Origin of the sequence: Amycolatopsis sp. NPDC024027 (assembly GCF_040638975.1) — a bacterium.
Classification (GTDB): domain Bacteria; phylum Actinomycetota; class Actinomycetes; order Mycobacteriales; family Pseudonocardiaceae; genus Amycolatopsis.
The window spans coordinates 111,449-223,064 of record NZ_JBEZYY010000002.1 but is presented as its reverse complement, the minus strand read 5'-3'; the positions used below and the strand labels follow the sequence as shown (position 1 = coordinate 223,064).

At 70.9% G+C, this 111,616-nt stretch carries 113 protein-coding genes and 2 pseudogenes (2 of these 115 cut by a window edge); 59 read left to right on the top strand and 56 right to left on the bottom strand.

Annotation, left to right across the window (positions count from 1 at the left end; translation table 11 throughout):
• On the top strand, window positions 1–726 hold the 3' portion of the coding sequence (locus AB0F52_RS05910; protein WP_360165001.1) for an LLM class F420-dependent oxidoreductase. It extends 99 nt beyond the left edge of the window; 726 of the gene's 825 nt are visible here — the last part of the coding sequence; the start codon falls outside the window, past its left edge; it ends in the stop codon at window positions 724–726.
• A 153-nt stretch (window positions 727–879) separates the two neighbouring features.
• Complete coding sequence (gene fbaA, locus AB0F52_RS05905; RefSeq protein WP_360164999.1) at window positions 880–1,911, top strand: class II fructose-bisphosphate aldolase; 1,032 nt, start codon at window positions 880–882, stop codon at window positions 1,909–1,911.
• Window positions 1,912–1,965: 54 nt separating this feature from the next.
• Here the strand turns inward: fbaA and AB0F52_RS05900 are convergent, their stop codons facing one another.
• Window positions 1,966–3,147 (bottom strand): hypothetical protein, encoded by a 1,182-nt coding sequence (locus tag AB0F52_RS05900; protein WP_360164997.1) that lies wholly within the window; start codon window positions 3,145–3,147, stop codon window positions 1,966–1,968.
• A gap of 287 nt (window positions 3,148–3,434) precedes the next feature.
• On the opposite strand from AB0F52_RS05900, the gene AB0F52_RS05895 reads away from it, so the two are divergent.
• Window positions 3,435–3,845, top strand: coding sequence for a DUF3151 domain-containing protein (locus AB0F52_RS05895; RefSeq protein WP_360164995.1), 411 nt, complete (start codon window positions 3,435–3,437; stop codon window positions 3,843–3,845).
• Window positions 3,846–3,886: 41 nt separating this feature from the next.
• Here the strand turns inward: AB0F52_RS05895 and AB0F52_RS05890 are convergent, their stop codons facing one another.
• Window positions 3,887–5,110, bottom strand: coding sequence for a lipase family protein (locus AB0F52_RS05890; protein WP_360164993.1), 1,224 nt, complete (start codon window positions 5,108–5,110; stop codon window positions 3,887–3,889).
• Window positions 5,111–5,199: 89 nt separating this feature from the next.
• On the opposite strand from AB0F52_RS05890, the gene AB0F52_RS05885 reads away from it, so the two are divergent.
• Window positions 5,200–5,844, top strand: coding sequence for a TetR/AcrR family transcriptional regulator (locus AB0F52_RS05885; protein ID WP_103337962.1), 645 nt, complete (start codon window positions 5,200–5,202; stop codon window positions 5,842–5,844).
• 2 nt (window positions 5,845–5,846) lie between these two features.
• Here AB0F52_RS05885 and AB0F52_RS05880 read toward each other — a convergent pair whose 3' ends face one another.
• From AB0F52_RS05880 to AB0F52_RS05870, 3 genes are all read right to left on the bottom strand, one after another.
• Window positions 5,847–7,010: a GGDEF domain-containing protein gene (locus AB0F52_RS05880; RefSeq protein WP_360166559.1), complete on the bottom strand. Its 1,164-nt coding sequence runs from the start codon at window positions 7,008–7,010 to the stop codon at window positions 5,847–5,849.
• 321 nt (window positions 7,011–7,331) lie between these two features.
• Window positions 7,332–8,591, bottom strand: a complete 1,260-nt coding sequence (locus AB0F52_RS05875; protein WP_360164991.1) for an MFS transporter — start codon at window positions 8,589–8,591, stop codon at window positions 7,332–7,334.
• 315 nt (window positions 8,592–8,906) lie between these two features.
• Window positions 8,907–9,203 (bottom strand): hypothetical protein, encoded by a 297-nt coding sequence (locus tag AB0F52_RS05870; RefSeq protein ID WP_360164989.1) that lies wholly within the window; start codon window positions 9,201–9,203, stop codon window positions 8,907–8,909.
• A 184-nt stretch (window positions 9,204–9,387) separates the two neighbouring features.
• Here AB0F52_RS05870 and AB0F52_RS05865 point away from each other — a divergent pair, with 184 nt between their 5' ends.
• Window positions 9,388–11,268: an FAD/NAD(P)-binding protein gene (locus AB0F52_RS05865; protein WP_360164987.1), complete on the top strand. Its 1,881-nt coding sequence runs from the start codon at window positions 9,388–9,390 to the stop codon at window positions 11,266–11,268.
• A 57-nt stretch (window positions 11,269–11,325) separates the two neighbouring features.
• On the opposite strand, the gene AB0F52_RS05860 is transcribed toward AB0F52_RS05865, so the two are convergent.
• The 3 genes from AB0F52_RS05860 to AB0F52_RS05850 all read right to left on the bottom strand — a co-directional run bounded on the left by AB0F52_RS05860 (window position 11,326) and on the right by AB0F52_RS05850 (window position 13,879).
• On the bottom strand, window positions 11,326–12,444 hold the full coding sequence (locus tag AB0F52_RS05860) for a glycosyltransferase (RefSeq protein ID WP_360164985.1): 1,119 nt from the start codon (window positions 12,442–12,444) through the stop codon (window positions 11,326–11,328).
• Between the two features lie 18 nt (window positions 12,445–12,462).
• The gene (locus tag AB0F52_RS05855; RefSeq protein ID WP_360164983.1) at window positions 12,463–13,065 is read right to left on the bottom strand and encodes an HNH endonuclease family protein; all 603 of its coding nucleotides are present in this window, start codon (window positions 13,063–13,065) and stop codon (window positions 12,463–12,465) included.
• Between the two features lie 169 nt (window positions 13,066–13,234).
• Window positions 13,235–13,879, bottom strand: coding sequence for a hypothetical protein (locus AB0F52_RS05850; protein ID WP_360166556.1), 645 nt, complete (start codon window positions 13,877–13,879; stop codon window positions 13,235–13,237).
• A 112-nt stretch (window positions 13,880–13,991) separates the two neighbouring features.
• Here AB0F52_RS05850 and AB0F52_RS05845 point away from each other — a divergent pair, with 112 nt between their 5' ends.
• Window positions 13,992–15,278, top strand: a complete 1,287-nt coding sequence (locus tag AB0F52_RS05845) for an adenylosuccinate synthase (RefSeq protein WP_093946017.1) — start codon at window positions 13,992–13,994, stop codon at window positions 15,276–15,278.
• 9 nt (window positions 15,279–15,287) lie between these two features.
• On the opposite strand, the gene AB0F52_RS05840 is transcribed toward AB0F52_RS05845, so the two are convergent.
• Window positions 15,288–15,785 carry an OsmC family protein gene (locus AB0F52_RS05840; RefSeq protein WP_360164981.1) on the bottom strand — a complete coding sequence of 166 codons (498 nt, stop codon included), beginning with the start codon at window positions 15,783–15,785 and terminating at the stop codon, window positions 15,288–15,290.
• A 117-nt stretch (window positions 15,786–15,902) separates the two neighbouring features.
• Between AB0F52_RS05840 and AB0F52_RS05835 the strand changes: the two genes are divergently transcribed.
• Complete coding sequence (locus tag AB0F52_RS05835; protein WP_360164979.1) at window positions 15,903–16,811, top strand: TIGR03564 family F420-dependent LLM class oxidoreductase; 909 nt, start codon at window positions 15,903–15,905, stop codon at window positions 16,809–16,811.
• On the opposite strand, the gene AB0F52_RS05830 is transcribed toward AB0F52_RS05835, so the two are convergent.
• On the bottom strand, window positions 16,792–18,426 hold the full coding sequence (locus tag AB0F52_RS05830; protein WP_360164977.1) for a Na+/H+ antiporter: 1,635 nt from the start codon (window positions 18,424–18,426) through the stop codon (window positions 16,792–16,794). The genes AB0F52_RS05835 and AB0F52_RS05830 overlap by 20 nt on opposite strands.
• A gap of 57 nt (window positions 18,427–18,483) precedes the next feature.
• Here AB0F52_RS05830 and AB0F52_RS05825 point away from each other — a divergent pair, with 57 nt between their 5' ends.
• Window positions 18,484–19,155, top strand: a complete 672-nt coding sequence (locus AB0F52_RS05825; protein WP_360164975.1) for an MFS transporter — start codon at window positions 18,484–18,486, stop codon at window positions 19,153–19,155.
• 136 nt (window positions 19,156–19,291) lie between these two features.
• On the opposite strand, the gene AB0F52_RS05820 is transcribed toward AB0F52_RS05825, so the two are convergent.
• The 3 genes from AB0F52_RS05820 to AB0F52_RS05810 all read right to left on the bottom strand — a co-directional run bounded on the left by AB0F52_RS05820 (window position 19,292) and on the right by AB0F52_RS05810 (window position 23,040).
• A complete protein-coding gene (locus AB0F52_RS05820) occupies window positions 19,292–20,824 on the bottom strand; it encodes an amino acid permease (protein ID WP_360164973.1) in 1,533 nt (510 codons plus the stop codon).
• 70 nt (window positions 20,825–20,894) lie between these two features.
• Entirely contained in the window at window positions 20,895–21,848 is a 954-nt protein-coding gene (locus tag AB0F52_RS05815) for a serine hydrolase domain-containing protein (protein ID WP_360164971.1), read from the bottom strand.
• A 40-nt stretch (window positions 21,849–21,888) separates the two neighbouring features.
• The gene (locus AB0F52_RS05810; protein ID WP_360164969.1) at window positions 21,889–23,040 is read right to left on the bottom strand and encodes a glycerophosphodiester phosphodiesterase; all 1,152 of its coding nucleotides are present in this window, start codon (window positions 23,038–23,040) and stop codon (window positions 21,889–21,891) included.
• Window positions 23,041–23,314: 274 nt separating this feature from the next.
• Here AB0F52_RS05810 and purD point away from each other — a divergent pair, with 274 nt between their 5' ends.
• From purD to AB0F52_RS05760, 10 genes and pseudogenes are all read left to right on the top strand, one after another.
• Window positions 23,315–24,589, top strand: coding sequence for a phosphoribosylamine--glycine ligase (gene purD, locus AB0F52_RS05805; protein ID WP_360164967.1), 1,275 nt, complete (start codon window positions 23,315–23,317; stop codon window positions 24,587–24,589).
• Window positions 24,590–24,712: 123 nt separating this feature from the next.
• Complete coding sequence (locus AB0F52_RS05800) at window positions 24,713–25,093, top strand: hypothetical protein (RefSeq protein ID WP_360164965.1); 381 nt, start codon at window positions 24,713–24,715, stop codon at window positions 25,091–25,093.
• Window positions 25,083–25,676, top strand: coding sequence for a DUF3558 domain-containing protein (locus AB0F52_RS05795; protein ID WP_360164963.1), 594 nt, complete (start codon window positions 25,083–25,085; stop codon window positions 25,674–25,676). The genes AB0F52_RS05800 and AB0F52_RS05795 overlap by 11 nt, the downstream gene beginning before the upstream one ends.
• Before the next feature lie 9 nt (window positions 25,677–25,685).
• Window positions 25,686–27,299 (top strand): hypothetical protein, encoded by a 1,614-nt coding sequence (locus AB0F52_RS05790; RefSeq protein ID WP_360164961.1) that lies wholly within the window; start codon window positions 25,686–25,688, stop codon window positions 27,297–27,299.
• Window positions 27,300–27,301: 2 nt separating this feature from the next.
• Complete coding sequence (locus tag AB0F52_RS05785; protein WP_360164959.1) at window positions 27,302–28,060, top strand: ESX secretion-associated protein EspG; 759 nt, start codon at window positions 27,302–27,304, stop codon at window positions 28,058–28,060.
• A gap of 133 nt (window positions 28,061–28,193) precedes the next feature.
• On the top strand, window positions 28,194–28,505 hold the full coding sequence (locus tag AB0F52_RS05780) for a hypothetical protein (protein ID WP_086845483.1): 312 nt from the start codon (window positions 28,194–28,196) through the stop codon (window positions 28,503–28,505).
• A 65-nt stretch (window positions 28,506–28,570) separates the two neighbouring features.
• Window positions 28,571–28,828 (top strand): annotated as a pseudogene (locus tag AB0F52_RS05775) (WXG100 family type VII secretion target); the annotation flags it as partial.
• Window positions 28,829–30,538: 1,710 nt separating this feature from the next.
• Window positions 30,539–30,754 (top strand): annotated as a pseudogene (locus AB0F52_RS05770) (transglycosylase SLT domain-containing protein); the annotation flags it as partial.
• Window positions 30,755–30,763: 9 nt separating this feature from the next.
• Entirely contained in the window at window positions 30,764–31,945 is a 1,182-nt protein-coding gene (locus AB0F52_RS05765; RefSeq protein ID WP_360164957.1) for a pyridoxal phosphate-dependent aminotransferase, read from the top strand.
• Between the two features lie 97 nt (window positions 31,946–32,042).
• On the top strand, window positions 32,043–32,234 hold the full coding sequence (locus AB0F52_RS05760) for a hypothetical protein (RefSeq protein WP_013230786.1): 192 nt from the start codon (window positions 32,043–32,045) through the stop codon (window positions 32,232–32,234).
• Window positions 32,235–32,332: 98 nt separating this feature from the next.
• Here AB0F52_RS05760 and AB0F52_RS05755 read toward each other — a convergent pair whose 3' ends face one another.
• From AB0F52_RS05755 to AB0F52_RS05745, 3 genes are all read right to left on the bottom strand, one after another.
• A complete protein-coding gene (locus AB0F52_RS05755; RefSeq protein ID WP_360164955.1) occupies window positions 32,333–33,148 on the bottom strand; it encodes an SAM-dependent methyltransferase in 816 nt (271 codons plus the stop codon).
• An 85-nt stretch (window positions 33,149–33,233) separates the two neighbouring features.
• A complete protein-coding gene (locus AB0F52_RS05750; RefSeq protein ID WP_360164953.1) occupies window positions 33,234–33,812 on the bottom strand; it encodes an HAD family phosphatase in 579 nt (192 codons plus the stop codon).
• Between the two features lie 18 nt (window positions 33,813–33,830).
• Complete coding sequence (locus AB0F52_RS05745) at window positions 33,831–34,853, bottom strand: GntG family PLP-dependent aldolase (protein WP_360164951.1); 1,023 nt, start codon at window positions 34,851–34,853, stop codon at window positions 33,831–33,833.
• A 136-nt stretch (window positions 34,854–34,989) separates the two neighbouring features.
• Here AB0F52_RS05745 and AB0F52_RS05740 point away from each other — a divergent pair, with 136 nt between their 5' ends.
• Genes AB0F52_RS05740 through AB0F52_RS05730 form a run of 3 tightly spaced genes read left to right on the top strand, consistent with a single transcriptional unit; the run spans window position 34,990 to window position 36,833 of the window.
• Window positions 34,990–35,499, top strand: a complete 510-nt coding sequence (locus AB0F52_RS05740) for a SigE family RNA polymerase sigma factor (protein ID WP_360164949.1) — start codon at window positions 34,990–34,992, stop codon at window positions 35,497–35,499.
• Window positions 35,492–36,205 carry a hypothetical protein gene (locus AB0F52_RS05735; RefSeq protein WP_360164947.1) on the top strand — a complete coding sequence of 238 codons (714 nt, stop codon included), beginning with the start codon at window positions 35,492–35,494 and terminating at the stop codon, window positions 36,203–36,205. The genes AB0F52_RS05740 and AB0F52_RS05735 overlap by 8 nt, the downstream gene beginning before the upstream one ends.
• 34 nt (window positions 36,206–36,239) lie before the next feature.
• Window positions 36,240–36,833: a TetR family transcriptional regulator gene (locus AB0F52_RS05730; protein ID WP_360164945.1), complete on the top strand. Its 594-nt coding sequence runs from the start codon at window positions 36,240–36,242 to the stop codon at window positions 36,831–36,833.
• Between the two features lie 56 nt (window positions 36,834–36,889).
• Here the strand turns inward: AB0F52_RS05730 and AB0F52_RS05725 are convergent, their stop codons facing one another.
• The 3 genes from AB0F52_RS05725 to AB0F52_RS05715 are packed head-to-tail and all read right to left on the bottom strand — an operon-like array spanning window position 36,890 to window position 39,259.
• A complete protein-coding gene (locus tag AB0F52_RS05725; protein WP_360164943.1) occupies window positions 36,890–37,594 on the bottom strand; it encodes a FadR/GntR family transcriptional regulator in 705 nt (234 codons plus the stop codon).
• A 50-nt stretch (window positions 37,595–37,644) separates the two neighbouring features.
• A complete protein-coding gene (locus AB0F52_RS05720; protein ID WP_360164941.1) occupies window positions 37,645–38,649 on the bottom strand; it encodes a beta-propeller fold lactonase family protein in 1,005 nt (334 codons plus the stop codon).
• Window positions 38,642–39,259 carry a bifunctional 4-hydroxy-2-oxoglutarate aldolase/2-dehydro-3-deoxy-phosphogluconate aldolase gene (locus AB0F52_RS05715; protein ID WP_360164939.1) on the bottom strand — a complete coding sequence of 206 codons (618 nt, stop codon included), beginning with the start codon at window positions 39,257–39,259 and terminating at the stop codon, window positions 38,642–38,644. The genes AB0F52_RS05720 and AB0F52_RS05715 overlap by 8 nt, the downstream gene beginning before the upstream one ends.
• Window positions 39,260–39,333: 74 nt before the next feature.
• On the opposite strand from AB0F52_RS05715, the gene AB0F52_RS05710 reads away from it, so the two are divergent.
• The 9 genes from AB0F52_RS05710 to AB0F52_RS05670 all read left to right on the top strand — a co-directional run bounded on the left by AB0F52_RS05710 (window position 39,334) and on the right by AB0F52_RS05670 (window position 47,564).
• On the top strand, window positions 39,334–40,011 hold the full coding sequence (locus tag AB0F52_RS05710) for an SDR family oxidoreductase (RefSeq protein ID WP_360164937.1): 678 nt from the start codon (window positions 39,334–39,336) through the stop codon (window positions 40,009–40,011).
• Between the two features lie 15 nt (window positions 40,012–40,026).
• Window positions 40,027–41,172: a galactonate dehydratase gene (gene dgoD / locus AB0F52_RS05705; RefSeq protein WP_360164935.1), complete on the top strand. Its 1,146-nt coding sequence runs from the start codon at window positions 40,027–40,029 to the stop codon at window positions 41,170–41,172.
• Between the two features lie 46 nt (window positions 41,173–41,218).
• A complete protein-coding gene (gene purB / locus AB0F52_RS05700; protein WP_360164933.1) occupies window positions 41,219–42,646 on the top strand; it encodes an adenylosuccinate lyase in 1,428 nt (475 codons plus the stop codon).
• Between the two features lie 114 nt (window positions 42,647–42,760).
• Complete coding sequence (locus tag AB0F52_RS05695) at window positions 42,761–43,579, top strand: transporter substrate-binding domain-containing protein (protein ID WP_360164931.1); 819 nt, start codon at window positions 42,761–42,763, stop codon at window positions 43,577–43,579.
• 1 nt (window position 43,580) lies between these two features.
• Window positions 43,581–44,345: an ABC transporter substrate-binding protein gene (locus tag AB0F52_RS05690; RefSeq protein WP_360164929.1), complete on the top strand. Its 765-nt coding sequence runs from the start codon at window positions 43,581–43,583 to the stop codon at window positions 44,343–44,345.
• 7 nt (window positions 44,346–44,352) lie between these two features.
• Window positions 44,353–45,132: an ABC transporter substrate-binding protein gene (locus AB0F52_RS05685; RefSeq protein WP_360164927.1), complete on the top strand. Its 780-nt coding sequence runs from the start codon at window positions 44,353–44,355 to the stop codon at window positions 45,130–45,132.
• A 6-nt stretch (window positions 45,133–45,138) separates the two neighbouring features.
• Window positions 45,139–45,903 (top strand): amino acid ABC transporter permease, encoded by a 765-nt coding sequence (locus AB0F52_RS05680; RefSeq protein WP_360164925.1) that lies wholly within the window; start codon window positions 45,139–45,141, stop codon window positions 45,901–45,903.
• Complete coding sequence (locus AB0F52_RS05675; RefSeq protein WP_360164923.1) at window positions 45,900–46,640, top strand: amino acid ABC transporter ATP-binding protein; 741 nt, start codon at window positions 45,900–45,902, stop codon at window positions 46,638–46,640. Before AB0F52_RS05680 ends, AB0F52_RS05675 begins: the two co-directional genes overlap by 4 nt.
• Before the next feature lie 42 nt (window positions 46,641–46,682).
• Window positions 46,683–47,564, top strand: coding sequence for an MOSC N-terminal beta barrel domain-containing protein (locus AB0F52_RS05670; RefSeq protein ID WP_199191254.1), 882 nt, complete (start codon window positions 46,683–46,685; stop codon window positions 47,562–47,564).
• Here the strand turns inward: AB0F52_RS05670 and AB0F52_RS05665 are convergent.
• Window positions 47,447–48,253, bottom strand: a complete 807-nt coding sequence (locus AB0F52_RS05665) for an SAM-dependent chlorinase/fluorinase (RefSeq protein ID WP_360164921.1) — start codon at window positions 48,251–48,253, stop codon at window positions 47,447–47,449. The two genes, AB0F52_RS05670 and AB0F52_RS05665, sit on opposite strands and share 118 nt — an antisense overlap.
• 47 nt (window positions 48,254–48,300) lie before the next feature.
• Here AB0F52_RS05665 and AB0F52_RS05660 point away from each other — a divergent pair, with 47 nt between their 5' ends.
• The 3 genes from AB0F52_RS05660 to AB0F52_RS05650 all read left to right on the top strand — a co-directional run bounded on the left by AB0F52_RS05660 (window position 48,301) and on the right by AB0F52_RS05650 (window position 50,476).
• The gene (locus AB0F52_RS05660; protein ID WP_360164919.1) at window positions 48,301–49,305 is read left to right on the top strand and encodes a phosphoribosylaminoimidazolesuccinocarboxamide synthase; all 1,005 of its coding nucleotides are present in this window, start codon (window positions 48,301–48,303) and stop codon (window positions 49,303–49,305) included.
• Window positions 49,226–49,690, top strand: coding sequence for an NAD(P)H-dependent oxidoreductase (locus tag AB0F52_RS05655; protein WP_360164917.1), 465 nt, complete (start codon window positions 49,226–49,228; stop codon window positions 49,688–49,690). The genes AB0F52_RS05660 and AB0F52_RS05655 overlap by 80 nt, the downstream gene beginning before the upstream one ends.
• A gap of 81 nt (window positions 49,691–49,771) precedes the next feature.
• Window positions 49,772–50,476 carry a DUF2334 domain-containing protein gene (locus AB0F52_RS05650; protein WP_360164915.1) on the top strand — a complete coding sequence of 235 codons (705 nt, stop codon included), beginning with the start codon at window positions 49,772–49,774 and terminating at the stop codon, window positions 50,474–50,476.
• Here the strand turns inward: AB0F52_RS05650 and AB0F52_RS05645 are convergent.
• From AB0F52_RS05645 to AB0F52_RS05635, 3 genes are read right to left on the bottom strand one after another with little or no spacing between them, the layout of a single operon-like run.
• The gene (locus AB0F52_RS05645; RefSeq protein ID WP_360164913.1) at window positions 50,473–51,108 is read right to left on the bottom strand and encodes an MBL fold metallo-hydrolase; all 636 of its coding nucleotides are present in this window, start codon (window positions 51,106–51,108) and stop codon (window positions 50,473–50,475) included. The genes AB0F52_RS05650 and AB0F52_RS05645 overlap by 4 nt on opposite strands.
• A gap of 34 nt (window positions 51,109–51,142) precedes the next feature.
• Complete coding sequence (locus AB0F52_RS05640; RefSeq protein WP_360164911.1) at window positions 51,143–51,913, bottom strand: tyrosine-protein phosphatase; 771 nt, start codon at window positions 51,911–51,913, stop codon at window positions 51,143–51,145.
• A gap of 3 nt (window positions 51,914–51,916) precedes the next feature.
• On the bottom strand, window positions 51,917–52,849 hold the full coding sequence (locus tag AB0F52_RS05635) for a DUF5937 family protein (RefSeq protein WP_360164909.1): 933 nt from the start codon (window positions 52,847–52,849) through the stop codon (window positions 51,917–51,919).
• A 61-nt stretch (window positions 52,850–52,910) separates the two neighbouring features.
• Between AB0F52_RS05635 and AB0F52_RS05630 the strand changes: the two genes are divergently transcribed.
• From AB0F52_RS05630 to AB0F52_RS05620, 3 genes are all read left to right on the top strand, one after another.
• Window positions 52,911–54,056, top strand: coding sequence for an MFS transporter (locus AB0F52_RS05630; RefSeq protein WP_360164907.1), 1,146 nt, complete (start codon window positions 52,911–52,913; stop codon window positions 54,054–54,056).
• 34 nt (window positions 54,057–54,090) lie between these two features.
• Window positions 54,091–55,587, top strand: coding sequence for an aldehyde dehydrogenase family protein (locus AB0F52_RS05625; protein WP_360164905.1), 1,497 nt, complete (start codon window positions 54,091–54,093; stop codon window positions 55,585–55,587).
• 214 nt (window positions 55,588–55,801) lie between these two features.
• Entirely contained in the window at window positions 55,802–56,128 is a 327-nt protein-coding gene (locus AB0F52_RS05620) for a hypothetical protein (protein ID WP_360164903.1), read from the top strand.
• 96 nt (window positions 56,129–56,224) lie between these two features.
• Here the strand turns inward: AB0F52_RS05620 and AB0F52_RS05615 are convergent, their stop codons facing one another.
• On the bottom strand, window positions 56,225–57,601 hold the full coding sequence (locus AB0F52_RS05615; protein ID WP_360164901.1) for a serine hydrolase domain-containing protein: 1,377 nt from the start codon (window positions 57,599–57,601) through the stop codon (window positions 56,225–56,227).
• 114 nt (window positions 57,602–57,715) lie between these two features.
• Here AB0F52_RS05615 and AB0F52_RS05610 point away from each other — a divergent pair, with 114 nt between their 5' ends.
• On the top strand, window positions 57,716–58,438 hold the full coding sequence (locus tag AB0F52_RS05610; RefSeq protein WP_360164899.1) for a TetR/AcrR family transcriptional regulator C-terminal domain-containing protein: 723 nt from the start codon (window positions 57,716–57,718) through the stop codon (window positions 58,436–58,438).
• A gap of 6 nt (window positions 58,439–58,444) precedes the next feature.
• Here AB0F52_RS05610 and AB0F52_RS05605 read toward each other — a convergent pair whose 3' ends face one another.
• Complete coding sequence (locus tag AB0F52_RS05605; protein WP_360164897.1) at window positions 58,445–60,019, bottom strand: GMC family oxidoreductase N-terminal domain-containing protein; 1,575 nt, start codon at window positions 60,017–60,019, stop codon at window positions 58,445–58,447.
• Window positions 60,020–60,174: 155 nt separating this feature from the next.
• Here AB0F52_RS05605 and purS point away from each other — a divergent pair, with 155 nt between their 5' ends.
• Window positions 60,175–60,414: a phosphoribosylformylglycinamidine synthase subunit PurS gene (gene purS / locus AB0F52_RS05600; RefSeq protein WP_003056885.1), complete on the top strand. Its 240-nt coding sequence runs from the start codon at window positions 60,175–60,177 to the stop codon at window positions 60,412–60,414.
• The gene (purQ, locus tag AB0F52_RS05595; protein ID WP_103337919.1) at window positions 60,411–61,088 is read left to right on the top strand and encodes a phosphoribosylformylglycinamidine synthase subunit PurQ; all 678 of its coding nucleotides are present in this window, start codon (window positions 60,411–60,413) and stop codon (window positions 61,086–61,088) included. Before purS ends, purQ begins: the two co-directional genes overlap by 4 nt.
• A gap of 91 nt (window positions 61,089–61,179) precedes the next feature.
• Here purQ and AB0F52_RS05590 read toward each other — a convergent pair whose 3' ends face one another.
• From AB0F52_RS05590 to AB0F52_RS05580, 3 genes are all read right to left on the bottom strand, one after another.
• On the bottom strand, window positions 61,180–61,608 hold the full coding sequence (locus AB0F52_RS05590; protein ID WP_360164894.1) for a pyridoxamine 5'-phosphate oxidase family protein: 429 nt from the start codon (window positions 61,606–61,608) through the stop codon (window positions 61,180–61,182).
• Window positions 61,609–61,674: 66 nt separating this feature from the next.
• Window positions 61,675–63,420, bottom strand: a complete 1,746-nt coding sequence (locus tag AB0F52_RS05585; protein ID WP_360164892.1) for an ABC transporter ATP-binding protein — start codon at window positions 63,418–63,420, stop codon at window positions 61,675–61,677.
• Window positions 63,417–65,051, bottom strand: a complete 1,635-nt coding sequence (locus AB0F52_RS05580) for an ABC transporter ATP-binding protein (protein WP_360164890.1) — start codon at window positions 65,049–65,051, stop codon at window positions 63,417–63,419. Before AB0F52_RS05580 ends, AB0F52_RS05585 begins: the two co-directional genes overlap by 4 nt.
• Window positions 65,052–65,467: 416 nt before the next feature.
• Here AB0F52_RS05580 and purL point away from each other — a divergent pair, with 416 nt between their 5' ends.
• A complete protein-coding gene (purL, locus tag AB0F52_RS05575; RefSeq protein WP_360166553.1) occupies window positions 65,468–67,750 on the top strand; it encodes a phosphoribosylformylglycinamidine synthase subunit PurL in 2,283 nt (760 codons plus the stop codon).
• A 71-nt stretch (window positions 67,751–67,821) separates the two neighbouring features.
• Here the strand turns inward: purL and AB0F52_RS05570 are convergent, their stop codons facing one another.
• From AB0F52_RS05570 to AB0F52_RS05550, 5 genes are all read right to left on the bottom strand, one after another.
• Window positions 67,822–68,925: a pentapeptide repeat-containing protein gene (locus AB0F52_RS05570; RefSeq protein WP_360164888.1), complete on the bottom strand. Its 1,104-nt coding sequence runs from the start codon at window positions 68,923–68,925 to the stop codon at window positions 67,822–67,824.
• Window positions 68,926–68,929: 4 nt separating this feature from the next.
• Entirely contained in the window at window positions 68,930–69,853 is a 924-nt protein-coding gene (locus AB0F52_RS05565; protein WP_360164886.1) for a hypothetical protein, read from the bottom strand.
• Between the two features lie 192 nt (window positions 69,854–70,045).
• Entirely contained in the window at window positions 70,046–70,915 is an 870-nt protein-coding gene (locus AB0F52_RS05560) for a lysozyme (RefSeq protein ID WP_360164884.1), read from the bottom strand.
• A 192-nt stretch (window positions 70,916–71,107) separates the two neighbouring features.
• Window positions 71,108–71,908: a lysozyme gene (locus AB0F52_RS05555; RefSeq protein ID WP_360164882.1), complete on the bottom strand. Its 801-nt coding sequence runs from the start codon at window positions 71,906–71,908 to the stop codon at window positions 71,108–71,110.
• Between the two features lie 104 nt (window positions 71,909–72,012).
• Window positions 72,013–72,717, bottom strand: coding sequence for a type VII secretion system-associated protein (locus AB0F52_RS05550; protein ID WP_360166550.1), 705 nt, complete (start codon window positions 72,715–72,717; stop codon window positions 72,013–72,015).
• A 56-nt stretch (window positions 72,718–72,773) separates the two neighbouring features.
• Here AB0F52_RS05550 and AB0F52_RS05545 point away from each other — a divergent pair, with 56 nt between their 5' ends.
• On the top strand, window positions 72,774–73,154 hold the full coding sequence (locus AB0F52_RS05545; protein ID WP_199191251.1) for a sterol carrier family protein: 381 nt from the start codon (window positions 72,774–72,776) through the stop codon (window positions 73,152–73,154).
• A 17-nt stretch (window positions 73,155–73,171) separates the two neighbouring features.
• Here the strand turns inward: AB0F52_RS05545 and AB0F52_RS05540 are convergent, their stop codons facing one another.
• Window positions 73,172–74,002: an SAM-dependent methyltransferase gene (locus tag AB0F52_RS05540; protein ID WP_360164880.1), complete on the bottom strand. Its 831-nt coding sequence runs from the start codon at window positions 74,000–74,002 to the stop codon at window positions 73,172–73,174.
• Between the two features lie 164 nt (window positions 74,003–74,166).
• On the opposite strand from AB0F52_RS05540, the gene AB0F52_RS05535 reads away from it, so the two are divergent.
• From AB0F52_RS05535 to arfB, 6 genes are all read left to right on the top strand, one after another.
• On the top strand, window positions 74,167–75,045 hold the full coding sequence (locus AB0F52_RS05535) for a helix-turn-helix transcriptional regulator (RefSeq protein WP_013230746.1): 879 nt from the start codon (window positions 74,167–74,169) through the stop codon (window positions 75,043–75,045).
• A 255-nt stretch (window positions 75,046–75,300) separates the two neighbouring features.
• Window positions 75,301–75,540, top strand: coding sequence for a DUF397 domain-containing protein (locus AB0F52_RS05530; RefSeq protein ID WP_308674306.1), 240 nt, complete (start codon window positions 75,301–75,303; stop codon window positions 75,538–75,540).
• A complete protein-coding gene (locus AB0F52_RS05525; protein WP_191315262.1) occupies window positions 75,527–75,832 on the top strand; it encodes a hypothetical protein in 306 nt (101 codons plus the stop codon). The genes AB0F52_RS05530 and AB0F52_RS05525 overlap by 14 nt, the downstream gene beginning before the upstream one ends.
• A gap of 139 nt (window positions 75,833–75,971) precedes the next feature.
• A complete protein-coding gene (gene purF, locus AB0F52_RS05520; RefSeq protein ID WP_360164877.1) occupies window positions 75,972–77,498 on the top strand; it encodes an amidophosphoribosyltransferase in 1,527 nt (508 codons plus the stop codon).
• A gap of 30 nt (window positions 77,499–77,528) precedes the next feature.
• Window positions 77,529–78,599: a phosphoribosylformylglycinamidine cyclo-ligase gene (gene purM, locus AB0F52_RS05515; RefSeq protein WP_360164875.1), complete on the top strand. Its 1,071-nt coding sequence runs from the start codon at window positions 77,529–77,531 to the stop codon at window positions 78,597–78,599.
• A 33-nt stretch (window positions 78,600–78,632) separates the two neighbouring features.
• Window positions 78,633–79,064 (top strand): alternative ribosome rescue aminoacyl-tRNA hydrolase ArfB, encoded by a 432-nt coding sequence (gene arfB, locus AB0F52_RS05510; RefSeq protein WP_285987212.1) that lies wholly within the window; start codon window positions 78,633–78,635, stop codon window positions 79,062–79,064.
• Here the strand turns inward: arfB and AB0F52_RS05505 are convergent.
• Together AB0F52_RS05505 and AB0F52_RS05500 are read right to left on the bottom strand one after the other, a co-directional pair.
• Window positions 79,061–79,807, bottom strand: a complete 747-nt coding sequence (locus tag AB0F52_RS05505; RefSeq protein ID WP_360164873.1) for a GNAT family N-acetyltransferase — start codon at window positions 79,805–79,807, stop codon at window positions 79,061–79,063. The genes arfB and AB0F52_RS05505 overlap by 4 nt on opposite strands.
• 599 nt (window positions 79,808–80,406) lie before the next feature.
• A complete protein-coding gene (locus AB0F52_RS05500; RefSeq protein WP_360164871.1) occupies window positions 80,407–81,315 on the bottom strand; it encodes a Gfo/Idh/MocA family oxidoreductase in 909 nt (302 codons plus the stop codon).
• 77 nt (window positions 81,316–81,392) lie between these two features.
• Here AB0F52_RS05500 and AB0F52_RS05495 point away from each other — a divergent pair, with 77 nt between their 5' ends.
• From AB0F52_RS05495 to AB0F52_RS05480, 4 genes are all read left to right on the top strand, one after another.
• Window positions 81,393–82,034 carry a hypothetical protein gene (locus tag AB0F52_RS05495; protein WP_360164869.1) on the top strand — a complete coding sequence of 214 codons (642 nt, stop codon included), beginning with the start codon at window positions 81,393–81,395 and terminating at the stop codon, window positions 82,032–82,034.
• Entirely contained in the window at window positions 82,024–83,085 is a 1,062-nt protein-coding gene (locus AB0F52_RS05490) for a CbiQ family ECF transporter T component (RefSeq protein ID WP_360164867.1), read from the top strand. Before AB0F52_RS05495 ends, AB0F52_RS05490 begins: the two co-directional genes overlap by 11 nt.
• Window positions 83,082–84,704, top strand: a complete 1,623-nt coding sequence (locus tag AB0F52_RS05485; protein ID WP_360164865.1) for an ATP-binding cassette domain-containing protein — start codon at window positions 83,082–83,084, stop codon at window positions 84,702–84,704. Before AB0F52_RS05490 ends, AB0F52_RS05485 begins: the two co-directional genes overlap by 4 nt.
• Before the next feature lie 538 nt (window positions 84,705–85,242).
• The gene (locus tag AB0F52_RS05480; protein ID WP_360164863.1) at window positions 85,243–86,064 is read left to right on the top strand and encodes an ECF transporter S component; all 822 of its coding nucleotides are present in this window, start codon (window positions 85,243–85,245) and stop codon (window positions 86,062–86,064) included.
• On the opposite strand, the gene AB0F52_RS05475 is transcribed toward AB0F52_RS05480, so the two are convergent.
• Window positions 86,055–86,909, bottom strand: a complete 855-nt coding sequence (locus AB0F52_RS05475) for a 3-hydroxybutyryl-CoA dehydrogenase (protein ID WP_194295265.1) — start codon at window positions 86,907–86,909, stop codon at window positions 86,055–86,057. The genes AB0F52_RS05480 and AB0F52_RS05475 overlap by 10 nt on opposite strands.
• A gap of 151 nt (window positions 86,910–87,060) precedes the next feature.
• Entirely contained in the window at window positions 87,061–87,249 is a 189-nt protein-coding gene (locus tag AB0F52_RS05470) for a DUF3073 domain-containing protein (protein ID WP_103337899.1), read from the bottom strand.
• Window positions 87,250–87,456: 207 nt separating this feature from the next.
• Here AB0F52_RS05470 and AB0F52_RS05465 point away from each other — a divergent pair, with 207 nt between their 5' ends.
• Window positions 87,457–88,353 (top strand): hypothetical protein, encoded by an 897-nt coding sequence (locus AB0F52_RS05465; protein ID WP_360164861.1) that lies wholly within the window; start codon window positions 87,457–87,459, stop codon window positions 88,351–88,353.
• A 120-nt stretch (window positions 88,354–88,473) separates the two neighbouring features.
• Here the strand turns inward: AB0F52_RS05465 and AB0F52_RS05460 are convergent, their stop codons facing one another.
• The 3 genes from AB0F52_RS05460 to AB0F52_RS05450 are packed head-to-tail and all read right to left on the bottom strand — an operon-like array spanning window position 88,474 to window position 91,155.
• The gene (locus AB0F52_RS05460; RefSeq protein ID WP_360164859.1) at window positions 88,474–89,406 is read right to left on the bottom strand and encodes an asparaginase; all 933 of its coding nucleotides are present in this window, start codon (window positions 89,404–89,406) and stop codon (window positions 88,474–88,476) included.
• Window positions 89,403–89,966, bottom strand: a complete 564-nt coding sequence (locus AB0F52_RS05455) for an aerial mycelium formation protein (RefSeq protein WP_360164857.1) — start codon at window positions 89,964–89,966, stop codon at window positions 89,403–89,405. Before AB0F52_RS05455 ends, AB0F52_RS05460 begins: the two co-directional genes overlap by 4 nt.
• 49 nt (window positions 89,967–90,015) lie before the next feature.
• Window positions 90,016–91,155: a folate-binding protein gene (locus AB0F52_RS05450; RefSeq protein ID WP_360164855.1), complete on the bottom strand. Its 1,140-nt coding sequence runs from the start codon at window positions 91,153–91,155 to the stop codon at window positions 90,016–90,018.
• Between the two features lie 31 nt (window positions 91,156–91,186).
• Here AB0F52_RS05450 and AB0F52_RS05445 point away from each other — a divergent pair, with 31 nt between their 5' ends.
• Window positions 91,187–92,035: an aminodeoxychorismate lyase gene (locus AB0F52_RS05445; protein ID WP_360164853.1), complete on the top strand. Its 849-nt coding sequence runs from the start codon at window positions 91,187–91,189 to the stop codon at window positions 92,033–92,035.
• Here the strand turns inward: AB0F52_RS05445 and AB0F52_RS05440 are convergent.
• The 9 genes from AB0F52_RS05440 to AB0F52_RS05400 all read right to left on the bottom strand — a co-directional run bounded on the left by AB0F52_RS05440 (window position 92,014) and on the right by AB0F52_RS05400 (window position 98,043).
• Entirely contained in the window at window positions 92,014–92,439 is a 426-nt protein-coding gene (locus tag AB0F52_RS05440) for a hypothetical protein (protein ID WP_360164851.1), read from the bottom strand. The two genes, AB0F52_RS05445 and AB0F52_RS05440, sit on opposite strands and share 22 nt — an antisense overlap.
• 98 nt (window positions 92,440–92,537) lie before the next feature.
• Window positions 92,538–93,368 (bottom strand): biotin-dependent carboxyltransferase family protein, encoded by an 831-nt coding sequence (locus AB0F52_RS05435; protein WP_360166547.1) that lies wholly within the window; start codon window positions 93,366–93,368, stop codon window positions 92,538–92,540.
• Window positions 93,369–93,379: 11 nt separating this feature from the next.
• Window positions 93,380–93,976 (bottom strand): allophanate hydrolase subunit 1, encoded by a 597-nt coding sequence (locus AB0F52_RS05430; RefSeq protein WP_360164849.1) that lies wholly within the window; start codon window positions 93,974–93,976, stop codon window positions 93,380–93,382.
• A gap of 4 nt (window positions 93,977–93,980) precedes the next feature.
• Window positions 93,981–94,595 (bottom strand): FABP family protein, encoded by a 615-nt coding sequence (locus AB0F52_RS05425; RefSeq protein WP_360164847.1) that lies wholly within the window; start codon window positions 94,593–94,595, stop codon window positions 93,981–93,983.
• A gap of 231 nt (window positions 94,596–94,826) precedes the next feature.
• Window positions 94,827–95,138, bottom strand: coding sequence for a DUF1416 domain-containing protein (locus tag AB0F52_RS05420; RefSeq protein ID WP_014467851.1), 312 nt, complete (start codon window positions 95,136–95,138; stop codon window positions 94,827–94,829).
• A complete protein-coding gene (locus AB0F52_RS05415) occupies window positions 95,138–95,974 on the bottom strand; it encodes a sulfurtransferase (RefSeq protein ID WP_360164845.1) in 837 nt (278 codons plus the stop codon). Before AB0F52_RS05415 ends, AB0F52_RS05420 begins: the two co-directional genes overlap by 1 nt.
• Before the next feature lie 29 nt (window positions 95,975–96,003).
• Window positions 96,004–96,435, bottom strand: coding sequence for a DUF4395 domain-containing protein (locus tag AB0F52_RS05410; protein ID WP_360164843.1), 432 nt, complete (start codon window positions 96,433–96,435; stop codon window positions 96,004–96,006).
• Window positions 96,436–96,707: 272 nt separating this feature from the next.
• A complete protein-coding gene (locus AB0F52_RS05405; protein WP_360164841.1) occupies window positions 96,708–97,133 on the bottom strand; it encodes a thioredoxin family protein in 426 nt (141 codons plus the stop codon).
• A gap of 10 nt (window positions 97,134–97,143) precedes the next feature.
• A complete protein-coding gene (locus tag AB0F52_RS05400; RefSeq protein ID WP_360164839.1) occupies window positions 97,144–98,043 on the bottom strand; it encodes a DUF2993 domain-containing protein in 900 nt (299 codons plus the stop codon).
• Window positions 98,044–98,195: 152 nt separating this feature from the next.
• Between AB0F52_RS05400 and AB0F52_RS05395 the strand changes: the two genes are divergently transcribed.
• The 6 genes from AB0F52_RS05395 to pstB all read left to right on the top strand — a co-directional run bounded on the left by AB0F52_RS05395 (window position 98,196) and on the right by pstB (window position 104,137).
• Window positions 98,196–98,951, top strand: coding sequence for a response regulator transcription factor (locus AB0F52_RS05395; RefSeq protein ID WP_360164837.1), 756 nt, complete (start codon window positions 98,196–98,198; stop codon window positions 98,949–98,951).
• Between the two features lie 70 nt (window positions 98,952–99,021).
• Window positions 99,022–99,951, top strand: coding sequence for a mycothiol synthase (mshD, locus tag AB0F52_RS05390; protein ID WP_360164835.1), 930 nt, complete (start codon window positions 99,022–99,024; stop codon window positions 99,949–99,951).
• A gap of 228 nt (window positions 99,952–100,179) precedes the next feature.
• Entirely contained in the window at window positions 100,180–101,310 is a 1,131-nt protein-coding gene (gene pstS / locus AB0F52_RS05385) for a phosphate ABC transporter substrate-binding protein PstS (RefSeq protein WP_360166544.1), read from the top strand.
• Window positions 101,311–101,509: 199 nt separating this feature from the next.
• Window positions 101,510–102,430, top strand: a complete 921-nt coding sequence (pstC, locus tag AB0F52_RS05380) for a phosphate ABC transporter permease subunit PstC (protein WP_360166541.1) — start codon at window positions 101,510–101,512, stop codon at window positions 102,428–102,430.
• 2 nt (window positions 102,431–102,432) lie between these two features.
• Window positions 102,433–103,350 carry a phosphate ABC transporter permease PstA gene (pstA, locus tag AB0F52_RS05375; RefSeq protein ID WP_360164833.1) on the top strand — a complete coding sequence of 306 codons (918 nt, stop codon included), beginning with the start codon at window positions 102,433–102,435 and terminating at the stop codon, window positions 103,348–103,350.
• Between the two features lie 10 nt (window positions 103,351–103,360).
• On the top strand, window positions 103,361–104,137 hold the full coding sequence (gene pstB, locus AB0F52_RS05370; RefSeq protein WP_103337881.1) for a phosphate ABC transporter ATP-binding protein PstB: 777 nt from the start codon (window positions 103,361–103,363) through the stop codon (window positions 104,135–104,137).
• Between the two features lie 130 nt (window positions 104,138–104,267).
• Here the strand turns inward: pstB and phoU are convergent, their stop codons facing one another.
• The 6 genes from phoU to AB0F52_RS05340 form a co-directional block, all read right to left on the bottom strand.
• Entirely contained in the window at window positions 104,268–104,933 is a 666-nt protein-coding gene (phoU, locus tag AB0F52_RS05365; protein ID WP_360164831.1) for a phosphate signaling complex protein PhoU, read from the bottom strand.
• 83 nt (window positions 104,934–105,016) lie between these two features.
• Entirely contained in the window at window positions 105,017–107,344 is a 2,328-nt protein-coding gene (locus tag AB0F52_RS05360) for an LCP family protein (RefSeq protein WP_360164829.1), read from the bottom strand.
• A 221-nt stretch (window positions 107,345–107,565) separates the two neighbouring features.
• Window positions 107,566–108,240, bottom strand: a complete 675-nt coding sequence (locus AB0F52_RS05355; protein ID WP_360166538.1) for a GGDEF domain-containing protein — start codon at window positions 108,238–108,240, stop codon at window positions 107,566–107,568.
• Window positions 108,241–108,362: 122 nt separating this feature from the next.
• Window positions 108,363–108,926, bottom strand: a complete 564-nt coding sequence (gene idi / locus AB0F52_RS05350; RefSeq protein WP_360164827.1) for an isopentenyl-diphosphate Delta-isomerase — start codon at window positions 108,924–108,926, stop codon at window positions 108,363–108,365.
• Window positions 108,927–109,013: 87 nt separating this feature from the next.
• Window positions 109,014–109,847 carry an alpha/beta hydrolase gene (locus tag AB0F52_RS05345; RefSeq protein ID WP_360164825.1) on the bottom strand — a complete coding sequence of 278 codons (834 nt, stop codon included), beginning with the start codon at window positions 109,845–109,847 and terminating at the stop codon, window positions 109,014–109,016.
• A gap of 30 nt (window positions 109,848–109,877) precedes the next feature.
• Window positions 109,878–111,616: the 3' portion of an NACHT domain-containing protein gene (locus AB0F52_RS05340; RefSeq protein WP_360164823.1), read on the bottom strand. The gene runs 1,285 nt beyond the window's last position; 1,739 of the gene's 3,024 nt are visible here — the last part of the coding sequence; its start codon lies beyond the right edge, outside the window; its stop codon occupies window positions 109,878–109,880.

Below are 111,616 nucleotides of genomic sequence, written 5' to 3'. Positions count from 1 at the left end.
TGGCTGGGCGGCTCGCCCAGCGGGGACGACCTCGCGTCCGTGGACGGCATTCTGGAAGCGACGGACTCGCTGGTCATCGCGACCGGCATCGTGAACATCTGGCAGGACGAGCCCGCGGACATCGCCCGCGTGTACGAGCGCATCGCGGGCAAGTACCCGGACCGCTTCCTCCTGGGCGTCGGCGCGGGCCACCGCGAAGCGACGAAGGAGTACAAGAAGCCGTACGCGGCGCTGGTCGACTACCTGGACGGCCTCGACGCCGCGGGCGTGCCGGTGTCCGGCCGGGCCCTGGCGGCGCTGGGTCCGAAGGTGGTGGCGTTGTCAGGCGAGCGCACGGCCGGCGCCCACCCGTACCTGACGACACCGGAGCACACCCGCGGCACCCGGGAGATCCTGGGGGCGGGCAAGCTGCTGGCCCCGGAGCACAAGGTCGTCCTGTCGACCGACGCCGACGAGGCCCGTGCGATCGGCCGCAACACGGTGAAGTACTACCTCGGGCTGTCGAACTACGTCGCCAACCTGCGGAAGCTGGGCTTCACGGACGAGGACCTCGAGGGCGAGGGCAGCGACCGCCTGGTCGACGCGCTGGCGCTGCACGGCGACGCGGCGGCGATCGCCCCCGGCCTGGCGGCCCACCTGGAAGCGGGGGCGGACCAGGTGGTCGTCCAGGTGCTCAACGAGGACCCGTGGCCCGCGTACCGCGCGCTGGCTTCCGAGCTGCTGTGATCCCCGTCCGGCCGCCGGCTCGCCCGGCGGCCGGACGCATCCCTTCTGAACCGATCCGACGTGCGGGAAAGTTTCTGCGCGGGGACCGGTGTGCGGCGACGGCGGACCTCGTACGATGCGGTCGGGACCACCCTGTGCCAAGGAGGAGTAACGATGCCCATCGCCACCCCCGAGGTCTACGCGGAGATGCTCGACCGGGCCAAGGCGAACGAGTTCGCCTACCCGGCCATCAACGTGACCTCGTCCGAAACCGTGAACGCCGCCATCCGCGGCTTCGCCGAGGCGGAGAGCGACGGCATCATCCAGTTCTCCACCGGCGGTGCGGAGTTCGCGTCCGGCCAGAAGGTCAAGGACATGGTGACCGGCGCGACCGCGCTGGCGGAGTTCGCCCAGGTCGTCGCGGCGAAGTACGACATCAACGTCGCACTGCACACCGACCACTGCCCGAAGGACAAGCTGGACGGTTTCGTCCGCCCGCTGATCGAGATCTCGGCCGAGCGCGTCAAGAACGGCCAGAACCCGCTGTTCCAGTCCCACATGTGGGACGGCTCGGCGATCGACCTCGACGAGAACCTCGAGATCGCGCAGGAGCTGCTGGCCAAGACGGCGGCCGCGAACATCATCCTCGAGGTCGAGATCGGCGTCGTCGGCGGCGAGGAAGACGGCGTCGAGGCGGAGATCAACGAGAAGCTGTACACCGCCGAAGGCGACTTCCTGAAGACGATCGACGCACTCGGCGCGGGCGAGAAGGGCCGCTACCTGCTGGCGGCGACGTTCGGCAACGTCCACGGCGTGTACAAGCCGGGCAACGTGAAGCTGCGCCCGGACGTGCTGAAGGGCGGTCAGGAGGCGGCGTCGAAGAAGCTCGGCCTGGACGCGGGTTCGAAGCCGTTCGAGCTGGTCTTCCACGGCGGCTCGGGCTCGCTCCCGGAGGAGATCCGCGAGGCGGTGTCCTACGGCGTGGTGAAGATGAACGTCGACACGGACACGCAGTACGCGTTCACCCGCCCGATCGTGGACCACTTCTTCAAGAACTACGACGGCGTCCTGAAGATCGACGGCGAGGTCGGCAACAAGAAGGTCTACGACCCGCGGTCGTACCTGAAGGCCGCGGAGGCCGGCATGGCCCAGCGCGTGGTCGAGGCCTGCCAGGCCCTGGGGTCGGCGGGCACCAAGCTGAAGTAGGTCTCTTCGCGCGAAGGGCCGCCACGGGGTTTCCGTGGCGGCCCTTCGTCGTGTTCAGGCCGATTCGGCGACCGAGCGCCGCGCTGCCCACCTCCGAGTCAGCGGTTCCGCGCCGGCCCACAGGGCGAACACCCCGGCCAGCACCACCGCGGCCGTCCAGTACGCCGCCGGTGGGGCCGACTCCGTGTGCGCGTCCCCGAGCACCCACGGGCGGAACTGCGACTGCAGCCAGAACGCCCCGTAACCGAACGCCGTCACCAGCAGCGCCCCTGCGCCTGCCTGCACGACCCCGACCCCGACGGAGAACGCCAGGTCCACGGCGAGACCCACGAAGAGCAGGTAGAACGGCACCGTCGACACCGGGAACCCCAGCCCGAGCAGCAGCGGCCACATCACCGACCGATAGGCGACGTACGCGAGCGCCACCGAAGAGGCCGCCCAGCGGAACCCGAGGGTCTTCCGGGCCAGCACCAGGATCAACGCCATCACGCCGATGCCCCACAGCGGGTACACCCACTCCGGGATCGGCATCGTGAAGTGCAGCACAGCCGTCCGGTCGACCGGGTGCCCGATCTGGTTGGCCGCGAAGTCCAGCAGCGACTTCTCCGCCTCCGGCTCGCCGCGCTCCCAGGCGCGCAGGCCGAGGATGCCGTACTCCTGCTGGCCGTTCGGGAAGAACGTGTTCTCCAGGAAGAACGCCCACAGCGCGAGCAGCACGCCGGTCCGGAAGCGCCCCGGCGGGGACAGCCGGAGCCAGCCGAGCAGGACACCGGCCTGCATGATGCCCGTGCCCAGGTAGAGCATCATGTGCGACGGGCTCCACGCGGTCAGGTCGAGGCCGTTGACGCGGTGGTTGATGACGTCCAGCGGGGCCGCCACCAGGAACGTCAGCAGGCCGACCTGCATCAGCCGCAGCGACGTCTTGTCGGCGCCGAGACCCGTGTAGCTGTGGATCGCCACCAGCACCACGATGATCACCGTGCCGACGGTGTTGATCAGGTGCGGCGGCGCCAGGTCGTCGCGCAGCCACATGAAGTGCCACGACATGTCCCACGACGAGCCGACCAGCTTGAACGCGAACGCCGCCAGCCACATCCCGTAGCAGAACCGGAGCACCCAGTCCGGGGTCGGCTGCCCGGGGGCACCGCGGTGCCAGTGCCGCGTGAAGAACAGCCGCGTCTTGCCGACGGGACTGCGCGGAATGACGTCCACCGGGACGTCGACTGCCTTGGCCATGCCGGACATCATCGCCGGTCATGGTCACGAGCGTGCAAAGACGCCGAAAAACCCGGGTTCCCCCCGACCTTCTTCCCCGCCGCCACCCTCGACGGAGGCGCTTCGCGCCCAGGGTTCACCCCTACGGGTGGGCGACTTGCTCCGGGCCGCCCCGGCTTGGCATGGTGTGCCGCCATGATGCCGAAACGAGTTGTCGCGGCGGTGCTCGTCGCCGCGCTGGTGCTGGCCGGCGGCGGGATTCTCGCGGGCTTGTTCTTCTGATCCGGGGGCATGGGCACAATGACCCCATGACGCACAACCTGCTCGGCCCCGAGCCGACGCTGCTGCCCGAGCACACCGCCGCCCAGGCCGCGCTCGACGCCGGGACCGACCCGGCCACCGTCGCGGCCGAACACCCCGACTACAGCGAGGCCTGGGCTTCGCTGGCCGAGAAGGCCTTCGACGCGGGCGAGACCGTCGCCGCGTACGCGTACGCCCGCACCGGCTACCACCGGGGTCTCGACCAGCTGCGCCGCGCGGGCTGGAAGGGCTTCGGCCCGGTGCCCTGGGCGCACCGCCCCAACCAGGGGTTCCTCCGCGCCCTCGCCGTCCTGGGCAAGGCCGCCGGGAAGATCGGCGAGGCCGAGGAGTTCGAACGCTGCCGGACGTTCCTCGCCGACTCCGACCCCGCCGCCGCGGAAGCCACCGGCCTGAAGTGACGCCGCGGGCCCGGGACCACGCGGTCCCGGGCCCTCCGGCCTCAGAACCAGCCGCAGTTGACCGGCGCCGGCAGGCCGGCGAAGCGGCCTTCGAGCCAGGCGAACGCCTCCGGGTACGCCCGCACCGCGCCGAGCACGTGCGTGGGCACCAGTGACGTGCTGAACTGGACCTTCACGCCCTTGCCGCACCACGTCCGGCCCAGGTCGCGGTCCTGCGCGTAGGGGACGATGTCGTCGAGCGCGCTGTGCACGATCAGCACCGGCGCCGTCGGCTTCAGCGTCCCGATCTTCTGCTCGGCCACGCGGGAGGCGTACGGCTCGTCGCCGAGGTACGCGGTGAGCGAGCGGCCGTCGGTGGTCAGCGTCGAGGACTGCGTGAAGGCGTGCGCGGCGATCGCCTCCACCGTGCACTCGGTGCGGACCTGCTCGAACAGCTGCTTCCCGCGCGCGTTGAGCAGCGCCGGGATGTTCAGCTCGGGGTAGGCGTAGTTCATGCTCACCAGCGCGAAACCGAGGAAGCCGACCGCGTAGTGGCCGTCGAGGTTCTTGGCGACCTCGGCGAGGTCCGCCGGCACCGCCCCCGCGTACGCGCCCTTCAAGTTCAGCTCGGGTGCGTAGCTCGGCTGCAGCTCCGCCGCCGCGGCCGACGCGCCGCCGCCCTGGGAGTAGCCCGCGATCGCGACCGGGCCGTCGTCCGGGAGGCCCGCCTCCGGCAGCCGCTGCGCCGCGCGGATCGCGTCGAGCACGGCGTGGCCCTCGGACGCGCGGTTGACGTACGTGTGGTCCCCGGGCGTGCCCAGCCCTTCGTAGTCGGTGACGACGACCCCGTACCCCCGCGTCAGCAGCCCCGCGATGAACGGCCCTTCGTACTCGAAGCCCGCGGCAAGCGCTTTCGACGGCGCGCAGTCGTCGCCCTCGCCCTGGGTGCCGACGGCGTAGGAGACGATCGGGCGCACCCCGGCGCCGTGCCACGCCGACCGCGGGGTCAGCACCGTGCCGGTGACGGCGATCGGCGAGCCGTGCGTGTCGGTGCTGCGGTACATGATCCGCTGCACGTTCGCGTCGGCCTTGATCAGCTGGATGGGATCGATGTAGAACGTCGACGTCTCGTGCCGGATGAGGTCACCGTTGCGGCCGGCGGGCAGGGGGGACGGCGGATCGTAGAAGGACGCGGCGGAGGCCGGTGGCGGGCCCAGCGTCGCCAGTCCCAGAACGGAAACCGTGGCGACGGCCGCGGAGAGGGCGCGGCGGAGGAAGATACGCATGCTTGCTCCTCGTTGAGCAGGTCGAGTGCGCGGGGAAACACCTTTTTAGACAGAGGTGTCGGAAAAAGAATCACGTGAGGTGGACCACCATGTCAAGCCCGGCTCCGCGCGGGCGGCCGCGCAAGCTCCCGGTTTCGGAGCAGCGCGCCCGCGTGCTGAACGCGACGGCGAGGGTGGTCGGGCAGCACGGGATGCAGGGCGCGACGATCGAGCAGATCGCGCGTGAGGCCGGCGTCTCGCGCCAAGCCGTCTACGAGCAGTTCGGCGACCGGGCGACGCTGTTCGCCGAGGTCGTGGCGGACACCGAAGAGAGGGCTTTCACCGCCATCGCGGGGCCGTCGGTGGCCGACGAGCAGCCCGGCCTGCGGGCCTGGGCGCGGGCCAACTACGCCAACATGGTCACCTTCGTCGCCGACCACCCCGAGGGCTACGGCGTGCTCCGCGCGGCCGAGCGGGCGGGCGACCCCGCTCTCACCCGGTTGAGGGAGAGGCTGGCCGTCGTCTACGCCGAAGCCAGCCGCAAGCGGTGGGCCGCCCACGGCATCGACTCGGGCCGGGCGGACCGCGCGCTCGTCACGCTCTTCTTCGCGATGACCGAGTCACTGGTCCAGGCCACCTGGGACGGCGAGCCGCCGGACCAGGACGCGCTGATCGACCTGCTCACCGAATTCACCGTGGGTGGCGTCGCCCGCCTGCAGACCAAGGCGAGCGACGTCATCGACCGGCTGCGGTAGGGCTAAGCCGCGGCCAAGGCTGTCGCGACCGACCCCACGACCCGGTTGCGCCCGCCGTGTTTGGCCGCGTACACGGCCGCGTCGGCGGACGCCATCACCTCCTCGATGGACGAGCCGTCCAGCGGGTACGCGGCGACGCCGATCGACGCCGTCTGCCGTTCGATGTCGACGGCGGCGCCCGCGTTGGTCGTGGTGCTGATGATCAGCTCGCTGACCCGTTGCCGGATCCGCTCCGCCGTGACGATCGCGTCTTCTTTGGACGTCGAAGGCAGCAGGGCGACGAACTCTTCGCCGCCGAACCGGCCGACCAGGTCGTGCGCCCGGGTCTCCTGCCTGACCACGGCGGCGACCGCCTTGAGCACGTCGTCCCCCGCGAGGTGCCCGTAGGTGTCGTTGATCCGCTTGAAGTGGTCGAGGTCGATCATCATGGCGCCGAAGCTGCCGTTCTCCCGCTCCGCACGCGAGATCTCGCGCTGCGCGCCGTCCTGCCAGGTGGTGGCGTTGAGCAGCTGCGTCTTCTGGTCGGTCGTGGCCAGCTCTTCCAGCCGCTTGATCAGCACGGACCGCTGCAGCACGTAGAGCGGCAGGATGACCAGCACCGACAGGAGCGGCTCCTCGTTGAGCACCATCACCAGCAGCGCGCCGACGCACAATGTGGACAGCTCGAGCAGGTTGTCGTCCATGTTGCCGAGGCACGACACCGGGGTCGCGCTCTTCGGGTCGGCCAGGTACAGGCCGAGGCCGGTGAGCGCGGTGTTGACCGTGAAGAAGGCCAGCGCGGCCAGCGTCACCGTCGCCACCCCGCTGCCGATGGTCATGTGACCGACGACACCCGCGGAGAAGGCCGAGAGGATCATCGTGGTGGCGTTCGCGGCCACGCGGTGAAATTCACCCGGACGGGTGCCGGACCAACTACGGAACGCGAGGTAGACGTACAGCACCACCCCGAGTGCGGCGATCAGCTGGGCCGGCAGCAGCAGGCCGGCGGGCAGCAGCCAGACCGAAGTCATCGAGATGTAAGGCCCGCTGCTGAGGATGCGGCGCTGCCGCTCCAGCCGCCTGCTGACCTCGGTCTGCGCCACGGCCAAGGCCGTGAGCAGCAGAAACGTGCCCAGTTGGGCGACGGTGACCGGTACGGTCAACAGCGAGACGGCCGTCCAGCTCAGCATGACCGTGATGGCGGTCAGCGTCGCGATGATCCAGTCGCGGGGGCGGGTCCACAGTGCCCAGCCCCGCGCCCGAGAAATCAAGTCTTGGCCGCGCTGTTCCCCCGATGTGACCATTTTTCCCCCAGACCCTTGCGCAAATGTACGGTGACAAAGTACTCACAGACAGTTTCAGACCGTTCGCCTGCTGTCCACAAGGGCTTTCGGTGTGTACTTTTTCTTTGACACCGGAACGAGAGGTGGCCAGCGATGCGCGGCAAAGAACAGTGACCGCACAGCGCACCGCAAGGTCGCGCAGGTCGGGCCCACGCGCGGGGCATGTCATGCATGTTCGGCGCGTGCGGCTTCTTTGCCGATCCATCGTCCAGGCTCGCCCGTCAGCGCCCGGCTCCACAGCACCGCCAGCGGCAGGGTGAGCACGATCCCGGCGATGCCGAAGATCCCGACCGTCCCGTGCGGGGTCAGCTGGTCCGCGAGCACGCCGCCGATCAGCGGGCTGATGCCCATCATCGTCGTCAGGCCCGTGTTGGACAGGCCCATCACCTGCGCCCGCTGCTCGTCGGGCACCGCCAGGGTCAGTGACGCGGTCGCCTGCAGCAGGCAGACCGTGCCCAGGCCGCCGGAGACGATGAACAGGACGATCGACGAGATCGGGCCGGGGTTCAGGAAGCAGAGCACCAGCGGCACGGCACACAGCGCCGAGAGCGGTCCGATCAGCTTCGGCCGCAGCCGCGCGGGCACCCAGCGCGTGTAGGCGAAGGTCGCGATGACGCTGCCGATCGGGTCGGCCGCGAGCAGCAGGCCGATCGATTCGGGCCCGCCGCCCGCCGCCGTGACGTACGGCGCGGCGATGCCTTCGTAGACCGGCAGCAGCCCCATCAGCCAGGTGAACAGCACCAGCGTCCGCAGCGGCGAGCTCGCGAACGCCGTGCGGCCACCGCCGCCGAGCGTCGCGAAGAAGGACTTGCGCTGCTCACCGGTCGCCGCGGCCGGCCGGGCGCGGACACCGAAGCGCACGAAGAAGGCCGACAGCACGAACGTGGCCGCGTCGACGACCAGCGCCACGTGCGGGTCGAGGGCGAGCAGCAGCGCGCCGCCGCCCGCGAAGCCGAGCAGCTGGGCGGTCTGCACGGTCATGCTCCGGATGCCCATCCCGACGACGAACCGGTCGCCTTCGAGCACCTGCGGCAGCAGCGCCAGCTGGGACGCCTTGAACGGCGGGTTGACCAGGGAAACGCCGCCGACCAGCACGCACATCAGCCAGAACGGCATGCCGGGCAGGGCGACCAGCAGGATCAGGCCGGCCCGCAGCAGGTCGACGAGCACCATCACGCTGCGGCGAGGGAAGCGGTCGGCGAAGCCGGTCAGGAAGATGCCGCCGAGCAGCGACGGCGCGTACGTCAGCGCGTAGGTCAGGCCGGTGAGCGTCGCGGAGTTCGTCCCGGTGAACACGAGGATGGACAGCGCGACCCTGGCCAGCTGGTCGCCGGCGATCGAGAGCAGCTCGCCGAACCACAGCGCCCGGAACTCGGCGATCCCGAACACCTCGCGGAACGTGACGCGATCCGGCGGTGCTGCCATGCGTTTTCTCCCGACCTCTTCTACAGACCGCGTCCGTCCCGTGGCCTCCGGTGACAAGACGACCAGGCGGTCATGAGGCAGTCACGGTACGTGAGTTACCCCAGCCAGTGTCCCGTGACTGTTGGTAAATCTCTAGGTTCTTTCGCTGGTATCCAAGGTGTCACGGAGCTTTCCCGAACGGGTCAGACGATAGCCCGCAGTGTCTGACCGGTCGCCCAGGAGTCACGAATGGATCATTCCGTACCCCTTGGTCGGTCGCCAGGGGCAAAAGTAGCCACCTCGCGCACGCGAGGTGGCTACCAGGGAAACGACAGGTCAGCCGCGGCCCCGCGCGCGTTCGATGACCTCGATGGACGCGCGGACCTGCTCGAAGGTGGGCGGCGCCGCCCGGTTGAACACGACGGTCAGGGACCGGCGCGGGATGACCACGAACTCGACGTCGACCCCGGCCGCCTCCGCGGCGGCCTCGACGACGTCCCGCCAGTGCTCGGGATCGATCCCGTCCGGGTCGGCCCATTCGTGGGCGAAGATCGCCCAGTGTCCCTCCAGGAGGGTGCCGACCACGTCCTGCGCGGTGTGGACGCGGTGCGGCGAACCGATCTCATCGGTCAAGTATTCGCAGGTGGCGGGTGGGTGATCGAGGCCCGGGCGCCTGGGTGGACGAAGGACAAGTTCGCTCCTTTCACCGGTGTGCCGGGGTATTCGGAGCCGCGGGCCGGAGCGGATGGGTCCGGCCCGGCATTCCGCCCTGTGGGAAGGACGTCCGGCGCCGGAACCCCGGCGTAGCTTCGGATTCGTGGCCGACCTCCCGCCGTTCACCCTGGCCGTCGTGGGCGCCGGACCCCGCGGGGTCGGCGTCCTCGAACGGCTCGGCGCGAACGCCGCGGAACTGCTCGGCGGACGGCGGCTCGAGGTGCACCTGATCGACCCGTTCCCCCCGGGGCCCGGCCGGGTCTGGCGCTACGACCAGTCACCCCTGCTGCGGATGAACTCCATGCCCGAGGACGTCACGATGTTCACCGACGAGTCGGTGAAGATGGCGGGCCCGGTGCGGCCGGGGCCGTCGCTGCTGGAGTGGGCGCGGCAGGTGCGTGACGGCGGCCTCGAAGCCGACGTGCCGCCCGACGTCGTCGCCGAGCTGACGGCGCTCGACCCCTTCCACTTCCCCACCCGGCGCCTGCAGAGCGCCTACCTGACCTGGGTCTACCGGAAGGTCGTCGAGGACCTGCCCGAGGACGTCGACGTCCTCGAGCACGCGGCCCGCGCGACCGGGGTCGACGGCCGCACCGTCACCCTGTCCGACGGATCGGCGATCGTGGCGGACGCCGTCGTCTTCACCGTCGGCCACCTCGACGCGGAACCGGACGAGCGGGAGCGCGAGCTGGTGGCGTTCGCCGCGCGGCACGGGCTGTCCTACTACCCGGCCGGCTACACCGCCGACGTCGACTACGCGGGCGTCGAACCGGGGGAAACCGTGCTCGTGCGCGGGTTCGGGCTGGCGTTCGTCGACCTGATGCTGCTGCTGACCGAGGGCCGCGGCGGCCGGTTCGAGGACCTCCCGTGCGGCGGCCTGCGCTACCACCCGAGCGGTGCCGAGCCGGTGCTGCACGTCGGCTCGCGGCGCGGGGTGCCCTACCACGCGAAGATCGGCTACCGGCTGCGCGGGAAACCGCTGCGGCTGCCCAGGTTCTTCGACGCCTACGCCATGGACGGGCTGGCCGGGGCCGCCCTCGACTTCCGCGCGGACGTCTGGCCGCTGATCGCGAAGGAACTGGCCTGGGGCTACTACAGCGAGCTGTTCACCGGGCACCCCGGCCGCGTCCGCATGGACTTCGCCGTGTTCGCCGACGCCTTCGCCGACCTGGCCTGGGATTCGCCCGCCATGCGGGACCTCATCGGGCGGGCGGTGCCCGCCGACGCCGACCGCCTCGACCTCGACCGGCTGGACCGGCCGATGGCGGACCGGACCTTCGGCACGGCGGAGGAGTTCGGCAAGGAGCTGCGCAAGTACGTCGAGGCCGACCTGGCGCGCCGGGCGGACCCGGAGTTCAGCGCGGACCTGGGTGCCTTCATGGCGCTGCTGTCGGTGTACGGCCAGCTGCCGATCCTGGTCCAAAAAGGACGACTGGGGGCGGCGTCCCAGGTGTCCGATATGGACGGCTGGTTCCACGGGTTCTTCTCCTACTACGCCAGCGGTCCGCCACCGCGCCGCCTGGAGGAGCTGCTGGCGCTGCACGAAGCGGGGATCGTTTCCTTCGCGGGCGCGGAAATGCGGGTGACGGCCGAGCGCGGCGTCTTCGTGGCCTCGTCGGCGAGCCACCCGGAGCCGGTCGAGGCCCGCACGCTGATCGAGGCGCGGCTGCCGGGCCCGAGCGTGACCCGTGCGGCCGACGGTCTGCTCCGGCAGCTGCGCGACGTGGGCGAACTGGCCGAGGAGACGGTGGCGGACCCGGTCACGGGCGCGCGCCTGCCGTCCGGCCGCATCCACACGCGGGTGTCGGACTCCCGCGTGCTCGACGGCACGGGAGCGCCCCACCCGCACCGGTTCGCGGTGGGCCCGCACACGAGCGCCCGTTCGGCGGCGGCCTTCACCCGGCCGCGGACGAACGCGTTGTCCTTCCGCCAGAACGACGCGGTGGCGCGGGAGATCCTGGCGCTGGTCAGCCCGCCCAGGTGACGCCGCCGCCCCGGTGCAGTGAATGACTCATTCCTGGCGTCGGACGTCAGGAATGAGTCATTCACTGCGTTCCTGGCTCCAGCTGACCAGTTCGTCCAGAACCCGGGCGGGCGTGGGCATCCCGGCGATCTCGGCCGCGATTCCGCGCGCGGTGGTCCGCGCGGTGGGGTCCGCCAGGAGCTCCCGGGCGGCGGCTTCGATGGCGGGCATCCTGATCTCGTCGCCCACCAGGGCCCTTGCCGCGCCGAGCGCCGACAGCGTTTCCGCGTTGGCGAACTGGTCGGCGCCCTGGGGCAGGATCAGCTGCGGCAGGCCGGCGGCGAGCGCGGCGAGCACCGTTCCCGTGCCGCCGTGGTGCACCGCCAGACCCGCGTGCTTCAGCACCTCGGCCTGCGGCACGAAGTTCGCCACCCGCACCCGCTCCGGCAGCTCGCCCAGCAGCGCTGGATCGCCGGGGCCGACCGCCACCAGCACGTCCACGCCCAAGCGGGCCAGCGCGTGGATCGCCCCACGCAGCACCTGCGTCGCGCCGAAGGCCACCGTGCCCAGGGTCAGGTACACGAAGCCGTCTTCCGGGAGCGGCGGCAGCGGCACATCGGGGTCGTACGGCGTCGGGCGCATCCGGAACACCTTCGGCACGCCCGCGGAGCCCGGGTCGCGGACGCTGTCGGGCCAGACGTCGACGCAGGCGTCGCCGAGCATGGCGTCTGCGGGCCGGCTGCCCCAGAGCGGCGCCAGCCGTTCGGCCGCGATCGCGAGGGCCTCCGGCGGCAGCGACCGGCCGATCACGAGCGAGACGGCCGGGATGCCCGCCTGCTGCGCCAGCGCCCCGGCGCCGACGTCACTCTGCTCGTAGACCACCAGGTCCGGCCGCAGCCCGGGCAGCAGCGGCCGCAGGTCGGCCATCGTCGCCCGCGGCAGCAGCTCGGCGAACATCGTGATGCCGATGTCGAGGAAGCCGGCGTCCGCGCCGTGCCGCCGCTTGGCTTCGGTTTCCGCGTCGCCGATGGAAATGCCCACGCGGTGGACCTCGAAGCCGAGCTCGCGCACCTTCGGCACGAACGCCTCGCCGGTGCCGAAGACGACTTCGTGCCCGGCGGCGCGTGCCGCGTTCGCCAGCGGGAGCAGGGGAAAGAGGTGGCCGTACGCCGGGCGGCACGTGAAAAGGATCCGCACCGCCCGAGCGTACCGGCGTCAGCAGCGGTTGAGCATGTCCGTCAGGGCGGACTTCTCGGCGGAGTTGATCGTCAGCTTGAACTTGTACTTCACCGCGACCCACATCTTCGCGTAGGTGCACCAGTAGCTGACGAGCGGCGGCTTCCACGCGTCAGGCGACTTGTCGCCCTTCTCCTGGTTGACGTTGTCCGTCACGGCGATCAGCTGCGGGTCGGTGAGGTCGTTGGCGTACGCCTGGCGCTGCGCGGTCGTCCACGATGACGCGCCGGTGCGCCACGCGTCGGCCAGCGGCACGACGTGGTCGATGTCCACATCGGACGCCGCGGTCCAGGTCGCGCCGTCGTAGGGACTGACCCACTTGCCGGAGGTCGCGGCGCAGCCGGAGTCGGTCACCACGTTCGTGCCGTCGCGCTTCAGCACCACTTCGCGGGTGTTGCAGCTGCCGCCCTGGTCGATCCAGTGCGGGAACTTGTCGCGGCTGTAGCCGGTCTGCGAGCCGTCGGCCTTGACGGTCAGCGTCGCGAGCTCGGACTTCGCCGTGGTGGCCGACGGGATGCCCGGCGGGGTTGCGTCCGCGACGCCGGCCAGCGTGCCGGACAGCACCGCCGTGACGGCCAGCATAGTGAACGAATGACGAACAGCACGCCTGGTTGGCATTTTGCTGCCTCCGTGTCAGAAGTGGGGACAGCTCACCCTGAAGCACGGGAGTGGCGAGTACAACACGTATAGGTGACATGTTGCTGCCCGTCGATGAACACCACGTGACCCGCGGCGCACGGTGCGGTATCGCTCAGACGGCACCCCGGACCAGCCGCAGGTCCTCGGTGTGCCGGTACCAGGTCCACTTGTTAACCGCGCGCTCGTGCACGACGTCGTCGAGCACCGGCCGGGTCGGGATGCAGCCGATCTGGAACGCCCGCGAGTACAACGTCGTCGGCCGCTTGAAGAGGGTGCCCTTCACGACGCGGACGGCCAGGCCGGGGCCGCCGGGGTCCGGCAGCACCTCGATCGACGCGGCCGGCCCCCGCAGGGCCACCTGCTCGTCGGCGTAGGCGACGCCGCGGACCATCCGCAGCTGCCCGCGCCCGACGAGCACGCCGCCGACGTCGTCGCGGATCAGCGGCACCGGGTCGACCTCGCCGCGCAACGCCAGCGCGAGCGCCCGCAGCGGCGTCTTCGGCAGCCCCCAGAGCGCGCCGACGACCGAGTCCGGCGACGACGGCACGAACCCGACCGACACGCCGGAGAGCGCGTCCTTGCGGAGCAGGCGCAGCACGACGGCGGCGAGGTCCGCGTCCGTGCCGGAGACCACCAGGTGATCGTGTTCGCCCAGCAAGGGGTCGATTTCCGCCTTGCCGGGACGGCTCGGCACGCGGATCGACTCGACGTCGTCGACCTCTTCGAAGCCGGCCGCTTCGTCGCCACATGCCACCACTATTCCGCGCACCCGCGGGTCCTCCGTTACGCTCATGCACCGGCATTTAGCAGCGCCACCGGTGTCCGTCCGGGACACTAAACCTCACGTCGTCGAACACCTGGAGTGTCACATGCCGGCCATCGTGCTCATCGGTGCCCAATGGGGAGACGAAGGCAAGGGCAAGGCCACCGACCTGATGGGTGACCGCGTCCAGTGGGTCGTCCGCTACCAGGGTGGCAACAACGCCGGTCACACGGTCGTCCTGCCGAACGGCGAAAACTTCGCCCTGCACCTCATCCCGTCCGGCATCCTCACCCCCGGCGTGACGAACGTCATCGGCAACGGTGTGGTCGTGGACCCGGGTGTGCTGCTGGAAGAGCTGTCCGGACTGGAAGCGCGGGACGTCGACACGTCCAAGCTGCTGATCTCCGCCGACGCGCACTTGATCATGCCGTACCACGTGGCCATCGACAAAGTCACCGAGCGGTACCTCGGCAGCCGCAAGATCGGCACCACCGGCCGTGGCATCGGCCCGTGCTACCAGGACAAGATCGCCCGCGTCGGCGTCCGCGTGCAGGACCTGCTCGACGAGAAGATCTTCCGCCAGAAGGTCGAGGCCGCGCTGGAGTTCAAGAACCAGGTGCTGGTGAAGGTCTACAACCGCAAGGCCCTCGACGCCGACCAGGTCGCCGACGAGGTGCTGGCGGCCGGCGAGAAGTTCGCGCACCGCATCGCCGACACGCGGCTGCAGCTCAACCAGGCCCTGGAGCGCGGCGAAACCGTGCTGCTGGAGGGCTCACAGGGCACGCTGCTCGACGTCGACCACGGCACCTACCCGTTCGTGACGTCGTCGAACCCCACCTCCGGCGGCGCGAGCGCGGGTTCGGGCATCGGGCCGGGCCGCATCACGACGGTGCTCGGCATCCTCAAGGCCTACACCACCCGCGTCGGCTCCGGCCCGTTCCCGACGGAGCTGCACGACGAGTCCGGCGAGTACCTGCGCAAGCAGGGCGGCGAATTCGGCGTGACGACGGGCCGCTCGCGGCGCACCGGCTGGTTCGACGCGGTGATCGCGCGGTACGCGGTGCGCGTCAACGGCATCACCGACTACTTCCTCACGAAGCTGGACGTGCTGTCCGGCCTGGAGAAGGTCCCGGTGTGCGTCGGCTACGAAGTCGACGGATTCCGCACGCAGGACATGCCGATGACGCAGACCGACGTGCACCACGCGATCCCGATCTACGAAGAGCACCCGGGCTGGTTCGAGGACATCTCGGCGTGCCGCACGTTCGAGGAGCTCCCGGCGAACGCCCGCGCGTACGTCGAGCGCCTGGAAGAGCTGTCGGGCGCGCGGATTTCCGCGATCGGCGTGGGGCCGGGCCGCGAGCAGACGATCGTGCGGCACCAGTTCGTCTGAGGTTCCCGGTCAGGTCAGTTTGGTGCTGACCGGCGTTTCGTTCCGGAACAGGTCGAGCACCGGGCAGTGCTCGTCGACCTCGCGCTTGAGGTCTTCGTAGCGCTCCCGGCTCGCCGGCCCGTCGAGTTCGACGGACACGCGGACGTCCCCGAAGCCGGGCCGCGTGTTGAAGGAGAAGCCGAAGAAGCCGTGCAGGTCGAGGTCGCCGTCGACGGTGACCTTGATGGAGTCGAGCGGGATCCCGCGCTTCGCCGCCCAGAACTGGTAGGTGATGACCTGGCAGGACCCGAGGGCGGCCAGCGCGTACTCGACGGGGTTGGCGGCCTGGTCGGTCCCGCCGAGCGCGGGCGGTTCGTCCACGGTGAAGGCGTGGTCCCGGACGGTGACGGCCACCTCGGTCTTGGTGCCGGGCTTGAGAACGTGGCCGACGCTGAACGAGGCGGCGGCGTTGTGCGGATCGGCATCGACGGCCTTGCGGGTGCCTTCGATGACTTCGGTCAGCGACATGGGCTCTCCTGAAGATCGGGATTTTGCTCCAGGGTGGGCGATCTCACGTCGGCTCGCTCGGGTTCTCAATTCCTGGGAAGCCGGAAAACCGCCGGCGCCGGTGGCTAGCTTGGGACCATGACCATCGGAGTCGCGCTGCCGTCCGGGGACACGGACCCGGCGCCGAACCTCGTCGACGAGCTCATCGCCCAGACCCGGCAAGCCGCCGAAGCCGGGATGAAGTCCGTCTGGTTCTCGCAGCTGCCCCTCAGCCAGGACGCCATCGCGATCGCCGCGCTCGCCGGGCGGGAAGTGCCCGGGATCGAGGTCGGCACCTCCGTGGTGCCCACCTATCCGCGCCACCCGCTGCTGGTCGCGAGCGCGGCGCAGACCGCCCAGGCCGCCACCGGGGGCCGGTTCACGCTCGGGATCGGGCTCGGCTCGAAGGGCTTCCTGGGGCCCGTCTACGGCGTGGAGTACCCGCCGCCGATCCGGCACCTGCGCGAGTACCTGATCGTGCTGCGGCAGGTCTTCGCCGGGGAAGCCGCCGGCTTCGACGGCGAGACCGTCCGCGCGCACTCGCCTGGACCGTCCACTGTGGCCGGTGGTGGGGACGTGCCGGTCATCGTCGCCGCCATGGGGCCGCAGGCCCTCGCCGTCACCGGAGAACTCGCCGACGGCACCCTCCCGTACCTCGCCGGGCCGCGGGCGCTCTCCGAGCGGATCGTCCCGGCCCTTCCCGACGGGAAGCGGATCATCGCCGCCGTGCCCGCGGTCGTCACGGACGAACCCGACGCCGTCCGCGCGCTCGCCGCCGAGCAAATGGCCTTCTACGCGCAAATTCCGTCGTACCGGAAGATCCTCGATGCGGAAGGTGTGGACCACCCCGTGGAACTGGCCCTCATCGGTGACGAAAAGACCGTCGCGCGGGGGATCCAGCGCTACTACGACGCCGGCGCCACCGACGTCGTCCTGACCCAGACCGGGATCCGCTCCGCCGAGGAGCGCCTGCGGACCTGGGCGGCGCTCAGCCCAGCCGGTTCGTGAGGGTCGCCGACACCGACAGTTCCTCCAGGTCCAGCTCCCGCAACACCTTCCGCAGCACTTCGTCGTCGAGGCGGCCCGCGCGGTTCTCCTCGATCATCGCCTTGCGCTGGGTGATCAGCAGTTCGCGCCGGGCCTTCGCGAACTGCGCCTGCGGGCTGCCGGAGTGTTCCTCGCCGGACAGCGTGATCGCCGCCTTGGCGAACCGGTAGCGCATGTCGATCAGCCGTTCCAGGCGCTCCTTGAGCCGGGCGACCCGGTCCGGGGGCAGGTCCAGGGAAGCCAGCCGCTCGTGGCTGATCTCGCGCAGCCGTTCGTGCGCGGCCTGCTTCGCGACTTCGCGCGCGGCCAGCTCTTCGGCCTCGTCGCGGGCGGCCTCGGACGGGTCCTCGACCCGCAGCACCCGGATGAGCGGCGGCAGCGTCAGCCCCTGGATCAGCACCGTGCCGATGGCCACCGTGAACGCGAACAGCTGGATTTCCGCGCGCCCCGGGGTGTTCGCCGGGACGCCCGCCGCGGCGGCGAGCGTCACCACGCCGCGCATGCCCGTCCACGAAACCACCGCCAGCGTCCGCCACGACGGCGCCGAGCGGTCGCGGCCGAAGAGCCGCACCGTCTGCGGCAGGTAGGCGGACACGAACACCGCCGGGACGCGCACGAGCATCGTCACCCCGAGCACGGCCACCGCGACCAGCGCGAGCGTCCCGTTGTCGCGGGCGGCGTGGTGCGCGCCGTCGAGCACGAACGGCAGCTGCAGCCCCATGAGGGCGAAGACCAGAGCTTCGAGCAGGACGTCGATCGACGCCCACACGGATCGGTCCTGCATGCGCGTCGCGGGCGAGGCGTACAGCGCGCGGTGCCCCAGCAGCAGGCCCGCCGCGACGACGGCGAGCACGCCCGAACCGCTGAAGTCGGCGCTGAAGGGGTGCAGGTGCTCGGCGGTGACGTACGCGGCGAACGGCACGATGATCCCGAACGCCGACTCCATCAGCGGGTCGTCGAGCTGGCGCCGGATCAGCACGACGAGTGCGCCGATGGCCAGGCCGACCCCGATGCCCAGCACGGTCGCGACGCCGAACACCGCGAAGCCGTGCCCCGCCGAGCCCGCGGTGCCCGCGACGGCGGCGAGCGCGACCTTGTACAGCGTCAGCGCGGCGGCGTCGTTGACCAGGCTCTCCCCGGTCAGCACGGTCATCACCCGCCGGGGCAGGCCGAGCTTGCGGCCGATCGCCACCGCCGTCACCGCGTCCGGCGGGGCCACGACCGCCCCGAGGACCAGCGCGGACGTGAAGGGCACGTCCGGCAGCAGCAGGTGCACGACGAGGGCGACGACCACGGCGGTGACGGCGACCAGCACCACGCCGAGCGCGACGATCGGCCGCAGGGCCCGCTTGAAGTGCGTCAGCGAGCTCTCCAGCGACGTCGAGTAGAGCAGCGGCGGCAACACCGCGGTGAGCACCAGCTCGGGCTCCAGCTCGAACCGCGGCACGCCGGGGATCAGCGCGACGCCGAGCGCGACGACCACCACCAGCAACGGCGCGGACAGGTTGTAGCGCCGGGCCAGGGCGGTCAGCGCCAGCGAACCCGCGAGCACGCCCATCAGCGTCAGGATCTCCACCCGCCCGATCTTTCCGCCTGTGCGGCAGACGTGCACCGACGCACCTCCGGAGGTCCGATGTCCCCTGGCCCCCGCTCCTGGGTCGTGCCCCTGGCCTGGACCGCCGTCCTGCTCGACGGGTTCGATCCGGTCGTCCTCGGCGGCTGCCTGCCGACGGCGATCACGCTGGTCACGGAGTGCGCGCGCCACGGCAAGGCCGGCAGCGCGACGACGACGGTGATGACCGGCTACCACGTCGGCGCGGTGCGGACGGCGCTGCTGGGCATCGTCCTGATCACGCCGCGGGGCTGGCGCGCGATGTTCGTCGCCGGCGCGCTGCCCGCGCTGGTCCTGGTCCCGCTGATCTGGTTCTGCGCGGGTGCGGTGTTCCTCGCGCTGCTGAGCGTGAAACGGCCGGCGGTCGGGTTGTACACGGCGGTGTTCCTGACCGGGTGCTTCGTGTTCGGCGCCCAGGTGCTGGTGTACGCCTACATCGGCCGGCTCTACCCGGACGCGATCCGCGCGACCGGCCTCGGCTGGTCGGCGGGCATCGGCCGGATCGGCGCGATCTCTGGCCCACTGCTCGGCGGCGCGCTGCTGACGGCGGGCATCGCGTATCCGTGGGGCTTCTACGCGTTCGCGGGCGTCGGCGCGCTGGGTGCGGCGGCCGTGGCGGTGGTCCGCCCCGGCCACCACGCACGGGTACGCCAAGCCGACCGGGAGGACGCCATCGGCGCGCCCGCCGACTGAACCGCGCACAAGGTTCGTTCAAGGTCGGGCTGCGACGGTGGAGCACGGCCGGGCAGACCGGTCCACCGGGGGTGGTGAGGGAGTCTTTCGCGCAGGGGGGCGCGGAAGACTCCCTCACCCTCATCGAGGCCGGAGGTCAGCCCAGTTCCTTCAGTTCCTGTTCCACCGCGGCCAGTTCCGCCTCGGAACCCTGGACCTTCGGCCCCGTGAACCACTTCCGGGCCGAAACCACCCACCACAGGCCGGCCCCGCCCAGTACCACGAGGAAGGCGATCGGCGTGTAGTTGAAGGAGTCCACGGTCACCGGCGACGCCGGCGGGAGCATGAACAGCACGAAGATGAACGCCACCCAGACGGACGCGATGATGCCGATCGGCTTGCCCCACTTGCCGAGGTGCCACGGGCCCGGTTCGAACGAGTCGCCTCGCCGGACCCGGAGGAACACGGGGATCACGTAGGCGACGTAGAGACCGACGACCGCGATCGAGGTGACCGCGTAGTACGCCGTCGCGCTCCACAAGTACGGCAGGGCGAGGATCAAGGCGCCGATGGCGGCGAGCCAGACGGCGTTGGTCGGGGTCTGGGTGCGCTTGTTGATCCGGTGCCAGAAGCTCGAGCCCGGGATCGCGCCGTCACGGGCGAAGGCGTAGATCATCCGCGAGTTCGCCGTCACCGACGACATCCCGCAGAACAGCTGCGCGCCGATGCAGATGAGCAGCAGGAACTTGCCGGTGGTGACCCCGGTGGCGTCGATGAAGATCTGGGCGGGCGGCACCCCGGTCCCGGAGTTGACGGCGCCGTCGTAGTCCTGGATCGCGAAGGTCAGGCCGATCAGCAGGATCCAGCCGGCGACCAGGGAGACGAGGATCGAGGTGACGATGCCGCGCGGCCCGGCCTTGGCGGCGTTCTTCGTCTCTTCCGTCATGTGCGCCGAAGCGTCGTACCCCGTCAACGTGTACTGCGCGAGCAGCAGGCCCAGTGCGAACACGTAGATCGGCGAGGTCCAGCCGGTCTTGTTGACGAACTCCCCGAACACGAAGGAGGCGTCCTGGTGCTTGGCGGGCACGAAGGTCAGCACGCCCACGATGACCAGCACCCCGATGAGGTGCCACCACACGCTGACGTTGTTGAGGATCGCGACCAGCCGGACGCCGAAGGTGTTCAGCAGGCCGTGCACCACGAGGATGATCGCCAGGAGCAGGATCGTGTGTCCCGGCGTGGCGGTGAAGCCCCATTGCAGATCCAGGAACGCGTTGAGGAACAGCGCGGCGCCGAAGTCGATGCCCGCCGTGACGGCGATCTGGCCGACCAGGTTGAACCAGCCGGTGAACCACGACCAGGCCGCACCGTTGCGCGGCGCCAGTTTCGCCGCCCAGTAGTACAACCCACCCGCGGTCGGGTAGCTGGAGCACACCTCCGCCATGCCGAGGCCGACGAGGATCACGAAGAAGCCGACCAGGACCCAGCCCCAGATCATCGCGGCCGGCCCACCGGTCTTCATGCCGGTGCCGTAGAGCGTGAGGCAGCCGGAGAGGATCGAAATGATCGTGAAGGAGACGGCGAAGTTCGAGAACGCCGACATCGTCCGTTTGAGCTCTTGGGCGTATCCCAGCTGGTGCAGCCGGGCGGCGTCGTCGTCGGGGGTGGTCTGCTGGTCGGAAACATCCATCGGGCACCTCTTGAAAGGTATGCGGCCAGACCATTGAATTCGCCGAAGGTAGCCCTGGTCCCGGAGGGTGTCAAGCCTTCGTGAAGAACTCGTCCAGCCATCGCAGCAGGGGCCCGCCACCTCGGTGGTTGTTCGAGATCAGGGTCGCGGTGAGCCCGGACGCCGGCTCGTGCGTGCTCCAGAACGTGACGCCGTGGTCGCCGCCGTTCAGGTGCACCAAGCCCGGCCGCGGCAGCCAGAAGCCGAGCCCGTAGCGCTCCGCGTGCGGCCGGAGCATCCGGTCCACCCACTCGCGCGGCAGGATCCGGCCGCCGAGCAGCGCGGGCCAGAACTTCCGGAAGTCCGGGGCGGAGCTGTAGATCCCGCCGTCGGCGAAGCCTGCCACGGGGAGGCTGAACACGTTGGTGCGGCCGTCTTCGAGGTAGCCGGTGGCCGTCCGGGCAGGCAGCGCGTCCGAGCGGAGGAACGCCGTGTCCGCCATGCCCGCCGGCTCGGTCACCCGGATCCGGACGAGGTCGGCGAAAGGTATGCCCGCGATCCGTTCGGCGATCAGGCCGAGCACGGCGAAGGCGCCGTTGTGGTACCGGAACCCCGTGCCGGGCGGAGAAACCTGCGGGTACCCGTCGAGGGCGGCGAGGTAGTCGGCCGACGTGGCGAGGAGCGGCGTCGGTGGTGGCGGTGGATCCGCCTCTTCGTCGCAGTAGTCGCCGATGCCGGAGGTGTGCGTCAGCAGGTGCTCGACGGTCACCCGGTCGTCGATCAGCGGCAGGTCGTCGCCGAGGACCTCGCGCGCGGTCGTCGAAAGCGCCAGCCGCCCCTCGGCGACCAGCCCCACCACGACCAGGGCGGTGAACCCCTTGGTGCCGCTGGCGATCGCGAACCGCGTGTCCACGGTGTTCTCGACGCCGTACCCGATGTGCGCGTACCCGAACGCCCGCTCGACGAGGACCTCCGCACCGCGGGTCACCAGCACGACGCCGGAGAAGCCGTGGTCTTCCGCCAACGCCGCGAGGGGCACCTTCACGGACTCAGCGTCCCCGAAGGTGCCCCTCGCGGCAACGGGATTACCGGCCCAGGAACGCGTGCAGCGACTCCAGCGCGGTGTCCGGCTGGTCGGCGAAGAAGCCGTCGACACCCGCCTTGAAGAACGCCGCCTCCTCGGTGAAGACGTCACCGTAGGCGTCCGGCTCGGCCGACGAGCGCAGGTTCGCGGGCAGGAACGGGTTCTCGTTCCGGAACGTGTACGGCTGCACCTTCAGGCCCGCCTGGTGCGCGTCCGCGACGAGCGCGGTCGGCGTGCCCAGGTTGTCGTTCTTGTCCCGCGGGATGATCTGCGCCTTGTCCGGCCCGAGGTACTTCGCGTACTTCGCGACGTCCCGGAGGCCCTGCGGCGTCACGAGGTCCGCGTACGTCCGCTTGTCGCCGTTCGCGACGAAGTCCGCCGGGGCACCGCTCGCCGAGGTCAGCTGCAGCAGCGGCGTCCGGACCTGCTTGTGCAGCGCGATCAGGTTCGACACCTCGAACGACTGGATGATCGCGGGCGCGTCCGGCCGGTCGAGGCCGTTGCGCTTCAGGATCGCGACCAGCTTCGGCTCGGTCGGGTTGCCGATGGACTGGAAGAACGTCGAGTGCTTGACCTCGGGGTAGGTGCCCAGCGTCCGGTGCAGCTCGCGGCCGAGGCGCTTGGTCAGATCGAGGACCTCCTGGTAGGAGGCGATCTGGTAGCGCCCGTTGTACAGCGTGTTGTGCGGCCGGTTCTGCGGGATCCGCTCGACCGCGCGCAGCGTCTTCAGCTCGGCCAGCGTGAAGTCCTGCGTGAACCACCCGGTCGTGGTGACCCCGTCGAGGACGACGGTCTTCTTCCGGCTCGCGAACTCCGGGTGCTTCGCGACGTCGGTGGTGCCGCCGATCTCGGGTTCGTGCCGGGCGACCAGCTGGCCGTCCTTGGTGGGCACGAGGTCGACGTCGACCCAGTCGACGCCCATCCGGTAGGCGAGCTCGTAGGAGGCGAGGGTGTGCTCCGGCCGGTACCCGGGCGCGCCGCGGTGTCCGATGATCACGGGGTCATGGTGGCCCCGCCCGCGCGCGGCCGCATCGGCGGACCCGCTCTCGGCGGCACTCTGTTCGGCGGCACCGGCCGACCCGGCCGCCACGCCGGTGACGCTCAGCAACGCCAGCCCGGCCAGTGCCAGGAGACCGACACGTTTGCGCTTCATCTGGTGACCTCTTTTCACACAGGGTTGACCCTGACTACTCGCGCCACCCTCACCGCCGCAAGCATCCGACGGACGTATCCGGGCGAACACCTCGGTAAACGGCGCGTGGACTCCTCTTCTCCCGGGCTCCCGACGGCTCGTCCCGGCGCAGTGAATGACTCATTCCTGGCATCCGGCGCGGTGAATGACTCATTCACGGCGTTCGGAGGCGGCCCGGCCAGCCCCGGGGACGGCGAAATGTCCGGCGCGAACCTCGCCAGATACGCTGTGCGGTGTGCGCGTACTGGTAATCGGCTCCGGCGCCCGAGAGCATGCACTCGTCCTCGCGGCGTCCGGTGATCCCGCTGTCACGGCCCTGGCCTGCGCGCCCGGCAACGCCGGGACCGCCGCGGTCGCCGAGCAGCTCGGCGTCGAAGCGGCCGATCCCGAAGCGGTGGCCGGGCTCGCCAAGAGCTGGCAGGCCGACCTCGTCGTCGTCGGGCCGGAGGTGCCGCTCGTCGCCGGCGTGGCCGATGCCGTGCGCAAGGCCGGCATCGCCTGCTTCGGCCCGTCCGCCGCCGCCGCCCGGATCGAAGGGTCGAAGGCCTTCGCCAAGGACGTCATGTCCGCCGCGAACGTGCCGACCGCGCGCTGCGAGGTCGTCGACAACCCGGCCCGCCTCGACGCCGCGCTCGCCCGCTTCGGCCCGACCTGGGTCGTCAAGGACGACGGGCTGGCCGCCGGTAAAGGCGTGGTCGTCACCACCGACTACGACGTCGCGCGCAAGCACGCCATCATGCTCCTCGACGGCGGCCACCCGGTCCTTCTGGAGTCCTATTTGGACGGTCCGGAGGCGTCGCTGTTCTGCTTCGTCGACGGCAACACCGTCGTCCCGCTGCTGCCCGCGCAGGACTTCAAGCGCGTCGGCGACGACGACGCCGGCCCGAACACCGGCGGCATGGGCGCCTACGCGCCGCTGCCCTGGGCGCCCGGGAACCTGGTCGACGAGCTGGTCGAGACCGTCGTCCAGCCGGTCGCCGACGAGCTGGTCAACCGCGGCGCGCCGTTCTCCGGCCTGCTCTACGCCGGCCTCGCGCTGACCTCCGAAGGTCCGCAGGTCATCGAGTTCAACTGCCGCTTCGGCGACCCGGAGACGCAGGTCGTGCTGGCCCTGCTGCGCACCCCGATCGCCGGGCTCATGCACGCCACCGCCACCGGCAAGCTCGCCGAGCACCCGCCGCTGGAGTGGGCGGGCGGCGCCGCGGTCACCGTCGTGATCGCCGCCGACGGCTACCCGGGCAAGCCGCGCACCGGCGACGTCATCACCGGGGCCGAGCTGGAAGGCGTCCTGCACGCTGGCACCCGCCGCCGGGACGACGGCGCCGTCGTCTCTTCCGGCGGCCGAGTGCTGTCGGTCGTCGGCACCGGCAAAACGCTCAAGTCGGCGCGCAAGCACGCGTACGAGACGGTGGAGAAGGTCCACCTCGCGGGCTCCCACCACCGCACGGACATCGCGCTGAAGGCGGCGAACGGCGAGGTCGGCGCCCCGGCGGCGAAACAGCGCGCCTGATTCCGCGGATCGGGGGAACCGGCCGGGCGCACTCTTCGTCCAAACTCAGGTTGCTGCTACCTCCGCGTTGGTAGCCTCGACGGGAGCCGGCCGGTCACTGTCCGTATGACGTCAGGGGAGAGCATGTCAGGACCCTCGTACGACCTCAGCTCGGCGGTCCCGGTGGCGCCGGCGGCCGCGGACGTTCTGGTCCACCCGGACAAGCTCCTCGACGTCGCCCGGATCGTCGAAGAGCAGGCGAACGCCCTCGAAGACCAGCTGCTGACCCGGCTCGGCCAGCTGCGGATCGACGCGCCGTCCGCGGACGTGATCAGCACCCAGTCGATCCAGGCCTGGAACTCCCTCATCGCCGACGGCGACCGCTCCTACGCCGGGCAGGTCCGTGAGTACGTCGCCGGCCTGAAGCGCCTGGTCTCCCAGCTGCGCGAAGCCGCGAAGGACTACAAGGTCAGCGAAGAGGAGAAGGCGGCGGTGTTCGGTGACCGCGGCAAGCATGGTGCGTAACCGGATCGCCGGAGGCGTGCTCGCGACGGCGGCGCTCGCCGGCTGTTCCGCGGGCACCGAAGGCACGCCGTATCCGGTCGAGACGGCCGCGACGGCCGCGTCGCAGAGCGCCAAGGCCGCCCAGCTGCCGCAGCGGCCGGCCGACCTGCCGCTGCAGGGCATCGATCTGTGCGCGCTCTTCCCCCAGGTGCAGCTCGACGCGCTGAAGATCACCAGCCTCCCGCGCGCGGCTCCGGAGCAGGACGGCCCGACCTGCGTGTTCGACGCCGACGGCGCCGAGCCGGTGCACTCCTACCACGTGCGGGCGGTGCCGGCGGACCTCGACCAGTGGATCACCGGGGCGCGCAAGAAGAACAGCATGACCACCGAGCCGAAGACCATCGGTGGCTACCCGGCGTTGACGAACTACCGCGCGGCCGGCGACCCGGCCGACTGCGAGACGCTCGTCGGCGTCGCGAAGGGGCATACGCTGGCCGTCCAGACCTTCGCCATCACCCGCGGCAAGCTCACGCAGCCGCAGCTGTGCGAGATGTCGGCGCACGCCGCCGACATCGCGCTGCAGTCCCTGAAAGCACGCAACTAGGGAGGGCGCGTGGAATTCTCCGAGTTCGCGGCCGGGATCCAGAACCACCGGTTCGACGGCTGGACCAACACCGCGATCGCCGACCAGATCACGCGGATGATCAACGGCGACGGCACCGGCAGCATCGGCACCGCCGTCGACGCGCTGAAGGCCGTCGCGACCGCGCTCGCCCACACCGACCAGACGTTGCGCGCGCAGCTGCTGAAGCTCGGCGTCGAGTGGCAGAGCCAGGCCGGGGGCGCGGCGAGCCAGGTGTTCACCGAGCAGGCCGGCTTCTCCCAGGACGCCACCACGAAGGTCGCGCACGCCGCGGAAATGGTGTTCGAGCAGGGCGAGGCGTTCAACCGCACCAAGTACAAGCTGCCGGACGCCGAGACGGTCCGGAAGGGCGCGGGCGGCTTCACCATCGGTGACGGCCTGCTGAGCCTCATCGGCTTCGAGACCGACCACGCCCGGCAGGTCGAGGCCGCGAACGACGCCAAGGCCCAGGCCCAGCAGGCGCTGAACGAGTACGCGCAGCAGAGCGGCACGAACCTGCTCTCGACGCAGTCGCTGTCCGACCCCGAGTCGCTGAAGCTGGCCGCCCCGGGCATCACGCCGGGGGTGCTGGACGTCGCCGGCGCCGCGGTCGCGGTGACGCCGGACGGCGGCGTGAAGCCGGCCTCGGACAAGGTCCGGTCGGTGCACGTCGAGCCGCCGGTGGTGCAGCCGGTGTCCCACACCGTGCACACCGATCCGCCGACCCCGTTCTACGGCGTCGCCGCGCAGCAGCCGTCCCGCTCCGCGCAGCAGCAGCCGCCGCGCCAGACCAGCGCGGCCGGCGCGGGCAGCTCGGCCGGCTCGGCCGGCGCCCCGGCTGCCCAGCACATGACGCCGAGTTCGACGACGCCGTCCGGTGCGAAGCCGACGACGGCGACGCCCGGGCCGGGCTGGGTCCACAGCCCGGGCCGCGGCCCGTCCGGCGACCAGTCCGGCGGCCCGGCCGGCCGGTTCACCCCCGGTCCGGCGACCGCGGGCGAGTGCGACCCGTTCGTCCCGCCGGGCGCCCCCGGCGCGCAGCCGCCCGGCTCGGCCCCGGCCACGACGCCGATCAAGTCGCTCGGCGGCGGTGGCGGGGGGACACCCGGTGGTGCGACCGGCATCGACAGCTCCGCCGGCCGCGGCCCGGACGGGTTGCTGGCCAAGGGCCGCACGGTCGGCGCGATGCCGCAGCCCCCGCTCCAGCCCGGTCAGTACACGGGCGAACGCGGCTTCGTGGTGAAGCCCGGTGCCACCCCCGGCGACATCGGTGCCGGCGCGGCGGCGATCGGCGCGGGTGCCGCCGGCGGCGCGTTGAGCGGCGACAAGGAGCGTCTGCGGCGCGACAAGAGCCAGCCGAAGGGCCCGGTGCGGCCGCTGCCGGTCGGCGAGCTGCCCGAGGAGGAAGCGGTCGCGCTGCGCAAGTCGGAGCAGATCAGCCCGAAGCAGCAGCCCGGCGAGGCGAAGTACCTGTCCGAGGCGGCACCGCAGGAGGATGACGCCGAGCACGTCCGCCGCTACGGCGTCGACGACCAGGACCTGTTCGCCGACCAGCGGATGGTTTCCCCCGACGTGCTCGGTGACCACGGCGGGGATGTGCGCTGACCGTGTCGCTTGTCCTGTCGGCCCTCGAGTTCGACGTGCTCTGGGAATCCTTCGAGCTGCCCCGGCGGCACGTCGCGCTGGACGTGCCGAGCGAAGGAGCCACCCGCGCCGAACGGCTCGAGCTGGTGGAGTCGGCGTGGGCGTCGCTGAGCGAGCGGCGCCTGGCCCGCAACCGGCGGGTCTCCGGTGAGCTCGCCGACCTGCTGCACCTGCTGGCGCGCCCGCAGTTCGGGATCGACGTGTGGGTGTGGGCGGAACGCGAGATCCGCGCCCGCGCGGTCAGCCTGCGCAGCCAGGCGGTGCTGGCGGTGGTGGACGACGGCGAGGTCTGGCTGATCCCGGCCACCGAGGACGGCCTTGCGGAAGCGGCGGTCTCGGTGGCGGGTGACCTGGGCCCGGGCATCGGCCAGACGGTCAGCCTGCCCTACGACGTCGTGAAGTCCGCCGACGCGGCCGCGAAGGGCGACCCGAAGGCGCTGGTCACCGCGCTGGAGGACCGCGGGATCCCGCTGTTCCAGGCCCAGGAGCTCTCGGGCATGCTGCTGGGCCAGGAGGCCCGCGGCCAGTTCGGCGCGGAACGCACCTCGCGCGACGGCGTGGTGCACCGGGCGGATCGGGTGGTGGCGTACTTCGACACGGACGCGGGCCGCTACCTGTTCCAGGTGGGCCGCGACGGCGACGGCCGCGAGTGGGCCACCGTCACCCCGGCGGACAACGCCCTGCTGGCCACGAGGATCCGCGAACTGGTGGCGGACGCCTGATCCCCGCTGGGTGGAAGTTGGCGGAGATCCGTACCCGCGCCCCGGGCGAAGTCATAAAGTAAGCGCGGGAACCGTCCTGGTCATGGCAACGTCCGATCGGGCGGAGACAAGTTTCCGAAGGGGATGACGAACCGTGCCTGTCTACGACCCGGACTCCATGGCCATCGCGGCCCGCCAGGTGGAGAAGCTGAAGGACGAGTTCGAAAAGTCCAAGCAGAAGGTCACCGGGCTGGACCACGAGAAGGAAAGCCCCTTCGGCGGGATGGACGAAACGGGCGACGCGCACGGCGCGGTCGGCAAGTTCAAGGACGGCGTGCACAACCAGTTCGACGCCGCGGGCAAGCACATGGAGGCGCTGGGCTTCGCCATGCGCAAGGCCGCCGGCCTGATCGCCGAGACCGACCAGGTCGGAGCCAGTGACCTGAAACTGCACGTCGACAAGTAAGCGGGGGCACGAGAGTGGGTTTGAACGCGGTCGGCGCCGGAACGCCGGACAATTGGGACGCCTTCATGAAGAAGGTCGACCAGGTCGAAAAGGTCGACCTGGAAAAGATCTCGGCGGCGGCGACGCAGTTCCGCGAGGCGGGCAAGAACGCCGGCGACCACAATGCGTCCCTGAAGAATTCGACCGACGCGCTCAACGGCAGCGTCTGGGGCGGCCCCGCGGCGGACCAGTTCTTCCAGTACGTCCGCCAGGTCCGCGACGCCGGGACCAAGGTGCAGACCCACCTCGAGGACGTCGCCAAGGACCTCGACGACCTCGCGAAGTCCCTCGACCAGATCAAGAAGAACGTCGGGGACAAGCAGCTCGCCGCGGAAAAGGCGGTCAACGAGCGCAACGCCACGGCCGAAACCCAGATCAACAACGCCTTGGCCGCGGCGAAGAAGGCGCACGACGAAGGCAAGCCGGGTCCCAGCCCCAGCGCCGACGAGATCCTGGCCACCGCCAAGACGGACATCCACAACATCACCGCCGGCTTCGACGGCGACGTGACCGGCCTGCAAACCCAGGCCGACACGGCGATCAAGGCGTCGCAGCAGCTGATGTCCCAGCAGATCGAGGGCGGCTACGACCAGGTCCCGCTGCCGAGCAGCTCCGCCGCGGCCCCCAAGAGCACGGGCGGCATCCACAGCAACGGCTCCTCCCACGGCGGCGGAGGCGGCGGCGGTGGGGGTGGCGGAGGCGGTGGCGGTGGTGGCCTCGGCCCGAGCGGCGGCCCGCCTTCTTCGCCGCCGCCGGGGAACGTCCAGCAGTGGATCCAGGAAGCCATGAAGGCGCTGCAGGCCGCGGGAATTCCGGTGACGGATGCCGATATCCCCAAGATCTGGGCAATTATTCAGCACGAATCCGGCGGAAATCCCAATGCCATCAACAACTGGGATTGCGTGCCGCTGGACACGTCGATCGTGACCCGGCGTGGCTTGCTGAAGCACGACGCGGTCGAGGTCGGCGACGAGACGATCGGCTACAACCGGGCCACCGGTCAGAGCGAGTGGACGCGGATCACCCGGGTCGTCCACCACGAAGACGCCGAGCTGGTCCGGATGTTCAATTCGCGGTGGCAGGCGACCACGACACCGAACCACCGTTGGCTCAACCTGCCGCGGGTCGCGGTTGGCCGCACCGACCTGCCCGCGGTCTGCCCGGAGTGTGGCTGGGAGCCGCGTGCGGCACAGCAGCCGGGGAACGGCGTCGCGGTGCACCGGCGGAAGAAGCACGGCTTCCTTCCGCCGAAGCAGAAGAACCGCTACGAGACCGAGCCTGCCTTCGTGACCACCGAGGACGTCCGGTCACGCGACCGGATTCTCCTGGCGGCACCGGCCGCCACCGAATCCTCGCTGGACGTCAGCGTGCCGGAAGCGGCCATCCTCGGGTGGATCGCCGGCGATGGTCACATCGAGAGCCGCCGGCACCGCCCGACCATGTCCATCGCGCAGTCGAAGCCCGAAATGGTGGCGAAGCTCCGCAAGCTCCTCGACGGCGTGCCGCATGCGGTGTACGTCGACGACCGCGGCGGGTGCGGACCCCGGCACCAGTTCCGGCTGGACCACGACTACGCCCAGGATCTGCTGGCGCGCGCCGGGCATCCCCGGTCCGACGCCGTCGCTCAAGTCCTGGCGATGTCCGCTGTGCAACGTGACGCGTGGCTCGAGGCGATCACCGACGCCGAGGGCACCCGATACGCGCGTCCCGGCTACTCGCGACCGCAGGTCGTCATCTACCAGGCCCCCGGTGCCGTCCTCGACGCGATTGCGCTGGCCGGGTACCTGTCCGGCGCGCGGCCTCGGGTGCTCCCCGTGGCGCGGGCGAACCAGCCGGAAACCTGGCAGCGGGAATTCTCCGTGCACCTGAACAACCCGATCATCACGGGCGCCTTCCTGCGGCAGGAAGCCGCCGGGCGGGGCGACGTGTGGTGCGTGACCACGGAACTGGGGACGTGGACGGCGCAGGAGGGTGACCACATCTTCTTGACCGGCAATTCGAACGCCGCCGCGGGGCACCCGTCCAAGGGGCTCATGCAGTGCATCGACTCGACGTTCAACGCCCACAAGCTGCCCGGGCACGACAACATCTACAACCCGGTCGACAACATCATCGCCGGCGTCCGGTACTCCTTCGACCGGTACGGCGGCCTCGACAACGTGCCCGGCATCAAGGCCATGGCTCACGGTGGTGCCTACCGCGGCTACTAGCCTGGCCCCATGGCCGACCTCGGAGCTTTCGCCGGGCCCGCGTTGCGGGCCGGCGTGCCGCCCTTCCACGTCATGGACGTGCTCTCCGCGGCCGGGGCCCGGCAGCGCAGTCACGGTGATCTCGTGTCGCTCGCCGCCGGGCAGCCGTCCGCGCCCGCCCCGAAGCCCGTGCTCGAGGCCGCCCAGGAGGCGCTCCGGCGGAGCACTCTCGGCTACACCGAGCAGCTCGGTATCCCCGAGCTGCGCGAGGCGGTCGCCGGGCACTACCGGACGCGGTACGACGTCGACGTCCAGGCGCACGACGTCGTCCTGACCACCGGCTCGTCGGGTGGCTTCCTGCTCGCCTTCCTCAGTGCCTTCGACCCCGGCGCCAAGGTCGCCATGGCGCGGCCCGGTTACCCGGCCTACCGCAACCTGCTCTCCGTCCTGGGCTGCGAGGTCGTCGAGTTCGCCACCACCGCCGAGACGAACTTCCAGCCGACGGTCGCCCTGCTCGACGAGCTCGGCCCGATCGACGGCCTGATCGTCGCCAGCCCGAGCAACCCCACCGGGACCGTGCTGCCGCCCGGGGAACTGGCCGCCATCACCGGCTGGTGCTCGTCGCACGGTGTCCAGTTGATCAGCGACGAGATCTACCACGGCATCTCCTACGGTGCCGAACTCGATTGCGCGTGGCAGTACGGCCGCGAGCCGCTCGTGCTCGGCAGCTTCTCGAAGTACTTCGCGATGACCGGCTGGCGGCTCGGCTGGATGCTCGCCCCGCAGCGGCTGCACCGCGCGATCGACGTCCTGACCGGCAACTTCACCATCTGCCCGCCCGCGTTGTCGCAGTACGCGGCCCTCGCCGCCTTCACGCCCGAGGCGTACGCGGAAGCGGACGCGCACGTCGAGCACTACCGCGCGAACCGCGATCGCCTCTTCGCCGGCCTGCAGCGCATCGGCCTCGACAAGCTCGCCCCCGCCGACGGCGCCTTCTACGCGTACGCCGACGTCAGCGCCTACACCGAAGACAGCCTGAGCTGGTGCCAGCGGCTGCTCGCCGACACCGGGCTCGCCATCACCCCCGGCGTCGACTTCGACCCGGTCGACGGCGGCAAGTACGTCCGGTTCTCCTTCGCCGGCAGCGCCGGGGACATCGACGAAGGGGTCCGGCGCCTGGGGGCCTGGCTGGCCAGGGGGAACCCTGAATAAACCCCGAACGTTGGCCTTCCGAGGGGAGTTTCACCGCGCCGGGTGGCAGTGTGGAGTCATCGGGCCGGTGGGGCCACGGGGAAACATCGGAGGAACCATGTTCTGGAAGATCGTCGGCGGCCTGCTCATCGCCTGGGTGGCGTTCATGGTGCTGGGCGCCGTGATCGGCTTCGTGTTCAAGGCCGTCCTGTGGATCGCCATCATCGGCGGCATCGCCTTCCTCGGCGCCGCCGGCTACAAGGCGATCACCGGCGGCAAGAAGGACCCCCGGCGCATCAACCGCTACTGAGAGGCTTATTCGGGTTAGGCCGCCACGGCCCGCCCGCGACGCTGCCGGTCACCTCGAGAGTCATGTGGCGGCCGACGGCTGAATAAGCCTCTCCGCTTTCAGGGGATCCGCGCCACGCCGCCCAGCGCTGTCCGGTTGACCGGCGTCAGCGGCGCCAGGCGCGGCCCGTCCGGCCACCACAGGTGTGGCTCGGTCAGCCCGGGCTCGAGCAGGTCGAGCCCGTCGAAGAACGACGTGATCTCGGCCCGCGACCGGTAGACGGAGTCGAGCCCGGTGCGGGCGAAGCGGTCCTGCAGGGACGTCGCGACGGCGGCCGCGTCGGAGCCGTCGGCCGGGTTGTGCCGGTGCAGCAGGATCAGGTGCGAACCCGGCGCCAGCGCGCCGACGTAGGACTTGACCACCTGCTGCGCCTGCTGGAGGTCGGCGATGTGGTCGACGACCCCGCACAGCACGAGCCCGGCGGGCCGGTCGAAGTCGATGAACCGCCCGACCCCGGCGAGCGTCTCGCCGGGGTTCAGGGGGTCGGTACCGCAGATGTGCGTGAAGTCGTTGTCGACGAGCAGGGCCCGGCCGTGCGCCTCCACCACCGGGTCGTCGCCGACGTAGACGACGTGCGCCTCCGGGTTGTACTTCTGCGCCACCTGGTGGGTGTTTTCCGGCGTCGGGAAGCCGGACGCGAGGTCGAGGAACTGGTCGACGTCCAGCCGCTCGGTCAGGTAGCGGACGGCGCGCACCAGCCACTGCCGCACTTCCCGCGCCATCGCCGGAGCTTCCGGCGCGATGGCCACCAGCTGCCGGAGGACGGCACGATCGGGCTCGTAGTGGTTCTGCCCGCCCAGCAGCGCGTCGGTGACGCGAGCGATGCTCGGTCGTTCGAAGTCGACGTGGACCGAGGGGCGTTCGCTCGTCGCCATGCGCACCTGCCGGGGAGTGTGGGGACGCTCAGCCTAGGACATGGAGATCACCGCGGGTAGGCGGCTGTGCGGTGCGCGTGAGCGCTCAGTCCAGCCAGGCGCGGGCCGCCTCGGCGCCGTTCCACACGTGGGCCCGGAGCCCCACCGCCCGCGCTCCCTCCACATTGGACTCACGGTCGTCGAAGAACAGGCAGTCCGCCGGCTCGGCGCCGAGCTCGTCGAGCAGGAGGCGGAAGATCTTCGCGTCCGGCTTGACGCACCGGACGTCGCCCGAGAACAGCGTGACGCGGAAGTGCCGCGCCCAGTCCTGCGCGCGGACCCATTCGCCGAAGGCGATCGGCGCGTTCGAGAGCAGCGCCAGGTTCGCGCCGGCCTCGGAGAGCGCTTCGAGCAGTGCCGCCGACGACGGCTCCAGGTGACCCCAGCCCTCGACGTCGATGCGGGTCAGCTCGGCCGACAAGGTCTCGTCGACCGGCACGCCCACGGCGTCGCCGACCGCCTGCCAGTACTCGAGTGGGGTGCTGCCGGCGTCGTAGGGAATCCGGTACTCCCAATAGGCCTTCAGGAACTCCGGCAGCGGCGCGCCCATCGCCGTGGCCAGGTCGGGCAGGGCGGCGCTCGGCTTGCTGAGCACGTCGCCGTAGTCGAACACGATCCAGTTCATTCTGTCCCCCGGAACTTCTCAGGCGCCGGTCTTGATCCGGCGCACGGCTTCTTCGACGTCGGTCGCGCTCAGGTCCCGGTGGGTGACGAACCGGACCTTGCCCGCCATCGGCACCGCCCGGATGCCGAGCGAGTCGAGCCAGGCGAGCGCGGTCGGGATGTCGGGGACTTCGGCGAGCACGATGTTGGTGTCGGGCGTGTTGGCCGGCCAGCCGTGCTCGCGCAGGCCCTCGGCGAGCCGCCGGGCGTTCTCGTGCGACTCGGCCAGGTCGGGGATGCGGTCCAGCGCGATCAGGCAGGCCGCGGCCAGGACGCCGCCCTGCCGGACGCCGCCGCCCAGCATCTGCCGCATCCGGCGCGCCCGTTCGACGAACGCCGCGCTGCCCGCGACGACCGAGCCGACCGGCGCGCCGAGGCCCTTGCTGAAGCACGCGGACACGGTGTCGACGCCGACGGTCAGCGCGGCCGGCGGGACTTCGAGGGCGACCGCGGCCTGCCACAGCCGGGCGCCGTCGAGGTGCACGGTCAGGCCCGCTTCCTTGGCGACGGACAGCAGCTGGGCGTGCTCGTCGGGCGGCGTCACCGCGCCGCCGGCCGCGTTGTGGGTGTTCTCGAGGCAGAGCAGCGATGTCCGTAATGTGAAGTATGGCCCGGGTTGTCCGATCGCGGCTGCGAGGGCGTCGGGCGATGGGCGGCCCGGGCCCCCGTCGTGCTCGAGGATGTCCGGCATGCCGCCGGCCAGCCACGCCGCCGAGCCCAGCTCGTTGGCCAGCACGTGCGCGCCCCGGGTGGCGAGGAACCGGTCGCCGCGCTGCAGGTGCAGGCTCAGCGCGATCAGGTTGGCCATCGTCCCGCTCGGCACCCAGAGGGCGGCCGGCATGCCCAGGACGTGCGCCGCCCGTTCCTCCAGCTCCGCGACCGTGGGATCGCGTTCGAGGACGTTGTCCCCGACCTCGGCCGACGCCATCGCCGCCCGCATCGTCTCGTCCGGCCGGGTGACGGTGTCGGAGCGGAAGTCCAGTACGGGCGGGGAGAAGGTCACGGTGTGATCACATCACACCCACGTCGTGGGGATCAATGAGCCCTCGGGTGGTCGAACCCCTTCGGTCCGTGCAACCGTGGACGCCCCTGATTCCGTCCTCCCGGGCGAACGACGATCGAGCGGAGCACGACTGCGCGTGGACCAGCGCGACGAGCAGGAGTTCGCGGAGTACTTCGCCGCCAGGCGGGACGCCGTGCGCCGGACCGCGTACATGCTCTGCGGCGACTGGCACCGGGCGGACGACCTCGCGCAGACGGCGTTCGTCGCACTGCACCGGAGGTGGAAGAAGATCAGGGATCGCGCGGCGACCGACGCGTACGTCCGCACGACGCTCGTCCGGGCGTCGATCGACGAATCGCGGCGTCCGTGGCGGCGCGAGTGGCAGACCGAGACGCTGCCGGAGCCGGCCGACGACACACCCGGCCTCGACGACCTCGTCGCGACCAGGGAGGACCTGCTCGCGGCGCTGAAGGAAGTGCCGCCCAAGCAGCGGGCGGTGCTGGTCCTGCGGTTCTTCGAAGGGCTCGACGTGACCGGCGCGGCGAAGGCGCTGGGCTGCAGCGAAGGCAACGTGAAGAGCCAGACCGCCCGCGGGCTGGCGAACCTGAGGCAGGTCCTCGAACGGGAGGTGGAGACCAATGGATGAGCAGGAGCTGCGCTCGTTGTTCTCCGCCGCGCCCGGTGACGTCCCCGAACCGTCGTTCACCCAGGGCGACGTCGTCCGCGAATCCCGCCGCCAGACCGTGCGCCGCCGGAACCGGATCACCGCCGGGGTGAGTGCCGCCGCGCTGGTCGTCGCCGGGTTCGGCGCGTACGGCCAGCTGTCCGGGGATATCCCCAAGTCGATGACCGCGGCGGACAACGCCGCCCCCGCCCAAGGGCGGCCGGGCTCCACGCAACCAGGAGACGGCCCGCTGCGTCCTCAGATCGGCGGGGAGTCACCGAACTTCTCGTCCCAGTCACCTCAGCAGGGGGGTGCCGGGGACGGGAAGACCGGCCCATTGGCCGAAGGCGCCTCCGGGTGCGAACAGGTGGACGGGGAGCTCGCCATCGCCCTCGCTGGCGAGCTCCCCGGCCACGTCGCCGCCGCCCAGGCCGTCCCGGGCGGCGCCTGTTCGACGGTGTCGCGGTCCGCCGGGTTCCCGGTTCCGGGCGGCGAAGTGGCCGCGGCGGTGTACCCGAAGGGCATTCCGGAGGTCTTCAAGTCCCAGCCGGCCGGCACGGTCACGGCCCGGGCGGGAACGGCGTCCGGCGGGGTGCTGGTGCTGGTCAGCGTGCCGGCCGCGGGAGCGGCGGCGCCGTACGCGGGCCAGGTGGACCGGTTCGCGCTCGATCTCGCGCCCCGCTTCTGAGCCCGGGTCCGCCCGGTTGGCAGAATGACCGGCCATGACCGCTGCGACCACCCCGAAGGGGGAGCGACGGCGCGCCGCGCTCGTCGAGGCCGCCGCGAAACTGCTCGTCGAGGGCGGCTTCGACGCCGTCCGGCACCGGGCGGTGGCCGAGCGGGCGGCCCTGCCGCTGGCGTCGACGACGTACTACTTCGACTCGCTGGAAGACCTGGTCACGGCGGCCGTCGAGCACCACTCGAACGCCGAGCTGGCGACCGGCCGCCGCCGGCTGGAGGAGCTCGCGACCCGCAACCGCGGGGTGCAGGCGACCGTCGACCTGGTGCTGGACCTGCTGCTCGGCCCGGAGAGCGGTGACCAGGCGGCCGACGCCGAAGCCGTCCTCCTGCGGTACGAGCGGCTGGTCGCGACCGGCCGCCGCCCGTACCTGCGGCCGCTGATGCGGACGCTGTCGGCCCAGCTCAACGAGCTGCTGACGGAGATCTTCGCCCGCTCGGGCACCCCGGTCACCGCAACCGAGCTGGAGCGGCTGGTCGCGCTGGTCGACGGCGCGGTCGTCAACGCCCTGATCGCGATCGACCCCGAGCCCCGCGCGGCGGCGGCCCGGATGCTCCAGGCGGCGCTCGCCGAGTGAGCACCCTGCCGCGGCCGGTCGTGAGTGGTGAGTAGGGTTCCAACCCGCCTTACCACTCACGACCGCGCGCGCTGAGCCTTCTCCAGGTCTTCGCGGGCCTTCGCGACGAGGGCGAGCATCGCCTGTTCCGCCGCGGCCGGATCGCCCGCGACGATCGCGTCGAAGACCTTCCGGTGGTTCGGCACCGGGTCATCCGCCGCCGCGGAGCCGTGCACGAGCTTGTCGCGCTCGGCCAGCCCGATCGCGATGACCCGTTCCACCCGCGTCAGGAAGTTGTTGTGCGTGGCGGCCATCAGCCGCCGGTGGAAGGCGAGGTCGGCCTGGACGCTCGCCTCCGGATCATCCCCCGCGGCGGCCATGTCGGCGAGCGCGCCCCGCAGCGCCTCGAGGTCTTCCTCCGTCGCCCGCTCGGCGGCGAACCGGGCGGCGGCGGGCTCGACGACCGCGCGCACCTCGGTGAGCTCGTCGAGCAGCACCGGATCATCGGCGGCCGCGGTCTGCCAGCGCATGACGTCGGCGTCGAGCATGTTCCACTTTTCGCGCGGCTGCACGAAGGTGCCCCGCTTCTGCCGGGCATCGATCATGCCCTTGGCGGCCAGCACCTTCAGCGCTTCGCGCAGCGCGGTCAGGCTGATGTCGAACTCTTCGCGCAGCGCGGGCAGGTCCAGGACGGTGCCCTCGCCCCACTCGTCGGAGAGGATCCGGCTGGCCAGTGCCTCCACGGTCTGGCCGTGCAGCCCGCGTGGCCGGTGTTCGGTCAATGGAGGGCCCTCTCAGCCGGGGAGGTGGTGACCGCAGTATGAATGCCGGGTCAAGGCCGCGAAACCGGCAGCACGAACGTCGGCGACCCCGTCGGGTAGTACCGCAGCTCCGCTTCGCCGGACGCGGTCAGCGTGAACGCCGTGATCGCGTCCTCCGACTGCGCCGCCACGTAACAAGTCCCGTCCACCAGCGCGAAGTGCCGGGGGTTCGCGCCGCACGGCTGGTCCGCCACCGCGGCCGCCTCGTCCAGCGTGAACTCCGTGACGCAGTCCGGCCCGCGGTTCGACAAGTACAGGCGCGAGTCGGCCAGTTCCAGGTGCGCCACCAGGTTGGGTGTCACCGAAGACAGCGTCGACGGCGTCGAGGACACGACCTCGAACGCGCCCGGCGCCTTCTCGCGGACCGTCACCAGCGTCCCGGCCAGCTCGCCGACGACGTACGCCAGGTCCGTGCCGGGGCGGCGGACCAGCTGGCGCGGTCCCGTGCCCGGCGGCAGCGAAGACACCGCCAGCGGCTCGAGGGCACCCGACGACGTCAGCGTGTAGCTGCGGATCTCGTCCGTGCCCAGGTCGACCGCGCTCACGATCGACCCGTCGGCCGACGGGACAGCCATGTGGACGTGCGCCGCCTCCTGGCGCTCGGACACCGGCCCGTTGCCGCGGTGCTCGACCAGTGCGGTCCGGGCGGCCAACGCGCCCGACGGGGACAGCGAAAACACCGCCACGCTGCCGCCGGTGTAGTTGGCGCACAACAGGAAGCGGCCGTCCGGCGTCACCGCCAGGTGGCACGGGTGCGCGCCGCCCGTCTCGGCCGTGCCCAGCACCGACAGCTCGCCCGAGGGGGAGATGGCCAACGCCGTCACGCCACCGGTGGACAGCTCGTTGGCCGCGTACAGCACCGGCAACGACGGGTGGTGTGCCAGCCACGACGGCGACTCCAGCGGCAGCGAAGCCACTTCGCGCAACGAGCCGGACGGCGACCGCGAGAGCGTCGTGATCCCGGTGCCGTTCCCCGCATCGCCGGTGTAGCACCCGACGAAGACCAGCTCAGCCATGCGTGCTCCTCAACAGCGTTTCGACCCGGGCGGAGATCTCCGCGGCGGTGCCGCGGGTCAGCGCCGAGCCGATCCCGCAGGCGACCGCACCCGCCGAGAGCCAGCCTGGCACGTCGCCGGGGCCGATGCCGCCCGTGGGTACCAGCGGGGCCTGCGGCAGCGCGGCGCGCACGTCCGCCACCCACGACGGCCCCAGCGCCGAAGCCGGGAACACCTTCACCGCGTCGGCCCCTTCTTCCAGCGCACGCACGATTTCGGTCACCGAGCCGGCGCCGGGGAAGGCGGCCGCGCCGTACCGGTGGGCGGTCCGGATCACCGCGGTGTCCACCGACGGTGACACGAGGAAACGGGCGCCCGCGCGGATCGCGAGCACCGCGGACGTCTCGTCGAGTACCGTCCCGGCTCCGATGGTCGCGTCCGGGTAGGCGGCCGTGAGCCCGGAGATCGCGGCCAGTGCGCCGGGGTTCGTCAGCGGCAGCTCGATCGAGCGCAGCCCGCCTTCGAGGGCCGCGCGGGCCGCCGCCACCGCGGACTCCGCGTCGCGCGTGCGCACGATGCCGACGATGCCTTGGCGCAGCGCGGATGCGGTGATTTCCCAGCGATACGTCATGGGCGTAGCCTACCTTGTGAAATATTATTTTAGGATTTATTGTCACAGCGGCACGCGTACGGAAGGAGCCGGCGATGCCCACAGCGGTGGTGACCGGAGCGGCGTCCGGGATCGGGGCGGCGACCGCGCGGAAGCTGCTCGGCGACGGCTACCGCGTGCTGGGCGTGGACATCGCCGAGCTCCCCGACGGCGTCACGCCGATCCGGGGTTCGGTGAGCGACGAAGCGACCTGGGCGGCCGTCGGCGAGGTGGACGCGCTGGTCAGCAACGCCTACGTGCCCAGCACCGGGCCGCTGCACGAGATCGGCCGCGCCGAGTGGCAGCGCCAGCTCGACGTCAACCTGACCGGCACCTACCTGGCCGTGAAGGCGTGCCTGCCGTCGCTGCGGGAACGGCGTGGGGCGATCGTGCTGGTCTCGTCGGTGCACGCGCGCTTCGGCCTGCCGGGCCATCCCGCCTACGCCGCGAGCAAGGGCGCGCTCGTCGCGCTCGGCCGGCAGCTGGCCGTCGAGTACGCCCCCGAGGTGCGGGTCAACTCCGTGCTGCCGGGGCCGGTGCTCACCGAAGCCTGGAAGCACATCTCGCCGGCCGACCGCGAACGCAGCGCGCGGGCGACGCCGGCGGGTCGCCTGGGCCGGCCGGAGGAGGTCGCGGACGTGATCGCGTTCCTGCTCTCACCCGCCGCGTCGTTCGTCACCGGTGCCGAACTGACCGTCGACGGCGGCTGGTCCGCCGCCAAGGATTCCGCGTAGAAACGAGGCACCCGGGTGAAGATCACCGCGATCGAAACGTTCCTGGTCGCACCGCGCTGGCTGTTCCTCAAGGTCAGCACGGACGAAGGGATCAGCGGCTGGGGCGAACCCGTCGTCGAGGGCCGCGCGGAGACCGTGCGCGCGGCCGTGCACGAGCTGTCCGAGCTGCTCATCGGCCAGGACCCGCTGCGCATCGAGGACCACTGGCAGGTGTTGCGCCGCGGCGGCTTCTACCGCGGCGGCCCGGTGCTCTCCAGCGCGCTGGCCGGGTTCGACCACGCGCTGTGGGACATCGCCGGCAAGGTCCGCGACGCGCCGGTGCACGAGCTGCTCGGCGGGCCGGTCCGCGACCGCGTCCGGGTCTACAGCTGGGTCGGCGGCGACCGCCCGGCCGGCATCCGCGAAGCGGTGGCCGCGCAGGTCGAGGCGGGGTTCACGGCGGTGAAGATGAACGTCGCCGGCCCGCTGACGGCGATCGCTTCCCCGGCCGAAGCCGACGCGGCGGTGGCGCGCGCCTGGGAAGCGCGGGAGGCGCTCGGCCCGCACCGCGACCTCGCCATCGACTTCCACGGCCGCGTCTCGCCCGCGATGGCGCGCCGGCTGGTGCGGATGCTGGAGGACGTCCAGCCGATGTTCGTCGAGGAGCCGGTGCTGCCGGAGACCCAGGGCGACGCGCTGCGCGCGGTCGTCGAGGCGTCCACGGTGCCGATCGCGGTCGGCGAGCGGCTCTACTCGCGGTGGGAGTTCAAGCCGGTGCTCGACGCCGGGGTCGCGGTCGTCCAGCCGGATCCGTCGCACGCCGGCGGCATCTCCGAGCTGCGGCGGATCGGCGCGCTGGCCGAGGTCTACGGCGCCTCGCTCGCGCCGCACTGCCCGCTCGGCCCGATTTCGCTGGCGGCGTCGCTGCAGGTGGCCTTCGCGACGCCGAACTTCCTGATCCAGGAACAAAGTGCGGGCATGCACTACCACGAGGGCCGCGAGCACGGGTACCTCACCGATCCGTCGGTCTTCGCCTTCCAGGACGGTTACGCGGCCCGGCCGCTCAAGCCCGGCCTCGGCATCGAGGTCGACGAAGCGGCCGTGCGCCGCGCGGACGAGATCGGGCACACCTGGCGCTCACCGGTGTGGCGTCACGACGACGGCAGCTTCGCCGAATGGTGAAACCCCGGGCCGTCATCGCGCTGACCTGCGCAGGTATGTTGAGGGCGTGACGGACAAGCCCCGCATTCCGAACGTACTCGCCGCCCGCTACGCCTCGGCGGACCTGGTCTCGCTCTGGTCCCCGGAGCAGAAGGTCGTCCTCGAACGGCAGCTCTGGCTCGCCGTCCTCAAGGCGCAGCAGGACCTCGGCGTCGAGGTACCGGACGGCGTCGTCGAGGCCTACGAGCGCGTGCTGGAGAACGTCGACCTCGAGTCGATCGCGGCCCGCGAGCGCGTCACCCGCCACGACGTCAAGGCGCGGATCGAGGAGTTCAGCGACCTCGCCGGCCAGGAGCACATCCACAAGGGCATGACCTCGCGCGACCTCACCGAGAACGTCGAGCAGCTGCAGCTGCTCCGCTCCCTCGAGCTCGTGCGCACCCGCGTCGCCGCCGTGCTGGCGCGGCTGGCGGCGCTCGCCGTCGAGCACGCAGACACCGTCATGGCCGGGCGCTCGCACAACGTCGCCGCGCAGGCCACCACCCTCGGCAAGCGGTTCGCCACGGCGGCCGACGAGCTGCTGGTCGCCTTCGAGCGGCTCGACAACCTCATCGAGCGCTACCCGCTGCGCGGCATCAAGGGCCCGGTCGGCACCGCGCAGGACATGCTCGACCTGCTCGGCGACGAGTCCACTTTGGACCAGCTGGAAGACCGCGTGATGCAGCACCTCGGCTTCAACCGGCGGTTCGTCAGCGTCGGCCAGGTGTACCCGCGCTCGCTCGACTTCGACGTGCTGTCCACTGTGGTCCAGCTCGCCGCGGCACCGTCCAGCCTGGCCAAGACGATCCGGCTGATGGCCGGTCACGAGCTGGTCACCGAGGGCTTCAAGCCCGGCCAGGTCGGCTCGTCGGCCATGCCGCACAAGATGAACACCCGCTCGTGCGAGCGCGTGAACGGCCTGGCCGTCGTGCTGCGCGGCTACCTGTCGATGATCGGCGAGCTGGCCGGCGACCAGTGGAACGAGGGTGACGTCTCCGACTCGGTCGTCCGCCGGGTGGCGCTGCCGGACGCGTTCTTCGCGCTCGACGGCCTGCTGGAGACGTTCCTCACGGTGCTCGCCGAGTTCGGTGCCTTCCCGGCGGTGATCGAGCGTGAGCTTGATCGCTACCTGCCCTTCCTCACCACGACGAAGGTGCTCATGGCGTCGGTCCGCGCCGGCGTCGGGCGTGAGACGGCCCACGAAGCGATCAAGGAGCACTCGGTCGCCGTCGCGCTCGAGATGCGCGAGGGCCGCGCCGAGAACGACCTGCTCGACCGGTTCGCGGCCGACGACCGCATCCCGCTCGACCGCGGTGAGCTGGACAAACTCCTCGCCGACCGGATTTCGTTCACCGGCACGGCGGGGCGGCAGGTCGCGCAGGTGGCCGAGCGCGTCGCGCAGGTCCTCGAGCGGTTCCCGGAGGCCGCGGGGTACGTGCCGCAGCCGATCCTGTGAGCTGACCCACGAGTCCACGGACTGGAACGAATCCACTCGAACGGGCGAAATCCCTAATCTCGATCGCTGACCACGGAGCGCTGTGAAGCGCATGTCCTCACCATGGAAGAAGCGATGAGATCCACGCTGTCCAAGATCGCCGCCGCTCTGACCGCGGGCGCGCTGACGTTGACCCTCGCCGCCTGCGGTGGCTCCGACGCGGGGGCGACCACCCTGCGCGTCGGGACGCTGAGCGACGCCCCGCCGTCGATCTACCTGGAGAACGGCCGGTTCACCGGCTACGACAACGAGTTGCTGCGCGACATCGCCAAGCGTGAAGGCTTCGAGGTCGAGTTCGTCGGCACCGAGTTCTCGAGCCTGCTCGCCGGCGTCGCGGGCGGCAAGTTCGACATCGGCAGCTCGACGATCTCCAGCACCGAGGCGCGCAAGAAGACGGTGGCCTTCTCCAACGGCTACAACACCGGCTTCACCACGGTGGTCACGGCGAAGGGCGCGAACCTCAAGGACGCGGCTTCGCTGGGCGGCAAGCGCCTCGGCGTGGTCCAAGGTTCGGTGCAGGACGAGTTCGCGGGCAAGGTCGCCGGCGCCCAGGTCGTCCGCTTCCCGGACTACAACGCGGGCTTCGCGCAGCTGAAGAACGGCACCCTCGACGGCTGGGTCGTGCCGCAGGACATCGGGCAGAAGTACCTGGACCAGAACCCGAACGTCCCGCTCGAGCTCGGGTACACCGTCGAGGACAAGGACACGCCGTCGGCGTTCGCGGTGGCCAAGAAGAACACCGAGCTGCTGAACAAGCTGAACGACGGCCTCGCGAAGGCCGTCGCGGACGGCACGGTCGCCCGCATCTACGGGCAGTTCTACAAGAACACGCCGCTGTCGAAGGAATTGCAGCCGGGCGGCCCTGGCCTGACCGTGAAGAACCTGGGGGCGTGACATGAAGAAGCTGATCGTCACCGTGCTGGCCGCCGCGCTCACGCTGACCGCCTGCGGCGGCTCGGACAGCGCTTCCTCGACGCTGCGCGTGGGCACGCTGAGCGACGCGCCACCGAACATCTACCTCGAGAACGGCAACTACACCGGCTTCGACAACGAGCTGCTCAAGGCCATCGCGGCCAAGCAGAACCTGAAGCTGGAGTTCGCCGCGACCGACTTCTCGGCGCTGCTCGGGCAGGTCGCGTCGGGCCGCTACGACATCGCCAGCTCGGCGATCGCGCAGACCGACGAGCGCAAGAAGACGGTCGACTTCTCCGCGGCCTACGACTTCGAAACGATGAGCATCCAGGCCAAGCAGGGCACCCCGGTCACCGACGAAAAGGGCCTGGCCGGCAAGCGCGTCGGCGTCATCCAGGCGACCGTCGGCGACCACTGGCTGACCAGCACGGTGCCGGCCGCGCAGGCCGTGCGCTTCCCCGACTACGCCGCCGCGCTGACCGCGTTGAAGAGCGGCGCGGTCGACGCGTACATCCTGGACCAGTCCATCGCCGAGAAGAACGTCACCGACAACCCGGACGCCAAGCTGGTCGTCGTGAAGAGCTTCGTCACGGACGTGCCGCACGGTTTCGCGGTGAAGAAGGGCAACGCCGAGCTGCTGGGCAAGATCGACACCGGGCTCAAGCAGGTGATCTCCGACGGGACCTGGCTTAAGCTGCACCAGCAGTTCCTGCCGACCGCTCCGGTGCCGGCCGGGTTCCAGGGTTAGGAGAAGCATGAGGAAGACACTGGTCACAGCGCTGACCGCGACCTTGCTGGCCGCGCTCACGGCGTGCGGCGGCTCGGACAGCGGCGGCGACAAGACCCTGCGCGTCGGCACGCTGAGCGACTCGAAGCCGAACGCCTACCAGGAGAACGGCAACTACACCGGCTTCGACAACGAGCTGCTGAAGGCCATCGCGGCCAAGGAAGGCCTGAAGCTGGAGTTCGCCGCGACCGAGTTTTCGGCGCTGCTCGGCCAGGTCGCGAACGGCACGTTCGACATCGGCAGCTCGGCGATCTCCCAGACCGACGCCCGCAAGAAGACCGTCGACTTCTCGGCGCCGTACAACTACCAGGCCCTCGGCATCGAGGCCAAGGAGACAGCGGGCATCACCGACGAGAACTCGTTGGCGGGCAAGCGGATCGGCGTCGTCCAGGGCACGGTTTCGGACACCTGGCTCGGCTCGAACGCGCCGACCGCGCAGGCCGTCCGGTTCCCCAATGACGCCGCCGCCCTCAACGCCCTCAAGACCGGCGCGATCGACGGCGCGGTGTTCGACCAGGCCACCGCCGAGGACTACGCGAAGAACAACGCCGACGCGAAGCTCAAGGTGACCAAGGCGATCACCACGACCATCCCGCACGGGTTCGCCTTCAAGAAGGGCAACACGGACCTGATCAACAAGATCAACGACGGCCTGAAGAAGGTCATCGCGGACGGCACGTGGGTCAAGGTGCACGACCAGTTCGAACCCACCGCGCCGGTGCCCGCCGAGTTCAAGGCGGGGCAGTAGTCCACAATGGACGATTTTGTCAATACGTTCCTGAACTGGGACTACATCTCCCAGGTCCTGCCGGATCTGCTGAAGACCGGGCTGCTCAACACGCTGGTCCTGTCGGTGTCCTCGGCGCTGATCGGCACCGTGCTCGGCATGGTGCTGGCGGTGATGGGCCTGTCCACCAAGTGGTGGCTGCGCTGGCCCGCGCGGATCTACACCGACATCTTCCGCGGGCTGCCGGCCATCCTGACGATCCTGCTGATCGGCCAGGGCCTCGGCACGCTCGCCCGGGACGTCGTCGGCACGAACCCGTACCCGATGGGCATCCTGGCGCTGTCGCTGATCGCGGCCGCCTACATCGGTGAGATCTTCCGGTCCGGCATCCAGAGCGTCGACAAGGGGCAGATGGAGGCCAGCCGGGCGCTCGGGATGAGCTACACCAAGTCGATGCTGCTGGTGATCATCCCGCAGGGGGTCCGGCGGGTGCTGCCGGCGCTGGTCAACCAGTTCATCGCGCTGGTCAAGGACTCCAGCCTCGTCTACGTGCTCGGGCTGCTGTCCGGGCAGCGCGAGCTGTTCCGGATCGGCCAGGACCTCGCGGCGAACACGGGCAACCTGTCGCCGCTGGTCGCCGCCGGCGTGTTCTTCCTGGTGATCACCGTGCCGCTGACGCACCTGGTCAACTACATCGACAAGAAGCTCCGGACCGGCCGCAAGGTACGCGTCGACGAGCCGGGCGACGGAGACGAGCTGGACCTGGTCGCCAGCGGGAAGGTGCCCTCGTGACCACGGCGGTGCGTTCGTCCAGTGTGGAGCTGCGGGACATCCACGTCAGCTTCGGCACGCTCGAAGTCCTGCGCGGGGTCGACCTCCACGTCGAGAGCGGGAAGACGACGTGCGTCATCGGCCCGTCCGGCTCCGGCAAGTCGACGCTCCTGCGTTGCGTGAACCGCCTGCAGGAGCCCGATTCCGGCGATCTGCTCCTCGACGGTGAGTCGGTGATCAAGGCCGACCCGGACGCCCTGCGCCAGCGCGTCGGCATGGTGTTCCAGCACTTCAACCTCTTCGGCCACCGGAGCGTGCTGGACAACATCGTGCTGCCGCTGCGCAGCGTGAAGAAGCTGAGCAAGGAGGAGGCGTCGGCGATCGCCCGCGCCCGCTTGGCGGACGTCGGCCTGGCGGACAAGGCGCCGTACCGGCCGAGTGCGTTGTCCGGCGGCCAGCAGCAGCGCGTCGCGATCGCGCGGGCGCTGGCGATGGACCCCGAGGTGATGCTCTTCGACGAGGCGACGAGCGCGCTGGACCCGGAGCTGGTCAAGGGCGTGCTGAACCTGATGGCGGGCCTGGCTTCGCGGGGGCTGACCTTGATCGTGGTGACGCACGAGATGGGGTTCGCCCGGAGCGTGGCCGACGAGGTGGCGTTCATGGACGCGGGCCGCATCGTCGAGCAGGGCCCACCGGCGGAGCTCTTCGACGAGCCGCAGAGCCCGCGCTTGCAGCGGTTCCTCTCCCAGGTGCTCTGAAAGAAGGGGCTTCGGCGGCCGTTGCCCGGGTAGCCTGCGAAGATGGCGAGAATCGCTCGGCTGACGTACTACCCGGTCAAGGCCTGCGCCGGCATCGACGTGCCGTCCGCCGAGGTGACCCCCGCCGGGCTCGCGCACGACCGCGTCTTCCAGGTCATCACCCCGGACAGCGACGTCCTCACGCAGCGGCCGCACCCGGTCATGGCGACCGTCCGGCCGCGGGTGCTCGGCGACCGGCTCGCGCTGTCCGCCCCCGGTCGCGAAGACGTCGTCTTCGCCATCCGGCGTGACGGCCCGCGGCGCCCGGTGTCGATGTCGGCCTGGGACGGCGAAGGCGTCCGGCAAGATCCCCGGGCCGACGAGTGGTTCTCGGACTTGCTCGGCCGGCCGGCCGAACTGATCGGCGTCGCGCCCGGGCACGACCGCGTCACCGGCGGCGACACCCCCGGCACGGCCGCGTTCGCCGACGGGCACGCGCTGCTCGTCGCCTCCGAGTCCTCTTTGGACAGCCTGAACGAGCGGATCGCCGCCGGGCAGGGCGAACCCGTCCCGATGGACCGCTTCCGCCCCAACGTCGTCATCGCGGGCTGGGCCGAACCCCACCGCGAAGACGAAGCACGCGAGCTGACCGCCGGCACCGCGAAGTTCGGGTACGCCGAGAAGTGCGTCCGCTGCACGGTCCCGATGGTCGACCAGGAGACCGGCGCGAAGGCCGGTCCCGAGCCGATCCGCACCCTCGCGACCTACCGGCGTGGCCCGAGCGGCGGCGTCGTCTTCGGGATGAAGGCCGCGGTCCTGCGGCCGGGTCAGGTCGCCGTCGGCGACGAGGTGATCGTGCACTCCTGGGCCGGCCCGAGCCCGAGCACGGCCGCCGCGGAGCCGCCGTTCACCGCGACGGCGAGCCGGCCCGCCGAGTCGGTGTAGAGCACCGAAGCGCCGGCGGGCACGTCGGCGAAGGTCCGCCCGAGCACCGTGGTCACCGCCACGCGCTCGCTGTGCACGGAAACCGCACCCGACAGGCCCGAGAGCTCGAGGTCGGCCGGGGTCGCGGCCAGCTGGACGTTGCCGAAGTGGTCGACCGTCAGCACCTCCGACACGAGCTTTCCGGGGAACGCGGCGACGAACGGCTCGGGCATCGCGACCAGGCCCTCCACCGGGTCGCCGAAGTCGGCCGGTGACACTCCGAGCGCGAGGTGCGCGGCCGCCGGCGCGAAGACGTCCCGCCCGTGGAAGGTCGCCGACGTCGCCGCCAGCCGCAGCGACGGCTCCGTGAGCTCGTACGCCGCCCGGACCCCGCCCAGCGCCTGCGCGGCGGGCAGCAGCAGGCCGTTGTCCGGCCCGACCAGCAGCCCGTCCTCCGCGACGACGACCACGCCGAGCCGGGCCGTCCCGACACCGGGGTCGACGACCGCGACGTGCACCGATTCCGGCAGGTAGGGGACCGTCTGGGCCAGCGCCATCGCCCCGTGCCGGATGTCCTGGGGCGGCACTTCGTGGGTCACGTCGATCACCCGCACCGCGGGCGCCAGCCGCGCGATCACGCCGTGGCAGGCCGCCACGAAGCCGTCGCGCCGGCCGTAGTCGGTCGTCACCGAGATCCAGTCGTACGCCATGCCAGCATCATCCATGGTGGCAGAGGGTGCGCGTTAGGGTTCAGCGCGTGACACCCCTCCCCACCCTCGAACGGCTCGCCACCGGCAAGGTCCGCGACCTCTACGCGGTCGGCGACGAGCACCTGCTGGTCGTCGCCTCCGACCGCATCTCCGCCTTCGAACGCGTCTTCCCCACCTCGGTCCCCGGCAAGGGCCGCGTGCTCACGGCGATGAGCGTGTTCTGGTTCCGCGAGCTCGCCGACGTCCTTCCGAACCACCTCGTGACCTGCGAGGGGCCGCTCATCCCGGAGGCCGTCCGCGGCCGCGCGCTGCTGGTCGAGCGGCTCGACATGCTGCCGGTGGAGGCGGTCGTCCGCGGCTACCTGACCGGCCGCGGGTACGCGGACTACCGCCGGTCCGGGAAGGTGTGCGGGCTGGCGCTGCCGCCCCGCCTGGCCGAGTCGGCGCGGCTGCCCGAGCCGATCTTCACGCCGTCGACCAAGGCGCGCTCGGGCGAGAAGGACGAGAACATCGACTTCGGCACCTGCGTCTCGGCGCTGGGCCGCGCGCTCGCCGAGGAGGTCCGCGAGGCGTCCCTGGAGCTGTACCGCCGGGGCGCCGCCCGCGCGGCGGAGCAGGGCCTGCTGCTGGCCGACACGAAATTCGAATTCGGCATCGGCGCCGACGGCCGGCTCGTGCTCGCGGACGAGCTGCTGACGCCGGATTCGGCTCGCTACTGGCTCGCCGACGGCCACCAGCCCGGCGTCCCGCAGCCGTCCTTCGACAAGCAGCACGTGCGCGACTGGCTGGTCGACCCGGCGTCCGGCTGGGACTGCGTCTCCCCGCTGCCGCCGTTGCCGCCCGAAGTGGTGACGGCGACGCGCGACCGGTACATCGAGGCGTACCAGCGCATCACCGGGCTTTCGCTGGCAGACTGGCCCCGTGATCCTGCTGATCTGCGGCAGCCTGCGAGCCGGCTCGGGCAATGCGGCGGTGCTGGGGACCGTCGCGACCCTCACCGCGAGCCGGACGTACACCGGCCTTGCCGATCTGCCGCACTTCAACCCCGATGACGACCGCGACCCGCTGCACCCCGAGGTCGCCTCGCTGCGTGCCGCGCTGAAGGACGCCGACGCGGTCCTGATCTGCACGCCGGAGTACGCGGGCGGGCTGCCGGGCTCGTTCAAGAACCTCCTCGACTGGACGGTCGGTGGCGGCGAGATGTACGGCAAGCCGGTGGCGTGGATCAACGCGTCCTCGGTCGCGGCACCGACCGGCGGCCGGGACGCGCACGACTCGCTGCGGAAGGTCCTGACGTACGCGGGCGCGAAGATCGTCGAAGAGGCGTGCGCGCGGATCCCGGTGTCACGCGCGGACGTCGCCGACGGCCAGGTCACCGACCCCGACCTGCGCGGCCGGATCGCGGTGGCCGTGAAGCGCCTGCGTGAGGGCGTCTGAGTCAGCTGGTTCCGGGCTTTCCGGCAACGGTCGCCCGCCCGTTCTGCGCAGTTCACGAGGGTGTCAGACGCGTGCGTCCCAATGGTGGTCGTGGAAGCTCGCTTGCTGGTTTCGCTGTCGGGAATCACCCCGCGCACGCTGCACCGGTGCGCCGACCTCGCGGCCGAGCTCGACCGCCGCAAGGTGCCGCTCTCGATGCTGTACGCCGCCCGCACCGGCGAAGGCCCGGTGACGGAGTGGGTGCGCACCCGCGCCCGCGGCGGTGATTCCGTGCTGCTGCACGGCTACGACCACTCCGTCACGCCCACGCACCGCACGGTGTACCTGGGCAAGCGGGCGGAGTTCGCGACGCTGCCGGCGCACGAGGCACGCCTGCGGCTGATCGCGGCGAAGGCCGCGCTGGACAACGCGGGGTTGTCGGTCGACGGCTTCGCACCGCCGCGCTGGATCGCCTCCCCGGGCACGCTGCAGGCGCTGGCCGAACACGGTTTCCGGCTGTGCGCGGACCTCGGTGCGGTGCGCGACCTGGTGACCGGCGAGGTGCGCCGCGCGCGGGTGAGCGAGTTCACGAGCCAGTCGCACCGGACGGAGACGGTGCGCTGCTTCGCGCTGGTGCTGGCGGCGGCCCGCTCGGCCCGCCGGGGCGGGCTGGTCCGGCTGGGGGTGGAAGCGGCGGACCTGACCCGTCCCGGCCTCCGCCAGGCCCTGCTCGACGCGGTGGACGTCGCCCTGGAGAACCGCGCGTTCGGCGCGACCTACGGCTCGCTGCGCGTGGTGGCGGCCTAGATCTTCGCGGGTTCGCCCCGGTCGAGCACCTTGACCTCGGTGCCTTCGGGCGCGAGGTTCCCGAACAGGCCGTAGTGCATGGCGGGGTTGGCGAGCACGGCTTCGTGGATGGGCACGGCCACCCGCGGCGCGACGGCCCGCAGGTAGTCGACGGCCTCCCCGGCCTTGAGCCACGGCGCCCCGGTGGGCAGCCCGAGGACGTCGATCTGCTGGCCGGGCACGAAGAACGAGTCGCCGGGGTGGAAGAAGGCGCCGTCGTCGAAGACGTACCCGATGTTGGGGATGACGGGGATGTCCGAGTGGATGACGGCGTGCTCCCCGCCGACGGCCTTGATGGCGGTGTCCCCGACGGCGAAGGCGTCCCCGACGTTGGCGACCGCGAACTCCAGGCCGAGCTTCTCGACCTCGGGAGCGGACCCGGGATCGACGATCAGCCGGGCACCGGGGTTGGCTTCGAGGACCCGGGGCAGCCGTTCGACGTCGAGGTGGTCGAAGTGCTGGTGCGTGACCAGCACGGCGGACAGCTCCCGCTCACCTTCGAAGCCGGTGGAGAAGGCGCCGGGATCGATCAGGATCCGCTCGGAACCGGTCTCCAGCAACAGGCAGGCGTGTCCGAAATGGACGATACGCATCGATGGTTCTCCTTCACGGGTGGTCTTTTCCAGCCTAGTCCTGATTCGTCAACCGGTGCCGGATGTCGTCGAGGTCCCGGCCGTCGACCCCGGCGTCGAGGAGGTATTGCCTGACGTCGAACCCGTCGAGCGTGGCCCGGACGGCCGCCGCGGTGGTGGTGCCCCGCTCCGCCAGAATCGCCGCGATAACCGGCCCCTGGTCGTCGGTGCCCATCGCGGCGTACAGCGGTCTCACGGCTTCGGTGGACAGGTCGTAGTCCGCGGCGATGGCGTCGGGATCGACGCCGGCCAGCGCCAGGAGCAGCAGCGCGACGAGACCGGTCCGGTCGCGCCCGGCCCCGCAGTGGAACAGGACGCCGCCGGGGGCCGCCCGGGCGATCGCGGTCATGACGGCGGCGCAGCGCTCGGCCTTCCGTTCGAGGAAGACGCGGTAGTAGAGCGGGCTGCCGTTCAGCCGCTCGCGGTTGACGTACCGCCAGAACTCGAGGTCGTCGATGTCGTCGAGGGGAACCTCGACGCGGTCGAGGCCCGCCGGGGTGAGCGGGCCGGCCGCGGCGGCGAACTGCGCGGAACCCGCCAGCGCCGTCGGGGCGCCCGCCGTCGGCCGGATCTCGTCGGGGTTGCGCAGGTCGATCACGGTCCGGACGCCGGACTCGCGCGCCTGGGCCCACCCGGCGTCGCTCACAAATCGGAGGTCGGCCGCCCTGAAGAACGCGCCGCGGCGGGTCGTCCGGCCCGAGCGCGCCGGCAGGCCGCCGAGATCCCTGGTGTTGTAGAAGCCTTCCCAGGCCACTGCTCTGTCCATCTGTCACAGCTTGCCCGAGAGCAACGCGTCGCCGAGTTCCGTGCGCCGGTACAGCACCCGGTGACCACGGCGTTCCGACGCCAGCAAGCCCGCTCCGCGCAACGCCGTCAGGTGGGCCGAAACCGTCGCCGGGGCCAGGTCGTGGCGCCGGGCCAGCTCGGTCGTCGCCGCCGGGCGGTCGAGCGTGGTCAGCAGCAGTGCCCGCGTCCGGCCGAGCACCTCCGCCAGCGGTTCCGGCGGCTCGGCGGCGGAAGTCCACAGCGAGGCGACGCCCCGGGCGGGGTACAGCAGCGAAATCTGCCACGGCGGCACCGTCACCACCCCGACGTTCGGCCACGCGAACACCGCCGGGATCAGCAGCAGGCCCCGCGCGTCGATCGGCAGGCGCTCCCGGGACCGGACGTCGACCAGCACCGATGTCCCCGACAGCCGGACGCGCGGGTGGAGCTCCGCCAGCATCGCCGCGAGCCCGCCCGACCCCAGCTGCCGCGTCCGGTAGGCGATGTCCGCCGCGAGCAGCTCACGCAGGCGGGGCCACTCCGGGGCCAGCAGCGCGTCCCACACCGTCTCGAGCTGACCGGCCAGCAGGTCGCGCGCGGCCGCCGGGTCGGCCGGCAGCCCGGACAGGTCCGCGTCGACCATGCCGAGCTCCAGCGCCACCTGCGCGGGCGGCGTCGCACGCACCACCGCGAGCTGCGCTTCGGCGGTCGTCTCGGGACCGTCGGGCGGCGGGCTCAGGAACTCGGTGATGTAGTGCCGCGCGCTCAGCACCGCGGTCAGCTCGGGCACGTCGGGCACTTCGGAGAGCCACGGCGGGGCCGCGGGGTGCCGCCGGATGCCGAGCAGCGTCTGGACCGCGCCCAGCACCTCCTCCAACGGGGAGATCGCGAACCGGACGCGTTGGCTCCCGGCCGCGCTGAGGACCAGCTCGATCACGACTGATTCGCTCTCACCCGAATCAGTGTGCCGCACGGGGGCGACCCGCAAGCGTACGAGCATGTCGTTGTTCACCCATCGCGCGTACTGGCGCTGGTCGGCGGCCGTCCAGTTCGCCCGGCTGCCGTCGACCATGGCGCCGCTCGCGTTCACCCTGCTGACCACCGCCACGACCGGCTCCTACCGGCTGGGTGGGGTGCTGATGTCGGTCTTCGTCGCCGCCGAGATGGTGTGCGCGGTGCCGGTCGGCCGGCTGCTCGACCGTGTCGGGCCTTCGCGGGGCCTGCCCGCGCTGCTCCTGCTGACCGCCGCCGGGTACGTGGTGCTGACGCTGGCCGCCGCGAACGGCGCGCCGAGCGCCGCGCTGCTCGTGCTGGTCCTGCTGCCCGGCATCACGGGCGGAGCGTTGTCGGGCGGGTTCCGGACGTTGCTCGCGGAGACGGTCGACGACGAGCTGCTTCCCCGGGCGACCACCGTCGACGCGATGATCCTCGACGGCGTGCTCGTCGGCGGTCCGGCGCTGGTCACGCTGCTCGATCTGGCCGGTCCGCTCGTGCCGCTCGCCGCGATGGCGGCCGCCTGCGTTGCCGCCGCCTTGCTCGTCCCGCGTCGCGCGGGTACCCGCGATCGGGTGGAATCCGGGCCCGGCATCCCGCCCGCGCGACCCGGCGCCGCCCTGCCGTGGCTGTGCTGCGCCTTCACCATCGGGCTGCTGACGTCGACGATCGAGGTCGCGCCGTTGCCGCTGGTCCAGCGCCTCGGTGCGCCGGAGACGGCGGCGCCGGTGGTGATCGCCGTGCTGACCGGAGCGAGCATCGCGGGCAGCGCCTTCTACGCGTGGCGGGGCAAGATCGGTGACCCACGGCTGTTCCTCGCCGGGTTCGTCCTCGGCGGGCTCTTGCTCAGCGCGGACCTCGGCTGGCCGGGCCTGATCGCGTCGGTGGCGGTGATCGGCGCGTTCGGCGGGCCGCTGGTCGCCACGACGTCGGTCAACCTGCAGCGCGTGTTGCCGAAAAATCGCAGGTCAGCGGGGTTCTCCTTGAGCTTCACGGTGCAGGCGGCCGGCTTCGGGCTCGGCTCGCTGGCGGTCGGCGTGCTGCCGTTGTGGCTCCCGCCGCTGCTCGGTGTCTTTGCCGCGGCGACCGCCGGTGCAATGCTGGTGCGGAAGCCCGCACGAGCTATTGGCACGATGTCAGTAACGTCGTAACCTGGGCTGACCCGCGACCTCCAGGGAGACGCCGATGACTGCCGTCCAGCCGAAGCCGACGACGGTCGGCGAGACCTTCGACTCGCTCAGCCCGGCGACCGACGAGGTGGTCGGAACCTACCCGATCCACACCGCGGAGGACGTCAAGGCGGCCGTCGAACGGGCGCGCGTCGCGGCGGAGTGGTGGGCGGGTCTCGGTTTCGCCGGGCGCGCCGAGCGGCTCAAGAGCTGGAAGGGCGTGCTGACCCGGCGGCTGCCGCAGCTGTGCCAGGTGGTCCGCGACGAGACCGGCAAGCCGATCGCCGACGCGCAGCTGGAGAGCGTCCTCGCCATCGAGCACATCGCGTGGGCGGGCAAGCACGCGAAGAAGATCCTCGGCAAGCAGAAGCGCTCGGCCGGCCTGCTGATGTCCAACCAGGCGGCGACGGTCGAGTACCAGCCGCTGGGCGTGGTCGGCGTGATCGGCCCGTGGAACTACCCGGTGTTCACCCCGCTCGGCTCGGTCGCGTACGCGCTCGCGGCGGGCAACGCCGTGGTGTTCAAGCCGAGTGAGTACACGCCGGGCGTGGGCAAGTGGCTGGTCGACGCGTTCGCCGAGATCGTGCCGGAGCAGCCGGTGCTGCAGCTGATCACGGGCTTCGGCGAGACGGGCGCGGCGCTGGTGACGGCGGGGGTCGACAAGATCGCGTTCACCGGCTCGACGGCGACGGGCAAGCGCATCATGGCCGCGGCCGCCGAGACGCTCACCCCGGTGGTGATCGAGGCGGGCGGCAAGGACCCGGTCCTCGTCGACGCGGACGCGGATCTGGATGCGGCGGCCGACGCGACGGTGTGGGGCGCGTTCTCCAACTCCGGCCAGACCTGCATCGGCGTCGAGCGCGTGTACGTCCACGAGAAGGTCCATGACGAGTTCGTGGCGAAGGTGGTCGAGAAGTCGAAGGACGTCCGCGCGGGCTCGGACGAGGCGGCCCAGTACGGCCCGGTGACGATGCCGTCCCAGCTGGGCGTGATCAGGCGCCACATCCACGACGCCCTGTCCCGCGGCGGCAAGGCGGTGCTGGGTGGAGAGGACGCGGTGGGCGACCGCTACGCGCAGCCGACGGTCCTGATCGAGGTCCCCGAGGACTCCGAGGCGGTGACGGAGGAGACGTTCGGCCCGACGGTGACGATCGCGAAGGTCCGCGACATGGACGAAGCGATCGAGAAGGCGAACAGCACGAAGTACGGCCTGGGTTCGACGGTGTTCTCGAAGTCCCGAGGAGTGGAGCTGGCGGAGAAGCTGCGCACGGGCATGACGGCGATCAACGCACCGTTGTCGTTCGCCGGAATAGCCTCATTGCCCTTCGGCGGCGTGGGCGATTCGGGCTTCGGCCGCATCCACGGACCGGAGGGCCTGCGCGAGTTCGCCCGCACCAAGGCGATCGCCCGCCAGCGGTTCACGGCGCCGCTGACGCTGACATCGTTCACCCGCAAGGAATCAACGGACGCCCTGGTGGCGAAGCTGGTGACGATCCTCCACGGCAAGCGCTGAGCTGTTCCGGGGTTGTGGACAACTCGGGTCCGCAACCCCGGGAAGCGCCGGAAGTGTCGGTGCGGGCCGGTAAACTGGATACCGGGGGGCCGAGGGCCGCGCTTCGCCACCGCGCAGCCTGAACCGCGCAATCCGGCCGTACCGAGCCAAGCCGCGCGATCCACCCGAGTCGGCGACACCAGCCGGTCACTTCACCACTCAATAGCATTCCGATGTGGACGAGAACCAGGGCCGCTGGGCCGCGATGGTGGAGCAGAGCCAGTCCGGCCAGGACGCGTACGTCTGGGCGGTGGGCCCGATCCAGCCCGCGGACAGCCGGGACCACGCCAGGGCGATCGCGGCCGAGCTCGCCAAGACCTATCGGCCGACCCACCCGCGCCGGCTGCGGCGCCGGTCGGTGTTCCAGCACGGCGAAGACACCCTGTTCGTTCTGCTGGAGGGCATGTCCAGCAAGTTCCACCTGCGGATCACGGTGGTCCGGCTGGTCGCCGATCTCGACGCCGACGGCAGGCCGTTCGAGGGCTGGACCGGCGGGCCGTGATGGCCATCGCCCTGAGGTCGGGCGGGCCCACCGCCGCGAGCCAGGCCACGCACGGCGTGGGCAACGTTCGCGTGCGGGCGCCCATGTCCTCGCCGCTCAGGCGACCTTCGGGGCAGCCCGCATGCCGATGTAGGCGCAGGCGGTGCCGTCGGTGAGGGTGGAGAACACGACGGGCATCCAGTCGTTGCTGAAGGCACCGTCCGCACGGCCGGCGAACACCGTGTCCGATACGGCGATGAGGTCCGTCTCGATGGGCGGTGCGAGGTCGGCCATGCCGTCGACGAACGCGTACCGCAGGTGGGGCACGCCGCCGCGGTCGGAAATGGTGATTTCCACGCCCGCTCGCCGGTAGGTGCCGGCACGGTTGCCGAGTGCGACTGGCAGCGGCTGTGCGGGTGGCCCGAACGGTTCGGGCATCCGGACGCCGGCGAGTTCGTGAAGCAGTTCGCGGAACAGGTCGGAGTACAGGCGGCGAGCGCCGCCGCCGTTGGTGAGCAGGGCGATGGCCACTCCGGCTTCCGGTGCCACGCGGAGGAAGCCGTACTGGCCGATGGTCGCGCCGTCGTGGCCGAAACCGGGGGTGCCGTCCCAGTCGTAGAGCGTCCAGCCCAGTCCCCAGCCGTCGGAGTCGACCGTCCACTTGTCCGGGCAGTCGGTCTCGCGGTGCTGCATCGCGTCGGCGGTTTCCTTGTGCAGCAACCGGGTTCCGTCCGGTGCGACGCCGCCGTCGAGGTGCATCCGGGCCAGCCGCAGGACGTCGGCCGCGGTGGCGCACAGGACCCCGCCGTACGGACCGGCCGAGCGCGGCAGCGGGTTCCAGACCGGCGCCGGATCGGGGTCGGCACCCCCTTCGCCGAGGTGTCCCATCGCGGCGCGGAAACGCAGGACGTCCTCGGGCAGCGTCACCGTGTGGGTCAGGCCCAGGGGTGCGCAAAGCCGTTCTTGGAGCGCGGCGTCCCAGGTCTGGCCGGTGAGCACCTCGACGATCCGGCCGAGCACGTTGTAGCCGACGCTGCTGTAGGAGATCGCGGTTCCGGGCGGGCAGTCGAGCGGGACATCGCGGGCGGCCTCGACATAGGCGGCGAGGCAGTCGTCGCCGCGTCCGGTGTCGCACGTGAAGTCACAGGTGAGCCCGCTGGTGTGGGAGAGCAGCTGCCGGGCGGTGATGGTCTCTGACGCGCCCGGGGCGGCGACGGTGAAGTCCGGCAGCACGTCGCGTACCGGGGCGTCGAGGTCGAGCTTGCCTTCTTCGGCCAGTTGCATGACCAGCGTCGCGGTGTGGATCTTCGTGATCGAGCCGACCTGGAACACCGAGTCGGTCGTCGCCGCCACCCCGGTACCCCGGTGCAGCACGCCGGTGGCGAGTTCGTGGATGTCGCCGCCGGTGAGCACGGCGAGGGCCGCGCCGGGGACGTGGTGGATCTCGCGCAGCTCATCGAAGCGGCGCTGCCAGCGGTCATGGTCGAAAGTCATGGGTATCACTCCTGCGTACAGCGTTCCTTCTCTGCGCACACTGTACGCATAGATCTGCGATGTGCGCAATGAGCGCACGGCGTGCGCTACAGTGGTGAGCCGAAAGGAGGTCCGATGGCGGCCGAAAAACCCGCGGTGTCGGTGTGGACGCGCCCGCAACGGCGCCGGGATCAGCCCGCCCTGAGTCGCGCGCAGATCGTGACGGCGGCACTGGAACTGCTGGACTCCGCCGGTCTCGACGCGCTCAGCATGCGAACGCTGGGCGCGCGGCTGGGCGCCGGCGCCACGTCGCTGTACCGCCACGTGGCCAACAAGGACGAACTGCTGGAACTCGTCGTCGACGAGGTCTACGGCGAGATCGAGGTCCCGGTCGTCCAGCACGGGGAGTGGCGGCGCGCGGCGACAACCTGCGCCGAGAGCGCACGAGCGGTCCTGCTGCGGCACGCATGGATCGCGTCCGTGCTCGGCCAGACCGGGCTGTCCTACCTTGGGCCCAACGTGATGCGCCTGAACGAGCAGATGCTGGCCTTGTTCGAAACCGCCGGGTTCTCCCTGGCCGAGGCCGACGCTGCCTTGAGCGCGGTGATGGCCTACGTGATCGGCACGGCCACTACCGAAGCCGCGTGGCTGACCACGGTCGACCGCAGCGGCCGCTCGGAACAGGAATGCATCGACCAGCTGCGGCCGGCACTGACCGAGGCGACGAAGCCGTACCCTCGGCTGCACACGCTCGCCACCAGTGAGAACGACAGCGCCGAAACGGCCCGTAGCGACGGCTTCCACTACGGACTGGACCGCATGCTGGACGGCCTGGCCACCCGGCTTGCCGGGCGGTGACGCCGCTTAAGCCGACCGCCCCCGAATCAGGTCCGCCGCCTTCTCCGCCACCATGATCGTCGGCGCATTCGTGTTCCCCCGCGGCACCACCGGCATCACGGACGCATCCACGACCCGCAGCCCGTCCACCCCCTGAACCCGCAACTCCGCGTCAACCACCGACCCGATCGAGCAAGTCCCGACCGGGTGATAGAGCGTCTGCGTGTTCTCCCGGATGTGCTCGGCCAGCTCGGAATCACTCAAGTCGTGCCGCAGCGGCAGGAACGGCTTGTCCAAGAACCGCCGCAACGGCCCGACCTGCCCGATCTCGATCAGCGCCCGCAACCCGGCGATCATCGTCTCCATGTCCCGCGGTTCCGCGTAGTAAGCCGGATCGATTTCCGGCTTCCACAACGGATTCGCCGACTTCAGCCGCAGCCGTCCGCGGCTCGCGACGTCCACCAGTGTCGCCGCCGAGGTGAACCCGGGCACCGTCGGTTCGCGCAACCCGTTGTCGTAGAACAACGTCGGCGCGACGTGGATCTGCATGTCCGGCGCCGGCAAGCCGTCCGTGGTCGGGTAAAACGCCCCCGCTTCGCCGATGTTCGACGTCAGCGGCCCGCGCTTCGTCAGCTGGTAGCGGACCAAGCCGCGAGGAGTGGCCGCGTCGACCAGGTCGGTCGTGTCCTTTGTGGACCAGATGATCCCGCACGCCGGGTGGTCGTGCAGGTTCTCGCCGACGCCGGGCAGTGCCGCGACGACGTCGATGCCGTGCTCGCGCAGGTGCTCGGCCGGGCCGACACCCGAAACCATCAGCAGCTGCGGTGAGTTGACGGCGCCACCCGAGAGAATGACCTCCGCCGAAGCGCGCGCCGTGCGCTCCACGCCCTTGTCCAAATAGGACACGCCGACCGCGCGGGTGCCCTCGAAGACGACGCGGGTGGCGGGCGCGAGGGTCTTCACCGTCAGGTTCGGCCGGTCGAGCGCCGGGCGCAGGTAGGCGTCCGCGGTGGACCACCGGCGCCCCTTCTTGCACGTCACCTGGTAGACGCCCGCGCCTTCCTGGCTCTCGCCGTTGAAGTCGTCGGTGCGCTTGAGTCCCCACGCGACGGCCGAGTCGACCCAGGCCTGCGAAAGCTCGTGGGTGAACCGGCGGTCTTCGACGTGCAGCGGGCCGTCCGTTCCGTGCAGCGGGCCGCCGAGCCGCTGGTTGCCCTCGGCGCGCTTGAAGTACGGCAGGACGTCGTCCCAGCCCCAGCCCTCGGCGCCGTGCGAATCGCGCCAGCCGTCGTAGTCGGCACGGTTGCCGCGGATGTAGATCATCGCGTTGATCGACGAGCAGCCGCCGAGCATCTTCCCGCGCGGCCAGTACGACGTCTTGCCCGTGTGCTTCTGCTCGACGGTCTCGTAGTTCCAGTCCCACTTGGTCTTGAACAGCGACGGGAACGCGGCCGGGATGTGGATCTCGTTCGCGGTGTCCTCGGCGCCCGCTTCGAGCAGCAGGACCTGGGCCGAAGGATCTTCGGTGAGGCGGTTGGCGAGGACGCACCCCGCGCTGCCGGCGCCGACGATGACGTAGTCGTAGGACTCCTGGACGGCCACGGTGCCTCCTGTTGGCGAGATGTCAACGACTCATCATGGCGCAGCCCCGCGCCCTCGGCCAGTCTAGGTTTCCCGGTGGGCCCCGCCAGGGGGTCGAGCGGGTGAACTATGCTCGCGGGGTACCCACGACCTGCGTGAATAAGGAGCAGCCTGCCGTGGCCCGAGTCGTCGTCGACGTCATGCCGAAGCCCGAAATCCTCGACCCGCAGGGACAGGCCGCGCTCGGCGCCGCCGGCCGCCTCGGCTTTACCGGGATCACCGAGATCCGCCAGGGCAAGCACTTCGAGATCGAGGTCGACGACACGGTCGACGACGCGACGCTGGAGAAGATCGCCGAAGGCTTCCTCGCGAACCCGGTCATCGAGCAGTGGACCATCAAGCGGGTCGACGCGTGAGCGCGCGCATCGGCGTCATCACCTTCCCGGGCACCCTGGACGACGGCGACGCGGCGCGCGCGGTCCGCTACGCCGGCGGCGAGGCCGTGCCGCTGTGGCACGCCGACGAAGACCTGCACGAGGTCGACGCCGTGATCGTCCCGGGCGGCTTCTCCTACGGCGACTACCTGCGCGCGGGCGTGATCGCCCGGTTCGCGCCGGTCATGACGCCGGTGATCGAGGCGGCCCGCGCGGGCATGCCGGTGCTCGGCATCTGCAACGGGTTCCAGATCCTGTGCGAGGCCGGCCTGCTGCCGGGCGCGATGATCCGCAACCAGGGCCTGCACTTCATCTGCCGCGACCAGTGGCTGCGGGTGGAAAACACCGACACGGCGTGGACCACCCGGTACGAGACCGGCGCCGAGATCCTCGTCCCGATGAAGAACATCGACGGCTGCTACATGGCCGAGCAGTCCACTTTGGACGAGCTGGAGGGCGAGGGCCGCGTGGTGTTCCGGTACGTCGGCGGGAACCCGAACGGCTCGCGCAACGACATCGCCGGGATCCGCAGCGAGAACGGCCGGGTCGTCGGGCTGATGCCGCACCCGGAGCACGCGATCGACGCGCTGACGGGGCCGTCGGACGACGGGCTCGGCATGTTCTTCAGCGCGGTGGACGCGCTTGTGAAGGCGTGAGGGCGGGCCGCGCCCCCCGGTAACCATTCTACCGGGGCGCACCGACAGTTCCTGGACTGTGGACGCGAGTTGTCCACAGCCCCGGACCGGGTCAGCTCTTGCTCTGGTCGTTCGACAGCCACTTCTCGGGCCGGACCCGGACCAGCACCGATCGCTCTCCGAGTGCCGAGTCGACGTAAGCCGTGGCCTGGTCTGACGGCCAGTACCGCTTCGCGATCCGCAGGGCCTGCTCGCGCGTCGGCGGTTCGTCGTTCGCCACCACCGGGCCCTCGACCGTCACGTACTTGTACGGCGGGTTCTCGTCCTGCGCCACCAAACTCAGCCTTCCCGCGGCGCGGATCGCGCGGTCCTTGACCGTGTCGCGTTCCATCCAGATCAGCAGCTCGCCGCCGGGCGAGTAGTCGTACCAGACCGGTACCGCCAGCGGGGCCCGGCCGGCGCGCTCCACCGCGAGCACTCCGACGTGCACCCCGCTCAGGAACTCTTCGCGTTCCGCGGCGGTCATCACGAACGACGACATGTCACTCCCCAGGTAGATGGGTCATCCACCGGGGAGCAACACGTCGACCACTCCGGACATTCCGGACTAACTGGCCGCCGCGACCAGGCGGGCGTACGAGCCGCCCGCGGAAAGCAGCTGGTCGTGCGGGCCCAGCTCGGTGATCCGGCCGCCTTCGACCACCGCCACCCGGTCGGCCGCGGCCGCCGTGTGCAGGCGGTGGGCGATCGCGATCACCGTCCGGCCCGCCAGCACGCTGTTCAGCGACCGCTCCAGGTCGCGGGCCGAGCCCGTGTCCAGCAGTGACGTCGCTTCGTCGAGCACCAGCGTGTGCGGGTCCGCCAGCACCACGCGGGCCAGCGCCAGCTGCTGCGCGATCGCCGGCGGCACCGGGTGCTCGCCCGGTCCCAGCTTCGTGTCCAGCCCGGACGGCAGCGTCGCGACCCAGTCCGCCGCGCCCGCCGACGCGTACGCCGCCGTCAGCTCCTCGTCCGTCCAGTCGCCGCCCGCGCGGCGGGCCGGCAGGGCCAGGTTCTGCCGCAGCGTCCCGGAGAACACGTGGTGCTCCTGGGTCAGCAGCAGCACCTCGCCGCGCAGCACGTCGTCGGCCAGCGCCGAGACGTCCTGGCCGCCGATCCGCACCGAACCCGACGACGGCGCCGCGATGCCGGCCAGCAGCCGGCCGAGCGTCGACTTGCCCGCGCCCGACGGCCCGACGATCGCCAGCCGTTCGCCGCGCGGGACCCGCAGGTCGATTCCGTGCAGCACCTCGCGGTCGGCGGTGTAGCTGAACCGGACGCCGTGGACGTCGATGTCACGCCCGCGCGGCACCTCGTCCACCTTCTCCACGTTCTCGGCCGCGACCGTCCGGACGCCGAGGATGCGCCGGGCCGCGGCCGCCGCGACCTGCAGGTCCTCCAGCCAGAACAGCGCCTCGTTGAGCGGCGCCGCCATGGCCTGCATGTACAGCAGCATCGTGGTGATCTCGCCGAGCCCGGCCCAGCCGCGCGTGTACGCGAGCAGCCCGAGCGGCAGCATGACCGCCAGCGGCAGCACGTAGCTGATCTCCAGCGACGGCAGCCACCGCAGCTGCAGCGCCCGCATCCGGCGTTCCCCGAAGATGCTCTGGTCCAGCGCGTGGTGCGCGGCATCGACTCGCCGCTCGGTCAGCCCGAGCGCCTCCACCGTGCGCGCACCCTCCGCCGTCTCGTGGACGCTGGTGGTCAGGTCCGCCCACCGGTCCAGCATCCACTGCATCACCGACGGGATCCGCCGCTGGTACCAGACGTTCACCGGGACCAGCAGCGGCAGCGCGACCAGCAGGCCCAGCGCCAGCAGCGGGGACGTCAGCACCATCGCGACGACCGTGAACACCACGGTCACCGCCGCGACCAGGATCTCCGGCGCCGCGAACCGCGCCGCGTGGTCGATCCGGCCGAGGTCGGTGGTGGCCCGGCTGAGCAGGTCGCCCGTCCCGGCCGCTTCGACCGTGCCGAGCGGCAGCTGCAGCGCCGTCCCGACGAACTCCTCGCGCGTCTCGGCCAGCACCAGCTCCCCGAACACCGCGCCGCGCATCCGCGCGACCTTTCGCGCCAGCGCCTGCAGCACGAGAATGGCGACGAACGCCGCCGCCAGCACGTCGACGTGCCCGGTCGTGGTGCCGGCCGCGACGTCGTCGACGAGCGCGCCGAGCAGCTGCGGCCCGGCGAGCCCGATCAGCGTGGCCACGGCCAGCGAGCCCAGCAGCAGGCCGAACTCGCGCTTGTGGCTCGCCGCCGTCTTCATTGCCCAGCGCCGGACGTCCCGCCGGGACGCCGTGGGGAGCCGCTTCACACCGTCACCACCTTCGCCGTGAACACTTCGTCTGCCACATGTGTCCACAAGGGACTCTGGCTGAACACCACCGTCGTCTTGCCGTGCCGCAGGGCGGTGACGCGTTCGGTGATGCGTGCCTCCGTGTGCGCGTCGACCGCCGACGTCGGCTCGTCGAGCACCAGGACGTCGGCGTCGGTCGCCAGCGCGCGGGCCAGGTTCAGCCGTTGCCGCTGGCCGCCGGACACCTCGCGGCCGCGCTCGCCGATCACCTCGTCGACGCCGTTGGGCAGCGCCTCGACGATGTCGTCGGCGTCGGCCGCGTACAGCGCTTCGGTGATGCTGACGCCGCCCGGCCGCGCCGGCGCCAGCTGCTCGCGCAGCACGCCCGAGAACCAGATGTCCTGGTTGTGCGCGTAGACGATCCGCCGCCGCAGCTCCGCGAGCGCGACGTGGTCCGCCCGGACGCCGCCGGTCAGCACCTCTTCGCCCTCGGCCGGATCCGCGAACCGGGCCAGCCGGTCGGCCACCGCTTCGCCGTCGGCGCCGAGGTCGACAACCGTCAGCCGGCCGGCCGGGACGCGGATCCCCGATTCGGTGTCCACCAGCTCCAACGGCCCTTCGGGCAACGGCACCGGCGTCTCCGGGTCCGCCAGCTTCGGGCGGATCGCCAGCAGCGCGACGACCTTCCGCGCGGCGACCAGGCCGGACGTGATCGAGCCGACCGCCTCCGTCGCCGCGGTGACCGGCCAGATCAGGAACGCCGAAACGCCGTAGAACGCCACCAGCTGCCCGAGACCGATCTCGCCGGCCACGGCCAGCCGCGCGCCCAGCCAGGTGATCACCACGGTGACCAGGCCGGGCAGCGCGATCTCCGCGGCGGCCAGCCAGGCCTCGGCCCGGCCGACCTCGATGCCGGCCCGCCGCACCCGCTGGCTCGTGTCCCGGAAGCGGGCGAAGAACCGCCGCTCGCCACCGATGCCGCGCAGGATCCGCAGGCCGGACACGATGTCCGCGCCGAGCGCGTTGACGTCTCCGCGCTTCTCGCGCTGCTTGGCCTTGCGCTTCTGCAGCGGCGCGAGCAGCGGCCCGATGCCCAGCACCGCGAGCGGCACGCCGACCAGCGCGACCACGCCGAGCAGCGGCGACGTCGAGATCAGCCACACCGCGACCACGACGAACGCCAGCAGGGAGCCGAACGTCCGCCCGGTCATCTCGACGGTGTTGCCGATGTGGTTGATGTCCGTCGTGCTGACCGCGACGAGGTTCCCGGTGGTGGTCTGCTCCCGCAGGGCGGCGCCGACGCGCGTGGTGTGGGCCGAGACAGCGCGCTGGGTGGAGCCCGCGCCGTGCAGCCACAGGCCGTAGTTCAGGAAGTGCATCCAGGTCCCGGACAGCGTCTGCGCGACCCCGAGCGCCGCCGCGACCAGCGCCCAGCGCCCCACGGCGGCACCGTCGTGCGCGCCGATGGCGCTGATGCCCTGGCCGATCACCAGCGGCATGAGCGCACCCGGCAGCGCCCAGACGACACCGATCGCGGCGGCGCCCAGCACCGTGCCGAGCCGAGCCCGGAACACGGCGAGCAGGAAGCGGCTCGCGGTCGGCCGCACGGGCAGCCGCAGCGGCGGAAAGGGGTACGTGGCGGAAAGCACGATTTCCGACGGTAAGCCGACACCCCGGGGAAGGCGACCGATTTTCCGCCCCCGGCCGCTCTCCGGCGGCTCTCTGGCGGCCCTCGGGACGGCTCTTCGACGGTTTTCCTGACGCCTCGTCGACGCCTCTCCGGCCGCCCTCCGCCGGCTCGAAGCCCACGGTTCACCGCCCCGGCCCGCTCGGGGGACCCCCGGTTTCAACGTTACTCGCGGGGACCGACAATTCCGGGCCTGCGCACCCGGGTTGTCCACAGGGAACGTCCCACGCCCCGAGGCCCCAGCGGGGCGCTCCGGCCGTCCTCGATGTTGCGCCGCTCACACCTACCCGGACCTGTCCGGCTCCGCCGCCCCAGTGTCCGGGCCACCACCGGGCGGCACGTATCCTGACGGCCGTGGCGAACCCTGACACGGACACCGTGACCAGCACCGTTGACACCACCGAGCGTGCCGGGGCGACCCCGGACCACACCCAGCCCTACCGCGAGCTCGGGCTCGCCGACGACGAGTACGCCCGCATCCGGGAGATCCTCGGCCGCCGGCCCACCGACGCGGAGCTGGCGATGTACTCGGTCATGTGGAGCGAGCACTGCTCGTACAAGTCGTCGAAGAAGCACCTGCGCTACTTCGGGGAGACCGCCACCGACGAGATGAAGGCCAAGATGCTGGCCGGCATCGGCGAGAACGCGGGCGTCGTCGACATCGGCGAGGGCTGGGCGGTCACCTTCAAGGTGGAGAGCCACAACCACCCGTCCTATGTGGAGCCCTACCAGGGCGCGGCGACCGGCGTCGGCGGCATCGTCCGCGACATCATGGCGATGGGCGCGCGGCCCCTCGCGGTCGCCGACGCGCTGCGCTTCGGCCCGGCCGACGCCCCCGACACCAAGCGCGTGCTGCCCGGCGTGGTCGCCGGCGTCGGCGGCTACGGCAACTGCCTCGGCCTGCCGAACATCGGCGGCGAGCTGGTCTTCGACCCGTCCTACTCCGGTAACCCGCTGGTGAACGCCCTGTGCGTCGGCGCGATGCGCGTCGAGGACCTGCACCTGGCGTTCGCGTCCGGCACCGGCAACAAGATCATCCTGTTCGGCGCCCGCACCGGCCTCGACGGCATCGGCGGCGTTTCCGTCCTGGCGAGTGACACCTTTTCGGGTGACGAGTCCTCGGGCGGCCGCAAGAAGCTGCCCAGCGTCCAGGTCGGCGACCCGTTCACCGAGAAGGTGCTCATCGAGTGCTGCCTCGAACTGTTCGCCCAGAAGCTCGTCGTCGGCATCCAGGACCTCGGCGGCGCCGGGCTGTCCTGCGCGACGTCCGAGCTGGCCGCGGCCGGCGACGGCGGCATGCACATCTACCTCGACCGCGTTCCGTTGCGCGCCACCGGAATGACTCCGGCGGAGGTGCTCTCCAGCGAGTCGCAGGAGCGCATGTGCGCGGTCGTCTCGCCGGAGAACGTCGAGGCGTTCATGGCGGTGTGCCGCAAGTGGGACGTCATCGCGACCGACATCGGCGAGGTCACCGACGGCGAGCACCTGGTCATCACCTGGCACGACGAGGTCGTCGTCGACGTCCCGGCGCACACGGTCGCCCACCAGGGCCCGGTGTACGACCGGCCGATCGAGCGTCCGTCCACTCAGGACGCATTGATCGCCGACACGTCGGCGTCGCTGCCGCGTCCGTCCACTCCGGACGAACTGCGCGCGGACGTCCTGAAGCTGATTTCGTCGCCGAACCAGGCGTCGAAGGAATGGGTGACGTCGCAGTACGACCGGTACGTGCGCGGGAATTCCGTGCTGGCGCAGCCGGCGGACTCCGGCATGATCCGGATCGACGAGTCGTCGGGCCGCGGCGTCTCGGTGGCGACGGACTGCAACAGCAAGTTCGTCTACCTGGACCCGTACCGCGGCGCGCAGCTGGCGCTGGCGGAGGCGTACCGCAACGTGGCCACGGGCGGCGCGACGCCGGTCGCGGTGTCGGACTGCCTGAACTTCGGCGCCCCGACCGACCCGGGCGTGATGTGGCAGTTCGAGCAGGCGGTGCACGGCCTGGCGGACGGCTGCGTCGAGCTGGGCATCCCGGTGACGGGCGGCAACGTGAGCTTCTTCAACCAGACGGGTTCGACGGCGATCCTCCCGACGCCGGTGATCGGCGTCCTCGGCGTGATCGACGACGTGACCCGCCGCATCCCGACGGGCATCGGCGCGGAGGCGGGCGAAACCCTGCTGCTGCTGGGCGAAACGCACGACGAGCTGGACGGCTCGGCGTGGGCCCGCGAGCTCCACGGCCACCTCGGCGGCGTTCCGCCAAGGGTCGATTTGCCCCGCGAGAAGCTGCTGGGCGAGATCCTGGTGGCGGGTTCCCGCGACGGCATGATCTCGGCGGCCCACGACCTCTCGGACGGCGGCCTGATCCAGACCCTGGTCGAGACCGTCCTCATCGGACAGTGCGGCGCCCGCGTGTTCCTCGACGCGGACCAGGACCCGTTCGTGCAGCTGTTCTCGGAGTCGGCGGGCCGCGTGCTGGTGGCGGTCCCGCGCACGGAAGAGCTCCGCTTCACGGAGATGTGCACCGCCCGCGGCCTCCCGTGGCGCAAGACCGGCGTGGTCGACCCGGAGTCGGGCAAGCTGGAGCTGCAGGACATCACGGAGTTCACGCTCGACGAGCTGCGCGAGACGTGGGAGCGCACGCTCCCGGCCCTGTTCGACTGACCGGTGGACACGTGAGCGGAGGGCACCGCAAACTGTCGGTGCCCTCCGCTAGCGTGGAAAACGGGGGCGGCTCAGCCCACCTTGGCAACGATCCGGGCATCCCCGTCGTGCAGTTCTTCCAGCTTCCACGCCGCGGGCAGCCGGACTTCCTTCTCCGCGCGAACCCGGGTGTTGTACAGCGAAACCGACTCCGGCAGCGAGGCAAATCGCAGATCGGTTTGGCCCTCGAAGAGAGTCCGGCGCAGGTCGAGGGAGCCTGTCGCGATCACGCCGGAGAACACCGCGTCCTGTGCGAACTCGGCGTCCTTGAACGTCGTCGGGCCCGCGAAGGTCGTGTCGGTGAAGTCCGCGAGTTCGGCGAACCGGGTGCCGCTGAACCAGGCGTGGCCTTCGAAGATCGCGCCTCGGCAACGGAAGTTGCCGATCAACCGGCCTGGGCCTGTTCCGGCGGCCGTGAAGTAGACCCGATCCTTGAAGCGGCAGCCGCTGAGGTTGGTGCTGCTGTGCAGGGCTGCGTACCGGAGCAGCATGCCGCCGAGTCGACAACCGGAAAAATCGAGATATTCCACAACCGCGCCGGTGAGGTCGAGGTAGTAGTCCGGTGCGTCCGGCTGTTCAGCGGCCGGGAGCAGATCTTTGATCAGCCTCTGCGCGGTGAGGCGTACCTGAAGCTCTTGCTCCTGCTCGGGGGTACCCCGGGTGTCGTCGCGGGCGTGGCGATCGAGGTCTGGAGCGTACCGCGGGTGCTCGAACGGCCGCCGCAGGTACGAACACAGCACGTCCAGCACCGTCTGCGTGTAGGCCGGCCGGCTTCGCGCCAAGCCCGCCAGCGCGTGCAACGCCCCCACGCGCACCTGGTCGGCCGCGTGCCCGAGCAGCTCGACCGCCTTCGCGAACCGCTCGTCGGCCACTCGCTCGCGGTCCTGTTCCGCGCGCTGCGCCTCGAGTTCGTGGCGCCGCCGCTCGATCTCCTGGCGGCGCTCCTCGACCCGGCGCCGCCGGTCGTTGAGCCACAGCGCGTACAGCGCCACGATCGCGCCGCCCGCCAGGCCGCCCGTCTTCAGCGCGTCACTGCGGCTGGTGGCGGGGTCGGTCAGCAGCCAGCCGCCGACCCCGAGCAGCAGCACCAGCGACGCGAGGAACGTCCACGCCAGCGGTGATCGCCACAGCTTCACCGGCTCAGGACACCAGCATCGTGCTGACGCAGAAGCCCTTTTTGTCGAAGTTCGTGGCGCTCAGCGTGCCCTTGACCGGCTTGCCTGCGGACGTCCCGGTGACCTCGCCCTCGACCAGGTACTTGTCCGCGGGCACGCTGCCGAGCTGCAGCTGCAGCGGCGGCTTGAGGAACGTGTCGAGCCACGAGCTGAGCAGCTCCTTCGAGTCGGCGCAGCCCAGGGCGACCGCCCCGGCGTTGTCGCCCGCGTTCAGCTTGTCGATGAAGCCCTGCAGCACGACCTTCGCGTCCGAGTTGCCCCCGCCGCCGCCGTCGGGCGTCGTCGGCTTCGTGGCCGAGGCCGTCGGCCTCTTGGTCGTCGGCTTCGACGGGGACGGCTTGGCCGACGTGCTCGACGACGGGGCCGCGGCCGTGTTGGTGTCGTCCTTCGAGAGGAAGAACCCGGGAGCGACGAAGCCGGTGACACCGACCAGGGCGAGCACGACGACCACGGCGGCGCCGATGGCGATCCACATCCCGGTCTTGCTCTTCTTCGGCGGCGCGGGCGGCCCGCCGAAGCCCTGCGTGTAGCCGCCGGTCGCCGGGTCCCAGCCGGACACCTGGCCGCCCGCGTTCGGGTTCCAGGCCTGCTGGCCGTACTGCTGTGCGTTCGGGTCAGCCCACGCCGACTGCTGTTGCGCGTTGGGGTCCGCCCAGGCCTGCTGCGCGTACGGGTCGCCCCACGGCTGCTGCGGGCTGGCCGGGAAACCGCCCGAGGCAGGCGGGTGGCCTTGCTGGTTCGGGTCCCAGCCCTGCGGGTACTGCTGCGTCGGGTACGGCTGTTGCTGCTGGTTGGGGTCCCACCCGCCCTGCTGCTGGAAGCCACCGGACTGCGGCTGGCCGTACGGGTCGGGCTGGCCGGGCTGGCCCGGCTGAGGCGGGTACGTCATCTTTCATGCCTTCCGGGCGCTGGGTGTTCGTGCGCTTCCGACGTCCGGCGGGCATGTGCGGTTCCCCCAAGGACGTGGCTGCGGCATTCTGCAAGCTCGGACGGTACGGCATGAAACCGGCTCCCGGTCGTGGCGACGCGAAACTGCGTTTCGGGGGTTGCGTCACGATCCGGGAGCCGGGCGGGGGGTGGGTCAGCCGTTGGCGAGTGCCTGGAGCCGGTCGTAGGCACCGTTGAAGGTGTCCTGGTCGAGCGGGCTCGAGGTGTACTGCCAAACGGTGTAGTAGCCCCAGTTGTAGGGCAGGGCGCCGACCGTCGACGCGTACCGCGCGACCCACAGCGGCGCGGTGCTGGAGAAGTCACCGCTCACGCAGCTGCCCCACCAGCTCGCCGACGTGTAGATCGCCGGATAACGGCCGGTCAGGGAGTGGTAGGTGTCGTGGAAGTCGAGGATCCACGACGTCATCCCGGCCTTGCTCAGCCCGTAGCAGGTCGCGCCGTACGGGTTGTACTCCATGTCCAGCGCCCCGGGCAGCGTCCGGCCGTCCTTGGACCACCCGCCGCCGTGGGCGACGAAGTAGCGGGCCTGCGCCGCGCCGCTCGAGGTGTTCGGCGTGGCGAAGTGGTAGGCGCCGCGGATGAAGCCCTGGTTGTAGGAACCGTTGTACTGCTGGGCGAAGTACGGGTTGGTGTAGTTGGTGCTCTCCGTGGCCTTGGTCCAGACGAACCGCTTGCCTTGGTTCCACCAGTTCGCCCAGTCGACGTTGCCCTGGTAGCTGGCGACGTCCATGCCGGCCACCGTCGCCAGCACCTGGCCGGGCACGGCCTGGCCGGGCTGCGGCTGCTGCGCCGATTTCTGGGTGTCCGGAGTCGACTTGTCGCCTTCGACGCGCCGGATCTGCGAACCCAGTTCGTGGTTGTGCTGCGCGATGTCCGCGTTGATCGCGGCCACGGGGTCGACTTCGGGGGAGAAGGTCGTCGCCTGCGCCGTGCTGCCGAGCAGGAGCAGCGTGGCCGGGACGACCAGGGCAGCGAACAGCCGCCCTCTTCGGGAGGTGGACATCGTTGAATCCCTTCACGGAAACCCTCGCGATGAGCGGCTTACTGCAGGTAGCCGCCCGTGCACGATTGTTGAGGACGAAGTGGCGTTTGTCACTCAGTTCCGTGAAATTGGGTATACGTGTGGGTGATTTTCCCGGGAAGAAGATCGTTAATTGGTGACGAGTTAACACCTATTATTCGACGGTTGGGCCGGTCAGCCCAGCGCCAGGGCCAGGAGCCGGTCCGCCGAGCCGTTGAACCAGTTCTGGTCGCCGGGCAGCGTGCCGCGGTCGGCGAACTGCCAGATCGTGTGGATGCCCCAGCCGGACGGCAGTTCGCCGATGAAGCTGTTGTAGCGCGCGATCCACAGCGGGTTGGCACCGAAGCCGCCGTCGTTCGCGGTGCACCGCTTCCACCAGCTCGTCGACGTGTAGATCGTCGGGTAGCGGCCGGTCGCCGCGCGGTAGGTGTCGGAGAAAGCGCGGATCCAGGCGACCATGCCCGCGGCGTCCTTGCCGTAACACGTTTCGCCGTACGGGTTGTACTCCGCGTCGAGCGCGCCGGGGAGGGTCTTGCCGTCGGCCGACCAGCCGCCGCCGTGGGCGAGGAAGTACCGCGCCTGGGCCGCGCCGTCGGAGATGTCCGGCCGCGCGAAGTGGTAGGCGCCGCGGATCAGGCCGGCGTTGTACGAGCCGTTGTACTGCTGGGCGAACTGCGGGTTCACGAACCCGGTGCCCTCGGTCGCCTTGACGTAGACGAACTTGGCGCCCGACCCCGCCGCGCCGGGCCAGTCGACCGGCCCCTGGTGCCCGCTGACGTCGTGCCCGAGCTGCTGGTCGTCACCCCCGTACAGCACGTCGGGGCCCTCGCCGACGCCCTCGACCTTGGCGATCTGCGAACCCGCGTAGTGGTCCTCGGCACCGGTGTAGCGGTCGACGGCCTTCGCCGGTGCCTGCCCGGCCACGAGCAGGACCGACGCGAGGACGGCGGCGAAGGGCAGTGAACGTCGTTTCACCCTCTTGCTCCCCACCGATCTCGTGAGACTTCTCCAGTCTCACGATGCACCGGCGTCGCCGGATCGGCGAATCGATGATCACTCGATGGGGTGGGACCCGCAGGTCAGCGCCGTTCGTCGGCGACGGCCTTCAGGAGGTGCTCCGCCGGCACGACCGCCGTGATGAGGTCGTGCGGGTTGATCGCGACCGGGTGCCCGCCGAGCAGGTCGACGATGTCGCGGCCGAGCACCGCCCGCGCGTGCGGCCACTCGCGCGGGACCAGCGACTTGCGGGTGTAGGCGGGCACCATGACCCGGCCGTCGGTGTTGTGGAAGCCGATGACGGTCCGCTGCACCGGCGACATCGCGTAGACGAACAGCGTCGCGTCGAGGACGACCTTCGGCAGGTCCGACGGCGGGCGGTGTTCGGTGCGGACGAGCTGCAGCAGGTGTTCGAGGTCGTTCGCCGGTTCCGGGAAACCGAGCGCCTTGGGCGAGGGCCGGTAGCGGTCGTTGGGGTGGAAGTCGGCGACGACGTCGCCGGCGCCGTTCACCGGGTACGCGCCGACGACCGCCCACGACGGCACCGGCCCGTTCGGGTCGAAGGCCTCGTCGATGACGTACAGCCAGCTGTCGGGGTTGGCGCGGGCGTTCGTCCGCATCTCCGCGGTGATCTCGGGTGTGCCGTGCTTGCCGGTGCGCCGGGCCTGCTGGCCCTCCCGCCGCGCGGCCCGGTTGTGCTTGCCGTGCCTGCCGGGGCGATCGGCTCCGCTTCCGGTGGGCTGCTGCGAAACCATCCGATCCGCCTCGTCCCGCTGCGCCATCGTCATCCCCACGTTCTCGGGTGTGCCTGCCAAGTCTTGGTGCGCCACTCTACTGTTTGCCCATGGCCTCTTCGCGTTCGGTCGACCCCGGACAGTTACGTGCGGCGGTGCTGGCGATTTCCCCGTGGTTGCAGGGCGATGCGCCCGCTCCGGCGCGCCCGGAACTGGCCGCGGCGGTGCGCCTCTCGCTGCGCGCACTGGCGGCGGACGCGCCGGGCCGGACGGTCGAAGTCCGCGTGCCGCCCTTCGCCGCCGTGCAGTGCGTCGAGGGGCCGCGGCACACCCGCGGCACGCCGCCGAACGTGATCGAGACCGACCCGCGCACGTGGCTCGAACTGGCCACCGGGCAACTGGACTGGACCACGGCCGTGGCGGACGGCCGGGTGACCGCGTCGGGCACCCGGGCCGACCTGTCCCACTGGCTCCCGCTGCTCCGCCTTTGACGGCCGCGGGATGCGGGTTACGGCTTGCGGCCGACCCCGCCCGCGATGGTCCGCTGCGCGACGTTGAGCTCCTTGAGCCGCGGGCCGTCCGGCCACCAGTCCGCGCACCGGACCACGCCCGGGGGCACCATCTCGAGGCCGGGGAACAGCGCTTCGAGCTCCTTTTGGGTCCGGAACGTGCCGGACCCCATCGGGCTGTGCACGAAGAAGTCCTCCATGCGCCGCGCGGTCGCCGAGTCCTCGTTTTCGGGGTCGAAGAAGTGGCTGAGCCCGACGAAGGAGCCGGACGGCAGCGCGTCGACGTACTCCTTCATGATCTCGGCCGGCCGGTCGTGGTCGCCCTTGAAGTGGTGCAGGGTGCCCATCTGCAGGAGGACGAGCGGCTGGCTGAAGTCGATGTGCTGGCGGACGACCTCGTTCTCGAGGATCTTCTGCGGTTCGAAGATGTCTTCGGCGACGAAGTGGGTGTGCTCGTTCTCTTCGAGCAGCGCCCGTCCGTGTGCGAGGACAACCGGGTCGTTGTCGACGTAGACGACCTTGGTCTCCGGGTTGATCCGCTGGACGACCTGGTGGGTGTTCTCCGCCGTCGGCAGGCCGGAGCCGAGGTCGAGGAACTGGGTGATGCCGGTCTGGCCGGCGAGGAACCGGCAGACGCGGATGAGGAAGCCGCGGTTCTCGAACGCGAGGTCCTGGGCCTCCGGGGCGGCTTTCTGCACCTGCTGCAGGACCTGCCGGTCGATCTCGTAGTTGTCCTTGCCCAGCAGGAAGGCGTCGTAGACGCGCGCGATGCTCGCCCTGGTCGGGTCGACTCCGACGGGCACTCGTTCGGTCGTCGCGGCGTCCGGCATGGTGAACCTCGCAAGTTGTGTGTTGTAAGTCTCGTGCCCTACGTACAGTAGGACGGCGCGCGCACGGGGTAAACCGGGTCACCCCTTTGCGCAAGACGGCTCAACGTGTACTTTCGGTAGTCGGGCTAGGACCCCCTGGTGACGTGAGCGCGGAAGGGCCGGGAATGAACGCGGTGAACGCGTCCGCAGCTGAACAGAACATCGGCCCGACGGCACGCCGCATGATCCTGGGCTCGCAGCTTCGCCGGCTCCGTGAAGAGGCCGGCATCACCCGCCAGCAGGCCGGTTACAACATCCGCGGGTCCGAGTCGAAGATCAGCCGGCTGGAGCTGGGCCGCGTCGGGTTCAAGGAACGCGACGTCACCGACCTGCTGACGATGTACGGCGTCGACGACCCGAACGAGCGCCGCGCGTTCCTCGACATGGTCAAGCAGTCGAACGAGCCGGGCTGGTGGCGGCGCTTCGGCGACACCATGCCGAACTGGTTCACCGACCTCGTCGGCCTCGAAGAAGCCGCGGCGCGAATCCAGATCTGGGAGCCGCTCTACGTGTCGGGCCTGCTCCAGATCGAGCCGTACGCGCGGGCGATCTTCAGCCACGGCCGGTCGGAGATGGCCGATGAGCGGGTCGACCAGCTGGTCGCGCTCCGGATGCGGCGGCAGAAGATGTTCAGCAGGCCGGACGCCCCGCGCGTCTGGATGGTGCTCGACGAGTCGGTGCTCTACCGCCCGATCGGCGGGATGAAGGTCCTCAAGCAGCAGATCGAATACCTGCTCGAGATGAGCGCGCTGCCGCACGTGTCGATCCAAGTCCTGCCGTACACGCGCAGCGGCCTCTCCGCGGAGCACGCGTTTTCGCTGTTGCGGTTCGGCGAGCCGGAACTGCCGAACATCGCCTACGTCGAATACATGACCGGCGCGCACTACATCGAGAAGCGCGAAGAGATCGAGAAATACAGCCGCGCGCTGGACATGCTGGCGGTCGACGCGGAGACGCCCGAGCGGAGCCGGTCGATGCTCGGCAAGCGCCGCCAGGAGATCTAGTCACCCTCCGCCTCGCTCCGCAGGCTCGTCACCGCTCAGCTGAGCGGTGACGAACAGTAGCCATTGCGCCGTTCGTGGACCCTCTTCTCACCCGATAGGTTAACGGCAGTCTCGCAATTCTTACCGTCAGCGAACTTTGCAAGAAATTCTGCACGTGCATTTAACTTTGCAGTCACACGTGCTAGCCTCGAATACGCGGGCAGATGCACATGCATATGCATCGCCCTGGAGCTTTCCGCATCGAGAGGTGGGCACATGGCTGAGCGATTCGAGAACGGCATCCCGGCCGATCGGCTGTCCGGTGCCGAATGGCGCAAGGCGAGCTACAGCGGTGCATACGGCAACTGCGTCGAGGTCGCGCCGCTGTCCAGCGGGGAGATCGCGATGCGCAACTCGCGGTTCCCGACCGGCCCCGCGCTGGTGTACACGCGCGCGGAAATGGCGGCGTTCCTGGCGGGCGCGAAGGACGGTGAATTCGACGATGTCCTCGGCTGAGGCCGTCGCCCCCGTCTTCGACATCGAAACCGGACTGCAGGAGCTGGTGGCCCGCGGCTACCAGTTCGTCCACCCCGCCGACGAACGCGGTGAAGTCCTCGCGGTCGTCGGCGTGCGGGTGCACGACGACGTGGTGGACGTGGTCCGGCTCAACGCCGAGGACGACGTCGTGGCGACCAGGATGCCCGGCTCCGAAGAGAACATCTTCGAGCCGGAGCGGTGGCTGTGGCGCCGCCGCGGAGAAGGCGCGCAAGTGCTGACGGAGATCCTTTCGCTGCCGGATGCGTGTTAGCGATCCAGCCAAAAGCAGTAGCGGTACAGGCTTGCGGGCCCCGTCCGAAGTGGTCAGAACCACGCCGGGCGGGGCCTGACGCGTGTTCGAACCGTCTACACTGAAACCGGCCTGACCACGTCTTCCCAGGAGCTCCTCGGTGGTTTCCGACCCGCAAGTCGTGTCCGACCAGCCCGACCCGGAACCCCGTGAGGAGTGTGGCGTCTTCGGCGTCTGGGCTCCCGGGGAAGAAGTCGCGAAGCTGACCTACTACGGCCTCTACGCCCTGCAGCACCGGGGCCAGGAGGCCGCCGGAATCTCCGTCTCCGACGGCTCGCAGATCGTGGTCTTCAAGGACCTCGGCCTGGTCAGCCAGGTGTTCGACGAGCAGATCCTGCAGTCGCTGCAGGGGCACATCGCCGTCGGGCACTGCCGGTACTCGACCACCGGCGCCACCATCTGGGAGAACGCCCAGCCGATCTTCCGCACCACCGCGACCGGCAGCGGCCTCTCCTTCGCGCACAACGGCAACCTCGTGAACACCGCCGAGCTGCGCGAACGCACCCTCGCCGCGGGGCTCAAGCCGCACGCGGGCCTGACCGGCTCGTCGAGCGACTCCGACCTGATCTGCGGCCTGCTCGCCGCGAACGCCGCCGACAAGGGCATCGAGGCCGCGGCCATGGAGCTGCTGCCCACCCTGAAGGGCGCTTTCTGCCTGGTGTTCGCCGACGAGAACACGCTCTACGCGGCCCGCGACCCGCACGGCGTGCACCCCCTGGTGCTCGGCCGGCTCGAGCGCGGCTGGGTCGTCTCGAGCGAGACGGCGGGCCTCGACATCGTCGGCGCGTCCTTCGTCCGCGAGGTCGAGCCCGGTGAACTGATCGCCATCGACGCCGCGGGCCTGCGCTCGTCCCGGTTCGCGAACCCGGACCCCAAGGGCTGCGTCTTCGAGTACGTCTACCTCGCCCGCCCCGACACCACGATCGCCGGCCGCGGCGTGCACGCCACCCGCGTCGAGATCGGCCGCCGCCTCGCCTCCGAGCAGCCGGTCGAGGCCGACCTGGTGATGCCGGTGCCGGAGTCGGGCACCCCCGCCGCGATCGGCTACGCGCAGGGCTCCGGCATCCCCTACGGCACCGGCCTGGTGAAGAACGCCTACGTCGGGCGCACCTTCATCCAGCCGTCGCAGACCATCCGCCAGCTGGGCATCCGGCTCAAGCTGAACCCGCTGCGCGACGTCATCCGCGGCAAGCGCCTGGTCGTGGTGGACGACTCGATCGTCCGCGGCAACACCCAGCGCGCGCTCGTCCGGATGCTGCGCGAGGCCGGCGCGCTCGAGGTGCACGTCCGGATCGCGTCGCCGCCGGTGCGCTGGCCGTGCTTCTACGGCATCGACTTCGCCTCGCGGGCCGAGCTGGTCGCGAACGGCGTCGACCTCGACGGCATCCGGCGCTCGATCGGCGCCGACTCGCTGGGCTACATTTCCCTGGACGGCCTGGTCGCGGCGACGGAACAACCGAAGTCGCGGCTGTGCACGGCGTGCTTCTCGGGCGAGTACCCGATTCCGCTGCCGGAGGACGCGCTGATCGGGAAGCACCTGCTCGAAAGCCTCGACGCGGTCAATGGCGCGGCGACCCCCGTCAGTCCCGCCGGGTACGGTGCCGAAGACGCCGTCCGGCGTCCCTAGCAGTTCCTTCCAGTAGGGAGTCCTTCCACCGTGAGCGAGTCCACGAGCGCCACGTACGCCGCCGCCGGCGTCAGCATCGACGCCGGCGACCAAGCCGTCGAGCTGCTCAAGCCGCACGCCGAGCGGGCGACGCGGCCCGAGGTCATGGGTGGCGTCGGCGGTTTCGCCGGGCTCTTCTCCCTGAAGCTCGACAAGTGGAAGGAGCCGGTGCTCGCGTCGTCGACCGACGGCGTCGGCACGAAGATCGCGGTCGCGCAGGCGCTCGACAAGCACGACACCGTCGGCATCGACCTGGTCGCGATGGTGGTCGACGACCTGGTCGTGACCGGGGCCGAGCCGCTGTTCCTGCAGGACTACATCGCCGTCGGCAAGGTGCACCCGGAGAAGATCGCCGCGCTGGTCGGCGGCATCGCCGAGGGCTGCGTCCGGGCCGGCTGCGCGCTGCTCGGCGGCGAGACCGCCGAGCACCCGGGCATGATGGGCGAGCACGACTACGACATGTCGGCCACCGGCGTCGGCGTCGTCGAGGCGTCGCAGCTGCTCTCGCCGGAGAAGGTCCGTCCGGGTGACGTCGTGCTGGCCCTCGGTTCGTCGGGCCTGCACTCGAACGGCTACTCGCTGGCCCGGCACGTGCTGCTGGACATCGCCCGGATGCCGCTCGGCGGGTACGTCGAGGAGTTCAGCCGCACCCTCGGCGAGGAGATGCTGGAGCCGACGCGGATCTACGCGAAGGACTGCCTCGCCCTCGCCGCGGAGACCGAGGTCCGGACGTTCGCGCACATCACCGGCGGCGGCCTGGAGGCCAACCTCGCCCGGGTCATGCCGCGCGGCCTGGTCGCCCGGCTCGACCGCGGCACCTGGACGCCGGCGCCGGTGTTCGCGCTGATCGGCCAGCGCGGCAGGGTCGAGCGCGCCGAGCTGGAGAAGACGTTCAACATGGGGGTCGGCATGGTCGCGATCGTCGGCGCCGAAGACGTCGACCGGGCGCTGGCCATGCTGACCGCGCGGCACGTCCCGGCGTGGGTGCTGGGTGACGTCCAGCCCGCCGAAGACGTCGACGGCCCGCGCGCGGTGCTCTCGGGCGACCACCCGCGCTTCTGAAACGGACTTGATCGCGGCTGTCACACTGGTGTCATGGCGGCCGGAGACGTGGTGGTCGGCTCCCGGTTCACGATCCCGGGAGCCGAGCTGAACGAGCGCTTTTCGCGGTCGTCCGGCCCGGGCGGCCAGGGGGTCAACACCACGGATTCGCGGGTCGAGCTGTCGTTCGACGTCGCTGGTTCACCGTCGATCCCAGAGCACCTGCGGGACCGGGTGCTGGCCGGGCTCGGCGCCCGGCTGGTCGACGGCGTCCTGACGATCGCGGCCAGCGAACACCGCTCCCAGCTGCAGAACCGCGAAGCCGCGCGCGGCCGCCTGACGAACCTGCTGCTCGACGCGTCGGCCCCGCCCCCGGCGAAGCGGCGCCCCACGAAGCCTTCTCGCGGTTCGAAGGAGCGCCGCCTGGCGTCGAAGAAGCGCCGGAGCGACGTGAAACGAGGCCGCTCCGGCCGCTTGAACGACTAGCTCAGCGACAGGTGCACGCACTCGCCCGCCGGCCGGAAGCCGACGCGGGCGTAGACGTTTCCGATCCCCAGGTCACCGGGGGTCAGGAACGCCGTGTGCGCGCCGGCCTCGTGGACCTCGCGGGTGAGGTGCGCGGTGAGCGCCGCGGCGATCCCGCGGCCGCGGTACGGCTCGAGCACCGCGATCCCGGCGAGCTCGGTGGTGCCGTCGACGATTTCGAGCGCGAGCCCGCCGCCGACGACTGCCCCCGTTTCGACGTCCTCCGCCAGGAGATGCCGGACACCGGTGCCGGACTGGAGTTGCTCGACCTCGTCGTCACCGATGTCCGCGGGTTCGCCGAACGCCGTGTTCTGCGCCGACCGCATGCGCCGGAAGTCCTCGGCGGACTCCGGCACGCGCAGCCGGATCCCGGCCGGAGCCGGCTTGCCGACCCGCGCGGCCGGCGCGCACGTCATCAGCGGCACCCGCCGTTCGAGCTCGTACCCCGCTCCGACCAGCAGTTTCTCCAGGTCGGGTGCGACGTCGGTGAAGTACTCCAGCCGCGGGAGCAGGTCCCGCCGCCGGTAGGCCGCGGTCAAAGCGTCGATCTCGGCCGCCGTCGGCTTCGCGCCGTCTTCCGGGATCGCGTAGTTGAGCATCGGGTGGGGCGTGCCCGGCGAGTAGGTCGCGAGGAACGGGCCGACCTGCTCGGTCTCGCGGCCGCGCGGCGCCGTCGTGCGGACATAGGTCTGAATGGCGGACATTGCTGGGTGAGAGCCTTTCGAGAGAGCACGTCAAGGAACCGCAGCCCTCGGAACGGGCGTACGGGGCGGGGCGCTGGGCGTCGGGCCTAGCGGAGGCCGACGCCGGAGACGGCGCCAGGCATAGGCAGTCATTCCTTGAAGTCGAAACGGGCTCTCCGAAGCCATGATCGCACGGCCGGCAACCGGATTTACCGGCGTTCCGGGTGCGCGATGGCCGCGTAGCGCGTGTCCCAGACCGATCTCGGCCTCCGCAGCCTGAGCGTCGGAGCTTCGGAGATCGTGCGGCGCGGCAGCGGGATCGCCACCGGCACCCGTGGCGCCGTGGCCGCTGAGCGCCGCGGTGACGTCGGCACCGGGCACGAGGTCCAGCCTGCTCCCGGCCGAGCCGCTCACGGGCATCGTGACCAGGCAAAAACCAGGAAAACGACGAGTAAGGCAGCACAGTCGCCCATCCTCCGGCGGCGCCGTTTGTCCTGCCGTGGTTCGGTCAGGAGACACACTGTCCACAGTGGAGCCTGTGGACAACCCTGTGGATGAATTTGCCGGGAAAGTGTGAAGGCGTTGCGCTGCAACGAAAAGGCGTGCGGTGACCCTGTGTACTACTTCGCGGCCAGTGCGCGCGCCTGCTCGAGCAAACGCTGAAGGTGCAGACCTCGCCGGACGTCGCACGGGTGCGTCGTCGTGCCACTCGCGATCATCGCCGCGAAATCGTCCAGCAGTGCGGTGTAGGACTCCTGCGCGGAGCCCGGTTTGCGCCCGAGCGTCCGGTAACCGTGCTCTCCCCAGACCGCGACTTCGACGACGGTCGGCTGCACCGGCAGCCGCAGCGAGAGCGTGGCCGTGCTGACCACGCCGCCGTCGTGCGCCAGCATCAGGTGCCAGAGGTCGCCGGGGCTCTGCCGGGCCGCCACCACCTCGCTGATCGGGCCGAGTGCGGCGTCGAGCATGTCGAGGGCGTGCGGGCCGATGTCGAACAGCGCGCCGCCGTCCTCCTGCCGCCACTCCGAGGCGGCGTACTGGCCGCCGAGCAGCGAGCCGGACAGCCAGCGCGCACCGCCGCCCGCCCAGCCGCCCGCCTGGGCGAGCCCGGCGAGCCACTCCTGGGTCTGCGTCGAATAACGCAAGGTCAGCACCACGAGCGCGGCTACGTCGGCGGCCGCGACCGCGTCGGCCAGCCGTCGCGCGCCGTCGAGGTCGGCGGCGATCGGCTTCTCCAGGATCAGGTGCTTCCCGGCCTCGGCAGCGCGCACGCCCAGCTCGGCCTGAATCGACGGCGGAACGGCGAACGCGACCGCGTCCACCTGCTCGAACAGCTCCTCGACGCTGCCGGCGGCGACCGCGCAGTGCGTCTCCGCAAGCGTTTGCGCCGCCTCCGGCCGCCGGGCCCAGACCGCGGTCAGCGCCGTGCCGGGGTGATCGGCCAGTCCGGGCGCGTGGATCGTCGTCGCCCACGGGCCGGCGCCGATCAGGCCGACGCGCAGCTGTCCGTCCGCGATGAGCTGTCCCACGGCCCGCAGTCTAGGTGTGTCCCGCGTCGCTCCGGAACCGCACCTGCGCCGGGTGCCGACGTGGTTAAAGTGCCTGCATGATCGCCGCCCGCCTGTCCCGGCTCGCCACCGTCTTCGCCGTGCTGCTCGGCGCCGGCTTCATCGGGGCCGCGCCCGCTTCGGCGACGGGCACCGGCGGGGCCTGCCCGGAGGGTGGCGGCGTGACGGTGGTCGTCGATTTCGGCGACCTGGGGCCGCAGTCGCTGGTCCGCTGCGCCGCGGGGACGCCCGCGAACGGCATCGCCGCTCTGCAGGAGGCCGGGATCGAGGTGGCCGGCTCGCAGAAGTACGGCCTTGCCGTGGCCTGCCGGCTCAACGGCCAGCCGGGGCCCGAGGTCGAGTCGTGCGCGGGGATGCCGTCGGCGACGGCGTACTGGAGCTATTGGCACGCCTCCGCCGGAGGCAGCTGGACGTCGAGCCAGGAGGGCGCCCAGACGGCCAAGCCGGCGCCCGGTGGGTTCGAAGGGTGGGCGTTCGCGCGCACGAAGTCGGCGAACGACCTGCCGGCGCCGCCGCGCGTGCCGCCGGTCCGGCAGACCGGGACGGCTGTCCCGGACGTCTCGAAGGCCGGCGACATCGAATTCCCGTGGGGCTTCGTGATCGGCGTCGCGGTGCTCCTGGTGCTCGGGGCCGCCGGGGTCTACCTCTCGTCGCGCCGACGTCGCCGGCGTGACCAGTAGGGCGCTGCACCCCGGCGCCTGGTGGGCCTGGGCGCTCGCGCTGGCCGTCGCCGCGAGCCGGACGACGAACCCGCTGCTGCTCGGCCTGATCATCGCCGTCGCCGGGTTCGTCGTCGTGAACCGGCGGAGTGACGCGCCCTGGGCGCTGGCGTTCCGGCTGTACGTCTACGTCGGCGCGATGATCGTCGTCTCGCGCGTGCTGTTCCGGATCCTGATCGGCGGCGAAGACGGCGGCCACGTGCTGTTCACGCTGCCGGGGATCCCGCTCGCCGCCGGGTTGTCCCTGTTCGGGTCCGTGTCGGCGGAGGCGCTGCTCGGCGGCTTCTACGACGGCCTGCGGCTGGCGACGATGGTCGTCTGCGTCGGCGCGGCGAACGCCCTGGCGAACCCGAAACGCCTGCTCAAGGCGGTCCCGGGGGCGTTGTACGAGGTGGGCACGGCGGTGACGGTGGCGCTGACGGTCGCCCCGCAGCTCGTCGAGAGCGTGCAGCGGGTGCGGCGGGCGCGCCGGCTGCGGGCGGGGCGGACTCGCGGGCTGCGGGCGGTGAAGGGCATCGTGGTGCCGGTGCTGGAGGACGCGATGGACCGGTCCCTGCGGCTGGCGGCCGCGATGGACTCCCGGGGCTACGGCCGCCGGGCCTACCTGAGCGGCGGCCTGCGGGCGCTGATCGCTTCCTGCGTGCTGGCCGGGCTGGCCGGCGTGTGCGCCGGCGTCTACGGCGTGCTCGACGGGACGTCGTCCTGGCTCGGGGTGCCGATGCTGGCGGTCGGGCTGGTCGTGGCCGTCGCCGGCTTCGTCCTCGGCGGGCGGCGGGTGCGGCGGACGGCGTACCGGCCCGACCCGTGGCGGTGGCCGGAGACGCTGGTCGTCGCGGCCGGCGTCGGGGCGTGCGCGCTGCTGTTCGCGACCGCCCGGATCGACGCGGGCCGGTTGTTCCCGTCGCTGAGCCCGCTGCGCTGGCCGGAGGTTTCCTGGGTGCACGTGGTGTCCGTGCTGGTCGCGGTGCTGCCGGCGTTCGTTTCGCCCCCGGTTCCGGAGGTCGGCCGATGATCGAGCTTTCGCGGGTCACGGTGACCTACCCGGACGCCTCGCGGCCGGTGCTGTCGGACGTGTCGCTGCTGGTCGAAGAGGGCGAGTTGTGCCTGGTCGCGGGGCCGACGGGGGCGGGCAAGTCGACGTTCCTCGGCGTGCTCAACGGGCTCGTCCCGCACTTCACCGGCGGCCGGCTTTCCGGCCGGGTCGTCGTCTCCGGCCTGGACACGGCCCGGTACCCGCCCCGGGAACTGGCTTCGGTCGTCGGCGTCGTCGGGCAGGACCCGCTCGCGGGCTTCGTGACGGACACCGTCGAGGAGGAGCTCGCGTATGCGATGGAGCAGCTCGCGGTGCCGCCGGACGTCATGCGCAAGCGCGTCGAGGAAACCCTGGACCTGCTGGGCATCGCGGAGCTGCGCAACCGTCCACTCCGGACACTCTCGGGCGGCCAGCAGCAGCGCGTGGCGATCGGTTCGGTGCTGACGGCCCACCCGGCCGTCGTGGTACTGGACGAGCCGACGTCGGCGCTGGACCCGACGGCGGCCGAGGACGTCCTCGCGGCGATCACCCGGCTCGTGCACGACCTGGGGACGACGGTGATCGTCGCGGAGCACCGGATGGAGCGGGTGGCCCAGTACGCGGACCGGCTGCTGTACCTGCCGGGCGACGGCTCGGTGCGCTCCGGACCGCCGGCCGAAATCTTGGCGACGTCGTCGATCGCCCCGCCGATCGCCGAGCTGGGGCGGCTCGCGGGCTGGTCGCCGCTGCCGCTGTCGGTGCGGGACGCGCGGCGGGTCGCGGGGCCGTTGCGCGCCCGGCTCGCACCGAGTCTTCAGCCGAGTCGTCGAAAACTGTCGGTGGTGGGTCGTAGCCTGTCGGTGACCGGTTCGGCACTGGATGTGCGAGGGGTGGTGGTCCGATACGGAGATGTCCTGGCGGTGCGCGGGGTGGACCTGCGCGTCGGACCGGGCGAGGTGGTCGCGCTGATGGGACGCAACGGCTCCGGCAAGTCGTCGCTTCTCTGGGCGGTGCAGGGCAGCGGACCGAGGTCGGCGGGGAAGGTCGACGTCGGTGGAGCGGACCCGGCAGCGCTCAAGCCACGAGTGGCCCGTCAGCGCGTGGGCCTGGTCCCGCAGACCCCGGCCGACCTGCTGTACCTCGAATCGGTGGACGCCGAGTGCGCACAGGCGGACACCGAGTCGGAGGTCCCGGCGGGAACGGCCCGGGCCCTGCTGGACAGGCTCGCCCCCGGAATCGCCGGTGAAGCGCACCCCGGCGACCTTTCGGAAGGGCAGCGACTGGCATTGGTGCTGGCGATCCAGCTGGCGTCGGCCCCACCGCTGGTCCTGCTCGACGAGCCCACGCGCGGCCTGGACTACCACGCGAAACGGCGCTTCGCGTCGGCCCTGCGAGAGCTGGCCTCGCAGGGCCACGCGGTAGTGCTGGCGACGCACGACGTCGAGTTCGTGGCGACGGTCGCCGACCGCGTGGTGGTCATGGCCGAGGGCGAGGTGGTAGCGGACGGCCCGACGAAGGAGGTGATCGTCGCCTCGCCGGCGTTCGCCCCGCAGGTGGCGAAGATCCTGGCCCCGCAGCAGTGGCTGACGGTGGACGAGGTAGCGGAAGCGCTGGCATGAGCACGAGGAGGGGGTGGGTGGGGCGGGGGGGGCGGGGGCGGGGAGCCGAAGCACACGAGCGCACTCGGCCACCCGCAGGCGTGCAGTTGCCCGCAGGTGCGACCGCTTCGCCGCTGGTCCGTGGTGTGTGGGTGGTGGCTGCTCGCAGGTGTGCGGCTGCTTGGCTGCCGGCTCGCGGTCCGTGGTTGGAGGTTGCGCGCAGGTGTGCGGCTGCTTTGCCGCCGGCTCGCGGTCCGTGGTCGGTGGCTGCCCGCAGGTCTGCAGCCGCTTCGCCGCTGGCCCGCGGTGTGTGGTTGATGGTTGTTCGCAGGTGTGCGACTGCTTCGCCGTCGGCCTGCGGTGCGCGGCTGGTGGCTGCCCGCAGGTCCGCGACCGCTTCGCTGCCGGCCTGCGGTGCGTGGTTGGCGGCCGCTCGCAGGGGCGCAAGCATCTTCGATGCTCGCCGTGCCGGCTTTCGCGGCCGCCCGCAGGCGCGCGAACGGTCGAGCACTGGTCTGCGGGCTGCGGCCTGCCTCAGAGCGGCGGCGGTGACACCGCCATGACCGACTTCCTCGGCCCACCGCCCCGCGCTGTCCGCCTGACTCCGCGGCCCGCCCTGGTGCTCACCGTCGCGAGCCTCCTCGGGCTGGCCATGTTCTGCTGGCCTCTGCTCACCCACCCGCAGCCGACCGCGGCCGCGCACACCGCGGATGCGCCCTTCGTCTTCATGGCGACCCTGCCGGTGCTCATCCTGGTCGTGCTCGCCGAACTGTCCCGCGGGGGCATCGATGCCAAGGCGCTCGCTCTCCTGGGCGTGCTCTCGGCCGTCAACGCCGGGCTCCGGCCACTCGGCGCGGGCACCGGCGGCATCGAGCTGGTCTTCTTCCTGCTCGTGCTCGCCGGCCGCGTCTTCGGGCCCGGCTTCGGGTTCGTGCTCGGCTCGACGTCGCTGTTCACGAGTGCACTGCTCACCGCCGGGGTCGGGCCGTGGCTGCCGTTCCAGATGCTCGCGTCGTCGCTGGTCGGGCTCGGGGCCGGGCTGCTCCCGCGGAAACCGCGCGGGAAAGCCGAGATCGCCTTGCTCGTCGGCTACGGCGTCTTCGCGGCCTACTTCTTCGGGCTGCTGATGAGCCTGTGGTCGTGGCCGTTCCTCGCCGGTGACTCCGTGCAGCTCGGATTCGTGCCCGGTGCGCCGCTGACGGAGAACCTGCACCGGTTCGCCGTCTACACCGTCCTGACGTCGACCCTCGGCTGGGACACCGGCCGCGCGATCACCAACGCTGTCGCGATCGTCCTGCTCGGGCCGGCCGTCCTGGGCGTCCTGCGACGCGCCGCCAGGCGGGCCGCCTTCGAGGCGCCCGTGACCTTCGGTCAGCCGTAGGAGTAGAAGCCGCGGCCGGTCTTCTTGCCGAGGAGGCCCGCGTCCACCATGCGCAGCAGCAGCGGCGGCGACGAGTACAGCGGCTCCTTGAACTCCGCGTACATCGAGTCCGCGATGGCCTTGATCGTGTCCAGCCCGATCAGGTCGGACAGCCGCAGCGGGCCCATCGGGTGGGCCGTGCCCAGCTCCATACCGCGGTCGATGTCCTCGGCCGACGCGAAGCCAGACTCGATCATCCGGATCGCCGAGAGCAGGTACGGCACCAGCAGGGAGTTCACGATGAACCCGGCGCGGTCCTGCGAGCGGATCACGGTCTTGCCCAGCGCCGTCGTCGCGTGCTCCTCCGCGCGGCGGGCGGTCTCCTCGCTGGTCAGCAGCGAGGGCACCAGCTCCACCAGCGGCAGCACCGGCACCGGGTTGAAGAAGTGGATGCCGACCACCTGCTGCGGCCGGCTCGTCGCCATGCCCAGCTTCATGATCGGGATCGACGACGTGTTGGACGCGAACAGCGCGTCCTCGGCCTCGACGATCTTGTCCAGCTGGCGGAAGACGTCGACCTTCGCCTGCTCCTGCTCGAGGATCGCCTCGATGATCAGGTCGCGGTCGGCGAACTCGGCGATGTCCGTGGTGAACCGGAGCCTGGCGAGCGCCGCGTCGGCGTCCTCGGTGGTCAGCTTGCCGCTCTTGACGCCGCGTTGCAGCGACTTCTCGATGCGTGCCCGGCCGGCGTCGAGCGCCGGCTGGTTCACCTCGGTGATCACGACGTCCAATCCGGACCGCGCGTGCACCTCGGCGATGCCGGACCCCATGAGGCCCGCCCCGACGACTCCAACCCGACTTACCACCGGTTCACTCCTTCATCGCTTCGCAGCCCGCGCGCCTCATCCGGGCAACACTCGCCCGGACAACACTGTGGACGCGATTGTGGGCAGCACGCGACGCGCGAGGGCGTTCGCCGGAAGTGTCCCGGCTACGCCCTCGCGCGGTTACGCGTGCTCAACGACGGTAATCGTCATACCCGTCGTCGTACGGGTCTTGATCATCGCTGTCGGACTCCTCGTGGTGGACACTGGAGGAGTTACTCGACAGCTCGCGCTGCAAAGCATCGAAGTCGGTCTCGTGCGAGCTGTACTTGAGCTCACGCGCCACCTTCGTCTGCTTGGCCTTAGCCCGGCCGCGCCCCATGGCTCGACCCCCTCGCACAGGGGCGGGGCGGCCGGGGGAATCGGCGGCCCCGCATCGTCTCGACAATTATTTCCTGCTCACACCGTACCGTGTCCGGGGGGTTGGATGCGACGTGGCACGGTGTGCCGGTCGCGACAGTGTTCGGCGGACACCGGTTACCGGCCGGTCGGTGGCGATCGGCGCAGGTAGACGTGCCACGATCTACCCGTGCTTCGTCCCTTCGTGGCTTACCTGCGGGTGTACGAACCCCTGCTCGCCCTGGGCGATCCGCCGGACGAGCGGCTGCGTGCGGCCGTCGCCGCGGCCAAGCTGCGGCGGACGGACGCGGGCGCGCGCGAGCAGGCCATGTGGCTCAGGTCACAGGTGGCCGCGCCGCGGCGGCTGCTGCCCGCCGAGCTCGCCGACGGCCGTCCGGCGCCGAGCCTGCTGACCGACGTCCTGGTGCTCGATCCCGGCGAAGTGCCGGGTGGCAAGGCCGAGCACGGCCCGCTCGTCTGCCCGCTGGAGCTGCGGGCCCGCGCGGCGGCCGCGCTGGTCACCTTCCTCGGTGACGCGCACCCGGCGCTGAAGAACGTCGTCCTCGAGGAGGGCGGCTTCACCCAGGAGACGATCCGGGCCCGGACGAAGTCGGCGATGGTGGACCTGAGCACGTCGGCGGCGCACACGTTGTCGACGACCTGGACCGTCCCGCTGCCGTGGTTCGTGCTGGTCGAGCCGGAGGAGCGGCGCCTGGTGCTCGGCGACGGCCGGACCGACCCCCGGCGCGAGCTGTCCTGGCGGGCGACCCTCGCCGACGCGCAGCACCGCGCCCGCGAGGCCGGCGAGCTGCTGGAGCAGACCTTCGGCGACTCCGGACCGGGCCGCGTGCTGTTCGAGACGCGCCGCTGGCTGGACAACTTCCACGCGGACTCGGTGGTCGAGCTCGACTACGGCGGCCTGGTGCAGCTGTTCACGGACCCGGTCCTGGAAGCCGACAACACGGCCGACGAGGTCCACGACATCCTGGACGCCCTGCGTTCGGGCAACGTGGAGGAGCTGGCCGAACTGTTCTCGGACCTGCGGGAGTTCTGGGGCGACGTGGCCGCCCGCGAACGCGCCAACTAGCCCGCGAACGCGCCAACCAGTGGACAACCCGACGGCCCGGCGGCGTTCCGCCCCGAGACTGTCGGTGCCTCCCGCTAGCGTGGAAATCGGGGGCTGCTCAGCCACGGCCGCCGGCGTCCGTCAGCGCAGCTCAGGCACCCGGATCTCGCCCACCGCACGCCCGCCGCCCGACACGATCGGCCGCGCCAGCTCCTCGAGCCCGGAGACGTCCGCCCCGAGGTACCGCAGCGCCTCCACCGCCAGCGGCGCGCAAGCCCGTTTCGCGCCGTCGTCCAGCTTCATCGCCACCGCGAACCCGTCCGGCAGTGCGAACGCCTGGACCCCTTCCGCGCCGGCCTTCGCGACCAGACCCTCCACACCGGACATCAGCGTCGTGTCCTCGCGGCCGGTCCCCGCCACCAGCCACGGGTGCGCTCGCATCGCCGAAGCGACCGCCGCCGAAGAGCCCTCGGAAGCACCGGCGATCCGGCCGAAAGCCCGAGCCAGCCCCGTCAGGGAGAACGCGAACAGCGGCGCACCACAGCCGTCGACACCCGTGTGGGCGATCGGCTCGCCGGTCAGCTCCGCGACACAAGACGCGATCGCCTGCTGAAGGGGATGGTCCGGCGCGGCGTACCCGGCCGCCGGCCAGCCGGCCCGGACGCACGTCGTCAGCATCGCCGTGTGCTTGCCCGAGCAGTTCATCATCACCCGGCGCGGCTCGGCCGCGTCGCGCATGCTCGGCACGTGGAGGGGGAAGTCCGGCGGGCACGCCAGGTCGTCTTCGCGCAGGCCGGCCGCCTCCAGCAGCTCCAGCACCCGCTTCACGTGCCCGGGCTCACCCGAGTGGGACGCGCACGCCAGCGCCAGGGCCTCGCCTGTGAAGTCCAGGCCCGCGCGCAGCATGCCGGCCGCCTGCAGCGGCTTGTTCGACGACCGCGGGTACACCGGCGAGACCACGTCTCCCAGGGCCAGCCGAACAGAACCTTCCGGGCCCGTGATCACGAGGGCGCCCCTGTGGACGCTTTCGACGAAGCCGGAGCGGACGACTTCGGCGAGCACGGGGTTGGTCACTCGCCGCGGCCGCCCTCGTTCTCCAGCAGCTCGTCCACTGTGGCCGATCCCTGCTGGTAGCGGCGGGCGATCTCCGCGTTCAGCGTGTCCATCACGCCTTGGACCTCGCGGCGGAACGACGACACCGACAGCTCTTCGCGCGCGTACGTGTCCAAAGCGGAGGCGAGCTTCTCGTCCGAGAGGGACCCGACGTCGGTCAGGTCCGTGTCGCCGATCAGGGCCTCCGCGTGCCGGCGGTGCTCACCGGCGCGGGACGGCTCCAGCTGCTGGTGCCGCCCCGAACCCGCCGCCGGGCCCAGTGCGTTGTCGGCGAGGATCGTCGCCAGCTGGTCGACGATGCTCGCTTCGCCGCCGGAACTGCGCCGCGCCTGTTCCGCGCGCACGATGTCGATCCGGGCGTGCAGGAGACGGCGCAGGTAGGACAGGTCGGTCTCTTCTTGTGCGGCTTCGTCGCGCCGCTCGCGCAGCACCTTCAGCGGCAGTTCACCCAGGCCGCTGAGGTACCCCGGGCCGAGCACGCGGTCGATCCGCCGCCTGCCGCCGGGCCGCACTTCGATCACAGCGCAGTTTATCCCGGTTGAGCGTGATCTCGCTGTCAGGGGCTTTCGTTCAGCCACGGAGTTGCGCTGCGGCCGCGCGGCCCGGTGCCGGCTGTTCCGAGGGCACGGAGTCGGGGTCGATCGCCGCCTGGACGAGGTGGTCCTCCGAGCCCGCCAGCAGTTCCGCGGCCACCGGCGTCGACCGCTTGACCAGCGCCAACGCGATCGGGCCGAGTTCGTGGTGCTGGATCACCGTGCCGATCCGGCCGACCGTGCGGCCGTCCAGCAGCACCGGGTCGCCGGTTTCCGGGGTGACCTCGGGCGATCCGTCGAGGTGCAGCAGGAGCAGGTTCCGCGGCGGCCGTCCCACGTTGTGGACTTTCGACACCGTCTCCTGGCCGCGGTAGCAGCCCTTCGCGACGTGCGCGGCCGAGCCGACCCAGCCCACTTCGGCCGGGATCGTGCGGTTGTCGGTGTCGACGCCCAGCCGCGGGCGCACGGACTCGACGCGCAGCGCGTCGAACACCCAGCTCCCCGCCGCCCGCGCGCCCGCGTCGGTGAGCCGCTTCCACCAGTCCACCAGCGCCTCGCGCGGCACCGCCAGGTCGACGCTCGACCGGCCGGGCCACGGCATCCGGCGCGCGAACCCGCCACCCGGCAGCGCCGCCACCGCGTACGGCTCCGGGCCGACTTCGGCGCCGGCCGTGCTCAGCACGCGCTCGGCGTCCGGGCCGAGCACGGTGAGCAGCGCGAGCTCGCCGGTCGCGTCCCGGATGTCCACCTTGGACCAGAACTTCATCGCCTCGAGGTACTCGCGCAGCGTCTGCGGGCCGCCCTTGGGCAGTGCGCTCGTCACGCTCGGGCCCGGGTCGGTGTCGAGGTACACCGTGCCGTCGAGGTGCGCCAGCACCATGTGCGTCTCCACGCGGCCCTGGCTGTCGAGGACGAGCGCCTCGGTGCCGGAGCCCTCGGCGAGCTCGGTCACGTGCTGGGAGATGACCAGGTGCAGCCACGACAGCCGCTCTTCGCCGGTCACGGCGAGGAACTCGCGGTGCGACCGGTCGATCACGACCACGCTGCGCGAGGCCGTGCGCTGCTCCGCGAACGGGTCCCCCCAGTGCCAGGGCACTCCGGCCTCGGGGTGCGCAGGGTCCGAGTCGGGGGCGGGGATCGATCCGGGCACGTCCAGCAGCGGCGAGCGGTACGGCATACCGCCCAGCCTAGGTGAGTACCGTGTCCGCATGCGCGTGCTCGTCTTCCTGGACGGAACCCCGGCCGACCCCGACGTCGCCCAGATCAAGGTCGACGACCTCGGGCTGACGCGCGGCGACGGCGTCTTCGAGACGATCCTCGTCGTCGACGGCCGGCCCCGGGAGCTGCGGCCGCACCTGGAGCGGCTGGCCCGTTCGGCCGCCATGCTCGACCTGCCCGAGCCCGATCTCGGGGCCTGGGAGCGGGTCGTTTCGCTGGTGCTCGAAAGATGGACCGGCGGGGCGGAAATGGTGCTGAAACTGGTGTACACGCGGGGATCCGACGGCGACCCGGCCGCGGTGCCGACCGGCTTCGCGCTCGGTTCGGAGATCCCGCCGTCGATCATCAAGGCCCGCGCCGGAGGCGTCGCCGCGATCACCCTCGAACGCGGTTTCCCGCCGGATCTCGCCGAGCGCGCGCCGTGGCTGCTGCTCGGGGCGAAGCCGTTGTCGTACGCGGTGAACATGGCCGCGGTGCGGGAGGCGGGCCGCCGCGGTGCCGAGGATGTGATTTTCACCGCGGCCGACGGATCGGTGTTCGAAGGGCCGACGTCGACCGTCGTGCTCGCGAAGGGGCGGACGCTCTACACACCGCCGTCGAGCATCGGGATCCTGCCGGGCACCACCCAGGCCGCGGTGTTCCGCGGCGCCGAGAAGGCGGGCTGGGCGGTCAAGGTGGAGCCGCTGACCGTGCGCGACCTGGTCGAGGGCGACGGCGTTTTCATGGCCTCCAGCGTCCGCAAGCTGACCCGGGTGCACACGCTCGACGGCGAGCGGCTGCCCGATTCCGAAGCGGTGTACGCCGAGCTCGTCGCGGCCTACGAAGCCGAATACGCCTGACCCTGGGTGATCCGGACGACGGCGGGGGCGACCTCTTCGGCGCGGTAGGCGGCGATCTTGTGGTGGCCGTCGATGATCAGCTCGCGTTCGCCGCCGGCCAGCACCACCGCGACCGGCCGGTGCCCGGTGCGGATGGCCGTGCGGTAGTAGCCGACGCGGGCCTCGTCCGACGGCGGCCAGGCGTCGGTCGGCGTGAGCTCCTGGTCCGCGGGCACCCGTTCCGGGCCGCTGACCCGGTAGTCGCCGTCGACGAGCAGGTCGAGGACCGGTCCGAGCGTGGCGGCCAGCGGACGGCGCAGCTGACCGGTGGCCAGCGCGATCCGCAGCGACTGCGGCAGCTCCGCCCGTGCCCGCGCGTTCACGTCGAGGAAACCCGTGCCACCGCTGATCGTCACCTGTTCCACGCTTATGAGGACGGGCGACGGCGCGACATGGTTCCGGCCCCTACCCGGACGGGTGCACCGGGTGATCGGGGTCTCACCCGCGCGGCGGTACGCCTTGCTCAGGACGGCCGGAACCGGATTCGGGTACCCGGCCGAGCCTGCGCGAGGGCGCTCAGCGCGGCCGTCTTGACGACGGCGGCGACGGGGTAGCCGCCGGTGGTCGGGTGGTCGGCGAGGAACACCACCGGCAGCCCGCGCGGCGGCACCTGGATCGCGCCGGTGACGACGCCTTCGCTGGGCAGCTCGCCGTCGACGGCCCGGCGCAGCGGCGTCCCGTCCAGGCGCAGGCCGACGCGGTTCGACTCGGCCGTGACCGTCCACCCCGCCGAGAGGCCGCCGGCCGGGTCGTCGATCCAGTCGTCGCGCGGGCCGAGCGTCACGGGCACCACGAGCTCGCCCGGCGCCCGGACCGGCACGACGACGTCGGCGCCCGCGGGGATGCCGGGCTCGCCGAGCGGAAGGACGTCTCCGGCGCGCAAGGGCGGCGGCCCGATGCCGGACAGGACGTCCCGGGACCGGCTGCCCAGCACCGGCTCCACCGCGATGCCGCCGGAGACGGCCAGGTAGCAGCGCAGGCCCGTCGAAGGCGTGCCCAGCGCCAGTGTCTGGCCCGCGCGAACCGCCAGCGGCGCGTGGGAGCCGGAGGGCCGGCCGTCGACCCGGACGTCGACCGCCGGGCCGGTGACCGCGGCCGTCACCGCGGCCGTGAACCGCACGGACAGCCCGCCGAGCAGGGCTTCGATCCCGGCGGCGTCCTCGGGATTGCCGACGAGCCGGTTCGCCAGGCGCAGCGACGCGGTGTCGAGGGCCCCCGAAGGCGCCACCCCCAGGTGGGCGTAGCCGGGCCGGCCCCGGTCCTCGACCAGCGCGTACCGCCCCGGGTCGAGCACCTCCAGGCTCCTCACCGGACGCTCCGGAAGCGGACGCGATCCCCCGGTGCGAACAACGCGGGCGGGTCCGCGTGGGGGTCGAACAGCGTCGCCGACGTGTGCCCGAGCAGCCGCCAGCCGCCGGGCGACTCGCGCGGGTAGACGCCGGTGAACTCGCCGGCGAGCCCGACCGACCCGGCCGGCACGCGGGTCCGTGGCGACTCCAGGCGAGGCTGCCGAAGCTGCGGGGGAAGCCCGGTCAGGTAGCCGAAACCGGGGGCGAACCCGGTGAACGCGACGGTGTAGCCGGCCTCGGTGTGCATCGAGACGACGGCGTCGGGCGAAACTCCGGCGTCGGCGGCGATCAGGGCCAGGTCCTCGCCGTCGTAGCGGACGTCGAGGGTCACTTCCCGGGGCTCGCCCGCGGGCGGGTGCGCGAGGTCGGCGTCTTCGAGCAGGGCCCGCACGGCCGCCACCCCGCCGACGACGAGCAGGCTGCGCGCGCCCGGCACGAGATCGACGACTCCGGGCGGGCGCGCGGCCAGCACGGTGGCGTGGGCGGCCCGCATCCGGTCCAGCGAATCGCAGTCGAGCAGGGCGGCGTCCTCGCCACACCGCCGCCAGCGCACGGCGTCAGCCGACGACGCGGTGCAGCAGCGCCGAGGTGTGCGGCTGCATCTCCTGGCCCATCATCGCCCGCTCCTCGACGTAACCGAGGGAGCCTTCGATCAGGCCGTACAGGCGCTGGGCCGCGGTGACGTCCTTGGCCGTGGCCGTGCGGATCACCGCGTCCGTGCCGAGCTCCCACGACGTCTGGTTGCGCGGCTTGCCGTAGTACAGCTCGACGATGCCGGTGTTGTGCGTGAGCAGCAGCTCGATCGTGTCGTCCTCCTGCGGCCGCCAGAACCCGGACTCGCGGGCGGCCGGGCGGATGACGTTGCCGTCGTCGTCCAGCAGCCACGCACGGGACTCGTGGATCAGGAACGGGCGGCCGTCGTGGGAGATCGTCAGCTGCTGCGCGAACTTGCGGGGGCCGTCGATGGTCGGGTAGCCGACCTCGCCCTCACCGCGCCACACGCCGACGAGCGGCAGCAGCGCGAGACAGGCGTCGTTGAGGTTCGGCCCCTCGCGCAGGTTCGCGGTGTCATTGGGGATGGGCAGGTCGTCCCAGAGCGGGAGGTTGCGGGCACGGGTGCTCTCCGCGCGCCTCTCCGCTGCCACGATGGCTTCGTCGCCGCTTGCGGTCATGGGTCAGCGCTGGTCCGCGTACAGCCGGTAGACGACGTACACGGCGAACCAGGTGATGGCCACGCCGGCGAGGACCAGCAAGGTCGTAAACAGAGCTTCCACGGCAGGCAGCTTAGTCCGTCCGGCCCCGCGCGGCCCTGCGCAGGGTCGCCGCGGTGAGGACAGTCACCCGCCCGGAAACGCCGTGAGGGCCTTCCCGCCGCGGCAGGAAGGCCCTCACGAGCGAGAAACTCAGGCGACCGAGATGGCCAGCTGGTGCACGCCGGGGCCTTCGGCGGTGACCGAGGCTTCGCCGTTGCCGGAGCGGTGCAGCGCGCGCACCGTCCACTCGCCCGGCGCCGCGTAGAAGCGGAAGTCGCCGTCGGCCGACGAGACGACCTCGCCGGTGAAGTCGCCGCCGCCGTCCAGGAGCCGGACGAACGCGCCGCCGACCGGCCCGTTCGCACCCGTCACCTTGCCGGCCAGCACGACCTGGCCGCGCGTGTCGTAGTCCGCCGGCGTGGCCTCCTGGACCGGTGCGCCGCAGCTGTCGTCAACCGCCATCACTTGGCTCCCAACTCGACCGGCACGCCGACGAGCGAGCCGTATTCCGTCCATGAACCGTCGTAGTTCTTCACGTCCTCGTAGCCCAGCAGCTCGTGGAGCGCGAACCACGCGATCGAGGAGCGCTCGCCGATGCGGCAGTAGGCGATGGTGCCCTTGCCCTCGTCGATGCCCTCGTCCTTGTACAGCTCCTTGATCTCTTCCTCGGTCTTGAAGGTGCCGTCCTCGTTGGCGACCTTCGCCCACGGCACGTTCAGCGCGCCGGGGATGTGACCGGGAACCTGGGACTGCTCCTGCGGCAGGTGCGCCGGGGCGAGCAGCTTGCCGGAGAACTCGTCCGGGGAGCGCACGTCGACGAAGTTCTTCGACCCGATCGACTGGACGACCTCGTCGCGGAACGCGCGCAGCGAAAGGTCCTGGTCCTGCGCGTGGTACTCGGTGGTGTCGCGCTTGACCTCATCGGAGTTCAGCTCGCGGCCGTCGAGCTCCCACTTCTTGCGGCCGCCGTCGAGCAGCTTGACCTTCTCGTGGCCGTACAGCTTGAAGTACCAGTACGCGTACGCGGCGAACCAGTTGTTGTTGCCGCCGTAGAGGATCACGAGGTCGTCGTTGGAGATGCCCTTCTCCGAGAGGAGCTTCTCGAAGCCCTCCTTGGAGACGAAGTCGCGGCGCACCCCGTCCTGCAGGTCGTTCCGCCAGTCGAACTTCACCGCGCCCCGGATGTGGCCGGCGTCGTAGGCGGTGGTGTCCTCGTCGACCTCGGCGAACACGACGCCGGGGGTGTCCAGGTTCTCCTCGGCCCACTGGGTGGTGACCAGGACGTCTTCACGGCTCATGGGACAGAACTCTCTTCCTTGGTTGTTCTTCAGGACGCGCGGGCGGGGCTGAAGCGTTTGATCAGCAAGTACATTTCGCAGCCCAGGCAGAAGTCGAAGGCCGCGTTGAGGAAGGCCGCGAACAGCGCGAACGCCGTCGCGACGATGCCGAGCGGGGTGATCCCCACGGCGAAGCCGATCGTGCCGACCAGGGCGAACACGAATCCGACGGCCTGGGCGAACCGCAGCGGCGCCGCGTCCTCGCGCTCGGAGGCCGGGCCGAGGCGCGGGGCCACCAGCGCGCGGTAGACGATCGAGTACGGCGCCTGCTTCAGCCCGACGAAGGCGCCGATCGCGAAGACGACGGTTTGGGCCGCCAGCAGCGGCCACCACTCGGTGACCAGAACGACCGCGAGCACGATCGTGGTCAGGATGGCGGCGAACCGCGGGCCTCGCGGGTCGACGGCCGGTCCGGCGGGCATTCGTTCCTCCAGCTGGAGCTCCAGGGGGTGCGTGCGAACGGCACGCGTCAGCGGCATCAGGGCTGGTGGGGGACCGGATCGAACGGTTCAGCGCCGGTCGGACCGACCGCGACACAGGCTGCTGCGGACGCGGCAGAGGTCGACTGCGCGTCGCTGCGTCAAGAAGAAGGTGGTCAGCCCGGTCACGGGTGCGAGGGTACCCAGAGCTCCCTCAGAGTGGGAACCACGTTCATACCTTGGGACGATTCCCGATTCTTGGGACAATGCCCTGGTCAGGACGTCCGGGAAGTGAGATGCGGCCGCAGGGCGGCGAGCAGTTCCGGGCCCTTGGGGACGCCGCCGACGCGCAGGAGCTCCCGGCCGTCCGGGGTGAGCGCGATCGTGGTCGGCGTCCGCAGCACGGACAGCGACTGCGCGATCTCCGGCTGCTCCGTCACGTCGAGTTCGACGTGGTGCAGGCCGTCGGTCCGCTCGGCCAGCGGCGCGAGCACGGCCTTCGCGTGCCGGCAGGGCGCGCAGAAGGTGGTGGAGATCTGGACCAGCGTCACGGCGGAGGCCGGGTCGAGCGCGGCGGTGACGGGGGCGGGCAGCTCACGCACGGGTTTGGCGGCGCGCACCCGGCCGTTCCGGGCCTTGAGCAGCGCACCGGCGGCCGCGGCGGCCACCAGCGTCGCCACGAGCACCCACAGCCCCGTCACCGGCCGCTCCCTACTTGCTCAGGTCCGCGAAGGACACGTTCGCCGCCTTGCCCTTGATCGTCACCGATCCGCTCTGCACCCGCACGCCGGTCGGGGTGACCGACAGCGGCAGGTCCTTCGTGCTGATCGAGACGTTGAAGTTCGGCATCAGCGCCTTCTGCACCGCCGCGGGGACCACAGTGGTCTCCTGGTTGTTCCCGAACTGCAGCCGCTTGGGCAGGAAGTTGATGGTTCCCTTGGCGGCGTCGGCTTCGATCATCGCGAAGCAGAAGATTTCCAGATCCTTGCCCGCGAACGGAAGGTGTCCCGAAATGCGGACACCGGTGCTCGACTCGTCCTGGTCGGCCTGGCCCTCGGTGGTCTTCGTCGGGGTCGGCGTGGGCTCGCTCTGCCCGGCGTCGCCGTTTTCGACGTATTCGCGGGTCGACGGCTCGATCCGCAGGTCCTTGATCTTGTCCAGCGGGGACAGGCGCGCCAGGTCGGCGGCCTTGATGGTGACCGCGCCGGTCAGCTGCCCGATGGTGATCGCCTTCGTGTTGCCGTTCGTGATGTCGGACAGCGGCGCCTTGACGTCCTCGAGTTCGGCGGTCACCGCGACGTCCTGCAGCTTGTTCGCGACCGGCAGGCCCGCGGCGGACACGCTGATGTGACTGTAGTCACCGCCGAGTGCCTGCGTGAGGAACGGGAAACCGTGGATCGTCACCGACGGGTCGTCGTTCAGCTGCAGCTGCGTGCGGGCCTTCTGCGAAATCATGTGCTCGGCGAACGCGGCGGCCCCGAAATCGGCGCCGACCAGCAGCAAGACCAGCACCACGAGGGCGATCACCCAGCGCCGGGCGCGGCGGCCGCGGCGTCGTGCGTCGGGCCTCGGTGCGGGTCGGTCGTCCCGGGTCACGGGCCTGCTCACCATCGCGTCCGTACTCCTGTTCTTCGGGGGCACCCGGGTTTCGCCAGGTGTGATCGATCCAGCAAGGGTTAGGTGCCCGGCCGTTCAGCCGCTATTCTCACTTAGCACCGACCAACGCCGCTTTGCGGCGACGACTCGAGAAGGCGGTGCGGCTGATGAGCCTGGACCTTCTGGTACTGACTGCGGAGGCCGACGCCACCACGGTGCTTCCCGCGCTGGACCTGCTGCCGCACACCGTACGCGTCCGGGCTCCCGAGGTGACGGCCCTGCTCGACGCCGGCCACCGTGACGTGATCCTCCTCGACGCCCGCAGCGACCTGGCCTCGGCGAAGAGCCTTTGCCGGCTGCTCAAGGGCACCGGCGAGGACGAGGCGGCCACCCCGATCATCGCGGTCGTCGGCGAAGGCGGCCTGGTGGCGGTGAGCGCCGAGTGGCGCACCGACGACATCCTGCTCCCGACCGCCGGCCCGGCCGAGGTCGACGCCCGGCTGCGGCTGGTCACCACCCGCGACGGCGGTTCCGCACAGGTCGACGCCGAGCTGCGGGTCGGTGAGCTGGTGATCGACGAAGCGACCTACACCGCGCGCCTGCGCAAGCGCACCCTCGAGCTCACCTACAAGGAGTTCGAGCTGCTCAAGTACCTCGCGCAGCACGCGGGCCGGGTGTTCACCCGCGCCCAGCTGCTGCAGGAGGTCTGGGGCTACGACTTCTTCGGTGGCACCCGCACGGTCGACGTGCACGTCCGGCGGCTGCGCGCCAAGCTCGGCCCCGAGCACGAGCAGATGATCGGCACCGTGCGCAACGTCGGCTACAAGTTCGAGCGGCCGGCCAAGAACGGCGGCCCGCGTCCGGGCGTGCCCGCGCAGGCGACCGCCGAAGCTCCCGCGGAGACTCCCGAACTCACCCACTGATCCCCCTTCCGCGCACGGAAGACGTCTCGCACAGCCGTCGCGTTGCCTCCGTCACGGGTACGGTCGGAGGGTGAGCGGAGACGGCGAGTGGCGCCAGGAACTGGACGAACAGCAGCTCGACGACGTGCGGCGGCTGCTGCTGGCCGTGCGCGAAGCCGACGGGCGGCCCGAGGTCGAGCCGGCGGGCGCGCTGCCCGGCGAGTTCGACGGCGGTGAGCACCTCGTCGCCTGCGTCGACGGCGAAGTCGTCGGCTACGCCCACCTCGACACCACGGGCGACTCCTTCGGGCACCAGGTCGCCGAGCTGTTCGTGCACCCCGCCCACCGCAACCGCGGCTACGGCGCGAAGCTGCTGCACGCGCTCGACGAGCGGGCCGCGGTCGGCTTCCGCGTCTGGGCACACGGCGACCACCCGGCCGCGCAGCGGCTGGCCCGGGAGGCCGGCCTCGAGCGCAAGCGCGAGCTGCTGATCCTGCAGGTCGACGTCGAGGGCTCGGACTGGCCGGAGCCGATCCTGCGCGAGGGAGTCTCGCTGCGGACGTTCGTGCCGGGGCAGGACGAGGACGCCGTCGTCCAGGTCAACGCGCGGGCCTTCGACTGGCACCCCGAGCAGGGGGCCCTGACCGCCGACGACGTCCGTGCCGACGAAGCACGTCCCTGGTTCGACGCCGACGGCTTCTTCCTCGCCGTGGAAAAAGACACCGCAAAGGGCAGCTCGGGAGACACAGTCATCGGCTTCCACTGGACGAAGGTGCACGAACCGACGCCCGGCCGGTTCGGCGGCGAGCGCGTCGGCGAGGTGTACGTCGTCGGCGTCGACCCGGCCGCGCAGGGCGGCGGGCTCGGGCGGGCGCTCACGCTCGCCGGGCTGCGGTACCTCGCGAGCCGCGGGCTGCGGCAGATCATCCTGTACGTCGAAGGCGACAACGCGGCGGCGCTGGCGGTCTACACCAAGCTCGGGTTCACGCGTCACGAAACCGACGTCCAGTACGGTCGGTGACCACGGTCGACGCCCTGCGAGCACGTCGTCACTGACGGCATACACGCAGGTCACGGCCCGGACACGGTGGCCTCTCGGGGTAGTAGCACTGCTCACATCCGGGGGTCTGTTCACTTTGCGTTCATTTGTTCACGGCCGACCGTCCATCAGCGCTGCCTAATGTCCGGTTCCGGCACGGCGACCACCGCCGCGGCCGAACCGGTGAAGCTCCTGATGGAGGAAACAGCAGTGAAGATCATGCGGCCCCTGAGCGCGGTCGGCATCGTGGCGAGCGCCGCTCTCGTGCTCGCTGCCTGTGGCACCGACCCCGCGGCGTCCAACAGCAGCGGCTCGAGCTCCGCTGCTGCCCCCGCCGCGACCGAGACCGCCGACGTCCAGTGCGGTGGCAAGAGCCCCCTGTCCGCGGAAGGTTCGTCGGCGCAGAAGAACGCCATCGACATCTTCACGCAGCAGTTCAGCAAGAAGTGCGCCGGCCAGCAGGTCAACTACAACCCGAGCGGTTCCGGCGCGGGCGTCAAGCAGTTCAACGCCAACCAGATCGACTTCGGCGGCTCGGACTCGCCGATCAAGGACGCCGACGCCGAGGCCGCCAAGGCCCGCTGCGCCAGCGACGCCTGGAACATCCCGCTCGTCGTCGGCCCGATCGCGGTCGCCTACAAGCTGTCCGGTGTGGAGAAGCTGACGCTGACCCCGTCGGTCACCGCCAAGATCTTCAGCGGCGCCATCACCAAGTGGAACGACCCGGCCATCAAGGCGGTCAAGGGCAACGAGAGCCTGAACCTGCCGGACAAGGCCATCCAGGTCGTGTCGCGCGCCGACGAGTCGGGCACCACCGACAACTTCCAGAAGTACCTGGGCGCGGCGGCGAAGGCCGACTGGACCAAGGGTGCCGGCAAGAAGTTCAACGGCGGCGTCGGCAACGGTGCGCAGGGCTCCAACGGCGTCGCGACCGCGGTGAAGGCCTCCGACGGTGGCATCACCTACGTCGAGGGCGCGTTCGCCAAGGACGGCCTGACCGCGGCCCTGATCGACAGCGGTTCCGGCGGTGTCGAGCTCACCTCGGCGAACGTGGCCAAGTCCCTGGACGCGGCGAAGTTCCTCAAGGAGGGCTCGAACGACCTCGCGCTCGACCTCAACGGCATCTACGCCAGCAACACCGCGGGTGCGTACCCGCTGCTGCTGACGACCTACGAGATCGTCTGCTCGAAGTACGCGAACCCGGACGTCGCCAAGGCCGTCAAGGCGTTCCTGACGGTGGCCGCGACCGCCGGGCAGCAGCCGCTGTCCGCCAAGGGCTACGTGCCGATCCCGCAGTCGCTGCAGTCCAAGGTCCTGACCGCGGTCAAGGCCATCTCCTGACCTGGTCTTGCGACTGTTCCCCGAAGTGATACAGGCTGGACAGAAGTAGTCGATGAGCGAGTCAAGCTCGACGCGAACGCCCACCGGCGACCCCGGTGGGCGTTCGTCGTCCGCCACAACGCCCCCGGAGGATCCGATTTCGGAGCAACGAGCCTCGACGGCGGCGCCGGAGCCGCCCGCGAGCGAGAAACCGAAGAAGGTGCGGCCCGGTGACCGCATCTTCCAGAACCTGACCACCGGGGCCGGGATCTTCGTCGTCGGCCTGATCGGCCTGATCGGGCTCTTCCTGCTCATCCAGGCGATCCCGGCGCTGCAGGCCAACAAGGGCAGCTTCCTCACCAACCACGGCTGGTCGACCAGCGACCCCGCGAACATGTCGTTCGGCATCCTCGACCTGCTCGAGGTGACCGTGGCGACGTCGTTCGTGGCGCTGATCATCGCGATGCCGGTCTCGCTGGGCATCGCGCTGTTCCTGACCCAGTACGCGCCGGCGCGGCTCGCACGGCCGTTCGGGTACATCATCGACCTGCTCGCCGCGGTGCCGTCGATCATCTTCGGCCTGTGGGGCATTCTGGTGTTCGCCCCGGCGATCGAGCCGTTCTCGCAGTGGATCAACGTCACGTTCTCGTGGTTCCCGCTGCTGGCGCCCGGCAACGTCGCGCCGAGCGTGCGCGGCACGATCTTCACCGCCGGCATCGTGCTGGCCGTGATGATCCTGCCGATCATCACGTCGCTTTCGCGCGAGGTCTTCGAGCGGACGCCGACCCCGCACATCGAGGGCGCGCTGGCGCTCGGCGCCACGCGCTGGGAGGTCATCCGGACCACGGTGCTGCCGTTCGGCAAGGCCGGGTACGTCGGCGCGTCCATGCTCGGCCTCGGTCGCGCGCTGGGCGAGACGATCGCGCTGGCCGTCATCCTGCTCATCCCGCAGGGCAAGAACTTCGACTGGAGCCTCTTCGACGGCGGCGCCACCTTCGCGTCGAAGATCGCCGCCAACTACAGCGAGTTCAACAACGAGATTTCGGCCGGCGCCTACATCGCGGCCGGCCTGGTGCTGTTCGTGCTCACCTTCGTCGTGAACTTCGCCGCGCGGTCCGTCATCGGCAAGAAGGGGCAGTGAGCATGTCCACCACCTCACTCGAAGCGCCCGCGACAACTCCCGCGTTCCAGCAGGTCAGCGCGGCCCGCAAGCTCAAGAACGGGATCGCGACCACGCTGGTCTGGTTCTCGTTCCTGATCGCCGTCGTCCCGCTGGTCTGGGTGCTGTACACGGTCGTCGCGAACGGCATCAAGCGCATCCCGTACTCCAACTGGTGGACGCAGGACCTGGGCAACTACCTGTCCGACGAGGTCGGCGGCGGCGTGCTGCACGCCATCATCGGCAGCCTGCTGCAGGGCCTGGTCTGCGCGATCATCGCGGTGCCGATCGGCATGCTGGTGGCGATCTACCTCGTCGAGTACGGCCGCGGCAAGCTCGCGAAGGCCACGACGTTCATGGTCGACATCCTCTCCGGTGTCCCCTCGATCGTCGCCGCGCTGTTCATCTACGCGCTCTGGATCACCACGTTCGGCCTGCCGCGCAGCGGTTTCGCCGTGTCGCTGGCCCTGGTGCTGCTGATGATCCCGGTGGTCGTCCGCTCGTCGGAGGAGATGCTGCGGATCGTCCCGGACGACCTGCGCGAGGCGTCGTACGCGCTGGGTGTGCCGAAGTGGAAGACGATCGTGAAGATCGTGCTCCCGACGGCGCTGTCCGGCATCGTCGGCGGCGTCATGATGGCGCTGGCCCGCGTGATGGGCGAAACCGCGCCGCTGCTGGTCCTGGTCGGCTACTCCGCCTACACGAACTGGGACATCTTCAGCGGCGAGCAGGCGGCACTGCCGTTGCTGATGAACAACGAGCGTGTCACCAACTCGATGGATCCCGGCTCGGTCGGCTTCGACCGGATCTGGGGCGCGGCGCTGACGCTGGTGCTCATCATCGCGCTGATCAACCTCCTCGCCACCGTGTTCGCGCGCCTTGTCGCCCCGAAGAAGAAGTGAGCTGTAAGCCATGGCAAAGCGAATCGACGTCAAGGACGTGGACATCTACTACGGCAAGTTCCACGCCGTCGACGGTGTCACCCTCTCCGTGCCGCCGCGCAACGTCACCGCGTTCATCGGCCCGTCGGGCTGTGGCAAGTCGACGGTGCTGCGCACGCTGAACCGCATGCACGAGGTCATCCCCGGCGCCCGCGTCGAGGGCGACGTCCTGCTGGACGGCGAGAACATCTACGCGTCGGCGGTCGACCCGGTCCAGGTGCGCCGCACGATCGGCATGGTGTTCCAGCGCCCCAACCCGTTCCCGACGATGTCCATCAAGGACAACGTCGTCGCCGGGCTGAAGCTGGGTGGCACCAAGGGCAAGAAGACCCTCGACGACATCGCCGAGCGCGCCCTGCGCGGAGCGAACCTGTGGAACGAGGTCAAGGACCGCCTGAACAAGCCGGGCGGCGGCCTTTCGGGCGGTCAGCAGCAGCGGCTGTGCATCGCCCGCGCGATCGCGGTCCAGCCGGACGTACTGCTGATGGACGAGCCGTGCTCGGCCCTGGACCCGATTTCCACGCTCGCGATCGAGGACCTGATCGGCGAGCTGAAGAAGGACTACACGATCGTCATCGTGACGCACAACATGCAGCAGGCGGCCCGGGTTTCCGACCAGACGGCGTTCTTCAACCTCGCCGGCGTCGGCCAGCCGGGCCGGCTGGTGGAGCTGAACGACACGGAGAAGATCTTCTCCAACCCGGACGAAAAGGCCACGGAAGACTACATTTCCGGTCGCTTCGGCTGAGTAGCCGTTGCTGCGGAAGGCCTTTCTCGCCGGCGCTCGGGGCCGGCGAGGAAGGTCTTCCTTTTTGTCCTAAGTGGAGCAACAAGAAAGCCCCCGGCCGTGGCCGGGGGCTTTCTCCGTTCGGTGCGGCTCAGATGTCTTCGTCGGAGCCGTAGCCCGGCATCTTGCCGGTGACCACGAAGATCATCCGCTTCGCGACCGACACCGCGTGGTCGGCGTAGCGCTCGTAGAAGCGGCCCAGCAGCGTCACGTCGACCGCGGCGGCCACGCCGTGCGGCCACTCGCGGTCCATCAGGACCGTGAACAGGTGGCGGTGGATGTCGTCCACCTGGTCGTCGTCGGACTCGAGCGTCTTCGCCGCTTCGACGTCCTTCGTCTTGATGACCTGCTCGGTCTGCCGGGCCAGCTTGACGGCGATCTCGCCCATCTCGGCGAAGTACGGCCGCACCGCGTCCGGCAGCACCGGATCGGGGTGACGGCGCCGCGCGGCCTTCGCCACGTGCAGCGCCAGGTCGCCCATCCGCTCCAGGCTCTCGGCGGCGTGGATCGCCGCGAGCACCGTGCGCAGGTCGGTCGCCACCGGCGCCTGCAGGGCCAGCAGCGCGTACGCCTGCTCCTCGCACTGGGCGCGGGCGTCGTCGACCTTGGCGTCGTCACTGATCACCTGCTCGGCGAGACCCAGGTCGGCCTCCAACAGCGACCGCGTGGCCCGCTCCATCGCTTCGGCGACCTGGACCGACATCGCGGCCAGGTTGACGGCGAGCTGTTCGAGTTCGACATGGTAAGCCTCACGCATGGCCCAACCCTACGGCCAACCGTGACCAAACACCGCATCGCCGGGTGAACCGCACGTGAACCCGGACTAACGATCCTCGCGGATCAGCCCGTGGTGGTGCTCTTGCGGGTGCTGGTCGTCTTCGAACTGCCGCTGCTCTTCGGCTTCGACGTGCTGGTCGGCGGGGCCTGCTCACTCACCGGGACCGGCGCCTTCGGGTCGGGCAGCGGAGTGTTGTTGCGCAGCGAGTCGAACAGCGCCTTCGTCTTGCTGACGACGAGGACCTCGTTGCCCCGGGTGTTGGCCATGCCGACCGTCGGGACGGTGAGGAAGGTGATCTTCGACTGGTCGAGGCCCTTCATCGACTGCGCCAGCGTCATCATCTGCTTGACGCCGAGGTTGTCCCCGAAGGTGGCCTTCGCGAAGGCGTTGATGAAGTCGGTGAGCTTGCCGGGGTCGAGCACGACGTCCGAGGACATGACCTTCTTCAGCAGCGCGCCGATGAACTCCTGCTGCCGCTTGATCCGGCCGTAGTCGGAGGTCGGGTCGCCCTTGACGTGCCGCGCCCGGACGAAGTTCAGCGCCTGGTCGCCGGAGATCGTCACCTCGCCGGTCTGCAGCAGCACCTTGCCGAGGATGCTGTCGTCGATCGGGATCTCGTTGTTGATGGTGACGCCGTGCACCGCGTCGACCATCTCCTTGAAGCCGTTGAAGTCGATGCCGACGAAGTGGTTGATCCGCAGCCCGGTGATCTGCTGGATCACCTTGGTCACGCACGCCGGGCCGCCGACCGCGTAGGCGGTGTTCAGCTTGGCGAACTTCGCGCCCTTGTAGACGTCGGCGGTCGTCTTGTTCTGGGCCGGGTCCCACTTCTGGCAGTCCGGGCGGTTGATCTCGAGGTCACGCGGGAACGACGTGACGACGACGCGCTTCCGGTCGGCCGGGATGTGCGCCACCATCACGGTGTCGCTCCGGGCGCCGGGGGTGCTGTCGGCGGTGCCGACGCCTTCCTCGGCGGACGCGCCGTCGCGCGTGTCGGAGCCGACCATCAGGAAGTTCTCGTCGTTGGCCTGCGCGTCGGCGTCCTGGATGTCGGCGGAGTTTTCGTCGAGCGCGGAGACCTGGGTGAACTTGGCGTCGAAGTAGGTCTGCGCCCCCCAGGCACCCCCGATCCCCAGGAAGACGAGCCCGGCCACGACGGCGGCGGCGATCCGCCCGAACCGGGCCGACCGGTCGAGCTTCCGCTGCTTCTTTTCCTGCAGCCGGGTCTGTTCCGCGTCGGCTTGAGCCTCTTCAGGAGCCGTGGTGACGACGCGGTGCAGGGCGGTGCGGGTGCTCTCGAGCAAGGAGGTGGGCGAGAGCCGTTCACGGCGTTCGCGCCGCTTGGCCTCTTCGGCTTCCATCTCGTCGTGGGCGGCGGAGAACCGGGCGAGGGTGTGATCGATCTTGCGACGGTACTGGGTCGCCTCGTCGATCGCTTCCATCTCATCGGTCATGGTCAGCGGATCGAGTTCGGCCCGCGACGGCACGGCGGAGGACCGCTGGGGCGCGGAACCGGCCTCAGCGGCGGCGCGCCGGACCCCATCACTGTCGGCGGCGGCGCGCTGAGGTGCGGCCGGCCCGTCCGCAGCGGGGCGGCGGCCTGCGGGGCCTTCGGCGGTGGCGCGCTGGGGGGTGATCCCGTCGGCTGCGGTGCGGCGGGGTGCGGGGCTGTCCGGTGTGGCGCGCGGGGGCGCTGCTGCGTCGGCCGGGCGCCGGGAGGCGGGGCTCGCCGGGCCGGGGCGCTGCTGGGCGGCTGCGTCGGCCGGACCTGCGATGCGGCGGCCTGCGGGGCCTTCGCCGGTGGCGCGCTGGGGTGCGGCTCCTTCGGCGGTGGTGCGGCGGGGTGCCGGGCTGTCCGGTGTCGGTCGCTGGGGTGCGGCCGCGTCGGGGCGGGGTGCGCGGCGCGGCGGGGTGCCGTCGGCCTGGGGGGCCTCGGGTGCCGGGCGGCGGAGGCGCCGGGGCGGCTGCTGCGCGGCCGACGTCTGCTGCGGGCCCGGGTTCGCCGCCGGCGGGCGCCTCTGGAGGGGGGCCTCCGGCTGCGGGGCCGCGGCCGTCGTGCGGCGGGGCTGGCGAGGTCGCGGGGCGCGCGGTTGACGAGTGGCGTCCGTGGGTACTGGGTCTTCAGCGGGCCCCTGTGCCGGCCTCGCGGCACGCGGCTGCGAGGACCGCGCCGGGGCCGCCGGCTCGGCGCCGTGCACCCGGCGTCCGGGCTGGTCGGAGCGGTCCTGCTGCTCGCGGGGCGGCACCGGGCGGACGCCGGTGGTCTTGGCGACGACGTCCGAGACGCTGATCCCGCCCTGGTCCTCCATCGACCGGCGCCGTCCGGGCCGGGGCCGCGCGGCACCGTCGAGGCGGCGACCGGTTCCCGGGCTGTCGAGCTCGTCCGGCACTCGGTCTCCTTTCGCGCGTTCGCAGGGGGTGGCTCCGACGTGGCCGTCTTCCCCCGCAGGAGGTGATCGTTCCCCCGGAGGTTTTCGTTATCGTACGGATACCCCCCGTTCGTGACGACACCCTCCCGGAATTTTCTTCACCTTGAGTCGACGAACGGCCGGTGTGCGTCGACAAACGGGTGATAGCCCTTGTCGGCGGACGGAGTAATGCGGCCTTTGCGTTACTCAGAGTGGGTTATTAACTGTGTCGTTTGCGCGTCGCGATAGACGACTTTGTTGCGGCCTGCGCGTTTCGCCGCATAAAGCAGGACGTCCGCGTGACGCAGCTGGCGCTCCGGTGACGCCGGTGGGCCGGGCTCGTGCGCCAGGCCGGCGCTGATGGTCACCTGAAGTCCCGGCTGGAGTTCTGACCAGGGGTGACGCGCGACGCGCAACCGGGCGTCGTCGACCACCCGGAGAGCGCCGCGGGCGTCGACCCCGGGCAGCCACAGGACGAACTCCTCGCCGCCGTAGCGGGCGCAGAAGCCGCCCGGCGGGAGGTTCTCCTGGAGAAGATCGGCGACCCGGCGCAGGACGCGGTCGCCGACGAGGTGACCGTACGTGTCGTTGATGCCCTTGAACCGGTCGAGGTCGATCAGCGCGAGCGCCAGCGGCGGACGGTCGGTGAACGGTCCGTACAGCCGCTCGTCGAGGTAACGACGGTTGTAACTCGACGTCAGCGCGTCGCGGAGGCTGCCGTCGCGGGCGATGGCCAGCGCGGACCGCAGGTGCTGGTAGGCGCGCCGCCAGTCGCCTTGGGTGGCGAAGAGACCGGCGATGGCCTCGTGCAGGCGGAGCAGGTCCGGCGGCTGCGGGCCGGCTGTCCGGCCCGGAGCGCCTTCGCCCTCGGCGACCATCCCCGCTTCCACCACCCCTTGGTTGTCGTCGTGGGGGCGGTCGCGCTTGAGGTGCCGGTGCGGAAGAAGGTGAATTTCGCTCAAACGGGACCCGGTCGGTGACTCTCCGGAGTATTGCGAGTTCAGAGTCCGGAGAACGGCTCGATGCCTTTGAGCTGCGAGAACTGGTCCTTCGCCCAGTAGCTCACATTGGCCGTCGCGTCTTCCAGTAACTCGATGTAGTCAGTCCAGGCGACCCAGCGCCAGTCGCCGACCTCCTCGGGGTTCGGCGCGGGCTCGGCGTCGGCCCAGGCGGCGAACACCGGGCAGAACTCGTTTTCGACGATTCCCTGGAACGGCGGCGTCCGGTAGCGGTAGTTCGGCAGCACGCAGTGCAGCCCGGACAGCGACGGCAGCCCGAGCTCGTAGCCGGCGCGGCGCCGGACGGCGTCCTCGAGGGCTTCGCCGGGCGCGGGGTGGCCGCAGACGCTGTTGGTCCAGACCCCGGGCCAGACCTTCTTGTGGAAAGCGCGCTGGGTGATCAGCAGGGCGTTGTCGCTGCGCCGCAGGACGTAGCACGAGAAGGCCAGGTGTAACCGGGTGTGTTCGTGGTGGCTGGCCAGCTTCGGGCCGGTCTCGCCGGTGGGCACGCCGTCCTCGGTGACGAAGACGACCTGCTCGGTCTCGGGTTCGGTCGCGATGTCCACGTGCCCCAGTGAACACGACGGGCCAGCCCGCGCCGTACCGCGAGGCGGGTGGGTTACCCGTGATCCGCCCGGCGGGGTGACGCGCCGTCACCGCGCGTGGAGGTGCTCCACGAGCAGCGTGGTGACGGCTTCCGGCGCCTCCTCGGGCGCCCAGTGCGTGACGTCTTCGAGCATTTCGAAGCGGTACGGCCCGGTGACCCAGTTGGCGGTGTCGAGCGCGGCGGTGGAGCCGAAGGAGACGTCCTCGGTGCTCCAGATGTACAGCGTCGGCACGACGATCTTGCCGATCTTCCCGCCGGGCCGCCCGGCCCGGTACCAGTTGAGGGCCGCGGTGAGCGCACCCGGCTCGGACAGCCGCCCCACGTAGTCGTCGACCTTCGACGGCGACACCCGCCGCTCGAACATCTCCCGCAGCGCGCGGCCGTCGTTTTCCAGCATCCGCCGTTCGGTGACGCGGGTCTGCCGCCACTCGGTCATGTACCGGCTGCGCAGGTACTGGTCCTCGTCGGTCTTCATGGCCTCGGCGAGCGCGGCGGGGTGCGGCGTGGAGACGACGCTGAGGCTGCGCAGCCGTCCGGGGTGCGCGTCGGCGGTCCACCAGGCGACGGCGCCACCCCAGTCGTGCCCGACGAGGTCGAACTTCGGCCACCCCAGCGCATCGGTGATGGTGACGACGTCCCCGACGAGGTGATCGATGGAGTAGTCGCTCGCCTGCTCGGGGCGCACGTTCGGCGAGTAGCCACGCTGATCCGGCGCGACCGCCCGGAACCCGAGCACCCCGAGCGTGGCGACCTGGTGCTCCCACTCGACCGCGGCTTCGGGAAAGCCGTGCAGCAACAGCACGGGCCGCCCGTCTTCGGGCCCGGCGGCGATGGCGTCGAAGGAACCGGCCTCGGTGGGGATGCTGATGTGGTCGATCACGGCCCGAATCTACTCGCTTGCTGCTGCGTACTAGCCGAGGCGCGTGGGTTGGGAGACCAGTCGCAGCTTGAGGTCGGGCCGTTCGGCGAGGGAGGTCAGATCGACCTCGTTGGTGTCGTGCAAGTGCAACTCTTGCAATGCGCTGAGGCCGGACACGAACCGAAGATCCGGAACGTAGACATCCCCGATGCTCAACAGCCGGAGCTTGGTCAAGGAAGGGAAAGAATTCAGGTCCAAGTTAGGGCATCGGTCGAAGGTGAGCTTCGTAAGGCTGCCGGACCAGCGGATCAGGTCGTGTACGTCGCGGAGGCCGGGGCAGCCATCGAAGATGAGCTCGTTCGGCTGGTCCAAAAAGGACAAAGGCTGCAAGTTCTCCAGCTCTGGCACCACCCAGTTCAGCGCCAGTGCCGGCAAGTGAGGCAAGGAAGCCAGCTCGGCAAGCTGACCGATGTCTTTGATGCGGCTCAGTTGGAGGAATTCCAGGTTCGGCAGCTCGGCAAGCCGTGCCCACCCGTGCGTCTCCGCCTCGGCGGCGATGACGCGCAGGCTGGGAATCTCGGCGAGGGGTCCGAGGTCGATCGAGAAAGAGAAGCTGCCGAAAAAGGCGATGCGTTCCAGCGAGGTGCTCACCAGTGAACTCAAGTCGAGTTCATCCGATTCGCCGATCCGGAGTTCCTTGAGCCGGGGTAGCTTCCCCACGAAGCTCAGGTCGCCGTGCGGCACTTCGCACCGGCATACGAGATGATCCAGGTGGCGCAGGTGCTCCAGGCCCGCGAACTCGGCTGGATCTTCGACGAACAGAACGTGGATCGGCAGGTCGGCCAGCACGCGTTCGGCGTATTCGACCGGATCGAACCGCTGCCGGGCCTCGATCAGCTCCTTGACCACAACCTCATCCCGAGCCCCGCGGTAGCGGGTCAGCAATTCCATGGCGCCGGCGCCGCCGATCAAGGCGATCGCGCGGATGGTCGCGGCCGTTGCCGCGGGGGTGTCGGGTTCACTGGCCGCCAAGAGGTCGAGAACGAACTCGCCCGCTGCTGCCAGCGCCTTGGCTTCCTCATGGTTGGACGGCGGGATCAACGTGCTGGCGCGGTCCTCGATCTCGTTGCGCAGTCGCTCGCTCAGCACTGGTGACGTCTCCAAGCACGCCAGCGCCACCAGGTCGAGTTTCAGCCGTTCCTGTTCGTCCGTGTCCCACTGGAGGATCCCGTCCAGCAGGAGCTCCCGCTGCGCGGGATGGGCGTGACCTGCCGCCAGGACCACCACTTCGCGCCACTCGTCCAGGCGGGCGTTCGCGGTCAGGATGCCGATGTCGTCCTCTTCGATCGCCGCCTGGGCGGCCAGGTACTCCTGGAACGTGCGGTGCACGAAGTCGATGCGGCCCGGGACCGGTTCGCGCAGCACGCCCCCGCGATCCAGCAGGTGGCGGAACACCGTGTGCGGCGTGACGTCGATCTGGCCCATCGAACGCAGCTTCGCCGTGATGCGGGCTTCGGCGTCGGCGGCCGGGACGTCCGTGTGGCCGTTGCGGACCAGCCAGTACGCGAGGCTTCGCAGCAGCACCAGCTTCTCGGTCAGCGAAAGCCGGACCGGGGCTTCGATCTTTCGCTCGATGTCGCGGCTGTCGAGCAGCATGCGCAGCGCGACTTCGTACAGCTCCATCCGGTTTTCCGGGAGCCGTCCGTTGCCCTGGTGGTGCAGTGCGCAGAGCAACGCGCACAGCAGCGGGTTCTCGGCGATCCGCCGCAGCGCGCTGCGGGCGCCGATGG

Bases quoted from the DNA above. Each gene is read 5' to 3' on its own strand.
- AB0F52_RS05450 (WP_360164855.1), bottom strand. From the start codon at position 91,155: ATGCCGTACCGCTCGCCGCTGCTGGACGTGCCCGGATCGATCCCCGCC.
- AB0F52_RS05495 (WP_360164869.1), top strand. From the start codon at position 81,393: ATGATCGCCGCCCGCCTGTCCCGGCTCGCCACCGTCTTCGCCGTGCTG.
- AB0F52_RS05895 (WP_360164995.1), top strand. From the start codon at position 3,435: ATGACGCACAACCTGCTCGGCCCCGAGCCGACGCTGCTGCCCGAGCAC.
- AB0F52_RS05630 (WP_360164907.1), top strand. From the start codon at position 52,911: ATGTCGTTGTTCACCCATCGCGCGTACTGGCGCTGGTCGGCGGCCGTC.
- AB0F52_RS05530 (WP_308674306.1), top strand. From the start codon at position 75,301: ATGGCTGAGCGATTCGAGAACGGCATCCCGGCCGATCGGCTGTCCGGT.
- AB0F52_RS05665 (WP_360164921.1), bottom strand. From the start codon at position 48,253: ATGGCGTACGACTGGATCTCGGTGACGACCGACTACGGCCGGCGCGAC.
- AB0F52_RS05525 (WP_191315262.1), top strand. From the start codon at position 75,527: ATGTCCTCGGCTGAGGCCGTCGCCCCCGTCTTCGACATCGAAACCGGA.
- AB0F52_RS05735 (WP_360164947.1), top strand. From the start codon at position 35,492: ATGGATGAGCAGGAGCTGCGCTCGTTGTTCTCCGCCGCGCCCGGTGAC.
- AB0F52_RS05485 (WP_360164865.1), top strand. From the start codon at position 83,082: ATGATCGAGCTTTCGCGGGTCACGGTGACCTACCCGGACGCCTCGCGG.
- AB0F52_RS05715 (WP_360164939.1), bottom strand. From the start codon at position 39,259: ATGACGTATCGCTGGGAAATCACCGCATCCGCGCTGCGCCAAGGCATC.
- AB0F52_RS05810 (WP_360164969.1), bottom strand. From the start codon at position 23,040: ATGAAGCGCAAACGTGTCGGTCTCCTGGCACTGGCCGGGCTGGCGTTG.
- AB0F52_RS05680 (WP_360164925.1), top strand. From the start codon at position 45,139: ATGGACGATTTTGTCAATACGTTCCTGAACTGGGACTACATCTCCCAG.
- AB0F52_RS05835 (WP_360164979.1), top strand. From the start codon at position 15,903: ATGACCATCGGAGTCGCGCTGCCGTCCGGGGACACGGACCCGGCGCCG.
- AB0F52_RS05885 (WP_103337962.1), top strand. From the start codon at position 5,200: ATGTCAAGCCCGGCTCCGCGCGGGCGGCCGCGCAAGCTCCCGGTTTCG.
- pstA (WP_360164833.1), top strand. From the start codon at position 102,433: ATGTCCACCACCTCACTCGAAGCGCCCGCGACAACTCCCGCGTTCCAG.
- AB0F52_RS05760 (WP_013230786.1), top strand. From the start codon at position 32,043: ATGTTCTGGAAGATCGTCGGCGGCCTGCTCATCGCCTGGGTGGCGTTC.
- AB0F52_RS05615 (WP_360164901.1), bottom strand. From the start codon at position 57,601: ATGACTTTCGACCATGACCGCTGGCAGCGCCGCTTCGATGAGCTGCGC.
- AB0F52_RS05765 (WP_360164957.1), top strand. From the start codon at position 30,764: ATGGCCGACCTCGGAGCTTTCGCCGGGCCCGCGTTGCGGGCCGGCGTG.
- AB0F52_RS05690 (WP_360164929.1), top strand. From the start codon at position 43,581: ATGAAGAAGCTGATCGTCACCGTGCTGGCCGCCGCGCTCACGCTGACC.
- AB0F52_RS05750 (WP_360164953.1), bottom strand. From the start codon at position 33,812: ATGAACTGGATCGTGTTCGACTACGGCGACGTGCTCAGCAAGCCGAGC.
- arfB (WP_285987212.1), top strand. From the start codon at position 78,633: ATGGCGGCCGGAGACGTGGTGGTCGGCTCCCGGTTCACGATCCCGGGA.
- AB0F52_RS05395 (WP_360164837.1), top strand. From the start codon at position 98,196: ATGAGCCTGGACCTTCTGGTACTGACTGCGGAGGCCGACGCCACCACG.
- AB0F52_RS05535 (WP_013230746.1), top strand. From the start codon at position 74,167: ATGAACGCGGTGAACGCGTCCGCAGCTGAACAGAACATCGGCCCGACG.
- AB0F52_RS05900 (WP_360164997.1), bottom strand. From the start codon at position 3,147: ATGGCCAAGGCAGTCGACGTCCCGGTGGACGTCATTCCGCGCAGTCCC.
- AB0F52_RS05730 (WP_360164945.1), top strand. From the start codon at position 36,240: ATGACCGCTGCGACCACCCCGAAGGGGGAGCGACGGCGCGCCGCGCTC.
- AB0F52_RS05640 (WP_360164911.1), bottom strand. From the start codon at position 51,913: ATGGACAGAGCAGTGGCCTGGGAAGGCTTCTACAACACCAGGGATCTC.
- AB0F52_RS05645 (WP_360164913.1), bottom strand. From the start codon at position 51,108: ATGCGTATCGTCCATTTCGGACACGCCTGCCTGTTGCTGGAGACCGGT.
- AB0F52_RS05825 (WP_360164975.1), top strand. From the start codon at position 18,484: ATGTCCCCTGGCCCCCGCTCCTGGGTCGTGCCCCTGGCCTGGACCGCC.
- AB0F52_RS05625 (WP_360164905.1), top strand. From the start codon at position 54,091: ATGACTGCCGTCCAGCCGAAGCCGACGACGGTCGGCGAGACCTTCGAC.
- phoU (WP_360164831.1), bottom strand. From the start codon at position 104,933: ATGCGTGAGGCTTACCATGTCGAACTCGAACAGCTCGCCGTCAACCTG.
- AB0F52_RS05845 (WP_093946017.1), top strand. From the start codon at position 13,992: ATGCCGGCCATCGTGCTCATCGGTGCCCAATGGGGAGACGAAGGCAAG.
- AB0F52_RS05545 (WP_199191251.1), top strand. From the start codon at position 72,774: ATGGCCTCTTCGCGTTCGGTCGACCCCGGACAGTTACGTGCGGCGGTG.
- AB0F52_RS05550 (WP_360166550.1), bottom strand. From the start codon at position 72,717: ATGACGATGGCGCAGCGGGACGAGGCGGATCGGATGGTTTCGCAGCAG.
- AB0F52_RS05875 (WP_360164991.1), bottom strand. From the start codon at position 8,591: ATGGCAGCACCGCCGGATCGCGTCACGTTCCGCGAGGTGTTCGGGATC.
- AB0F52_RS05840 (WP_360164981.1), bottom strand. From the start codon at position 15,785: ATGTCGCTGACCGAAGTCATCGAAGGCACCCGCAAGGCCGTCGATGCC.
- AB0F52_RS05415 (WP_360164845.1), bottom strand. From the start codon at position 95,974: ATGAGCCGTGAAGACGTCCTGGTCACCACCCAGTGGGCCGAGGAGAAC.
- AB0F52_RS05755 (WP_360164955.1), bottom strand. From the start codon at position 33,148: ATGGCGACGAGCGAACGCCCCTCGGTCCACGTCGACTTCGAACGACCG.
- AB0F52_RS05540 (WP_360164880.1), bottom strand. From the start codon at position 74,002: ATGCCGGACGCCGCGACGACCGAACGAGTGCCCGTCGGAGTCGACCCG.
- AB0F52_RS05590 (WP_360164894.1), bottom strand. From the start codon at position 61,608: ATGTCGTCGTTCGTGATGACCGCCGCGGAACGCGAAGAGTTCCTGAGC.
- AB0F52_RS05355 (WP_360166538.1), bottom strand. From the start codon at position 108,240: ATGGTCGCCGAGGGCGAAGGCGCTCCGGGCCGGACAGCCGGCCCGCAG.
- AB0F52_RS05710 (WP_360164937.1), top strand. From the start codon at position 39,334: ATGCCCACAGCGGTGGTGACCGGAGCGGCGTCCGGGATCGGGGCGGCG.
- AB0F52_RS05610 (WP_360164899.1), top strand. From the start codon at position 57,716: ATGGCGGCCGAAAAACCCGCGGTGTCGGTGTGGACGCGCCCGCAACGG.
- AB0F52_RS05800 (WP_360164965.1), top strand. From the start codon at position 24,713: ATGTCAGGACCCTCGTACGACCTCAGCTCGGCGGTCCCGGTGGCGCCG.
- AB0F52_RS05470 (WP_103337899.1), bottom strand. From the start codon at position 87,249: ATGGGGCGCGGCCGGGCTAAGGCCAAGCAGACGAAGGTGGCGCGTGAG.
- AB0F52_RS05560 (WP_360164884.1), bottom strand. From the start codon at position 70,915: ATGTCCACCTCCCGAAGAGGGCGGCTGTTCGCTGCCCTGGTCGTCCCG.
- AB0F52_RS05565 (WP_360164886.1), bottom strand. From the start codon at position 69,853: ATGACGTACCCGCCTCAGCCGGGCCAGCCCGGCCAGCCCGACCCGTAC.
- pstB (WP_103337881.1), top strand. From the start codon at position 103,361: ATGGCAAAGCGAATCGACGTCAAGGACGTGGACATCTACTACGGCAAG.
- AB0F52_RS05855 (WP_360164983.1), bottom strand. From the start codon at position 13,065: ATGCTGGCCGTCACGGCGGTGCTGTCCGGCACGCTGGCCGGCGTCGCG.
- AB0F52_RS05695 (WP_360164931.1), top strand. From the start codon at position 42,761: ATGAGATCCACGCTGTCCAAGATCGCCGCCGCTCTGACCGCGGGCGCG.
- AB0F52_RS05505 (WP_360164873.1), bottom strand. From the start codon at position 79,807: ATGTCCGCCATTCAGACCTATGTCCGCACGACGGCGCCGCGCGGCCGC.
- AB0F52_RS05795 (WP_360164963.1), top strand. From the start codon at position 25,083: ATGGTGCGTAACCGGATCGCCGGAGGCGTGCTCGCGACGGCGGCGCTC.
- AB0F52_RS05890 (WP_360164993.1), bottom strand. From the start codon at position 5,110: ATGCGTATCTTCCTCCGCCGCGCCCTCTCCGCGGCCGTCGCCACGGTT.
- AB0F52_RS05820 (WP_360164973.1), bottom strand. From the start codon at position 20,824: ATGGATGTTTCCGACCAGCAGACCACCCCCGACGACGACGCCGCCCGG.
- AB0F52_RS05425 (WP_360164847.1), bottom strand. From the start codon at position 94,595: ATGACCGCAAGCGGCGACGAAGCCATCGTGGCAGCGGAGAGGCGCGCG.
- AB0F52_RS05400 (WP_360164839.1), bottom strand. From the start codon at position 98,043: ATGGTGAGCAGGCCCGTGACCCGGGACGACCGACCCGCACCGAGGCCC.
- fbaA (WP_360164999.1), top strand. From the start codon at position 880: ATGCCCATCGCCACCCCCGAGGTCTACGCGGAGATGCTCGACCGGGCC.
- AB0F52_RS05420 (WP_014467851.1), bottom strand. From the start codon at position 95,138: ATGGCGGTTGACGACAGCTGCGGCGCACCGGTCCAGGAGGCCACGCCG.
- AB0F52_RS05685 (WP_360164927.1), top strand. From the start codon at position 44,353: ATGAGGAAGACACTGGTCACAGCGCTGACCGCGACCTTGCTGGCCGCG.
- AB0F52_RS05670 (WP_199191254.1), top strand. From the start codon at position 46,683: ATGGCGAGAATCGCTCGGCTGACGTACTACCCGGTCAAGGCCTGCGCC.
- AB0F52_RS05650 (WP_360164915.1), top strand. From the start codon at position 49,772: ATGGTGGTCGTGGAAGCTCGCTTGCTGGTTTCGCTGTCGGGAATCACC.
- AB0F52_RS05480 (WP_360164863.1), top strand. From the start codon at position 85,243: ATGACCGACTTCCTCGGCCCACCGCCCCGCGCTGTCCGCCTGACTCCG.
- AB0F52_RS05445 (WP_360164853.1), top strand. From the start codon at position 91,187: ATGCGCGTGCTCGTCTTCCTGGACGGAACCCCGGCCGACCCCGACGTC.
- AB0F52_RS05410 (WP_360164843.1), bottom strand. From the start codon at position 96,435: ATGCCCGCCGGACCGGCCGTCGACCCGCGAGGCCCGCGGTTCGCCGCC.
- AB0F52_RS05720 (WP_360164941.1), bottom strand. From the start codon at position 38,649: ATGGCTGAGCTGGTCTTCGTCGGGTGCTACACCGGCGATGCGGGGAAC.